This is a genomic window from Kribbella sp. NPDC056861 (assembly GCF_040687575.1).
Lineage (GTDB): Bacteria > Actinomycetota > Actinomycetes > Propionibacteriales > Kribbellaceae > Kribbella.
Genome location: NZ_JBFBNQ010000013.1, coordinates 1 through 80,942, shown reverse-complemented (window position 1 = coordinate 80,942; position 80,942 = coordinate 1). Strand labels below are relative to the sequence as shown.

At 66.8% G+C, this 80,942-nt stretch carries 70 protein-coding genes and 1 pseudogene; 36 read left to right on the top strand and 35 right to left on the bottom strand.

What is annotated here, in order from left to right; all coding sequences use genetic code 11:
* Together AB0P21_RS41080 and AB0P21_RS41075 are read right to left on the bottom strand one after the other, a co-directional pair.
* A partial coding sequence (locus tag AB0P21_RS41080) for a hypothetical protein (RefSeq protein WP_363704965.1) occupies nucleotides 1-866 on the bottom strand: 866 nt, incomplete at its 3' end.
* A gap of 146 nt (nucleotides 867-1,012) precedes the next feature.
* A complete protein-coding gene (locus AB0P21_RS41075; RefSeq protein ID WP_363704963.1) occupies nucleotides 1,013-2,128 on the bottom strand; it encodes a TerC family protein in 1,116 nt (371 codons plus the stop codon).
* A gap of 634 nt (nucleotides 2,129-2,762) precedes the next feature.
* On the opposite strand from AB0P21_RS41075, the gene AB0P21_RS41070 reads away from it, so the two are divergent.
* From AB0P21_RS41070 to AB0P21_RS41060, 3 genes are all read left to right on the top strand, one after another.
* Nucleotides 2,763-3,374, top strand: a complete 612-nt coding sequence (locus tag AB0P21_RS41070; RefSeq protein ID WP_363704961.1) for a GAF and ANTAR domain-containing protein — start codon at nucleotides 2,763-2,765, stop codon at nucleotides 3,372-3,374.
* A gap of 90 nt (nucleotides 3,375-3,464) precedes the next feature.
* Nucleotides 3,465-3,959 carry a hypothetical protein gene (locus AB0P21_RS41065; RefSeq protein ID WP_363704959.1) on the top strand — a complete coding sequence of 165 codons (495 nt, stop codon included), beginning with the start codon at nucleotides 3,465-3,467 and terminating at the stop codon, nucleotides 3,957-3,959.
* A 131-nt stretch (nucleotides 3,960-4,090) separates the two neighbouring features.
* Nucleotides 4,091-4,207 carry a SapB/AmfS family lanthipeptide gene (locus AB0P21_RS41060; protein ID WP_363704957.1) on the top strand — a complete coding sequence of 39 codons (117 nt, stop codon included), beginning with the start codon at nucleotides 4,091-4,093 and terminating at the stop codon, nucleotides 4,205-4,207.
* Between the two features lie 132 nt (nucleotides 4,208-4,339).
* Here the strand turns inward: AB0P21_RS41060 and AB0P21_RS41055 are convergent, their stop codons facing one another.
* The 8 genes from AB0P21_RS41055 to AB0P21_RS41020 form a co-directional block, all read right to left on the bottom strand.
* Nucleotides 4,340-5,116 carry an SAM-dependent methyltransferase gene (locus AB0P21_RS41055; protein ID WP_363704955.1) on the bottom strand — a complete coding sequence of 259 codons (777 nt, stop codon included), beginning with the start codon at nucleotides 5,114-5,116 and terminating at the stop codon, nucleotides 4,340-4,342.
* A 113-nt stretch (nucleotides 5,117-5,229) separates the two neighbouring features.
* Complete coding sequence (locus tag AB0P21_RS41050) at nucleotides 5,230-5,748, bottom strand: EF-hand domain-containing protein (protein WP_363704953.1); 519 nt, start codon at nucleotides 5,746-5,748, stop codon at nucleotides 5,230-5,232.
* A gap of 183 nt (nucleotides 5,749-5,931) precedes the next feature.
* Entirely contained in the window at nucleotides 5,932-6,729 is a 798-nt protein-coding gene (locus tag AB0P21_RS41045) for an amino acid ABC transporter ATP-binding protein (RefSeq protein ID WP_363704951.1), read from the bottom strand.
* The gene (locus tag AB0P21_RS41040; RefSeq protein ID WP_363704949.1) at nucleotides 6,729-7,448 is read right to left on the bottom strand and encodes an amino acid ABC transporter permease; all 720 of its coding nucleotides are present in this window, start codon (nucleotides 7,446-7,448) and stop codon (nucleotides 6,729-6,731) included. The genes AB0P21_RS41045 and AB0P21_RS41040 overlap by 1 nt, the downstream gene beginning before the upstream one ends.
* 98 nt (nucleotides 7,449-7,546) lie before the next feature.
* Nucleotides 7,547-8,380, bottom strand: a complete 834-nt coding sequence (locus AB0P21_RS41035; protein WP_363704947.1) for an ABC transporter substrate-binding protein — start codon at nucleotides 8,378-8,380, stop codon at nucleotides 7,547-7,549.
* A gap of 134 nt (nucleotides 8,381-8,514) precedes the next feature.
* Nucleotides 8,515-10,971 carry an FtsX-like permease family protein gene (locus AB0P21_RS41030; protein WP_363704945.1) on the bottom strand — a complete coding sequence of 819 codons (2,457 nt, stop codon included), beginning with the start codon at nucleotides 10,969-10,971 and terminating at the stop codon, nucleotides 8,515-8,517.
* Nucleotides 10,972-10,973: 2 nt separating this feature from the next.
* Nucleotides 10,974-11,717, bottom strand: a complete 744-nt coding sequence (locus AB0P21_RS41025) for an ABC transporter ATP-binding protein (protein ID WP_363704943.1) — start codon at nucleotides 11,715-11,717, stop codon at nucleotides 10,974-10,976.
* A 50-nt stretch (nucleotides 11,718-11,767) separates the two neighbouring features.
* The gene (locus AB0P21_RS41020; RefSeq protein ID WP_363704941.1) at nucleotides 11,768-12,760 is read right to left on the bottom strand and encodes a CPBP family intramembrane glutamic endopeptidase; all 993 of its coding nucleotides are present in this window, start codon (nucleotides 12,758-12,760) and stop codon (nucleotides 11,768-11,770) included.
* 96 nt (nucleotides 12,761-12,856) lie between these two features.
* On the opposite strand from AB0P21_RS41020, the gene AB0P21_RS41015 reads away from it, so the two are divergent.
* Complete coding sequence (locus AB0P21_RS41015) at nucleotides 12,857-14,821, top strand: histidine kinase (RefSeq protein ID WP_363704939.1); 1,965 nt, start codon at nucleotides 12,857-12,859, stop codon at nucleotides 14,819-14,821.
* On the opposite strand, the gene AB0P21_RS41010 is transcribed toward AB0P21_RS41015, so the two are convergent.
* From AB0P21_RS41010 to AB0P21_RS41000, 3 genes are read right to left on the bottom strand one after another with little or no spacing between them, the layout of a single operon-like run.
* The gene (locus AB0P21_RS41010) at nucleotides 14,812-15,444 is read right to left on the bottom strand and encodes a hypothetical protein (RefSeq protein ID WP_363704937.1); all 633 of its coding nucleotides are present in this window, start codon (nucleotides 15,442-15,444) and stop codon (nucleotides 14,812-14,814) included. The two genes, AB0P21_RS41015 and AB0P21_RS41010, sit on opposite strands and share 10 nt — an antisense overlap.
* Entirely contained in the window at nucleotides 15,437-17,206 is a 1,770-nt protein-coding gene (locus tag AB0P21_RS41005; protein WP_363704935.1) for a hypothetical protein, read from the bottom strand. Before AB0P21_RS41005 ends, AB0P21_RS41010 begins: the two co-directional genes overlap by 8 nt.
* A complete protein-coding gene (locus AB0P21_RS41000) occupies nucleotides 17,203-17,589 on the bottom strand; it encodes a hypothetical protein (RefSeq protein WP_363704932.1) in 387 nt (128 codons plus the stop codon). The genes AB0P21_RS41005 and AB0P21_RS41000 overlap by 4 nt, the downstream gene beginning before the upstream one ends.
* Before the next feature lie 124 nt (nucleotides 17,590-17,713).
* Here AB0P21_RS41000 and AB0P21_RS40995 point away from each other — a divergent pair, with 124 nt between their 5' ends.
* Nucleotides 17,714-18,799 carry a ThiF family adenylyltransferase gene (locus tag AB0P21_RS40995; protein ID WP_363704969.1) on the top strand — a complete coding sequence of 362 codons (1,086 nt, stop codon included), beginning with the start codon at nucleotides 17,714-17,716 and terminating at the stop codon, nucleotides 18,797-18,799.
* On the top strand, nucleotides 18,796-19,929 hold the full coding sequence (locus tag AB0P21_RS40990; protein ID WP_363704930.1) for a GNAT family N-acetyltransferase: 1,134 nt from the start codon (nucleotides 18,796-18,798) through the stop codon (nucleotides 19,927-19,929). The genes AB0P21_RS40995 and AB0P21_RS40990 overlap by 4 nt, the downstream gene beginning before the upstream one ends.
* A 53-nt stretch (nucleotides 19,930-19,982) precedes the next feature.
* Here the strand turns inward: AB0P21_RS40990 and AB0P21_RS40985 are convergent, their stop codons facing one another.
* Nucleotides 19,983-20,357 carry a hypothetical protein gene (locus AB0P21_RS40985; protein WP_363704928.1) on the bottom strand — a complete coding sequence of 125 codons (375 nt, stop codon included), beginning with the start codon at nucleotides 20,355-20,357 and terminating at the stop codon, nucleotides 19,983-19,985.
* A gap of 268 nt (nucleotides 20,358-20,625) precedes the next feature.
* Here AB0P21_RS40985 and AB0P21_RS40980 point away from each other — a divergent pair, with 268 nt between their 5' ends.
* Both AB0P21_RS40980 and AB0P21_RS40975 read left to right on the top strand, forming a co-directional pair.
* Entirely contained in the window at nucleotides 20,626-21,021 is a 396-nt protein-coding gene (locus tag AB0P21_RS40980) for a hypothetical protein (RefSeq protein ID WP_363704926.1), read from the top strand.
* 95 nt (nucleotides 21,022-21,116) lie between these two features.
* The gene (locus tag AB0P21_RS40975) at nucleotides 21,117-21,704 is read left to right on the top strand and encodes an RICIN domain-containing protein (RefSeq protein WP_363704924.1); all 588 of its coding nucleotides are present in this window, start codon (nucleotides 21,117-21,119) and stop codon (nucleotides 21,702-21,704) included.
* A 64-nt stretch (nucleotides 21,705-21,768) separates the two neighbouring features.
* On the opposite strand, the gene AB0P21_RS40970 is transcribed toward AB0P21_RS40975, so the two are convergent.
* Both AB0P21_RS40970 and AB0P21_RS40965 read right to left on the bottom strand, forming a co-directional pair.
* Nucleotides 21,769-22,368: a hypothetical protein gene (locus tag AB0P21_RS40970; protein WP_363704922.1), complete on the bottom strand. Its 600-nt coding sequence runs from the start codon at nucleotides 22,366-22,368 to the stop codon at nucleotides 21,769-21,771.
* A gap of 246 nt (nucleotides 22,369-22,614) precedes the next feature.
* Nucleotides 22,615-23,019, bottom strand: a complete 405-nt coding sequence (locus tag AB0P21_RS40965; protein ID WP_363704920.1) for a hypothetical protein — start codon at nucleotides 23,017-23,019, stop codon at nucleotides 22,615-22,617.
* Between the two features lie 245 nt (nucleotides 23,020-23,264).
* On the opposite strand from AB0P21_RS40965, the gene AB0P21_RS40960 reads away from it, so the two are divergent.
* From AB0P21_RS40960 to AB0P21_RS40935, 6 genes are all read left to right on the top strand, one after another.
* Nucleotides 23,265-23,648 carry a hypothetical protein gene (locus AB0P21_RS40960; protein ID WP_363704918.1) on the top strand — a complete coding sequence of 128 codons (384 nt, stop codon included), beginning with the start codon at nucleotides 23,265-23,267 and terminating at the stop codon, nucleotides 23,646-23,648.
* 94 nt (nucleotides 23,649-23,742) lie between these two features.
* Nucleotides 23,743-24,306 carry a hypothetical protein gene (locus AB0P21_RS40955; RefSeq protein WP_363704917.1) on the top strand — a complete coding sequence of 188 codons (564 nt, stop codon included), beginning with the start codon at nucleotides 23,743-23,745 and terminating at the stop codon, nucleotides 24,304-24,306.
* Between the two features lie 45 nt (nucleotides 24,307-24,351).
* Nucleotides 24,352-25,719 carry a cytochrome P450 gene (locus AB0P21_RS40950; protein ID WP_363704915.1) on the top strand — a complete coding sequence of 456 codons (1,368 nt, stop codon included), beginning with the start codon at nucleotides 24,352-24,354 and terminating at the stop codon, nucleotides 25,717-25,719.
* The gene (locus tag AB0P21_RS40945; protein WP_363704913.1) at nucleotides 25,716-27,116 is read left to right on the top strand and encodes a nuclear transport factor 2 family protein; all 1,401 of its coding nucleotides are present in this window, start codon (nucleotides 25,716-25,718) and stop codon (nucleotides 27,114-27,116) included. Before AB0P21_RS40950 ends, AB0P21_RS40945 begins: the two co-directional genes overlap by 4 nt.
* Nucleotides 27,113-28,315: a cytochrome P450 gene (locus tag AB0P21_RS40940; protein ID WP_363704911.1), complete on the top strand. Its 1,203-nt coding sequence runs from the start codon at nucleotides 27,113-27,115 to the stop codon at nucleotides 28,313-28,315. Before AB0P21_RS40945 ends, AB0P21_RS40940 begins: the two co-directional genes overlap by 4 nt.
* Nucleotides 28,316-28,637: 322 nt before the next feature.
* Nucleotides 28,638-29,621 (top strand): polyprenyl synthetase family protein, encoded by a 984-nt coding sequence (locus AB0P21_RS40935; protein WP_363704909.1) that lies wholly within the window; start codon nucleotides 28,638-28,640, stop codon nucleotides 29,619-29,621.
* Here AB0P21_RS40935 and AB0P21_RS40930 read toward each other — a convergent pair.
* A complete protein-coding gene (locus tag AB0P21_RS40930; protein ID WP_363704907.1) occupies nucleotides 29,591-30,310 on the bottom strand; it encodes a hypothetical protein in 720 nt (239 codons plus the stop codon). The genes AB0P21_RS40935 and AB0P21_RS40930 overlap by 31 nt on opposite strands.
* A 137-nt stretch (nucleotides 30,311-30,447) precedes the next feature.
* Here AB0P21_RS40930 and AB0P21_RS40925 point away from each other — a divergent pair, with 137 nt between their 5' ends.
* The gene (locus AB0P21_RS40925) at nucleotides 30,448-31,254 is read left to right on the top strand and encodes a thiamine pyrophosphate-binding protein (RefSeq protein ID WP_363704905.1); all 807 of its coding nucleotides are present in this window, start codon (nucleotides 30,448-30,450) and stop codon (nucleotides 31,252-31,254) included.
* Nucleotides 31,255-32,040, top strand: a complete 786-nt coding sequence (locus AB0P21_RS40920) for a thiamine pyrophosphate-dependent enzyme (protein ID WP_363704903.1) — start codon at nucleotides 31,255-31,257, stop codon at nucleotides 32,038-32,040. It abuts the gene before it with no gap.
* Here the strand turns inward: AB0P21_RS40920 and AB0P21_RS40915 are convergent.
* Complete coding sequence (locus AB0P21_RS40915) at nucleotides 32,033-33,316, bottom strand: enoyl-CoA hydratase/isomerase family protein (RefSeq protein WP_363704901.1); 1,284 nt, start codon at nucleotides 33,314-33,316, stop codon at nucleotides 32,033-32,035. The two genes, AB0P21_RS40920 and AB0P21_RS40915, sit on opposite strands and share 8 nt — an antisense overlap.
* A gap of 257 nt (nucleotides 33,317-33,573) precedes the next feature.
* On the opposite strand from AB0P21_RS40915, the pseudogene AB0P21_RS40910 reads away from it, so the two are divergent.
* The 7 genes and pseudogenes from AB0P21_RS40910 to AB0P21_RS40880 all read left to right on the top strand — a co-directional run.
* A pseudogene (locus tag AB0P21_RS40910) lies at nucleotides 33,574-34,206 on the top strand (enoyl-CoA hydratase/isomerase family protein); the annotation flags it as partial.
* Complete coding sequence (locus AB0P21_RS40905; protein ID WP_363704899.1) at nucleotides 34,199-35,026, top strand: SAM-dependent methyltransferase; 828 nt, start codon at nucleotides 34,199-34,201, stop codon at nucleotides 35,024-35,026. The pseudogene AB0P21_RS40910 and the gene AB0P21_RS40905, both read left to right, overlap by 8 nt.
* A 63-nt stretch (nucleotides 35,027-35,089) precedes the next feature.
* Nucleotides 35,090-35,833 carry an alcohol dehydrogenase catalytic domain-containing protein gene (locus AB0P21_RS40900; RefSeq protein ID WP_363704897.1) on the top strand — a complete coding sequence of 248 codons (744 nt, stop codon included), beginning with the start codon at nucleotides 35,090-35,092 and terminating at the stop codon, nucleotides 35,831-35,833.
* Entirely contained in the window at nucleotides 35,823-36,182 is a 360-nt protein-coding gene (locus AB0P21_RS40895) for a zinc-binding dehydrogenase (protein ID WP_363704895.1), read from the top strand. The genes AB0P21_RS40900 and AB0P21_RS40895 overlap by 11 nt, the downstream gene beginning before the upstream one ends.
* Nucleotide 36,183: 1 nt before the next feature.
* A complete protein-coding gene (locus AB0P21_RS40890; RefSeq protein ID WP_363704893.1) occupies nucleotides 36,184-36,969 on the top strand; it encodes an aldolase/citrate lyase family protein in 786 nt (261 codons plus the stop codon).
* Entirely contained in the window at nucleotides 36,966-37,766 is an 801-nt protein-coding gene (locus AB0P21_RS40885) for an SAM-dependent methyltransferase (RefSeq protein WP_363704891.1), read from the top strand. Before AB0P21_RS40890 ends, AB0P21_RS40885 begins: the two co-directional genes overlap by 4 nt.
* 80 nt (nucleotides 37,767-37,846) lie before the next feature.
* Complete coding sequence (locus tag AB0P21_RS40880) at nucleotides 37,847-38,233, top strand: hypothetical protein (protein WP_363704889.1); 387 nt, start codon at nucleotides 37,847-37,849, stop codon at nucleotides 38,231-38,233.
* A 9-nt stretch (nucleotides 38,234-38,242) separates the two neighbouring features.
* Here the strand turns inward: AB0P21_RS40880 and AB0P21_RS40875 are convergent, their stop codons facing one another.
* Nucleotides 38,243-38,587: a hypothetical protein gene (locus AB0P21_RS40875; protein WP_363704887.1), complete on the bottom strand. Its 345-nt coding sequence runs from the start codon at nucleotides 38,585-38,587 to the stop codon at nucleotides 38,243-38,245.
* Nucleotides 38,588-38,884: 297 nt separating this feature from the next.
* Between AB0P21_RS40875 and AB0P21_RS40870 the strand changes: the two genes are divergently transcribed.
* The gene (locus AB0P21_RS40870) at nucleotides 38,885-39,178 is read left to right on the top strand and encodes a hypothetical protein (protein ID WP_363704885.1); all 294 of its coding nucleotides are present in this window, start codon (nucleotides 38,885-38,887) and stop codon (nucleotides 39,176-39,178) included.
* A gap of 99 nt (nucleotides 39,179-39,277) precedes the next feature.
* On the opposite strand, the gene AB0P21_RS40865 is transcribed toward AB0P21_RS40870, so the two are convergent.
* The 3 genes from AB0P21_RS40865 to AB0P21_RS40855 form a co-directional block, all read right to left on the bottom strand.
* Nucleotides 39,278-39,772 (bottom strand): CAP domain-containing protein, encoded by a 495-nt coding sequence (locus AB0P21_RS40865; RefSeq protein ID WP_363704883.1) that lies wholly within the window; start codon nucleotides 39,770-39,772, stop codon nucleotides 39,278-39,280.
* Between the two features lie 693 nt (nucleotides 39,773-40,465).
* Complete coding sequence (locus AB0P21_RS40860) at nucleotides 40,466-41,728, bottom strand: family 16 glycosylhydrolase (RefSeq protein WP_363704881.1); 1,263 nt, start codon at nucleotides 41,726-41,728, stop codon at nucleotides 40,466-40,468.
* A 172-nt stretch (nucleotides 41,729-41,900) separates the two neighbouring features.
* Nucleotides 41,901-42,221, bottom strand: a complete 321-nt coding sequence (locus AB0P21_RS40855; protein ID WP_363704879.1) for a hypothetical protein — start codon at nucleotides 42,219-42,221, stop codon at nucleotides 41,901-41,903.
* A 534-nt stretch (nucleotides 42,222-42,755) separates the two neighbouring features.
* Between AB0P21_RS40855 and AB0P21_RS40850 the strand changes: the two genes are divergently transcribed.
* Entirely contained in the window at nucleotides 42,756-43,595 is an 840-nt protein-coding gene (locus AB0P21_RS40850) for a chitosanase (protein ID WP_363704877.1), read from the top strand.
* A 701-nt stretch (nucleotides 43,596-44,296) separates the two neighbouring features.
* Here AB0P21_RS40850 and AB0P21_RS40845 read toward each other — a convergent pair.
* Genes AB0P21_RS40845 through AB0P21_RS40835 form a run of 3 tightly spaced genes read right to left on the bottom strand, consistent with a single transcriptional unit; the run spans nucleotide 44,297 to nucleotide 45,231 of the window.
* The gene (locus AB0P21_RS40845; protein WP_363704875.1) at nucleotides 44,297-44,650 is read right to left on the bottom strand and encodes a hypothetical protein; all 354 of its coding nucleotides are present in this window, start codon (nucleotides 44,648-44,650) and stop codon (nucleotides 44,297-44,299) included.
* Nucleotides 44,647-44,802, bottom strand: coding sequence for a hypothetical protein (locus AB0P21_RS40840; RefSeq protein ID WP_363704873.1), 156 nt, complete (start codon nucleotides 44,800-44,802; stop codon nucleotides 44,647-44,649). The genes AB0P21_RS40845 and AB0P21_RS40840 overlap by 4 nt, the downstream gene beginning before the upstream one ends.
* Nucleotides 44,803-44,814: 12 nt before the next feature.
* Nucleotides 44,815-45,231: a CoA pyrophosphatase gene (locus AB0P21_RS40835; protein WP_363704967.1), complete on the bottom strand. Its 417-nt coding sequence runs from the start codon at nucleotides 45,229-45,231 to the stop codon at nucleotides 44,815-44,817.
* Nucleotides 45,232-45,423: 192 nt separating this feature from the next.
* On the opposite strand from AB0P21_RS40835, the gene AB0P21_RS40830 reads away from it, so the two are divergent.
* The 8 genes from AB0P21_RS40830 to AB0P21_RS40795 all read left to right on the top strand — a co-directional run bounded on the left by AB0P21_RS40830 (nucleotide 45,424) and on the right by AB0P21_RS40795 (nucleotide 54,086).
* Entirely contained in the window at nucleotides 45,424-47,019 is a 1,596-nt protein-coding gene (locus AB0P21_RS40830) for a fatty acyl-AMP ligase (protein WP_363704871.1), read from the top strand.
* The gene (locus AB0P21_RS40825) at nucleotides 47,019-47,870 is read left to right on the top strand and encodes an acyl-CoA desaturase (protein WP_363704869.1); all 852 of its coding nucleotides are present in this window, start codon (nucleotides 47,019-47,021) and stop codon (nucleotides 47,868-47,870) included. The genes AB0P21_RS40830 and AB0P21_RS40825 overlap by 1 nt, the downstream gene beginning before the upstream one ends.
* 13 nt (nucleotides 47,871-47,883) lie before the next feature.
* On the top strand, nucleotides 47,884-48,816 hold the full coding sequence (locus AB0P21_RS40820; protein ID WP_363704867.1) for an acyl-CoA desaturase: 933 nt from the start codon (nucleotides 47,884-47,886) through the stop codon (nucleotides 48,814-48,816).
* 1 nt (nucleotide 48,817) lies between these two features.
* Nucleotides 48,818-49,105, top strand: coding sequence for an acyl carrier protein (locus AB0P21_RS40815; RefSeq protein ID WP_363704865.1), 288 nt, complete (start codon nucleotides 48,818-48,820; stop codon nucleotides 49,103-49,105).
* Nucleotides 49,102-50,175: a fatty acid desaturase gene (locus AB0P21_RS40810; RefSeq protein WP_363704863.1), complete on the top strand. Its 1,074-nt coding sequence runs from the start codon at nucleotides 49,102-49,104 to the stop codon at nucleotides 50,173-50,175. Before AB0P21_RS40815 ends, AB0P21_RS40810 begins: the two co-directional genes overlap by 4 nt.
* Nucleotides 50,172-51,365 carry a cytochrome P450 gene (locus AB0P21_RS40805; protein ID WP_363704861.1) on the top strand — a complete coding sequence of 398 codons (1,194 nt, stop codon included), beginning with the start codon at nucleotides 50,172-50,174 and terminating at the stop codon, nucleotides 51,363-51,365. The genes AB0P21_RS40810 and AB0P21_RS40805 overlap by 4 nt, the downstream gene beginning before the upstream one ends.
* A 116-nt stretch (nucleotides 51,366-51,481) precedes the next feature.
* The gene (locus AB0P21_RS40800) at nucleotides 51,482-52,789 is read left to right on the top strand and encodes an ABC transporter substrate-binding protein (protein WP_363704859.1); all 1,308 of its coding nucleotides are present in this window, start codon (nucleotides 51,482-51,484) and stop codon (nucleotides 52,787-52,789) included.
* A 130-nt stretch (nucleotides 52,790-52,919) separates the two neighbouring features.
* Complete coding sequence (locus tag AB0P21_RS40795) at nucleotides 52,920-54,086, top strand: helix-turn-helix transcriptional regulator (RefSeq protein WP_363704857.1); 1,167 nt, start codon at nucleotides 52,920-52,922, stop codon at nucleotides 54,084-54,086.
* Here the strand turns inward: AB0P21_RS40795 and AB0P21_RS40790 are convergent.
* The 3 genes from AB0P21_RS40790 to AB0P21_RS40780 form a co-directional block, all read right to left on the bottom strand.
* A complete protein-coding gene (locus tag AB0P21_RS40790) occupies nucleotides 54,068-55,396 on the bottom strand; it encodes a LuxR C-terminal-related transcriptional regulator (RefSeq protein WP_363704856.1) in 1,329 nt (442 codons plus the stop codon). The genes AB0P21_RS40795 and AB0P21_RS40790 overlap by 19 nt on opposite strands.
* A 182-nt stretch (nucleotides 55,397-55,578) precedes the next feature.
* On the bottom strand, nucleotides 55,579-58,119 hold the full coding sequence (locus tag AB0P21_RS40785; RefSeq protein WP_363704854.1) for a right-handed parallel beta-helix repeat-containing protein: 2,541 nt from the start codon (nucleotides 58,117-58,119) through the stop codon (nucleotides 55,579-55,581).
* Nucleotides 58,119-65,429 (bottom strand): putative T7SS-secreted protein, encoded by a 7,311-nt coding sequence (locus AB0P21_RS40780; RefSeq protein WP_363704852.1) that lies wholly within the window; start codon nucleotides 65,427-65,429, stop codon nucleotides 58,119-58,121. Before AB0P21_RS40780 ends, AB0P21_RS40785 begins: the two co-directional genes overlap by 1 nt.
* Nucleotides 65,430-65,558: 129 nt before the next feature.
* Between AB0P21_RS40780 and AB0P21_RS40775 the strand changes: the two genes are divergently transcribed.
* Together AB0P21_RS40775 and AB0P21_RS40770 are read left to right on the top strand one after the other, a co-directional pair.
* On the top strand, nucleotides 65,559-66,404 hold the full coding sequence (locus AB0P21_RS40775; RefSeq protein ID WP_363704850.1) for a hypothetical protein: 846 nt from the start codon (nucleotides 65,559-65,561) through the stop codon (nucleotides 66,402-66,404).
* An 87-nt stretch (nucleotides 66,405-66,491) separates the two neighbouring features.
* Nucleotides 66,492-66,797: a hypothetical protein gene (locus AB0P21_RS40770; RefSeq protein WP_363704848.1), complete on the top strand. Its 306-nt coding sequence runs from the start codon at nucleotides 66,492-66,494 to the stop codon at nucleotides 66,795-66,797.
* A gap of 71 nt (nucleotides 66,798-66,868) precedes the next feature.
* On the opposite strand, the gene AB0P21_RS40765 is transcribed toward AB0P21_RS40770, so the two are convergent.
* From AB0P21_RS40765 to AB0P21_RS40750, 4 genes are all read right to left on the bottom strand, one after another.
* Nucleotides 66,869-71,365: an FtsK/SpoIIIE domain-containing protein gene (locus tag AB0P21_RS40765; RefSeq protein WP_363704846.1), complete on the bottom strand. Its 4,497-nt coding sequence runs from the start codon at nucleotides 71,363-71,365 to the stop codon at nucleotides 66,869-66,871.
* Nucleotides 71,356-72,411, bottom strand: coding sequence for a hypothetical protein (locus AB0P21_RS40760; RefSeq protein ID WP_363704844.1), 1,056 nt, complete (start codon nucleotides 72,409-72,411; stop codon nucleotides 71,356-71,358). The genes AB0P21_RS40765 and AB0P21_RS40760 overlap by 10 nt, the downstream gene beginning before the upstream one ends.
* On the bottom strand, nucleotides 72,408-73,004 hold the full coding sequence (locus tag AB0P21_RS40755; protein ID WP_363704842.1) for a sigma-70 family RNA polymerase sigma factor: 597 nt from the start codon (nucleotides 73,002-73,004) through the stop codon (nucleotides 72,408-72,410). Before AB0P21_RS40755 ends, AB0P21_RS40760 begins: the two co-directional genes overlap by 4 nt.
* A 395-nt stretch (nucleotides 73,005-73,399) precedes the next feature.
* Nucleotides 73,400-73,837, bottom strand: a complete 438-nt coding sequence (locus AB0P21_RS40750) for a hypothetical protein (protein ID WP_363704840.1) — start codon at nucleotides 73,835-73,837, stop codon at nucleotides 73,400-73,402.
* Between AB0P21_RS40750 and AB0P21_RS40745 the strand changes: the two genes are divergently transcribed.
* The gene (locus AB0P21_RS40745) at nucleotides 73,830-74,387 is read left to right on the top strand and encodes a ricin-type beta-trefoil lectin domain protein (RefSeq protein ID WP_363704838.1); all 558 of its coding nucleotides are present in this window, start codon (nucleotides 73,830-73,832) and stop codon (nucleotides 74,385-74,387) included. The genes AB0P21_RS40750 and AB0P21_RS40745 overlap by 8 nt on opposite strands.
* Nucleotides 74,388-74,490: 103 nt before the next feature.
* Here the strand turns inward: AB0P21_RS40745 and AB0P21_RS40740 are convergent, their stop codons facing one another.
* The 3 genes from AB0P21_RS40740 to AB0P21_RS40730 all read right to left on the bottom strand — a co-directional run bounded on the left by AB0P21_RS40740 (nucleotide 74,491) and on the right by AB0P21_RS40730 (nucleotide 80,582).
* Nucleotides 74,491-74,961, bottom strand: a complete 471-nt coding sequence (locus tag AB0P21_RS40740) for a hypothetical protein (protein ID WP_363704836.1) — start codon at nucleotides 74,959-74,961, stop codon at nucleotides 74,491-74,493.
* Nucleotides 74,962-75,075: 114 nt separating this feature from the next.
* The gene (locus AB0P21_RS40735; protein WP_363704834.1) at nucleotides 75,076-76,167 is read right to left on the bottom strand and encodes a hypothetical protein; all 1,092 of its coding nucleotides are present in this window, start codon (nucleotides 76,165-76,167) and stop codon (nucleotides 75,076-75,078) included.
* Between the two features lie 32 nt (nucleotides 76,168-76,199).
* On the bottom strand, nucleotides 76,200-80,582 hold the full coding sequence (locus tag AB0P21_RS40730) for a hypothetical protein (RefSeq protein WP_363704832.1): 4,383 nt from the start codon (nucleotides 80,580-80,582) through the stop codon (nucleotides 76,200-76,202).
* Nucleotides 80,583-80,942: the final 360 nt, after the last annotated feature.

Below are 80,942 nucleotides of genomic sequence, written 5' to 3'. Positions count from 1 at the left end.
CCCGTCGAGTTGATCGCGAAATGGTTGCCCTTCACGTCGATGTCATAGCGTTTGATCTTGTCTTTCTTGGTGTTGTAGATGACGATCTGCTCGAGCGGCTTCTTGTCGTCGAGTTTCAGGACGAACCCGGCGTTCGTCGCGTCACCCCAGAACGGGTGTACGCCGTGGTCGCCGGACTTGGTCAGAAGTTTCTTGTCCTTCGACTCGATGTCGATGACGCCGACCTCGTCGTCCTTGTAGATGTGGTAGACCAGATGCGTTCCGGTCGGATTGACCAGCACATGGTCGACCTTGCCATCGATGGTCTTGACCGTTGTCTGCTTGCCTGTCTTGACGTCGATCGTGACGAGGTCGGACCTCTTGTCGTCGTCGTAGTTCAGCGACAACGCGATCGTCTTTCCGTTGCCGGTCAGCGCAACGATCCCCTTGATGTCGTACTTTTTGTCCGCGGTGTAAACGGCCTGTTCCTTGTAAGGGGCGTTCAGGCTGACCCGCTTGATGGTCCTTCCTTCCCGGAAGAACGCCTCTTCGGTCGCGGGTGAGACGTTGCTGTGGTTTCCGTCCAGTTCGTCGGAGGCGGTCACCTGCCGGAACGAGCCGTCCTTCAGTGACATCAGGTACAGGTTCTGAGCGCCGTTACGGTCGGACATGAACACGACCGAGTTCATCGATGGAACGTACGGATCAACACCGAGGTACATCTTGTTGTCGAGATTGTCCGACGTCGTAAGTTGCTGGACCTCGTACTTCGGGTCCAGCGCCTTGAGTGTTTTCCACTCCGTGTTGTATCGCTTGCCTTTTTCTCCGTGACTGCCCGAGCTCTGGGCGTAGCTCAACGACGGCAGCGCGAGCAAACTCACTGACATCAGAACAGTTAAGAATTTCGCCTGTACACGCTTCATGATCGGTCACTCCTCAGTCAGCGACAGCCCAACCACCATTACTCTCAGTCTGAGAGTAGTTACGGAGAGTGGCGTAAAGGATGTGTTGCAGCTGAGTTGCAGTCTGTCTGTCAATCGGGTTCGCGGTCGGCGGAGCGACTTGCATGAAGTGATCCCGCGTGTGCGGTGACGGAAGTGTCCCCGCGGGTCTTGAGCAGACTGGCGATCACCACAACAACGAGAATGGTGATGATGACGCCGAGGCTGATCGGTGTCGGTACTTCCGGGATTCGCTTGTCGATGTCTACGTGGGCCCAGTGCAAGATCAGCTTGACGCCGATGAAAGCCAGAATGATCGCTAGTCCGGCGGACAGATAGACGAGGCGGTCGAGCAGTCCCTTGACGAGGAAGAACAGTGCCCGCAGGCCGAGCAGAGCGAACGCGTTGGCGGTGAAGACGATGTACGGCTGCTCGGTGACGCCGAACACTGCCGGGATCGAGTCGAGGGCGAACAGCAGGTCGACGCCACCGATCGCGACGAGGACTACGAACAGCGGGGTGACCAGTCTCCGGCCGTCCAGCCGCGTGAACAGCTTGCCGCCGTCGTATTCGTCACTCACCGGGAGAACTCGGCGCGCTGTCTTGACGATGACGTTGTTCTCGACGTCGGGATCCTCGTTGCGGTGACGAAACAGCTGCAAGGCCGTGTAGAGCAGCAGCGCGCCGAAAACGAGGAACATGAAAGAGAACAGCGACAGCAGCGTTGCGCCCACTGCGATGAATATTCCTCGCATCACCAGGGCGAGCAGGATGCCGAAGGTCAGCACTTTGTGCTGGTGTTCCTCCGGGACAGCGAAGGTAGCCATGATGATGACGAAAACGAAGAGGTTGTCGACCGAGAGACTCTTCTCGACGATGTAGCCGGCGAAGTACTCCGCTCCGAACACCGAGCCGTGGGCGCTGAGGAACCACAGCCCGAACCCGATAGCGACCAGTACGTAGAAAACAGACCACGCGGCGGCCTCTCGGAAGCCGACCCGATGCGGACGCACTGCTGCGACCGCCAGATCTACGGCAAGGAGCACGATGATGACGCCGATGGTCGTCATCCAGGTCACCGCGCTGATATCGAGCACTCGCCCTCCAGTTGTCCTCGGCAAGAGACCGGCAGTTGGAAGACCGACCGTACACGCCGCATCCAGTCGCAGGGCCGAGCCTCGAGGCCGATGATTGCTGCCGGTCTCCACCAGCTCGAGGCCGGTATCCGGCCGCGATCAGGACGCTGCGTCAAGCGATTGCTATTGGCAATGAACTCGGCAACCTCTCATATCGAGGTCCTGGGTCGCTGCCCGCGGGGCTGGGTCAGATCGGTTGAACAGGCCGACGACGATGTTGAGATCGCTATTCGAGGGGTGAGCTGGGCAACAGTGGGTACAGGGAGCTTACGTTGACCAGTGAGGCCTGCAGGCGTTGCGTCATCGAGAGTGCGAGGGTTCTGACCAGCAGCCCTGGCGGTTCGGCGTGGCCAGGTCCGTATTTGAGGCTTACTTCGGGCCTGGCCACGTGCCGTTTGTCTCGCCCAAGTACCTCGCTCATGGTGACGCGCAGGGTTCATGGCTGCAGATGACCAGGCGCTGTCTGCTCAACACCCGGCCCCCACCCGCTTACTTACTGGGTTGCGTCTAATTCGGACCGGACCATGTTTCGGACAGGTCCACATCAACTTGTTCGGACGATCAGGCAAGATGGGGATGCTCCGGAAGCGTGGGCGACTGTCGCTGTGCGATAGGAGATTCGTCCATGCCCCAAGAGCACTCGTCGGAGCAGACATTCGCTCGCCTGGCCGCTGAGCTGCACGCTCTCGATACCGTCGAGCTGACGGTGGATGGCGTGGTGCAGTACGCATTGCAGGCTGTGTGGTGCAAGTACGCCTCGGTCGTCTTGATCACCAAAAGCCGACTCCCGGAAGTGCTCGCGGCTACTGACACCAAGCTCGCGGAGTTGTACCGCCTTCAGATCGAAGCGGGTCAGGGGCCGTTGCTCACCACGATCGCCGAAGAGGCCACCGTCTACATTCCCGACATCGCAACAGAGGACAGGTGGTCCGACAGTTGGCGTGCTCAGCTTGCGCAGGCCGGATTCGCCAGTGCCGTCCACCTGCCACTCATGGTGGCTGGCCGGGCTCGGGCAGTCCTGAGCCTCTACAGCGACAAGCCGCACGGCTTCGATGCCGACGACTTGGCGGTAGCGCACATTCTGGCCGAGCACGCATCGGTCGCGATCTCCACAGCTCGCCACAACCACTCCATGACCCAAGCTGTGGATGCCCGCCGGCTGGTGGGTCAGGCGATCGGCATCTTGATGGAGCGATTCCAGCTCGACAGCGACCGGACGTTCGAAGTACTGAAACGCTACTCGCAAGACAGCAACCGGAAACTGCGGGCCGTAGCCGACGAGATCATCGCAACCCGCGAACTACCCGACCGGAAGTGAATCCCCGCATCTACAGCGGACTGCGGGCTGTGAACCAGAGCTACGGCACTATCTGCGAGCACCGAGGCGGAATCCGTGGTGCCTGATGAGATGCCGATCATCGAGGGACCGGGGAAATCCGGAGATCTCGCAACGCCGAAGTTTCGTGACGGCGTGCTGTACGCGGCTGAGTTCGAGCTGGGGAGGCACGCGCAACCTGTGCGCGTCCTGGACCACCGCAGGTGGCTGTCGTTCTGTTCCCCGACGCTGAACAGCTTCAAGTGGCGGCTGGCGACGCCGGTCGACGACCGGAGGTTTTATCGGGCTACGGTTGGCGTGGCGTGCCTGTACTGGTCGAACACACCGGCTGAACCGGCATCGGATCCGTGGGCCCTGCTCGACTTTCCGTGGGAACCGCTGCCGGAAGACTCGCAGGCTGCCGCGAGGGAGCTCAGCCGGCGCGCCAACGGTGACATCACTGCAACCAGGAGCAAGCAGGCCCGGGGGGCTTGGCTTTGCCTTCGCCCTGTCGCTCGACATCAGATCGTGTGCCCGTGGGACGAGTGCGACGTCGAGAAGGTGCAGGCGGATCGGAGGCTTCGCTGAGACGGCGGGCTGTGGAGGGTCCGAAAGGTCCTTAATAGATGCTTGGAGTTGGTCGCTTTATGTGATCGAGTGATCACGATGTGAAGCCTCGGTTCGGTCAGTTGGCCGGAACCGATAACGAGAGGAACAAAATGGCGTTGCTCGATCTTCAAGGTTTGACTGCACAGGCGGGCAGGAACGGTTCGATTCACGCGGTGGCCAGCGGTCTCAGTTTGCTGCTGTGCAGCGATTTCTCGATCGACGGCTGACCTCTTCCAACTGGCCAGTGCCCGCGTTCCGTGCGGGCACTGGCCAGCGCAGTCAGTTGTGAACGAGCCCAGTCGGAGAGACCTGGCAGTTCAACCGGCTTCGTGGTTCGGGCGGTCGTTGTGCTGTTTGGCTCAGGGCTTGCGGGCGAGGCCGGCGTACATACCGACTTCTGCGTCGCGGACGGAGCCGTCGACGAGGGTCGGCCAGTGATGTGCCAGTACTACGCCAGGAGCGACCAGGTCGAGGCCGTCGAAGAACTGCTCGGCTGACTTGTGGTCGCGAACGTACATCGGCATGCCGTGATCTGTGTAGTCCTGAGCGATCCGGGCCACGGTGGGATTGCTGTCGGCGGTGACCGTGGTCAGGGCCAGGTAACTGCCCGGTGGGACCTTCTCCATCGTTGAGCGGACAAGATCATAAGCTTCGTCGTCACCGATGAACTGCACCATTGCGATGACCAGCACGGCGACGGGTCTGGACAGATCGAGGGTCCCAAGAAGGTCAGGAGCTGCGAAGATACCGGCCGGATCACGGAAGTCGGCCTGCAGGTAGACCGAGTGGGAGCTCAGGTCGTCGTCTTCCAGGGCATGAGCACGGGCGATCGGATCGTTGTCGACATAGACGACCCGGGAGTCAGGTGCGATCCGCTGGGCGATTTCATGGGCGTTCGGCGAGGTCGGTATGCCGGCGCCGATATCAAGGAACTGGCGGATGCCGACGTCGCCCGCCAGGTGGGCGACGACCCGATGCATGAATCGCCGGTTCTGCTGCATCGACATGCGGAGGTCCGGCCAGCCTTTCAGCATGTCCTCCGCGGCAGCCCGGTCGGACGCGAAATGCTGCCCCCCGCCGAGGATGTAGTCGTAGACCCTGGCCGGATGCGGCCGGTCGACTTCCAGATCGAGCATCACGTACCTCGCATTCACGCTGAGATCTGCACCATATTCCTGGTGGTTGCCGAGGGCAATGCTCGGGCATCTGGTACTACCTGCCGTCGCACGCCGGGCACGCACGGTTGCTCTCAGAACAAGCTGTTGCCGATGGTGCCGGGATCGGTGCTCGTGTAGTACTCGCGGATCGCGGCGGCGAGTTGCTCAACGGCCAGGGATCCTCGGCGATCTTCGTCCAGCAGGTCGAACAGGATCCCGGCCCGAGCCTCGCTGGTTCCCAGAGCGGCCCGGATCTTCGTCCACTCCTCCGCGGTCAGCCGATCGGGTTGCTGGCCGAGGGCCAGCAGCGAGTCGACCGCGGCCCGGAACGATCCGGCGTAGACATTCGGTGAGGTGACCTTGATCAGCCCGGCGCGGAACTCCGTCGACGACACGATGCCATCGCCCTCGGCATCCGAGTTCTCGAGCAGGGCTGACCACAGTGATCGGCAGGTGCGGGTGACGGTTTCGGCGGAATCCGGGGCGAGGGCGAAGCTGGTGACGACACGTCCGACCAGGGCCGTGACGTCGGTCTCGTCGACAAAACCGTTGCCATCAGCATCGAGTTGCGCAAAGACCCGGTCCAGCTTGTGGTTCAGCAGGTCGCTCAAGTGCTGTCTTCTTCCTCTCGACATGGGGCGGTCATGGAGACGTCGGTCCGAAGATGCCTGTCAGAACTGCCGCCGGCCAAACCGGCGGACCAAACCCTTCGGCCGTGCCACAGCCCGCTGCGGACGGGCAGCCGATCAGGGGCACGGCCGAAGTCATGTCGGCGCGTCGATCCGATGTTGCCGTCAGGCCACTGGTTGCTCCGGTTCGGCCTGGGTGGGGTTGAGCACCCGGCGCAGGAAGGTGCGGGTGCGCTCCTGCTGCGGGTTGCCGATCACCTCGGCCGGCGGGCCCTGCTCGACGATCACGCCGCCGTCCATGAAGACGACCCGGTCGGCCACCTCCCGGGCGAAGGCCATCTCGTGGGTGACCACGAGCATCGTCATCCCATCCAGGGCGAGCTTGCGCATCACCGTCAGGACGTCGCCGACCAGCTCCGGGTCGAGGGCCGACGTGGGCTCGTCGAAGAGCATCAGCGCCGGGTCCATCGACAGCGCCCGGGCGATCGCCACCCGCTGCTGCTGCCCACCGGACAGCTGCGACGGGAACGCGTCGATCTTGTCGTGCAGACCGACGCGTTCCAGATTGGCGCGCGCGATCTTGGTGGCTTCTGCCGCACCACGCTTGAGTACGGTGGTCTGGGCGATGATGCAGTTGGTCAGTACCGACAGGTGCGGGAACAGGTTGAACTGCTGGAACACCATCCCGATCCGGGCGCGGGCGGCGTCCAGGTGGCAGTCCGGGTCGGTGATGTCCTCGCCGCTGACCAGCACCTGACCCTGCTCCGGTACTTCGAGCAGGTTCACGCACCGCAGCAGCGTCGACTTGCCCGAGCCGGACGGCCCGATCACGCAGACCACCTCGCCCTGCTCGACGGTGAAGTCGATGCCGCGCAGGACGTGGTTGTCGCCGAACGACTTGTGCAGGTTCTTGATCTCCACCGACCGGGGCGGCGGGGTGGGCAAAGCATCTTGTGCAGTCATCAGCGGGCCCTCGCAGCTTTTGCCTCGAGCCGGCGGACCAGCAGGCCCAGCGGCAGGGTGATGATCAGATAGCAGAAGCCGGCCGTGATCAACGGGGTCAGATTCGACTCGGTGTTGGCCAGTTCGCGACCGAAGCCGGTCAGTTCGTTCGCTGACGCGGAGATCCCGATGATGAACACCAGCGACGAGTCCTTCACCAGCAGGATCAGGTCGTTGGCCAACGCAGGCAGCACGATCCGGAACGCCTGCGGCAGCACGATCTTCCGGGTCGCCAGGCCGACCGGCATCCCGAGTGAACGTGCAGCCTCGACCTGGCCCTTCGGGACCGCCTGGATGCCGGCCCGGATCACTTCGGCCATGTACGCCGCCGCGACGATGCCCAGCGCCAGCCAGACCACGCCGTACGGGTCGAGCGGGATGGTCATCCCCTCGAAGGCCAGCGGCAGCAGGCTGAACGCGACGAACACCACGATGGCCGGCAGGCCACGGAAGAACTCGATGTACGCGGTCGCCAGCCAGCGGTACGGCGCCACCTGGCTGAGCCGCATCAGGGCCAGCACGGTGCCGCCGATCAGGCCGATCACAAAGGCGCCGGCGGTGTACTCCAGCGTCTTCAGCAGTGCGGCCGGGAGACCTTGGGTGACTGCCGTACTGACCAGGGCGGGACGCAGGAAGACGTCGCCGATCTGGGCCCAGTCGGCGGCGAAGACCGCGGCCACGACAAGCAGTATCAGGACCGCGTACTGGGTGCGGCGGGAGTACCGGGATCGTTGTCTGGGGCTCAGACCGCGACGGACGGTGGTAGCTGCGACGCCAGTCATTTCGGGTCGACTCCGAACCACTTCCGGTAGGTCTCGGCATAGCTGCCGTCGGACTTGGCCCGCTTCAGCAGTGCATTGAACCGTTCCACCAGTTTCGTGCCGGACGGATCGTTCTTCCGCGCCGCGAAACCGTACTTCTCCCCGGTGTCGAACTCCGCGACGACGGCCAGCTCCGGGTTCTCCGCCGCGAACGGGTAGAGCACGCCGTTGTCGTTGACGAGAGCGTCGACCCGACCGGACTTGATGTTGTTCTCGCCCAGGGCCAGGTCGGCGAACCGGATCACGGTGTAGCCGAACTTCTCAGCGTTGGCTTTGGCGTACTTCTCACCGGTGGAGTCGGCATTGACGCCGATCTTCTTGCCCCGTAGATCGGCCAGTGACCTGATCTCGGAGGCCTTCGTGGTCAACAGGACCTGCGTCGCGTCCATGTACGGGTCGGTGATGCCGATGGCCGCCTGACGTTCCTTGGTGATGGTCATCGCGCCCATACCCATGTCGCACTTCCCGGCCGCGAAGCCGGCACCGCTGGTGACCTGGATCCATTCGACGTTGACCACTTCCTGCTCGAGGTCGAGGTCCTCGGCGACAAGGTTCAGCAGGTCCACGTCGAAGCCGATCGACTTGGTCCCGTCCCTGAAGAGAAACGGCTTGTACGGTCCATGAGTGCAGACGGTCAGCTTTCCGGGCTTGACCAAGGTGATGCCGGCGGCCGCGGCCTTGCTGCCCGCGACGGCATCTTCGGAGCCCTTACCGGCACAGGCCGGTAGGGAAAGCAGCAGTGCAGCGGCCGCCAGGTAGCGGGTCCTGCGGAAAGGGGCGGTGACATTCAACGCGAGATTCTCCTCGTACCAGGAAAGGAATCCGGTCCGGGATTGTCCCGGACCGGATTTCCGAAATCCTGGCATGCCGCGCGCGCAACACCACTGGTGCCGGCCGAGAGATTACGGTCGGCCCGCAACTGTTCCTACTCGGTGACCAGCGCGGCGGCCGGTGCGACTCCGGCGGCGCGCCGAGACGGAAGAACCGACGCGAGCAGGCCTGCCACGATGGCGACCGTCGTGATCACGACGAGCAACTTCACCGGTACGGCGTACTGGATCGACCCTTCGATCTGGCCCCCCATCATGGCCGCGGTTCCGGTCCAGCCGTAGACCAACCCGAGCGTGATGCCCAGCGCCGCCGCGACGAGTGCCATCAGCAACGACTCGACCGCGAGCATGCCGCCCAGTTGGCGCCTGGTCAGGCCCATCGCCCGGAGCAGGGCGTTCTCACGGGTTCGTTCGAGAACGGACAGGCTGAGCGTGTTGCCGACACCGACCAGTGCGATCACCACCGAGACCCCGAGCAGCCCGATGGCGACGGAAAGGAGGATGTCGAAGACCTTCGTGTACTCCGCGGTGGTGGCGAGGCCGCCGTCGACCGTCAGTTCCTTGACGGTCGGCAGTGACTGCCGCACCGAGTCGATCACCTCGGCTCCGTCGGCCTTCGGCTCAGCGGCGAGCCAGAACCCGGTGATCTGGGCGTTCGGGGCCAAGGTGTTCAGATCGCCGGTGGTGACGGTAATCGCGCCGAGTTGGCTGCTGCCCTGGAAGGCCGTCAGGGTCAGCCTGTTCCTGCCGGACACCAGAGTGACCGCCTGGCCGTCCTTCAGCTCGAGGCTGCTCATGGTGTTCACATCGAGCAGCGCCGAACCGGCTTTCAGCCGGCTGACCAGGGCCGGGTCGTGCACCACCGCTGATGCCGAGCTCTCGTCGACACCTGTGACAGCCAGCGGGAGCCTGCCACCCGTCAGTGCGACGGTGCGGATCGGGGCGACGTGGCTGATGCCGTTGACAGATTCGAGCTGCCGGGCGGCGTTGGCCGGGACTGGCTCCGACGTGGTCACGGTCAGATCGATCGGGTGGTTGGTGTGCAGCGTGGCGTCGAAGGTCTTACGTACCGACGCGATCCCGACGCAGGTGAGACTGATCAGCGTCACCCCGATCAGCAAAGCCGAGGTCGTCGCGGCCGTGCGCCTCGGGTTTCGGACCGCGTTGGCCACCGCGATCCTGGCGGGTACGCCGGTGCGGGCAGGAAGGATCCCCAGGAGCCTCACCAGGGCCGGGACGAGCAGGGTGCCGATCGCGAGGACGCCGACAAAGGAGATCACGCCGCCCACGACGCCGATCGCCACCTGGTGCATCTTGGCCCCGGCGGCCAGCAGAACCCCTCCGCCGGCGAGCAGCGCGACGACGACCACCAGACGGAGTACGCCAGGTTTCGTCCCGACGGCCGGTGTGAGTTCCGGCCGGAGGGCGGCCAGTGGCGCCACCCGGGTCGCTCGGCGGGCCGGCACGACGGCAGCCAGGAGCGTCGAGGCCACGCCGAGGACGAGCGGCACCAGCATCGAGAGCACACTCACGTGCGGACCCGAGGACGGCAGATCCAGCCCGAAGCCCTTCGCCACCGCCAGCGCGATCGCCGCCAGCGCGAGGCCGAGCACGACACCGGCGGTCGAGGCGAGGACACCGACGACGCTCGCCTCGGCGATGACGGAGACGAAGACCTGCCTGCGGGAGGCGCCGACACAGCGCAGCAACGCCATCTCCCGAGTCCGCTGGGCGATGATGATGGTGAAGGTGTTCGCTATCACCAGACAGGCAACGAACAGGGCGATCACGGCGAACATGCCGAACATCCCGCCGATCACATCGACCCCTTTGGTCACCGCGAGGATCTCGTGTTCGATCCAGGCCTCGCCGGTGAAGACCTCCAGATCGGTGCCGACAGCGGCGGTGACGGCGGCTGCCAGAGCGGCCTGGCTGACCCCTGGAGCGGCCGCGACCTTGATGTGATCGATCCGCGCGTCAGGCGTGAGAAAACGGACGAGGGACTCGGTCGCCAGCCCCCTCGATTCGCCGAGCGAGGCGCTGTCGTCCAGGATGCCGACCACGGTGGGAGTCCAGACCTTTCCCCCGGACTCGGTGAATCTGAGTTGCTGACCGAGGCGAAGCTTGTACTTCGCCATCAGCTTGGCCGGGAGAGCGATCTCCTTGGCCGTCGTCGGCAACCTCCCGGCGCTGGCGCCCGGACCGGCGATCTTCGACGTGTCGTACTTCGCGTCGACGGCGAACCAGCTCGGCCGGACCGAGTTCGGCCAGGTCACGTCCACGAACGCCGAGGTCTCGGTGATCGCGGAGACTACCTGGGGCAGCTTCTTGATGGTCGTGTAGTCAGCCGCGGTGATCATGTTGACGTGGTATTCCACGACCGCGTCGACCCCGGCGTTCTGCTTGCCGATGGTCTCGTCGATCAGGTGGGTGGCCGTGGAGTGCGCGGTCATCGCCAGGGTGCCGAAACCGACCCCCAGCACGATCGCCAGGCAGGCGGCGACCAGGCGGCCCAGGTGGGCGCGCAGCGAGGACAGAATTGAGCGTCGCACGGTCAGGCTCCCAGCTGGCGCAGGGCGTTCAGGACGGACTCCGGCGTCGGGTCGGTGAGCTCACCGGCGAGCTTGCCGTCGGCAAGCATCACGACGCGGTCGGCGTACGACGCCGCCAGCGGGTCGTGCGTCACCATCACCACGGTCTGACCGAACTCGCGGACCGAGCGGCGCAGGAAGCCGAGCACCTCGGCGCCGGAGCGCGAGTCCAGGTTGCCGGTCGGCTCGTCGGCGAAGACCACCTCGGGCCGGCCGACCAGGGCGCGGGCCACCGCGACGCGCTGCTGCTGACCGCCGGACAGCTCCGACGGGCGGTGGGTCAGCCGGTCCTGCAGCCCGAGGACGTCGATCAGGGTGGTCATCCACTGCTGGTCGGGCTTGCGGCCGCCGAGCTCCAGCGGGAGCAGGATGTTGTCCTTGGCGGACAGCATCGGCAGCAGGTTGAAGGACTGGAAGACGAAGCCGATCCGGTCCCGCCGGATCTTCGTCAGCGCGGCGTCCGGCAGCTGGGTCAGCTCGGTCTCGCCGAGCAGCACCTGGCCCGAGGTCGGGGTGTCCAGCCCGGCCAGGCAGTGCATCAGGGTCGACTTGCCGGAGCCCGACGGGCCCATGATCGCGGTGAACCGGCCGACGCCGAAGTCGACGGAGACCCCGTCGAGCGCGGCCACCGCGGTGTCGCCCTGACCGTAGACCTTGCGAAGGTCTTGCGCGCTGATGGCCGTTCGGGTGGCCGTCTGGATGGTCATTGATCTCCTTGCAGTGCCGAGGCGAGACTTTCGCGCCCACAGTGGGAAGTTTACCGAGATCGGGTCCCGGAGAATCGGACCACAGAATGGTCCTGGTTTACGACCGGAGTATTACGTGAGCCGCCATCGGAATACTGCGGAGCTTCCGTAGTAACCCCACGAATCCTCGCCAGGCGGAGGATCAGCGCGGCGAAGACGAGAACCATGGCCAGGTCGAGCAGCGCGATCGGCCAGGGCAGCTCAGCGGCGGTCTCGTCGGACGAGAGGCCACCGGCGAAGACCGAGGCGAGAACCATCGCGATCAGGTTGGTCGTCACGTGGAGAGCTATCGCGGCCTCCAGGCCGCCGGTACGGATGGTGAGCCAGCCGGCCAGTACCCCGAAGACAGCAAGGTCGGCGAAGCCCCACGGGGTACCCCAGCCGTGGGCAGCGGCGAACAGAAGAGCCTGTGGGACCACGACCGTCACCGGCGAACGAAACAACGATCCGGTTGCCTGAAGCAACCAGCCTCGAAAGACGTACTCTTCGGCCGCGGCCTGTAAGGGAACGAGGCAGATCAACATCGGCAACCCGATGACGAAGGTTCGCCATCCGACCCAGGGACCCTCGGTGGCGCCCGGGTCGGTCAAGTACGACAAACCGATCGTGCCTCCCATGGTCACCACGGTGGTCGCCGCGGCGACCACCAGGCAGCGGCCCAGCCAGGCGAGCCGAAGACGTCCGGTGACCGAGGTGATCGAGCCCCAGCCGCGCTTCTGGACCAAGCGCAGGGTCAGGGCGAGGGCCGGCAGCATGATCGCGATGGCGAGCAGGTCGATCGCGGCGGCGGTGACGTCGTCGAAGATCGGCCAGTCGTCCTTGTCCAGCGGCAGCCCCAGGAGATCACCGACGGTCGAGGAGAGTTCGTAGACCAGCACCATTCCGGCCAGCGCCAGGACGGCCAGCAGGCCGGTACCGACGATCGGCCGCCACCAGTCGTGTCGGCCGGCGATCCGGGCGAGCCTGTCGTAGCGGACAGGCGTTGTCGTGTGCATGATTGTCATGACGCAAGAATGCTGGTGGGAATACCGTCCGCGCCTCGGCCAGAAGCATGATCACCTTCTCTATCTCTGGGTAGAGGGATCTATGATTCAGGCCTGATGGAGCACATCCGCAACTGGCTGCTACCGCTGATCCTGGGCATTGTCTGGGTGGCGTTTTCACCACGTCTGATGGCCTGGGACGGCCCACCGCCGACCAGAGAGCAGCTTGTGGCCGTCAGCGCCGCGTCCGTGGCGGCTGCGGTCGCATTGGGCTTCCGGCGACGCGCGCCTCTTGCCACCCTCGGCGTGGTGACGACCGTGACTCTGATCGGGCAGCTCGCCACCCCGCAGGACGGCGTGGGCGTGCTGCCGGCCGACTTGATCGCTCTGTACTCCGTCGCGGTGCGCCGTCCGCCCGTGATCGGCTGGATGGCAACGCTGGCCCTGGTGGCCGTCAAGACGTCGGCTTCCATCGTCACCTACGGCGTCGGGCCCGATGCTGCTCTGGCCTTCGGTGGAAACCTCGTCTGCTACGTCGTCGTTCTCGGTGCTGGACAGACCCGCAGCCGCCTGCAGACCACTCGTGAGCAAACCGCCCAAGAGTTGCGTTTGGCCGAGGCCGGTGAGCGGGACGCGGCGGTGACCGAACGCAGGCGGCTTGCCCGGGAGTTGCACGACGTCAGTGCCCATCACCTCACGGCGATCGTGGTCACCGGTACTGCGGCGGCGCGGTTGGCCGATCGTCGTCCGGAACTCGCCGACGAGGCGCTCACCTACGTGGCTCGGACAGGTCAGGAGACGCTGGATTCGTTGCACCGCCTGGTCACCGTACTGCGGACCAGCGAGAGCGACCGGGACGGTCCTCTCGAGGAACAGATCGCGCAGTTGACCGAGGCATTCATCCGGTTGGGGCAGGAGGTGCTGATCGAGGTCTCCGCAGATGTGCCCGGACCGGCGGGTGACGCAGTCTTCGGCATCGTCCGTGAGTCGCTCACCAACACACTGCGGTATGCGCCCGGTGCCACCGTCCGGGTGGTCGTCCGGCGCGAAGACGACTGCGTCGAGCTGATGGTCGAGAACGATCGGCCGGACGGTGATGCTGTCAGCGGCCACGGAAGTGGGCGGGGAATCCTCGGTATGACGGATCGCGCCGAGGCAATCGGTGGCTCCCTCGTCGCAGGTCCCGGTCCGAATGACGGCTGGCAGGTGCAGGTCCGGATTCCTCTGCGCGTTGGTCCGTCGCTCCCGCTGCTGTCCTTGACCCCGCCACGGCTGCGTGGGAGCTGGCGAGATCACTGGTTGTCGGAAGTCGGACTGGCGTTCACCGTCTCCGCCGTCGCGGTCGGCGGGACAGCCGGAATTCTCGCTGAGGAGTCTCCGAGCCCTGGTGCGGCAACGACCAGCTTCGCGTTGTTGCTGGCGGTCGTACCTGGCTTGGCACTGCTGGGACGCCGATACCGCCCGTGGAGCGCACTCGCGGGGATCATCAGCTCAGGCTTGTTCTGGCCGGCCGCTGTCGCCCTCGGCTGGCTCCCTGATGGGCTGGGGGTGTCGTTGGCGATGTGCTTCGCGGCCTTCGTGGCGGCCGTGTACGCCGTGGCGGTCTACGGCCGCCACATGAGGCGGACCTGGTTGGCTGTGCCCCTGGCCGCAGGCGGGGTGGGGCTGGCCGCGGGAGCGTTCGGGCTGATCACATCAGTGGAAGGAGATCCGCCCAGCGCGGAGCTTGCTCTCTTGCTGGGGAGCACGGTAGGCGTTGTGGCGGCGATCCCAATGGCCGGCTGCTGGGTCACCGGATTGCTCGTACGCCGGCGCAGGAACCGTCGGCTGGACAGTACAGGCCTCAGGATCGCCGAACTGGTGCGGTCGGCCGAGGCCGAAGTACAGGCCGAGCGGCAGCGCATCGCCGGCGGGCTGCATCACAGTGTGCTGGCTCACGCGAGTCAGATGATCGCGCTGGCCGAGGCCGGCCAGTTGGACGGCGCGACCACTGAGGCACGAGCGGCGCTGGCCGCGATGCGTGAGCTACTCGAGACTCTGGACAACGACGGTGCCCCCGCGCCTCGTGGGCATCAGGCCTGATCGCTGCCGCCCACGAACGCTTGGAGACTGCGCACGGCGTCGTGCTGCTCGCAACTGGTCAGGACTCGACTCAGCGATTGCAGCCCGCTCAGGCCTTCCTGATCTGTCGTGGTGAGCCACTCCAGGAAGGCTGTTGCGTGATCGGATTCAGCGGTGGGACTGCTGAGGAGTTGGTCGATGACCCTGCCGCCCTGCTGAGCGGCGAACTCCGGGAAGGTGAGCAGCGCCCACAACCTCCCGGTGGCTGCGTCGGACAGGATCTGCTCGCGGACGAAGCGGAGTTGTTGCTGAAGGCCCTCAAGGTGCGTCCTTCGCTGGCGTTCGAGGTCGAGGCGGGCTTGCTGGAGTCCTGCACTGGATGGATCGACCTTCAGCCTGACCGAGACCGAGATGTCGAACGTGGTGGTGACAGCCATCCAGATCGCGTCCTCGGCGGCGTCCGGCCGGTCCACGGCGAACAGTTCGGCTTGAAGACCAGCCTTCCTCCGCACCGCGGCGAGCAGCGCTCGGTCCGCAGGGCGGCGGACCCGGATGACTGCAGAGAACATTGCGCCGGGAAGGTCCGACGGCAGCGCCGTACGGAGCCGGTGAGCTGGTTGCCACCAGCGCAGAGCCTCAGACACGATCGGGGCGCCTCATGTACGCCATCACCAGTCTGCATCTGGTCGGCGATCGGTCTTCGTTGTAGACGAGCTTCTTCAGTGCTTTGCCGCGGAGTTTTTCGACCAGTGGGAGCAGTATCTCGACGGTCAGCTCACGGTCCAGGGCCCGGGAGTCAGCGACGGTGATCCAGTGGTTCATGACCTGCTGGGCCGCCGCCCGGGTGGAGTCACCGCCGATCAGAGCTGCCCAGCCTCGCTCCAGTTCGCTGCGAAGCGAGAGATCCTGCAGAAGGCTCTCGACCTCGGCGCCTCGCGATCCGTCGGCGCCTGGATCGGCGAGGGCCAGGAGTACGAGGCCGGCCGCCGTATCGTCGCGGGTCGAGTTCCACTTGCTCATGGTCTCGCGGATCGCGGACAGACCGCCCGGCGTACCGGCGAGCTGTCGAACGGCTTTGCCCGCGGCAGCGCGGACCTCTGGCTCGTCACGCTGCAGTAGAATGAGCAGACGAGCCAGCGCCATCTGAAGCTTCTGTTCGCCGAGCGTTCCGCCGCAGACCTCGGCTATCGCGGTCAGGACCGTAGGCCCGGTCTTCTTCTGGCGAGCCCAGTAGTAGAGAGCGCGTCGTACCGGGGCGCCGGCCTCCGGGGCGACGGCCAGTCGCTCGAGGACGGTGATGGCCAGGCTACGCCGCCGGCCGTGACCACTGGCCCAGCTCTGCAAGAGGTCGAGGATCTGCCGATCAGCGGTGTGAGTCGCCAGCCGGGTCAGAACCAGTGCGATCCGATCCAGCCGGCCGGCTGCGACACCACCCTCTCCGGTGATCGCTGCCAGCCACCTGCAGATTCCCTGACGCATCTGCGGCCGCTCGTGCCAGACCCTGGTCATCACGGCCTCGTCGATGCCGGGAGACCTTCGGCTGAGACTGATCGAGTCGCCGGTCCAGTCCGCGCCGATCTGCTCGACCAGATCGGTGAGCTCCGGCCCGAGGAGCACGTCCGCATCGGTCGGCTCCACTTTGAGCTTTTTCTGCAGGACGTTCATCGCGTCCAGGACGACGCCGTCCGGTGCACCATCCAGTACAGCGGCGGTGATCAGCAGGCAACGGGCGCGGGCATCAGTTGCCTGGGTGAGTGCATCGGTCCCGGACCGAGCCTTCAGGAGGCCGTCGAGTTCTCCTTGCCAGTGATGGAACTGCTGGACGACCGACGCCGCGTCCGCGTCTGTCAAGGTGGATCGAGAGCGGATGAGCTGGGCCAGGTCGACAGCCCGTGCCGAGGTCGAGCATTCGGTCACCAGGTTGCCCAGCTGATCGGTGGACCTCAGCCAGTCGAGGTGGGGCGGTGTCTCGCGCAGATGGGCTTCCACGACCTCGCTCGGTTCGGGCGGCTTCAGGTCGACTGTGCACTCTCGCGTGTATTCGGCGCAGTCCTTCCACAGCTCGGGGGTCGTCAGGATGATCAGCCGACCGCCGCGATCGGACAATTTTGCCGCGTAGTCGGACAGCGAGCCTCCGAAGCCGCTGGGGACCGACTCCCTCTCGGTGCTGAGATCGAGCAGGTAGCGGCCGTTCGTTTCCAGCGGAAGCAGCTTGGTCTGTGGCTTGGACCAGTCGAGGTCGCACTCGGTCACGCCGATCTGCAAGCCGGCGAGCAGATTGACAGCCGCCGTGTGGCGGCCGCTTCCGGCGGGACCGCTCAGAACAATGACGGACCGGCCTTCGTCGATCAGAATCTTCGCGGCTTGGTAGCCGGGCGGCTGTGCGAACGTTGCGATAGCAGTCATCGAGGCCGCCCGTTGCCGTCGCCGACGATCTGGGTGATCCGGCTGCCGCGATCGGCGAAGGCGCGTTGACTGATCGCGCCCGGCCCCGCAGGGGCGGTGTTCTCCGCGACCAGGATGGCGAAATCGTCGGTGAGCTGTGGATACGTCCGCAGTAGTTGCTTGAGATGGCCGCGGAGTTCCGCCTCCACCACGGCGTTCTGGTCCGGGTTCTGAATCACTTGCTGTCTGGCCCGGTCGAGATCCGCTGTCAGCTCCAGCTCCTGGTTCTCGCTTTCGCGCCCGAACAACCGCGCGATGCGGGCCCGGAGTACCTCCCAGGCGCCGGTACTCATCGCGGTCACGACCGTTGTCGCCCCGGCTCGAGCCAGTTCGCCGATGTCCATGAAATCCCCCTCGTGTTGACAGACCGTGATCACGGTAGTGAGATCGAGTGATCTTGGCGCTGTGGTCGGCCACCAGGTTTCGTCTGTCGCGCAGGCTCGGCCGCCGGATGATCGGGGCGTGAGAATGCCGGTCAGTCACGTCGACGATTCCTGGCGGCCGGCATTGTTCGCCGCGGCCGAGTACGAGATCCGCCTGCTGGCCAGGCAGGACGGAGTTACATCGATTCATGACACTGTCGAGGACCAGCTCGAAGAACTGGTCCTCGCGCGTCGATCCGGCCTGACGCCGACCAAGGCCGAACTCGAAGAGGACAAAGCCGGCTTGACGGGTGGCAGGCCGTTGGCCGAGTACGGGACCTGGGTCTTCTATCCGTGGTCGGGCCGGGTCGTTCACGTGCTGCCCCGCAGCGAGTTCCGCGAGCTTCGCACCGATCGCAACCGGGACAAGATCACCCGGGCCGAACAGCACGCACTGCTCGGTCGAAGACTGGGGGTCATCGGGCTGTCGGTCGGCGGCAGCGCGGCCATGACGTGTGCGATGGAGGGTGTTGGCGCGTTGTTCCGGCTGGCCGACTTCGATCGTCTCGGCGCCTCCAATCTCAATCGGCTCAGCGCCGGGGTCCATGACCTCGGGGTGGAGAAGTCGGTCCTGCTGGCGCGGCGGATGTACGAGTTCGATCCGTACCTCGAGATCGAGCTGTACCGGGACGGGCTGACCGAGGAGACGGTCGAGGAGTTCGTCAACGGTCTTGACCTGCTGGTCGAGGAGTGCGACACCCCATGGGTCAAGATCGCCGCGCGTCAGCATGCCAGGCAGCTCGGCGTACCGGTCGTGATGGACTGCAACGACCGGGGCATGCTCGATGTCGAGCGGTTCGACCTGGACGCTCGTCGGCCGTTGCTGCATGGCCGGATCCATGATGTCGCGCCGGCTACGGTTCGCTCGGCCGGGCGGACGGAGCTGGTGGAACTCCTGGTCCATATGGTCGACCGGGACCGGATGAGTCCGGCGCTGGCCGATGCGATCGACGAACTCGGCAAGACCTTGAGCAGCTGGCCGCAACTCGCCTCCGGTGTCAGTCTGGGGGCGGCGCTGGTGACCGACGCGGCGCGACGCATCCTGCTCGGCGAGAAAGTGCCGTCAGGGCGGTACTACGTCGATCTCGCCGAACTCGTGGCCGCTGAGTCACCCGTCGGCGGACTGTGGTGACCAGGCTGGAAGGCGAGAGGGTCGCTCTGCGTCCACTCGTGCCCGAGGACTGTTCCGTCTATCGCCGGATCCACACCAGCAGAGTCCTCACCCGGTACCTGGGGATCGATCCGCTGACCGAGGAGGAGTCCGAACCAGCCTTCGTCGCGGCGTTGACGCAGCGCTGCCCGCCCCGGCTGGTCTTCGCGATCTGTCAAGCGGGTTCTGATCAAGCTCACGGTCTGATCGGACTGCTCTTCGAGGAGTACGGGAGCAACGCGATGATCACCGGCCTGACCATCGTCCCGGGCTCCCCGGTGGCCGGTTGCGGAAGCGAGGCAGCTCGCCTGCTGATAGCTCACGGCTTCGGGCGCTGGGGACTGCACCGGATCTGGGCGGGTCACCGCGTCGATCATCCGGGGATGCGCCCGGTGATGAGCGCGGCCGGTCTGCGTCGCGAGGCGACGTTGCGACAGCTGTTCCGGACCAGCGACCGCTGGCACGACGTGGCGACGTACGCCGCTCTCAGCCCGACCTGGCAACCCCTGAACGCGGCCGAGGAAGTGATCCTCGGCCGGACCGTTACGACAACTCCTGAAAGAGGTAGATTCTTGAGCGAGCTTCTCGATCGCAAGCTGGACCGTGGCTTCAGCCAGCTCGATGCCGATGGCAACGGATATGTGGAGCAGTCCGATGTCGCCGCGTTGGCGGAGCGAATCATCTCCGGTTTCGGCCTCGCCCCCTCGTCCGAGGTGGCTCTTTCGGTGACGAGCAGCTACCACGCGCTGTGGAAGGCGCTCGTCGCGTGTGCTGACAGTGACGACGACGGACGGGTGTCACCGGACGAGTTCCGTGCCGGCCTCACTGAGATCGCCACCTCCGTCGACGGCTACGACGCCTTCTTCCAGGCTGCCGTCGACTCGTTGCTGGCGCTCGGCGCCGAGCCGGGCAAGCTTGCCGTCGAGGAGTGGCTGACGATTCAGTCGGCCTACGGCACTCCCGCCGAGCAGGCGACGGCTCTGTTCGATCAGTTGGATACCGATGGAAATGGTTTCCTGGCCGCCGGAGAACTGTCGGTGGCCATTCGTGACTACTACACGAGCATCGATGCCGATGCTCCCGGCAACAACCTGTTCGGCCCGTTGGGTTGAGTGGTGCTCGGGCCGGTCTCCGCAGTACCGGATCGGCCCGAGCGGTTGCCTGCTCAGCCAATGGCTCTGACGTTGTGACCCTTCCACTGGAACTTCCCGTAGCGCCCCTCGGCCACGATCTGCGGGACCGGACCGGTCAGTGCGAAGTGCGTCAGTGCCTGGCAGCGCGCTCCTGGAGACGTGTTGTGGCAGACGGTCGCGTGGAACTGCGCCCGAGCCCTGATGCCGGTCGAGACACAGTGATTGGGAGCAATTCGATAGATGCGGCGACCGTAGGCCACCTTGACACTCACGCTGCCCTGGGCGCAGGCAACCAATGACTTGTCGACGGCAACGACGGCGGTGGCGGGACCGTCGCCAACCGCAGCCAGACCGACGCTGAGGACCGGTAGCGCGACCAGTCCGGCAATCCACTTCTTGAACGACACTGGGAACAGTCTTCCTGTAGGCGGGAAAAGCACGAGTCACCAGCACAACCCGTCAACCCTGTGAGGCTCAAGTGAGGCCGCCTTGCTCTGTGGCCGCGCCACAGTGAATCGCAGTTGCCCAGAGGCTGCGGAGGGACATCGGTAACGCTGCGGAGCCTCCGTAGTTTGTTGCGGGCCGGTCTGGTGTGTCGCGTCGGCAAGTCGCAGTCTTTGGCTACGACGCTGACCCGTCAGGCGCCTTCGGCGCCTCTCACCATCGGAGAGAACCATGCTCAGTCCAAAGAAGATGCTTGCCATCGGAGCGACCTCCGCCCTCGTCGTCAGTTGCCTGGGGTTCGCCGGCATCACGTCGGCGACGGCAGCCGAGCCGGGCGATCTGAGAATCTGCGTCAAGGCACATATGAAGATCATCGTGGACCTCGGCCAGATCGACCGCCCGCGAATCGATCAGAATGTCTGCCTTCCCGTTTACGGCCCTCGCGCCGGGTGGGTGTTCTGGACCCAGTCGTGCAACCCGTACGGTGGCGACTCCCAGGTCTGCGAGCCGTACCGGAAGTGGAAGGTCACCGGAGTGCAGGCGAAGATGACGTTGGTGACCAACAACAACGGTCCGGGCGATCTGTGGCACTACTCGTTCCAGTTGGTCAACGTCGTCCGCGCCTGACCGCGGCCGATTGGTCCTGACCATTGACAACGGGCCCGGCCGGGTTTGTGATGAGGTCAATCATTCCTTTACCACTCTGACCAGTGGAGCCCATCATGTCCCAGAAGTCTTCACGTCGTCGCCGGTTGCCCCGAGTCGCGCTCGCCTTCGCGACACTGGCTGTTTCGGCCGGATCGTTCACCGTCCCCGCGAACGCCTACGTCAAGCTCGGTCATCTCCAGAACTGGGCATCGGGCGGTTGTTTGACCAGCACCGCGGATGGGCTGGTGGTCTCTACCGCCTCCTGCCAGAACGTGGATGCGCAGCTCTGGACCGTAACCGGGCCGGTCGGGATGGAGAACGGATCCGAGGTGTTCAACATCAAGAACAAGGCGAACGGTCGGTATCTCTGGATCGGTCGCCTCCACCCGTGCAACGCGCATCAGTGTTACGAGCCCGCCGTCAAGACAGTGGTCGGCACCGGTGAAGAGGAGACTCGAGTAACAGCCAGAGGTCCTGGCTGGTACGACGTCACTCTTCTTCACCACTACTACCCCAATGGGGTGGTGCCGTTCCCGAGCCACAACATCTGCCTGGACTCCGTCGGCATCGGCTCGGCCTACGCCTGGGGCCCTCCGATGGGGAACTCCGGCCAGTACGACTGCAACTACGGCACCTACCAGACCTGGCGGTTGATCCCCTGATCGACCAATCCGCCGGTGGCGCCGGCCAAGCGGCCGGCGCCACCTTTCGTTGCCTGACGGGCGATCAGTACAACTGCCAACGCTGGTAGCTGCCGTAGTTACAGTCGATGGTGTACGCCTGCCAGACGGCGGCGCTGTCCAGGCACAGGTTGTGGCCGAGTGCCCACCGGCCACTGTTGCGCAGCGCCACGTTCTGCCAGTTGGCGCCGACGCCGTCGAGGATGCCCATGCTCATGACGGAGTCGGTGCTGACGGCGCACTTGTCGGTCCTCAGAACCATCTTGTTGCGGTCGGCATCATTCACCCACATGACGAGACACCGTCCGGTCTTGTCGTTCAGGATGGTGACCTGCTCGCTTCCGTCCGCTTGAGCATGTCCGACCGGTCCCCGGATGTGCCAGATCTGATACCGGCTACCGCCGTCACAGGGCTTGGTGTACACCTCATCGGCATCGTTGACGACCAGGCACCCACCATGCTGCCGGTTCTTCAGATGTCCCACTTTCTCGTAGGCCTGAGCCTCGGCGGGGAGCACGGCGACTGACGCGACCACGAGCCCGACCAGGACGAGAAGGCGGGTGAAGAGGCGCTTGGGACGACGATTCGACGTCGTCGTTGGTACTTTTGGCATGTTGCTGACCACCAATCCGGATTCCACTACCACGCGAACAGACTTCGGGATGACCTCTAGACGGTCGGAGGCAGTCGCGACTCAGTGGCGCGACGCTTGCGCAGGTCGTCGGTCGAAGCCGGTCGGCTGAGGGCGGCACTGCGGATGGGTCGGTACTCCCACTGGAACTGGTCAGAGCCCGGGGGAGAGGCTAACCACCACGGCGAGTGGTTAGATATTGGTCAGACTAACCTCGGATGTTTGCCTCAGGCAAGCCCATAGCGCCGGAAGGGCAGGACTTCACGCCCGGTCGATCAGGATCTCGTTGATCGTTGTCGTCCTGTCCGGGTTCACGCTCCAGCTGCACTGGGTGAACTGCCGAGCGAACTTACAGCTCCGCTGATACTTGGACTTCGCGAGAGACTGACCCCACAGTTGGTTCTCGACGCGATACACCCGGTAGATGTGAAGGTCGCCGATTCCCCACGGCCCCGGCTGGCCGGGTCTCGGGCGAAAACAGAGCGGCGCCTGCTGGTCGAGGCTGAAGATTCTGATGTAGTTGGCCGGATGTCTGACGCAGTCTGCGTCGTCGCGATAGATCTCGCGGCGTGGTGGGTCGGCCGCGGAGGCCGACATCGCTACCCCGGGCGTCAGGGCGACCAGGACCGCGGTGGTCAGTGTCGCAGCGAGTAGACGAACGGACATGATGTCTCCTTGAGGGCAGGGGCTCTGGCCCCACATGCTGTCCGCGGTTCATGTCGTGGACAACCTGTCAGTGGTAAACCTGTGGACCCATCGTGGAGGGGCCGTGGCGAGATCACCGAATCGTTGCGGAGCAACCGTAGTTCGGCGCCCAGGGGCTGGAACTGCCGAGATCCGGGGCGCAGCCTGATGCTGCGACGCTGACCCGTCCAGGCTCTGTCAGCGGCGCCGATCTGGATGGAGTAGCCATGCGCGTCACGAAAGTACTGTCCTGCGCTGTTGTCCTCGCCACCGTTACCGGCGGGCTGGTCGCTACCGGTGCAGGCACGGCCGGAGCCGCCACGCAGAACACCTTGACGGTCTGCGTCAGAGCCGATCTCAAGGTCTTGGTGGACATCGGGGTACCGGATATTCCGAAGGTCTACAACGGTCAGTGCCTGGTCGTCACCGCATTTCCGGGCACGGTCCTGTACACCCAGACCTGCAACCGGTACGACCCGCCTTACCAGTCCTGCGAGCCCTACGCGCAGTGGAGAGTCAGCGGTACGCCGGCCACGCTCGTGGCGGTACCCGACAAGGGGGGCAACGATCGCTGGCACTACAAGTTCCTCGCCACCAGGATCGGCCACTGAACTGGTTTCGACAATGGTATGAACCATTGACAAGGGCAATGGTCAGAGTTCTAGTGGTCTGGTTGGCATCGTCCGTCTGACCACGGAGGCCCCAGTGATCACTTCTCGTCTGCCCCGACGCGGCACGCCCCGCTCACGTCTGGCCCGGATCTGCCTTGCCTTTGCGCTCGGCATCGTCTCGATAGGCCTCTTCGCGCCGGCCGCCCAGGCCTACGACATGACCAGACACATCCAGAACTACGCGACGGGTGAATGCCTGGACAGCAATGTGAACGGCGACGTCTACATGCTGCCTTGCCAGGACGGTAACGACTGGCAGACGTGGTTCGTGCACGGGTCACTGGGGTCGGAGGGTGGCTACGACACAGTGACGATCCAGAACAAGAAGACCGGCCGGTACCTGAGCATTTCCTCCTATCTCTTCTGCAGTGTGGCAGGCGCTTGCTGGCCGCTGCCGAAGGTCAGCACGGTGAACGGCACCGGCGATCCGACCACCAGGATCACCGGAGCCGGGGTCGGCTGGTGGAAGGTGACCTTGCGCGTCCTGCGGCCCAACTCCCCGTACTACTGCCTCGAAGCCACGGCGGACACGGCCGTCAACAGATTCGGCACTCCCAACTGCACCTACTCCTCGAACCAGACGTGGCGCCTGATCTAGCCAGCAGTGACCACAGCGTCGCCCACCGGATCGAGAGAAGGTCTCATGACGCCTGCCCGGATTCCCAAGGCACCGCACGCGCTACCGGTTGTCGGCCACGTGGCCGCGCTGGCCGTCAGTCCGCTGGGGTTTCTCGCGTCCCTGCGTCCGATGGGCGATCTGGTGCAGATCTCGATCGGCCGGCATCCTGCCTATGTGGTGAACTCGCCGCTGCTCATCCGGCAGATGCTGGTCGAGCGGCCGGGATCCTTCGACAAGGGAATGATGTTCGACAAGCTCAGAGACTTCCTGGGCAACGGCATCGGGATGTCGGGTGGTGAGCTGCATCGCACCCAACGACGGCTGATGCAGCCTGCCTTTCATCGGCACAGGATCAGCGAGTACGTCGAAGTGATGGCGCGATCCGCCGACGAAGCCGTTGCGGCCTGGCCGGTGAACCGGCCGATCGCCGTTGAGGACGAGTTCAGCACGGTCACCCTGTCGGTGATCGCCAGGACACTGTTCCGCACAGAGCTGGCTGCCGGCGCGATCGCCGAACTGCAGCAGGCGATCCCGGTGGCCCTGGCCGGTGTGATGCGTCATGCCATCATCCCGAGCAAGGTGCTGGAGCGGATCCCGACCCCCGGCAACATCCGCTGTGCCCGGGCGATGAAGCGGACTCGGCAGGTCGTCACCGACCTGATCGCTTCGTACCGAGCCTCTGGTGCCGACCACGGCGACGTGCTGTCGCTACTGCTCACCGCACGCGAGAACGAAGACGGCCGGGGAATGAGCGACGAGCAGATCCATGCCGAGATCATGACCATTCTGCTGGCCGGGATCGAAACCAGCAGTTGCGTTCTTGCCTGGCTGTTCCTGGAGCTGAGTCGCAATCCCGATATCGAGGCCCGGGTCCTGGCCGAGATCGAACAGGTTGTCGGCGCCGACCAGATCAGTGCGGGACACCTGCCGCAGCTGGACATCCTGCGTCGTTCGGTCAGCGAGACCCTTCGATTGCACCATCCGAACTGGCTGGTGATGCGGCGTACCACCGAGCCGGTGGCATTGGGCACGGCAGAGCTGCCGGCGGGTGCGGAGATCCTCTTCAGCCCGACGACGCTGCACACCGATCCTGGCCTGTTCGAGGACCCACTGCGGTTCGATCCGGACCGTTGGCTGCCGGACCGGGCCCCTGAGCGCGCCGAGGCGAAGTACATCCCGTTCGGAGCCGGCACCCGGCAGTGCATCGGAGACACCTATGCGCTGGCAGAGGTGGCGGTGATCGCCGCGACGGTTCTGAAGCGGTGGCAGCTGACGGGCTCACCCGCCAAGCGCCGGCCGGTGGTAGCGCTCACCGTCCATCCGCGCGGACTTCGGCTTACTCCGGTTCGCCGTCCGCAGCGGCCGGTCAGAGTGGAGGAGGTGCACCGATGACGGTCGCGACAGTCGAGATTCCGTTGCTGGACTGCCCGTTTCCGAGTGCGATCAACCCGCACGCCGACCGGATGCACCGCGCGACGATCGAGTGGGCCAGCCGACACCGGATGCTGGACACAGCACGGTTGATCCGGTTGGACGAGTCGAAGATCGGCTACGTGGCGGCCTGGACGAACCCGTTGCTCGACCCGGCCATGGCCCAGCTCACCTGTGACTTCTACGTCTGGCTGTTCGCGGTCGACGACGGCTACTGCGACGAGTCGCCCGAAGGCGCCGATCCGGTGGTGATGACGCGGATGGCCGCGGGGCTGATCCGGATCCTCGCCGACCCGGACACCGCTGTGCCGGAGGCAGGGCGGTGCGGGCCGGCGTTGCAAGATCTCCGGCACCGGGTGGCCGCCGTCGCGAGACCAGGTCAGCTGGATCGGTGGATCGCGGCGACGAAGGACTATCTGTTCGGGATCGTCTGGGAGGCGTCCAATCGGGCCCGCGGCGCCGGCCCGTCCTTGGACGAGTACGTCGCACTGCGTCCGCTGGCCGGTGGGCTGCCCGCGTGCTTCGCGTTGCTGGACGTCTGCGGACGGTACGAGGTCGACGCCTGGTACGACGAGGTGGTACTGCGGATCTCCCGGATGGCGGGCAATGTCATTGCCTGGGACAACGACCTGACGTCGTACCTGAAGGAGGTCGCGGACTTCGGCGCGATGCACAACCTCGTCACCGTGCTGGCTGCGGATCGCGGCGTCGATCCGCAGCAGGCCGTGCAGCTCGCGGTCGCTCTGCGTGACGCGGAGCTACGGCACCTCCAGGACGCGGAGGGGCAGCTGACGGCGGTCAGTACCGGTACGGCGCAGTACCTCACCGCGTTGCACCACTGGATTTCCGGCTACCTGCGTTTCACCGAGATGAGCAGCCGGTACACCACACCCGGACGATCGAAAGGACCGACCATGAACACTACTGCTGACGCTCCCCGCGACCCGATGTCGGTGATGCAGGCCTGGGCGGACACGACCAACGACCGGGACGCCAAGACCTGGGCGGACTGTTACACCGAGGACAGTGTCTACGAGGACCTGGCGCTCGGTCAGACGTTCCGCGGACACGCCGAGCTGGAGGCGATCGCGACGGCCTGGTTCGACGCCTCGACCGATCTGCACATCGAGCTCGGTGACTGCTTCGCCGTCGACGGCCGGGGTGCGATGCCCTGGACGCTCAGTGGCACGCTGACCGGAAAGATCCCGGGCCTGCCCGACTCGGCCAAGATCGGGAACAAGTTCGAGTTCCGCGGGGTCGAGGTGCTCGAGTTCGGCGAGGACGGCCGGATCCGGCGGGAGAGCGGCAACTGGAGTCTCTACACGCTGCTCGACCAGCTCGGCGTGTTCGCCGGATGAGCCGGACGAGTGAGGTGCCGGCGCTCTTCTCGATGGAGTACTTCAGCAACCCGCTCCCGACCCTGGACCGGCTACGGCAGGACCACCCGGTGCTGCAGACCCAGCTTCCGTTCGTGGACGTGGAGATCTGGCTGATCAGCGGGTACGACGACATCCGGCTGCTCTCCGGTGACGACCGGCTCAGCGCCAACCCACGGTGGGCCACGCAGGAGTTCATCGACTCCGGAATGGCGATGGGGCTCGGGACCGGCTGGGAGAAGGGGTTCATGGGTGACCCGCCCGACCACGGCCGGCAGCGCCGGCTCGCGGGACAGGGGCTGACCCCTCGGATGGTGGCGCGCTGGGAGTCCCTGATCACCGAGGTGGTGAACGGATTCGCCGACGAGTTGGCGATCGCGGGGGAGGCAGACCTGGTGCAGTCGTTCGGCTACCCGTTCGCGATCACCATCGCCTGCGAAGTACTCGGCGTACCGCAGGCCGATCATCAGCAGTTGCGCGCCTGGGCCGAGCAGGCGGTCGGACCCGATCGTGCTGCCGCGACACAGAGTCTCGTCTCCACCCTGGCGTATCTGAAAGACCTGCTGCGAACCAAACGCGAGGATCCCGGCGAGGACCTGATGTCGGCGTTGCTGGCGGCAACGGAAGGCGACGACCGGTTGGGTGAGGCGGAGATCTGCGCGATCGCCGGAGGCATGCTGCTGGCCGGCTTCGAGACCGCGGCCAACTTCGTCTGCAACAGTGTGGTCGCGCTGCTCGACAATCCGGAGCAGCTGCAGCTGCTCCGGGACCAGCCGGACCTGATCGACGGGGCGGTCGAGGAGTTGCTGCGGCACTCAGGGCCGATCGTGCTGTCCCCGATCATCCGGTTCGCCACCGAGCCGATCGAGCTGCACGGAGTGGTCATCCCGGCCTCAGCCGCCGTCGGCTTTCTGGCCGCTGCCGCCAACCACGACCCGCGGGTGTACGAGGAGCCGGATCGGTTGGACATCACCAGGTCCGGTCCACCGCATCTGCAGTTCGGGCACGGCCCGCATCACTGCGTCGGCAACGCGTTGGCCAGGCTCGAGGCCCGGATCGCGCTGACCACCCTGCTGACCCGGTTCACCGACCTGCGGCTGGCGGTCGACCGCTCGGAGGTCGTGCACCGCATCTCGCCGTTCATGTTCGTCTACGACAAGGTCCCGGTCCGGCTGAACTGATCGGAGGTCCGGCGGCGGTACTCCGGGCGGCTGAGCATCGGAGGACTCGCCGCCCGGAGCCGTGGTGCCTGCCTGGAACTGGTGCGCCGTGGAGAGTTCGCCGTCAGGTACCGGAAAAGAACATCGCAGTCGCCCGAGAATCGTTCAAGTCCGCGCCGGGACTCTGTGGTCGACCCACAGCGTCGCGGCGTGGGGTCGGAGCCTGCGGTGGTTCCGCAGCATTGGTTGCCCTAGGCCACTGAATGGTGGTGAGCTGTCCGACGGGGGAGTGAGGCGAAGCGGAGGAACGGGAATGATCAGGCGCACACCGTCATGGCGATGCGTGGACAGTTGGAGCAGTGAGGTCGGCCAGGGAATCAGCGAGGTGCTCGCCGCGGCCTGTCCGCCGAGATCGCTCACCGGACGAACGGTGGCCGAGGTACTGCGCCGTGACTCGTACGGCGGCCGGGAAGGCAATCCACGACTGTTCGCGCTGGCGGTCCTGGGGTGCCTGCGGGCGGACCCGACGCCGGCCGTCGACATCAGTGTGCTGTCACATCTGTGGTGGGCCGGTGCGGAGGTCCTGGACGATCTGATCGACCGCAAGACGGCCGGCCATGGCTCGTGGTCATCGGGGGAGTTGCTGATCGGTGCGACGGCCTGCCTCGACCTCCTGCCACAGGTCGTCATCGATCGCAGTGAGGTGCCGGCGGCGATCAAGGACTTCTGGCGCAAAGAGTTGGTCGACGGGACGCTGGCGGCCGCCGAAGGGCAGTTGAGCGATCTGCTGCCGGCCGACGGTTCCGTGAGCTGGCAGCAGACGATGATGTCGTATCTCGGCAAGGCGGGTGCGGCGTACGGCCGGGATGCCGCGATGGCCGCCCGGCTGGTCACCGCCAACCCCGTGCAGTTACGCAACTGGCGCGACTTCGGCTGGCTGTTCGGCGTCCTGCGGCAGTTGCGCAACGACGTCCTCGACTCGACCGGTCAACTCGAGGACCTGACGAACTCCACACCGACGCTGCTGCTGGCCTGCGCCTTCGAGACCATGTCGGGGTCCAGGCGGCAGGGGTTGCGCTCGTTGGTTGCCGACGCGGCCGGGTGTCCTGCCGACGCGGTTGCCTTGCGTCGCTTGCTGACCGCTGACGACGTGATCACCAACTACCACTCCCGGGTGACCTCGCTCGGCCACCGCGCGAGATCGATGTTGGTACGGCTCGCTTCCAGCGGCTCCAGCTACCCGGACGCATTGCTGTGGATGATCGACGAGGCGGTGGAACTGGCTGTGCCCGGTCCTCACCGTGAACTCGAGGCCGTGCCCGCCTGACCGGACGCGATCACCCATTGGAGCGCGGTGATCAGCAAGTAGGTGGTCGCGCCGGCGGTTGGTGCCCAGATCCAGCCCAGTGGGAGTCGCAGCAGGACAAGGACCAGACCGGCGGCCGTTGCGCCCAGCCCTGCACAGATCCCGCGCCGTCGCGAGCCCGCCACTGTCGACGGACCGTACGTCCGGTCCAGCAGGGTGGCGATCGCCGCCACGCTCGAGGTTGCCGCGACCACGACGACCAGGACGCCAGGAGGGCCACCCAGCACACCGGCAATCGCACCGACCAGTTCCCAGGCACCCAGCACACACAGGACGAGCGTCGTACCCAGGCTGAACTGGCCGAAGCGCAGGTTGCGAGGGCCAGTGGCCCCACCGGCCGGCCGGCGAACGATCAGTACCAGGCCGAGTACGGTCAGGGCAACGAGCAGAGCGAAGACGATCGTGTACCCGGTTGCCCGGCCGGCAGGAATGAACTGCCTGACGTCGCCGCTGCCGAAGTCGCAGACCGCGCGTGGCGGTAACCAGCTCACCGTTCGCGCTGTCGCATGGTCGCGATGGAACGTCAGTTCGCAGTCCTCACCGGGATCGAACGAACTCGGCATCGCATCGGACACGGCGACACCCCACACCAGGAGCGCGCCCAGACCACCGGCGAACAGTGTCCCGGCCCTCCGGCTCAGCAAGTCCATCAGGCATTGACCCGCGCTCGGCGCCGGCCGGTCAAGCAGTTCGTGGAAAGCCTGGTGAGGGTCCGCAGGACAGAGCGGCCGGACCCGGACACCGGCGTAATATGACCAATGGTAAGACTCGTGAGGAGATGGTGAGGATGGCGTCCGACGGGCCGACCGTTCGGCAGGCGGTCTTCGACCTGCTCCGGATTTTCCGGCTGACCACGATCTTCGGGAATCCGGGCTCGACCGAGTTGGCGATGTTCAGGGACCTTCCGGACGACTTCCGGTACGTGCTCGGCCTGCAGGAGTCGTTGGTGGTGGCGATGGCCGACGGATTCGCCCGCGGCAACCGGAACGCCGCCGTGGTGCAGTTGCATTCGGCAATCGGTGTCGGGAACGCGATGGGCAGCATCTACACGGCCTACCAGAACCGGACTCCGCTGGTGGTCATTGCCGGGCAGCAGGCACGGTCGTTGTTGTCCGCCGAGCCCTTTCAGTACTCCGACCAAGCGGCCCAACTACCGCAGCCGTACGTGAAGTGGAGTGTCGAGCCGGCCCGCGCCGAGGATGTCCCGGCCGCAGTTGCCCGGGCCTACTACCTGGCGACGGCGCCGCCGCAGGGCCCCGTTCTCGTCTCGGTGCCGTCGGACGACTGGGACCGGCCGGCTGATCTTGTGGTGCCCCGGCCGATCAGCGCCTCGTTCCGGGCGGACGGTAGGGATGTCGCCGAGATCGCCGCCGCACTGGCCGCGGCTGACGCGCCTGGGCTGGTCGTCGGGCCGGTCGTCGATCAGGACGGTGCGTTCGCCGAGGTGGTCGAGTTGGCGGAGCGTCTCCAGGCGCGAGTCTGGTCGGCCCCCTGGCCGTCGCGCTGCTCGTTTCCCGAGAACCACGCCCTGTACGCCGGTGTGCTGCCGCCGGTCCGGGAACTGATCCGCGACAAACTGGCAGCGCACGACTGAGTGCTGGTTCTCGGCGCACCGATCTTCGCTTACCACGTCGAGGGAACCGGAGCGGTCGTCGCGGACGGCACGACGCTGTTCCAGTTGACGGACGACCCGCGTCAGGCGGCATGGACGCCGGTCGGCGCGAGTGTGCTGACCACGCTGCGGGCCGGACTGCGGGATCTGCTGGCCCTCACATCGGTGGAGCGGCTGCCCGGTCGGACAGCCCCGAGGGCGCCGCGTGTCGACGTACCGGATGCGATCAGTGATGCCTATCTCTACCAGACTCTGACCGACGTCAGTCCGGACGACGTCGTCCTGATGGAGGAGGCGCCGGGAAGTCGCCGCGCGCAGTGGGAGCACTGGCGTAACACCCGGCCCGGCAGCTTTTTCAACGCGACCAGTGGTGGTCTGGGCTACTCGTTGCCAGCGGCAATCGGAATGGCGTTGGCCCGACCGGACACCAGGGTGCTCGCGGTGATCGGCGACGGGTCGAGTATGTACTCGATCCAGGCGTTGTGGTCGGCCGTGCAGACCGGCGTGACCAACCTGACCGTGGTGATCGTCAACAACGGTTCGTACGCGACGATTCAGCAGTTCGCGGACCTGTTGCACACCAAGCCGGTGGGGTCGGACCTGTCCGGCATCGACTACGTCGGGCTGGCGTCCGCGATGGGAGTGCGGGCGATCAGGGTGAGCCGTGGGAGCGAACTTCAAGCCGTCCTGCGGGACGCGGTCACGGCCGACGCGCCCCGCCTGATCGAGGTCGTGGTGACGAACGAGAAGCTCAGGCTCTTCAGCTGACGGACCGGCGCCAGATCCGGTGCAGATTGCCGGTCAGGGCGGGGTCGAAGAGGCACTCGGCCTGGTCGCGCGTGTAGTTGGCCAGGCATCGACGCAGCAGATCGACCGGTTCGGCCGCGATTCTCATCGCCCGCCGGTTCGCGCGGGCACTGATCGCGCCGACCTCGGTCTGCTCCGCCACACAGGCCGCGATGGCATCGGTCATCTCCGCCGGCTCCACGACCGTCCCGACGAGCTGGCGCCCCAGCGGACTGTCTGCCGGATAGGTCACCTTGGTGGTGACCGCGAGCCTGCTCTGCGCATCACCGAAGACTCTGGCCAGTCGCATGCCGCCCAGGCCGGGGATGATGCCTTCCCTGCCCGCGGGGAGGCTGAAGTACGACCCGGTCTCGCCGATCACCTGGTCACAGACCAGCAGGATCTGGCAGCCCCCACCGATTGCGAATGTCTCCAGCGCGCCGATCCAGGGCTTCTCGTGCCGCCGCTCCGGGCCACCGGACGGACCATCCACGGGGTGACCGCGCAGAATCTTGTTCATCGCGCCGAGCTCGCGGTTGAGAAAGAAGTCGACCAGCGGGATCCGGCCCTGGACCAGGTGGGTCAGGTTGAGACCGGAGCTGAACACCCGCCGGCCGGCGTACTTCGGATGGGTGGCCGGCGCGCCGCGCAGTACGCCGATCTCGATCCGGTCGTCCAGCAGTACCAGGTCGACCGCGAGTTCGAGCGCTCGCACGCTGGTGACGTCCTCCGCGTTCAGGAACGCGTGGTTCTGCAGGGTGACCTCGCCTGCCACGCCGTTGCGTTCGACCCGGACGACGCCGAGGTCGACCTGGTCGAACTCCCGCAACTCGTTCAGCAACACCAGCGCCTTGGGAAGGGGGGCAGTCATCGAGTCGATCAGATGGGCTCCGCAGACGGCGTCGTCCAGCCACCAACTGGCCAGCAAGCCGTGGTCGAACTCCAGACCGAGTTTGTGCTGCTGCATGCGCTGGCGGTCGTAGCTCAGCTGCAGCCTGTCGGGGAGCAGACCCGGATAGAGATCGGTGGCCAGGGCAAGCAACTCGCCGAGCCGCCTCCTGACGGTGAACTGCTCGGTGAGCTCGGCGTAGATCGTTGCCGCGCGCACCGAGTACAGCTCGTCACCACGAGTGCGGTGAGCAACCAGCATTCGGTTCACATCCCGCGATCTTCCTCTTCCTTGCTCGGATTCTGCGTAGGCGGCAGTGATCGCCTGGTGGTTGTCACGGTGGGCGGCGAGTTCGTCGCAGATGCTCATCAGTCGAATCCCTTCGGAGCGGACGGGATCAGGGCGGCTGAGTACGGTCAGGTACAAGCCTCATTCTTTACCAGTTCCCGCGACTCACGCAAGTAAACTGACCGAATATTGCCCGATGGTAAACCTCTGCTGTCTCTGGACAAAACGGTGTTGGGTCGTTCACTCGGTGACGGGACCATCGAGAGGGTTTGCCGTGAGAGCTGTTGTGGTGAGGGAAGATCGAGGTCCGGTGGCCTGGCTGAAGTTCTGCCACCGGTCGGGCGTTCTGCACCGGCGCCGACCTGAAGGCGTTGTCCGGTCTGGACGGCTCGGTGGACCCGGTGCAGGTCAGATCTTTCACCAGAAGGGTTTCCGGCGTGTTCCAGCAAGTCGCGCAGTCGCATCTTCCGGTCATTGCCGCCGTCAACGGTCTGGCGGTGGCCGGCGGGTTCGAGCTGATGCTCGCCTGTGATCTGGTGGTAGCCGCCAGCAGTGCGAGAGCCGGCTGCGGACATGCCAGATACGGATTGCTCACAGGGGTCGGCGGCGCGACGCGTCTGGTGCGGGCGGTGGGGCCGACGGTGGCGAAGTACCTCGCGTTCACCGGAGACCTGCTGACTGCCGAGGCGCTGGCGTCGTACAGGCTGGTGAACGAGGTGGTCAGCGACGAGTGCTTCGAGCAACGAGTCGACGAGTTGTCGCAGCGGATCGCGGCGAGCAGTTCCCGGGGCATCGCCCTGATGAAACAGATGATCGGGGATGCCCAGGACCAGTCGCTGGCCGCGGCGCTACGAATGGAGTACGACCTCGTCGGGCTGCACGCTGCCAGCCCCGACGTCCAGGCAGGTATCGGGGCTTTCAGAGCCAGGACGACTCCCGATTTCGTCGGCCTGGGGCGTGACCATGAGTGAGGACGGTATCGCCGCGGGGGTCGGCAGGACCGCGTTGTTACTGGCATCGGCGCGAGCGATGGAGACCGGCCGGTCGGGGCTGGTCGACGATCGGTTCGCGAGGTTGTTCGTGCTCGCGGCCGGTGCGCCGTCGGGATTACCGGTCGAACTGCCGGCGGAAGAGACCGGGACTCGGCAGTTCTGGCACGACTTCGCACTGGGCGCGGGGCTGCGCAGCCGGTTCTTCGACGACTTCCTGCTCGCGCACGACGGTGGCCAGATCGTGCTGGTGGCGGCTGGTCTGGACAGCCGGTCCTATCGGCTGAACTGGTCGGCGGGCACCAAGGTCTTCGAGATCGATCAGCCGGCGGTGCTCGCCTTCAAGGGGCACGTACTGGCCGACGAATGGGCGGCCTGTACACGGTGCGTCGTACCGGTCGACCTTCGAGAGGACTGGGCTGGTGTCCTCCAAAGGTCCGGCTTCCAGCCGGGCGAGCCGACGGCGTGGTTGCTTGAAGGCCTGATGCCCTATCTGTCGCCGACGGACGTCGAGACCCTGCTGGATCGGATCACGAACCTGTCAGCACCGGGCAGCTCGATCGCACTCAACCATTTCTCCGGAATCCGTTCGGCCCCGCCGTTGGCCGACGCGCTCGACTTCGATGTGCTGGCCCTGCTACAGGTCGAGGACCAGCCTGATCCGGCGGAGCTCCTGCACCGCCGCGGCTGGTCGGTGACCCGCAGTCCGAGCAGGGACATCGCCGCTCTGTACGACTGTGAACAGTCCTGGCGGAAGAAGCGCCTGGACGTCATCGGTACCGGTGTCACCGGCACGAAGTGAGGCAGTCATGAAGGATCTGTACGAACTGGGCGAGACGCCACCGTTGGCGAGGTTCCGGATCGCATGTACGCCGCGGTCATCCGGCCCGAACGGTACGGGTCGCCGGCGGGGGCCTTCGCGGTGGAGACCGTCGCGGTACCGACGATCGGACGACGGCAGGTGCTGGTCTGGGTGATGGCAGCAGGGGTCAACTTCAACAACGTCTGGGCAGCGAGTGGTCGGCCGGTGGACGTGGTCGACCACCGACGGAGACGAGGCAGCACGGACGAGTTCCATATCGGTGGCTCCGACGCGGCTGGGGTCGTGTGGGCCGTCGGCGCGGAAGTGAACCGGGTCCAGGTCGGTGACGAGGTGATCCTGAACCCGGCCTACTGGGACGAACTCGCCGATGACATCAGATTGGGTGCGGACCCGACACTGTCGAAGTCCCTGCAGGCGTGGGGGTACGAGACGAACTACGGATCTTTCGCCCAGTTCACCGTGGTCAACGAAGGGCAATGCCATCTCAAACCTGCCTCTCTCGACTGGATGTCGGCGAGCTCACTGCTCTGTTGCGGCGGTACGGCGTACCGGCAGCTGTGCACGTGGACGCCCCATACGGTCGGCCCGGGTGATCCGGTACTGATCTGGGGTGGCGCGGGTGGACTGGGTTCGGCAGCCATTCAGTTCGCGCGGCAGTTCGGTGCACGGCCGGTCGGCCTTCGAGCACTGGGGAAGGACACCGGACGGGTCGGATCGCGACGCGCAGCGAGCCTGGTTCGCCGGGGTACGGGCCTTCGGAGAGGAGTTCTACCGGGTGCTCGGTGAACGGCGGGCGCCGCGGATAGTCTTCGAACACTCGGGGTCGGACACGATGCCGACGTCGGCCTACGTCTGCGACACCGGCGGCATGGTGGTGTTCTGTGGCGCAACCAGCGGCTACCTGACTGACATCGACCTGCGCTACCTGTGGATGCGGCAGAAGAGGCTGCAGGGATCGCATGGCGCCGCGCCTCGGCAGGCACAGGCGGTGATCGACCTGGCGGGCGCCGGACTGTTCGAACCGTGCGTCTCCATGATGTTGCCGTTGGCAAGCGTCGGAGAGGCCCACCAGTTGCTGAGTGACAACCGGCATCCGCCGGGCAACACGGTGATCACCGTGAACGCGGTGGCCTGAGATGGACGATCCGACCGTGCTACGGACCGCGCGGTCCGTACTGTCCGTGCCGGGGGACCGACCGGAACGATTTGCGAAGGCGTCAGCCAGCGGCGCGGATCTCCTGATGCTCGACCTGGAGGATTCGGTGCGGCCCGCTGCCAAAGCGGCGGTTCGTGAGAACGTGGTCCGTTGGCTGGCCGAGGGCGGGACCGGGATGGTGAGAATCAATGCCTACGGCACCGAGTGGTACGCCGATGACGTGGCGGCGCTGGCCGATCAGCCTCGGTGGGTGCTGTTGCCGAAAGTCGCGGGCCGGGCCGAACTCGAGGCACTGGCCTCGGTCTTGGCGGCCGGGTCCCGGCTGGTCGCGCTGATCGAGACCGCGGCCGGCGTGCTCGACGCGGCTGATACCTGCAGGGCCACTGGTCTCGAACGAGTGATGGCGAGGTCGGTCGTCGTTGCCGCGTCGGCTGCTGCCGGACTGGCACCGCCGATCGACGGCCCGACCGTCGCGCTCCACGACGACGACGTACTGCGTGCTGATCTGGAAGCTGTGGCCGCGCTCGGGTTCACCGGGAAGCTGTGCCTGCACCCGCGACAGCTCCGCCTCGCCGACGAGGTTCTGACACCCACCGCTCAGATCGTGACCTGGGCAGAGAAAGTCCTTGGCGCAGTCGGCGTCGGCGGCGTCGAACTCCTCGACGGAGCGGTGATCGCGCCGCCCGCGGTCGTGCGGGCACGGCTGATCCTCGAGCGGGCAGCCTTCGCGGCCGCCCGACAGGTGATCGGAGTACAGGGACGATGACAACTGATGACGAAGCACGGCCGAACGTGGCCCGGATGTACGACTACTGGCTGGGCGGTGTGTGCAACCTGCCGATCGACCGGGCACACGCCGCGAGGGTTGAGGAGATCCTGCCGGGGATGGAGATGCTGGTGCGATTCAACCGCGGGTTCCTGCGGCAGGCCGTGACCTTCATGTTCGACCAGGGGATCAGGCAGTTCCTCGACCTCGGGTCGGGGTTGCCGACCGCGACCAACACACACCACCTCGCACTGGGTCGGCAGCCTCCGATCAAGGTCGTCTATGTCGACCACGACCCGGCTGCCGTCGAGTGCGGCGAGCAGCTGCTACGAGCAGTCGAGGATGTGAAGATGATCTGCGCCGACGCGCGTCGTCCGGACGACGTCTTCGCCCATCCGGTGGTGCGAGAACTCCTCGACCTGCGAGAACCGCTGGCACTTCTGATGAACGGCTTGCTGGTCTTCGTCGGGGACGAAGAGGATCCGGGCGGATTGGTCACGCAGTACCGGGAGCGCTGTGCCGTCGGCAGCTATTTCGCGGTCTCTCACCTCAGTGACGAGCTGGCTGACCCGCAGACCGCCGTGGCCATGCACGCGATGGTGGATTCCTACCGGGGCACGGTCGGTCAGCTCCATCTGCGCGATCGGGCCGCCGTCGAGGCCCTCCTGAAGGGCCTCACTCCGGTCGCTCCCGGCCTGGTGACGATGCCTTCCTGGCGCCCGGACGCGGACCTCCGATTCGGACCGTCGTCTTCCGCCGACACCCTGGGATACAGCGTCGTCGCCAGGCTGGAGTGAATCCTGTGGTGCCACCGCAGGGCCATGGACCGTGTGTTCGGCGCAGGATGGCAAACACCGGCTGAGAAGATGAGGATCGCATGTTCAGGAAGTGGAAGAGGGCAGGTGCCTTGATGGGCGCGTCGGCGCTGGTGGCCGCCGTCGGGGCCACCGGGCCGGCTCACGCCAAGGTGCGGTGGACCGACTGCCGGAGTCAGTACGACCTGCAGGTGTTCACGCGGCACGGCACTTTCTGCCTGACCGGCGATCGGGGTTCACAGCGCAATGTGTACGAAGCCGGCCTGAGCCTGAAAGATGCGACCTTCATCTGGTCCGGTCGGTGGGCCGGCGCGGCCTCGGTCTGGAGACAGAACGACGGAATGCGGTTCGTGGTCCCGATCGTCCCTGGCAAGGGCGTCGCGGTCACGCCGGCACCCACCACTGCGTCCAGCACCTACGTGGAGAAGCTCGTCTTCAGTGCTTCGTGATCAGCTACCTCAGTAGATCTCGATCGCGTAGATGTTCTGGTCGAGGGCGCCGTCCCAGCCTGGGCCGAAGGTGAGGTAGCCGGAGGGGGCGCGGAAGAGCCGGCCGCGGGTGACCCCGGTGTGCAGGTAGGCGATCCGGCGCGCTTGACCGTCGGTGAAGAAGTAGGTTCCACTGCCCCAGTAGCACTCCTGCTGGTACCTCGACCCGTTCCAGACGTAGATGGCGAGGAACATGTTGCTGGTGCAGCGGACCCCGCTGATCGTGGTGGCGGCGGAGGCCGTCGAGATGCCGGTGGTCAGAAGGGCGAGGGTCGCCGCCACGGCGACGAAAGTTGCCCGGGTGAGTTTGCGCATGAGGACTCCTGGCCCAGTGGAAACGATACCTGTCCAGCCTGGCAGGGTCTGCTGGGCGTGGGAGTGATTCATCCCTGAATCTGTGGTGTTTCATCAGGGAATACTCTCTGTTGCCGCACAGGATTCCGTTAGAGAACGGTGAAGGCTGGGCCGGAGTACTGGCGATCGGGATTGTCTGCTGAGGTAATGGTCTCGACAGAACACAACGAAACCGAAGACAAGCGAGGGTTGGATGGGGTCTCCGGTCGTACTGGTCCCTGGTGGTCGCGCCGCCACGGTCGTCCGCGGGGTGAGCTGGTGAGCCGGCTGGTTGCCGCGGCGGGCGCGTTGCTGTTCGCGACTGGACTGGTCCTGGGTTTTCGCGCGATATCGGTGCCTGAGCACGGTTGTGGCTCGGTCTTCAAGCCGTCGATGGAGCTGATCCCGATGGCCTGCGACTCACGTCTGGACGACCGACGAGGGCTTGTCACCGGCCTGGGTGCCGCGGGGTTGCTGGCGACTGTCGGTGGGCTCGGGTCCGCCATGGTCCAGGACCGGCGGTCCGAACGGAACAATCCGCAGTACGGTTCACGAACCGCATCCCAGCAATAGGGTGGAGCATTTGGGTGGAGGCTCTCCGATGCGCAGCAGGTACCGTCCAGTGTCCTGTTGATGAAATCGCACCGAAGAGCCTCCGGATCGTGGGACTGTTCAGCGGGTGCCGAAGTTCTGGACCCAGTAGTGCTTGTACGTCGTGCCGCCGCCGTAGCCGTAGCCGACGCCGATCGAGCGGTACGAGCAGTTTAGGATGTTCGCGCGGTGACCGGCGGAGTTCATCCAGCCCTGCACGACCCGCTGAGCAGTCGGCTGACCGGCCGCGATGTTCTCCGCCCGCCCGGTGTCACTGGGGTATCCGGCCTGGCGAATCCGGTCGAAAGGGCTCCGGCCGTCCCGGCTGGAATGGCTGAAATAGTTGTACGAAGCCATGTCGGAGGCATGACCTTGAGCTGCCCGGTCCAGGGCCGCGTTGCGCACCAGCGGTCCGCAGCCGTGAGCCGCACGCTCGCGGTTGGTGTACGTGAGAACATCGGAGCGAACGTCGGTGGTGCCGGCCTGGGCGGTCTGTGCGGTCACCAGCAGGCCGGCCATGGTGATCACACCCGCCAGAACGGCGGCCGCTCGACCAGGGTTGTGGACACGTCTCATCTGCAGCTCCAAGGGGTGCGGGGCGGTGGTGATGTCGCTCGAGAAGCAAACCGAACCGCAGCAGTCCGCGACTACGTGGAACTGCCGCAGGCTTCGGGACCACCCCATAGGCGGAGACCGTAGGAACGGGCGGTTTCCGTGGACAACCTCCTCAACGGACGGAACCTGCGGAGGTCTCCACAGGGTTCGTCATACGGCGTTGACCATCTGTCCGGGTGCTGTCAGGGTTTCGGATATAGAGCAGGTTCGGGACCTTGCAGCGTGAGTGCCGAGGGAGAATTCCCTTCAGAAGAAGCGTGCTCGCGCCATCGCTGAGCACTATCAGGTGTCCTGCACCGCCGCGCTGCGGACGTGGACGGACAGGCCACGAACTGCTCCCGATCCGGATGCCTATCCGACCAGGGCGATCGAGGCCGGCCAAGCGGCTGCCTGGTTCGGCGCGCCGATCGGGGTCTTGCGATGCCCGCAGGTTGACGATGCGCGGTGGGCGGCCGGTGTTGGCAGGAGATCGATGGACTTCCTTGTGAGCCGGTGACAGTCGACCTCGGGTCAGCGCGGGTTCGCGCTGCCCGGGTCGACTGGTCGGAATTCACAGCGAGCCGGGTTCCGTTGGACAACGGGACCATCGTTCTCTGTTTCGCGACCGAGCTGGCGGCGCGGTTCGACGTGGAAGGCTGAGGACGGGCTGGGCGTCTACATCCGCCACTTCTGGTTGGGAGTACCCACGCAGCGCCAGAGTTGGACCCGGGCGCCGGAGGTGGAGCTGTTGTTCGCGACGTCGAGGCACTTGTCCGCGGCAGGGTTCACGATGTCCTGGGCGCCGCTGTAGGCCCACTGCTGGCCAGGGCTCCCGTTGCAGTCCCACAGCCGGACGGTGGCGCCGTTCGCCGTCGACGAGTTGGCGATGTCCAGGCACTTGCCGAGGGCACGAATCGTCCCGTCGCCGGCGCGGATCCACTTCTGCGCACCGGTGCCGTTGCAGTCCCAGATCTGGACCTTGGTGCCGTTGGTGGTACCGGAGCCGGCGACGTCGAGACACTTACCTGCGATCCCGTTGATCTGCTGGCCGCTGCCGCCTGGCTGGCCGCCTCCGGAGGAGCCGAGGCTGGAGACGCGAACGTAGTCGACGGTCATCGACTGCGGCATCTGGGTGCTGCCGTCGGGATAGCCGGGCCACGAGCCGCCGACCGCGACGTTCAGGATCATGAAGAACGGGTGGTTGAAGACCCAGTTGCGTCCACCGAGATCGGCCGGCGTACGGCGCTGGTACTGCTTGCCGTCGACGTACCAGGTGATCGAGTCCGGTGCCCAGTCGACAGTGAACGTGTGGAAGCCGTCAGAGAATTTTCCGCCGTTGGGCAGTGAGTAGGCGCCACCGATGCCACCGCCGCCGGAGTACCCCGGGCCGTGGATCGTGCCGTGCACGGTGGAGGGCTCCCGGCCGATGTTCTCCATGATGTCGAGCTCGCCGTTGTTCGGCCAGGTCTGACCGCCGTCGCCGAGCATCCAGAAGGCCGGCCAGATGCCCTGGGTACGGGGCAGCTTCAGCCGGGCCTCGAAACGTCCGTACTTCTGCGTGAAGGTCTGTGCGGTGAGCAGCCGGGCCGAGGTGTACTCGCAGGTGCCGTAGTGGCACTGCTTGCCACCGCTCTCCCTGCGCGCCGTGATCACCAGGTGCCCAGCGCCGTCGAGGGCGGAGTTGCGGGTGGAGTTGGTGTAGTACTGGCGCTCGGCGTTGCCCCACCCTCCACCGCCGAGGTCGTAGCGCCACTTGCCGGAGTTCGGTGCCTGACCGGCCGGTCCGTCGAAGTTGTCCTCCCAGACGGTGCCCGCGACGGCCTGGGGCGCGTTGACGTCCGCATCGGCGGGTCCTTGGATCACTGCCGCGGCAAGTACGGCCGCGCCGGCGGCAACCACTGCTGCCGTCCAGATCCGGGGTGATGATGTGAGCCTCATGGAGTTCTCATTTCTGGCAGGGCCGGTTCGAGGCGAGCCGGCCCGGGGGCGAGAATGCCACGACCTCGAGATGGTCGCTGCCCGAAGCATTCTCGCCGATGATTCTTTCTGTCAACACTGGAAATCGAGGTGCGACGTCAGGAATCTATCAGGCAACTGTGGCCGGAGCTTCTCAGAGCACGCGGACCGCGCGAATCCGGTATTCGACGACGGCATGGGTGTGCGGGGCGATCACCACCCCGGTATCGCCGGTGTAGCGGTACACGCGGACCCGGTGATCACCTGAGTTGACGTACTTCGTGTACCACCCCTCCAGGTGCCTCTCCCCGGATCCGAAACACTGGCGGAGGGTCTGGGGTCCCCCGGGGCCGACCTTGGTTGCGACTACCTCGGCGTTGTGCCCGTCGCAGCCGGCGGCCGATCGCTGGCCGGCAGCAGGACCGGGAGTCGCGCCGGCACCGAGGGTGGAGCCGACAGCACCTGCCAGAACCACACCGCAAATCGCCAACATACGCACTGGTGACTTCATGAAACCTCCGGAATCAAAGGGCGGATTTCTGCAGACTCTAGAGTCGCCGGCCGTGGGGGCGGGGACGGTGCCGAACATCTGTGGTGGGACCGTAGGCGGAGCCGGAGCTGCCGAAGGCCTCCAGCACCTACGGTGGGCGACGACGACCTCGGCCTCCGAAAGGAGCTCGGTGCGCCGCTGGGCCTGCCCGGCACGGGTGGCCAGGTCGACACGGGCTGACCACAAAATGTCACCAGTCCGATTGTTACTGCGGATACTCCGTAGTGTTTCGCAATTCTTGGGAAATCAGGCCAGCGGTGCTCCGCGGGTTTCGTGTGCGGATGTTCGGGCTGTGTGAAGTCCGCCGTCACCGGGTTGCCCACGCGTTTCGCGTGCACGAAAGTTGCAGTGCTTGCTCACGCTGGGGCAAGTCCGGAAGTCCAGGATTCTCTACTCGACCCCCGAAGTGTGGTTCCTGGACTTCCGGCACCTCCGCAGACCATCTGGAGGCACGCACTGATGCCCGACCCCGTGATCGACGCCGACCCCGTGCTGGCCGGGGTACTGCTGGCCCTGACGATCGCTGCCGAACCGAGAGAGGCCTTCGGGGCACCGGACGATCCGTTGATCGACGGCCTGTCCGCCGGGTCGACCGGACTCGAGGACAACGGGTCCGATGCTCCGGATCCGTGGCCGGACGTTCTGGCGATGGTGTCCAGCCTGGTCAACGGCTCTACCGCCTGGCAGACGACGTACGCGATGATCGCCGCGCCAGACGGCGACGAGTACCGAGCGGGCCTCGCAGGATTCACACTGCGGGACGGGGTGCTGTACGAGTTGGTCCGGCTGTACTGCGACCGCCAGCCCGGCAACGTTCTGGAGAAGTATCTGGACGCCCTGCGCACGGAACAACTCGGCGAGCTCGGCGCCGGCTTCCGGCGGGACTGGCAGCTGGCTGCTGCGGACCCGGCGTTCCGGGCGGCTCAGGACGAGGAGCACCACAGGTTGTTCCTGCGGCCCGCAGCCGAACTCGCCGGATCCGACGGCCTGGGCGCGCTCGGACAGTTCGTGTACTACGACGCGATGGTGATGCACGGTGCGGGCGGCGGCTGGATGGGTTTCGCGGCCCTCCGGGACCAGGCGCGGAGGACAGCCGTACCCCCCGCGGACGGCGGGGACGAATGCCGTTATCTCACTGCGTTTCTCGACTCCCGGCACAGCGTCACCCGACTGCTGCCGGCAAGGCCGGGAATGTTCCGGCTGGAGTCCGTCCAGCGCGAGTTGCTGGGCGAGGGAAACCTGGAGCTCGAGCGACCGCTGTGCTGGCAGATCGGCCGTCGTGATTTCCACTTGGCCTGAGCCATCGTGCGAAGGACCCGGGTGGCGCGTTCCGGAAGGGGGTGAGGCCGCGCCGCCCGGGTCATCCGGCGGGGTCGGCGAAGGGGGAGTGCCAACCACGGGTCGAGCTTGCCGTGGCACGATCGAAGGACGCAACAATCACGGTGGAAACCTGTGGGAGTCACCGAATCCCTGCGGTCGGCCACTGTGAAATGTTGGCTGATCGAGCACCGGCACGCGGTCCGCGCGGCTGACCAGTCCGGCAGACGGCCCGAGCATTCGCTCGTACTGCGCGTGGTAGAACTCCGGCAGGGTGGCGGAGCCCCCGTCGTGGAAGTCGCGCAACTGCCGATCGTCGCGCAGACGGTCCAGGATCGTTCGATAGCTGCCGATCGTCGCCTTCGTTTCTTTGGATCGGTCTCGTCCATGAAGTGCTTCAGCAACTCGACCGGCTCCTCCCCACGGTCGGTGTCCAGACCGAACATGAAGTTCGTCTGCAGGTAGGGCACGTGCTCGTCGAAGACCGGATCGAACCGGACGGCGAAGTTCGGATCGTGGAATCCGATCAATGCTCTGGGAACGTGGATCGACAGATATTCGAGGTCCGCGGCCAGGTGGTCCGGGGACGGCTGACGGTAGGGATTGTTCCAGTCGATACAGAGGTCACAGGTGTAGGGGCAGCCGACGCCGGCCAGCATCGGCGCCGTGGTGAGACCGGACGCTTAACGGTCGCTCGAGACGATCGAGCCGGGGGTGAACTGTTCGTCGAGGATGTCGGTCACCGGTGCCTCGTCGCACTCGCGGACCACCAGACCGAAGAATCGGGTGCGGTCGAGCGAGAAGGCTGGCGTGTACGAGGCGATGAAGACGACGTCCAGGTCGTCCGGCAGTAGTTGGTGGGCAGTGCCGAGGCCGTAGTACGTCGCGTAGAAGGTTTGGTGGCCGGCCCGGCGGCACAAGACCGAGATGGCCTGAGGAGTGACGCTGGCGAACTGTCTGGTCAGGGTGGCCCGGTAGAACTTGTCGATCGGCCGGGCGGTCGGCAACGCCAGGATGTCGAGGATTCCGATCCTCATCGCAGGCCTGCGGAAATCTCTCGGGTCCGCTGCCAGGCAGCTCGCTCGGCCTGCCATCCGGGTGCGATCAGCCGATCCGGCACGGCGACGAGACGGGAGCGGTCCCACTCGAGGGACCAGCCACCGAGGGTCAGGACAACATCGAGCGCCATCGCGGTGAATCCTCAGATGAACAGGTCGTCGACGGTGAAAGCCGGCCCCGTGTAGCCGGACGGGTGGCGGAAGGTGACCCGCGCCGAGGAATCGGCAAATAGCGACAGCGGGACGTCGTGGATCGCGGCAACCTCCGTCGAGCCGGTGAGCTCGACAGGTTCGCGCCACCAGGCGACCACCGGGGCAACGGCCTCTTTGCTGACCGGAGGATGAATGGCGGGCAACGCGGACACGATGTGGACGCCGTCCAGGGCGAGGCCGATCTCCTCCTGCGCCTCGCGCAGCGCCGCTCGCACCGGGTCGTCCTGGTCGGCAGCACGCAGATGTCCACCAGCGAAGGCGATCTGGCCGACGTGCGCCAGACCGCCGGCGCGTTCGGTCAGGACGACCTCGAGGGCATCGTGGCCTTGAGCAAGCAGGATCAGCACCGCGGACAAACGCAGCTCTGACCACCTGCCGTCAAGGGTCAACTGGTAATACCGGCGATAGAGCAAGAACCCTTGGAAAGCCTGTACCGGCAGTGACCAGTGCCTAACACTCCGCCTGCAGAACGGCCATCGGTGGTGACCTTTGCCGGACAGTGGGTTTACCTTTGGGTCATTGGAGAGCATCCTGTCCGCATGACCGAGATGTCAGGTGCGGACTCGCTCGTGGAGCTGCTGCGGCTGCGTGCGCTGGAGCAGCCTGACCAGCTCGCGCTTGTCTTCCTGCCGGACGGGTCGACCTCGAAACAGGAGAGCTGGACCTACGGCGAGTTGTTCAGCCGGGCCGGGGCGGTGGCTCTTCGACTGCGCAGGGAGGACCGTACGACGAAACCGGTCGTGCTGGCACTGCGTCCGGGACTGACTTTCGTGGCGGCGCTCTTCGGCGGATGGATGGCCGGGGCAACGGTCGTGCCGACGGCTCCGCCGCTGAACCGGCGCACCGCGGAGCGACTGCGTTCGATCGCGCAGGACTGCCGGCCCGGCACCATTCTCGTCGACGAGGACCTGCGAGGGCGAGCGCTGCACTGCGCGTCGGCGCTCGCCGCCGTACCTGCCGCGACCTGGTGCGTACTCGACACCAGTGGGACCGGCCACACCGACGAAGTGCAGGCCGCCGATCCGGCGATGATCCAGTACAGCTCGGGTTCCACCGGCGAACCGAAAGGCGTCCTGCTGACGCACGCGAACCTGATCAGCAACTGCGTGGTGCTCGGCCACCACATCGGGACGGAGGCCGATCGGGTTGGTCTGTCCTGGCTTCCGCCGTACCACGACATGGGACTGATCGGGACGATCATGCTGGCCGTGCACGGCGGCTGGCCGCTGGTGATGATGACGCCGGAGCACTTCGTCCAGGATCCCACCCGGTGGTTGCGAGCGATCACCGAGTTCGAGGTGACGATCACCGTCGCACCGAACTTCGCCTTCGCGCTGTGCGCGGAACACGTCACCGACGAGGAGGTCGTCGCGCTCGACCTGTCCAGTCTGCGTCAGGTGTTCTGCGGCTCTGAGCCGGTCTCCGCTGCCACGTTGACTGCCTTTCGCGAGAGGTTCACTCCCGCCGGCTACGACGAACGCAGCCTGATTCCCTGCTATGGCCTGGCTGAGGCAACACTGTTCGTCACCGGGAAGGCCGCCGGAAGCGAAATCACGCTGGCGCCGAACGGCGAGGTGGTCAGCTGCGGCACGGTGGCGATCGGCCATGAACTGGCGGTGACCGACGAATCAGGAGCGCCGCTGCCCGATGGCGAGATCGGCGAGATCCGGGTTCGCGGACCGAACGTGGCGACCGGCTATCACGGGCGTCCCGAGCTGACCAGGCGGACGTTCGGCGCGGACGGCTGGTTGCGGACCGGCGACCTGGGGTGTCTGCGGAACGGTGAACTGTTCGTCACCGGCCGAGCCAGCGATCTGATGATCGTTGCCGGGCGCAACCTCTATCCGCAGGACGTCGAGGAGTCGGTGCTGCGCAACCATCCGCCCGTACGCCGGGCCGTCGCCTTCGGCATCATGACCCAGGACGCCGAAGAGCTCGTGGTGATGGCAGAGGTCCGTGACGTGGAAGACGCGGCCCGGCTCGTCAGCGCCATCACCGCCACGGTCGCCACGCTGCACGGAGTACGGCCGGCCGATGTCGTGCTGCTGCCGGCCGGCGCGATTCCGGTCACGACCAGCGGTAAGGTCCGCCGGAATCCGGCGCGTGACAGCTACCTGGCGGGAGTGGCGAGCTGATGCGAAAACTGGCCTGGCTCACCGTCGGCGGCTCTACCGTGGGCTTCGTGACCGCGATCGTCTTCAGCGCGCGCACTGGTCTGTCCTGGCGAGACGTCGTGCTGTTCCTGGTGATGTACCTGGTCACGTCGTTCGGGGTGGAAGGCGGCCTTCACCGGTACTTCTCCCACCGTTCCTACTCGGCTGGGCCGGTCCTGACCTATTTCCTGGGCATCGCGGGCAGCATGGCCGCGCAGGGCCCGATCCTGTTCTGGGTGTCGATCCACCGCAGGCACCACGCCTTCGCCGACCGCGACGGTGATCCGCACTCACCACAGCCGATCGGCACCGGCCGCTACGCCGTACTGCGAGGTCTGTGGCACGGGCACGTCGGCTGGTTGTTCACAGTTCGCCGTGACAACTGGGCGAAGCTCGTCCACGATCTGCTCGACGACCGCCGAGTGGTGACGATCGACCGGTACTACGGCGCCTGGGTCCTGCTGGGCCTGGCCCTACCGGCAACCGCCGGTGGCATCTGGTCAAGCGATGTCCAGGGGGCGGTAGGAGGACTGCTCTGGGGCGGCCTGGCCCGGATGTTCGTACTCGACCACGTCACCTGGGCGGTCAACTCCTTCGGTCATCTGGTCGGCAGCCGACCGCACGAGACCCGCGACGGCAGCCACAACATCGCCCCACTGGCGCCGCTGTCGATCGGTGGGTCCTGGCACAACAACCACCACGCCCAGCCCGCGCTGGCGCACAACCGGCAGAGCTTCTGGCAACTTGACCCGGCCGGCACGGTGATCAGGCTGCTGGACCGGACCGGCCTGGTCTCCGAAGTGCGCTACCCGGACCGAACCACGAGCAACTGAAAGGAGATCGAGCATGCCTCTGGCAGCCGCCTCGCAGGGCATCGTGAAGCTCGATCCAGCGGGCCTGCGGATCAAGCGGTTCTCGGCGCTGACGACGATGACACTGCCCCTGATCGGTACAGCGGTCGCTTGCTGGCTGGTCGTTACCGGACAGGTCACCCGCACCGACCTCGCACTGCTCGTCAGCATGTACTGCGTGCACTTCGTCGGCGTCACGGTCGGCCTGCACCGCTACCTCGCCCACAAAGCGTTCAGAACGTCACGCTGGTTCTCCGACCTTTTGATGATCACCGGGTCGATGGCGGCTCAGGGGCCGTTGCTGTTCTGGGTGGCAACGCACCGCCGGCACCACCAGTTCTCCGACCGTGAGGGCGACCCGCACTCGCCGAACCTGCACGGCTGGGCGCTGAGGCAACGGCTGCACGGACTCTGGTACGCGCACATGCCGTGGATGCTCAGCGAGGAGAACTCGAAGTGGTCGGTGTTCGCGCCTGATGTTCTCGACGATCGAAGGCTGGTCCGCCACCACCAGCTGTATCCCGCCTGGGTCCTGCTGGGCCTGGCGCTGCCGGCCGCACTCGGCGGAGTCATCGGCGGATCGCCACGTTCGGCGCTGACTGGCCTCGTGTTCGGCGGCCTGGCCCGGATCTTCGTCGCCAACCAGGCGGCCTGGTGTGTCGGTTCGATCTGCCACGCGTTCGGCCGCCGGCCGTTCGACAACAAGGATCACAGTGCCAACAACTGGCTCGTCGCCCTGCTCACCTTCGGTGAAGGTCTGCAGAACAACCACCACGCGTTCCCGCGGTCGTTCCGGCACGCGGTGCGCTGGTGGGAGCCGGATCTGAGCGGCGTACTGATCGCCGGCCTCGGCCGGCTCGGAGTCGTTTGGGACCTGCGCGAACCCGATGCGGCGGCGATCGCCCGCCGTCGCCGTCCGAAGGAGTGAGATGTTCAACCGGACCCACGACATTCCGTTGCCACCGGCACCTGTCACCGAGGCAGGGCTACGGGAGTGGCTGGTCGCTTTCGTTGCTGCCCGGCTGGAGGTCTCGCCGGAGGAGATCGATCCCGGCCGGCCGTTCGAGGACTACGGACTCGACTCCCGGGCGGCGATCCAGCTGTCCGGCAAGCTGGAGAAGGTGGTCGAGCGGCGGTTGTCACCGGCTCTGCTCTACCAGCACTCGTCGATCGACGCTCTGGTGCGGCACCTGAACGTCACCTCGGAACCGAGATGACCGCTGAGCCGGCGCTCGAGGCCTTCCTGCGCAAGTCCCGTGAACTCGAAGGTCGCAAGCTCACCGAGTCGATCCCACGCGAGTACTTCGAGCCGCGAACGGCTCGCGGTCTGCTCGGCTTCGCATTGAGCTGGGCCGTGTACGCCGGCGCCGTGGCAGGTCTCGTCTGGGCGCCGACTGCCTGGCTGTACCCGCCGCTGTGGATTCTCGCCGGGCTCGGTGGCTGGGGCCTGCACTGCATCGCCCACGACTGCGGTCACGGGTCGTTCTCCAGGTCACGCCGGCTCAATGTGACCGTCGCGAGTCTCTCGCTGCTGCCGCTGCTCTACCCGTTCCACTCCTGGCGCCATGTGCACAACATGCACCACGCACACACCAACAACCTCGAGCTCGACACGGACTGGCGGCCGGTGCCGGCCGGTCTGTACGACCGGATGCCGCGCCCGCAACGAGTTCTCTACGCGGCCACGCGTACCTGGGCCTTCTGGGGAGGCACGATCCGGTACTGGCTGGTCTCCGGCTTCCGCCCGGGGTTCTTTCCCAAGGCGTCCATGCGCAGCGACGTCCGGCGCTCGATCGCCGTCACGGCTCCGCTTGGGATCGGCTGGCTCGCCGCGCTGGTGTGGCTGACCGGAGTACCCGGTCTGGTGGTGTACTTCGCCGTGCCGTGGCTGATGATCCACCTCTGGTTCAGCGCCACCACCCTGATGCACCACAGCGCGTCGGACGTGCCGTACCTGACCTCGGAGTACTGGACCCGGAACGCGGGAAGGTTGCTGATGACAACGGATTACACCTATCCCCGGGTGCTTTCCCTGCTGACCCACAACATCTCGGTGCACACCGCGCACCATGTCGCTCCGGCCGTACCGTTCTACAACCTGCCGCAGGCCCAGGCCGCGCTCAAGCGGGCCCACCCCGGGATGGTGCGGGAGGACAAGGTCAGCCTGCGCGGCCTGTGGCAGATCCTGCGCAACCTGCACCTGTACGACGAGAACTCCGGTTTCTACGCCCACTTCTCCGGTACTCCGGTGGCGCCGGGCACCGGACCGGAAGGGAAACGCCTGTGACGGCACCGGCGATCGGTCCGAGTGAGGCCCTGGCGGCGATGTTCACGCCCGAAGGCAAGCGCGATCCCTATCCGCTGTACGAGGCCCTGCGCGAACTCGGACAGGTCCAGTCGCTCGGTCCTGACCTGACTCTCGTGCTCGGTTACGAAGAGTGCGCCGCGGCACTGCGGGACCAGCGGCTGCTGGTCACCGACGCGGCGGTGCACACCCGGACCGGGATGCTCGAGCACTCGTCGTGGCAGTGCTTCACCAAGATCATGATGTTCAGCAACGAACCGGATCACGAACGGCTGCGGAGATTCTCCCGGGCGGCGTACTCCACCAAGAGCGTGGACGCGCTGAAGCCGCGGGTCGAGCGGATCGCCGCCGACCTGGTCGGCCGGCTCGACCCGTCCGGCCCGGTGGACCTGGTCGGGGAGTACACCTTCCGGTTGCCGATCACGGTGACAGCGGAGTTGCTCGGCATCCCGATCGACGACGCCCGTGCGCTCCGGCCGGCCATCACGGCCTGTACGACGGCGTTCGAGCCGATCCTGGAGCTCGACGAGCTTCGGCCGGGCGATGCCGGAATGGACGTCCTGACCGACTACCTGACCGAGCTGGTCCGGCACAAACGCGAACACCCGGGCGATGACCTGGCCAGCTCGATGGTGCGGGACCGGGACGCCACCGGCTCGATCAGCGAGGAGGAGCTGGTCGCGGGCCTGGTGATGTTCCTGATCGCCGGCGCCCAGACACCCAGCGACCTGCTGGGCAACGTGGTCAGGCTGGCTGTCCGGGAGAGGGCGGCACTCGACCAGGACACGACGCCTGCCTTCGTTCAGGAAGTACTGCGGCACGAGCCGCCGATCCACGCCCTGACCCGGATCGCGGCAACCGATCTGGACCTGGCCGGTCACTCACTCCGGGCAGGATCCCGGGTGCTGCTCGTCCTGGCGGCGGCCAACCGGGACGCTCGGCGGTTTCCCGATCCGGCCCGGTTCGACGTGGGCCGGGCGGACAACCAGCCGATCGCTTTCGGGCTCGGACTGCACTACTGCCTCGGGGCCGCGTTGGCACGGATGCAGACAGAGGTGGCCGTTGCTGCCCTGTTCCAGGCTTTCCCAGGTGTGCGGCAGGTGGGCGAACCGGAGTACCGGGCTCAGCTGGTGCAGCGTGGGCTGATGCGATTCGAGGTAACTCTCCGATAGGTCACCGGTAGTCCTTGACACAGACCTTACAGACCACGAAACTCATACCACTTGACCAATGGTCAAGTGGCCGCGAGCTCCTCGCGCGCCGGCCTCAGTGACCAGGGGAGTCATTCATGCGGCTGAGTCACCGCCGTTCACGCTGTGCCGTCGTCCTCGGACTCGTCGTGACTGTGGTGCTGTCCGGCTGCAGTCAGATCGTGCAGGGCCAGCCGGACGAGCAGCCGGTCGACCTGATCATCGCGACCTTCAACGACTTCGGCTACGAGGACCTGTACGCGGAGTACGAGCGGCTGCATCCCGGGATCAAGATCACGCCCCGCCGGTCGGAGACCGTCGACGAGCACGTGAAGAACCTCGACACCAACCTCGCCTCCGGGTCCGGGCTGGCCGACATCGAGGCGATGGAGATCGGCTGGATCTACAAGTACCTGGCCCAGGCGGACAAGTTCGTCGATCTGCGCGACCACGGCGCGAACGATCTCACGGCTCGATGGCTGGACTGGAAAGTCGCCGGCGCCACCGCGTCGGACGGCCGGATCATCGGCTACGGCACCGACATCGGCCCGGAGGCGATGTGCTATCGGCGGGATCTGTTCGCGAAGGCCGGTCTGCCGACCGACCGGCGGGAGGTGGCCAAGCTGTTCACCGACTGGAACGCGTACTTCGCGACCGGCCGTAAGTTCCGGGCGAAAGTGCCCGGCTCGGCCTGGTACGACTCGTCGGTGCTGATCTGGGACGCGATGCGCAACCAGTTGGCTGAGGCCTACTACTCCAATCAGGACCGCTACATCGGCGCCGAGAACGCTCGGCTGAAGCAGGTCTGGGGGCAGATCGCCGCGGGTTCGCAGGACGGTCTGTCCGCGCGGCTGCCGGCCTGGAGCGACAACTGGAGCAAGGCCTTCCGCACTGACGCCTTCGCGACCATGGCGTGCCCGGGATGGCTGCTGGGACAGATCCAGGAACGAGCCGGCCGGTTCGGCAACGGCAAGTGGGACGTCGCGGACGTGTTCCCTGGTGGAGGTGGGAACTGGGGCGGTTCCTTCCTGACCGTGCCCAAACAGTCCGGCCAGTCGGGCGAGGCGGCGGCTCTGGCCGCGTGGCTGACCGCACCCGAGCAGCAGATCAAGGTGTTCAAGAAGCTCGGTTCGTTCCCGTCCACGGTGGACGCCTACAACGACGAGCAGGTACGGAGCCAGGTCAACGAGTACTTCAATCATGCCCCGGTCGGGAAGATCTATATCGAGCGCGCCCGGAACGTGTTTCTGAAACAACACAAGGGGCCGCGTGACGGTGAGATCAACCAGGTGTTCGCCGCGGCACTCGAGCGGGTCGACGAGCGCAAACAGACTCCGGCAGCGGCTTGGCGGCAGGCATTGAAAGAAGCCGACAAACGAGCCCGAATCACCAGGACCCCGAGTTGACCACAGGCAATCTTCGGTAGTTCTCTAGGGTTTCACCGACCCGGCCGCGCGGATTTGACGGCAGCTGTCGTCCGAGCGCATTGTCGAACCGACGCCGCCCCGCGTCGTGACAGTGAGGTGAGGTGTCGTGATGAGCGCCGAGGTGGAGGCTTTGTCGGATCAGGGGTGGTTGCTGCTCCGGACCGGCCGCGATCGCGAGACGGCCGTCTGCCGTGCAGTCTGCGTACTCGCCAGTGGTGACGGGACAGACTCGCCGCGGCTGTTGTGGCGATCGTTGTTCACGTTGCTCAGCGCTGGCGATCTGCTGCGCGCCGACGAGCACTGTCATCGACTGGCAACGAATCCCGTCGCCCCTCGATCCTCGCTCTCCGGCCAGGTGACCTCTCTGGTCCAGGCCAGAGTGCGCTATCTGCAAGGGCGTCCGACGGAGGCTCTGGCCCGCTTCGAGGCGTTGGAGGCTCCGCGAGGTGTCGACCCGCTGGCCGGCGTACGGGCTGCTTGGACCATCGAGACGCTGCTCGACCTCGGTGAACCTTGCGCTGCCGATGCGCTGCTGCGGTCGATGCGACTCGACGGACCGGTGTCGCCCCGGGTGCCAGGACGATCGCTGCTGCTGGTGGCACGCGGGAGGGTGCGGCTGGCACTGGACAGCCCGAGCGCCGCGGTGGTCGATCTGCTGGACGGCGGCCGTGAACTGGTCAACCGGGGAGTCGTCAACCCGGCGGTTGCCCGCTGGCGGTCGCACGCGGCGCTCGCTTTCATCCACGACCGGGCCGACACCTCCAGGGTTCTGGCCACCGAGGAGTTGTCCCTGGCTCAGGGATGGGGTGCGTTGCCGGATCTGGGCTGGGCACTGCACGTCGATGCGCTCGTCAGTGCCGACGAGCAGACGCCTGGACGCCTGGCCGAAGCCATCGAGTTGCTGGAGGTCGCCGGTGCCCGTACCGAACTGACCGAGGTGCTGTACGGCGCGGCAAAGGTGTTCGTGTCCACCGGAGATCTGCCGGCTGGCCGGCAACGGCTGCACCGGGCAGCGGAGATCGCCGCCGAGGACGGCAGGGTCCAGTGGAAAAGCCGTGTCGATGTGGCACTGGACCAGCTGAGCAGGCGGCGTCCCCCGTGCCGGCTGACCAAGCAGCAGTGGCGGGTGGCAACCCTGGCACGATCCGGCTCGACCAACCAGGACATCGCCCACCAGCTGCAGTTGTCGGTCCGGGCGGTGGAGTTCCACCTGTCGGCGACCTATCGCCGACTGGGGATCTCCGGCCGCCAGGAGCTCTACCAGACGATCGGCTGAAGGCGGGCCCGGCTGCCGTCGTGGGTCAGGATCATCGCCTGACGCAGTTCGCTCCGGCCGGTGATGCCGAGCTTGCGGTAGACCGAGGACAGGTGGAACTCGATCGTCCGGACGGTCAGGTGCATCCGCTCGGCGATCTCCCGGTTGGTCCGGCCGGGTTGTACCTCGCGCGCCACTGCCGCCTCCTGCCGGGAGAGCCGTCCTGAGCTCGAACTGGAGTCCAGCTGAGCGAGGGCCGTGGTGATTCTGCCGTTCCACAACTGGTTGCCGATGGCCGCGGCGTCACCTTGTGCCAGGTTCAGCTCCTCGGCAGCCAGGACGTCATCGCCCTGTCCGGCCAGTACAACCGCCAGGTCGTAGCGGGTCCGGACGAGGTCGAGGAGCGCGCCGCTGCCGGCCAGGTTCGATTCCGCTTCGCGCAGCGTTGCCAGTCGGCTGCTCTCGTCCTCGATCACTCGAGCGGACATCTGATGGGCGAAGCCGACCGTTCGGGCCGCACCCCAGGTCCGGCTCGCTGCCAGGTCGTCCTGCGCGAGCGCGCGGGCCAGCAGGTCCCGCCCTGTCATGTGGGCGCACAGGGCGGCGAGCGATCGCCACGGCACCACGCCTGGGTTGATGACGGCCCAGTCGGTCAGTTCGCGACCGCTGGCGCAGAAGTCCTCGTAGGCTGCATCGAACCGGCCGGTGGCCAACTGGAGGACTCCGCGCGACGCGAGCAACTCGGCCCGGCCGTGAGCAAGGTCCAGCTGGCCGTCGTAGCGCCAGTCGCGCAACAGTCCGGTGGCCTGCTCCAGCTCGCCGAGGTCGACCAGCGCCGAGGCCAGCCAGGCGATGGCAAGCGGTTCCAGCCGCCGCGGTAGCTGATTCCGGATCAGCGGCAGCAGCAGGTCGACCGCCTGGCTGCTCCGGCCTGCCCGGGCGTAGACCCGGGCCAGCATGACCTCAGCGGCCGCCCTGACCATCAGGTCGGTGGACAGAGTCAGGCGTTGGCAGTACAGCTCCGCTTTTCGCAGTTCGTCGGCGCAGACCAGTGCCAGCAGCGCGCGCCAGATCGTCTTGGCGTCGGTCCGGGCGGCGTTGTCGAGTACGCCGCCGGCGACCTCGATCACCATCGCGCGGCGGCGGCCCTGGTTGGCCTTCAGCAACGCGAACAGCATCTTCGCGGCCTGGTCGTCCACTTCGCCCGCCCGGCCGGCCGGCCCGAGATCACCACCGACGTAGACCAGTTGCTCGAGATCCTCCGGCCGGATCCTGGCCGGGTCCACGCCCGCCCAGACAATCGCCTGCCGGCGCCCCAGTTGGTGTGACATCAACTCCAGCTCTCCGAGATGGCACCAAGCATCTTCACCACCATTGTTTCCCGATTCATCGACAAATGCACTGCGGTGCTGCCACAGACATTTTCATGCTCCGTAGAACTTTTGCCGTGACCTCTCCTGCGCTCATCCGACGCGATTTGTTGCGATCACGTCAAGAATCGAAACAATGACGCTCAGCTGTTCGGGACGGTGGTGGGGAGGTCCTCGGGCTCCAGCGTGCTGAGCTGGTCGGGGGACGGGGCGGTGGTTTCGGCGAGGCGGTGGGCCTGGTTCTCGGTCAGTTGCTGGAAGGTCTGGCGAGCGGTCCGGCCGTTGCCGAAGTGGGCGGTGCGCGGGGAGTTCTGGAACAGGGTCTGCAGGCGCCGGCGGGTCTGCGGGGTCATCGCGTACTGGTGCCTGCTCGCGTGGAACTCGACGATCTCGGTGAGCTCGGTGGGGCTGTAGTCGTCGAAGGTGAGGGTCCGGGTGAAGCGGGACGCCAGGCCGGGGTTGGAGCTGATGAACCGGGCCATGTCGGTGGGATAGCCGGCCACGATCACGATGGTGTCGTCGCGGTGGTCCTCCATCAGTTTGACCAGGGTCGCGATCGCCTCGGTGCCGAAGTCGTTGCTGTTGCCGGCCGGCGTGAGCGCGTACGCCTCGTCGATGAACAACACCCCGCCGGCCGCCTGGTGGAAGGCCGCCGTGGTCTTCGGAGCGGTGTGTCCGACGTACTCGCCGACCAGGTGGCTGCGGTCGACCTCGATCAGGTGGCCCTTGCTGAGCAACCCGAGTGCTTTGAGGATACGGCCGTACAGCCGGGCCACCGTGGTCTTTCCGGTACCGGGATTACCGGCGAAGACGAGGTGACGGCTCAGCGGTGGTGCGGGCAGACCTGCCTGTTGCCGCAGGTGCACGGTCTGCATGAGCTTGACCATCGAGCTGACGTCGTTCTTGACCCGGCCGAGCCCGATCTGCTCGTTGAGTTCGGCGAGGATGTCGTCCAGGGTCTCGTCGACCGGAACCTCGACCGACTCCAGGAGCCCGGCCGGCTCGTTCGGCGTGGCCGGACCACCCACCGAAAGACCTGGTACGGCGATCTCAGGTTCGTTCGCCAGCAGCGGTGCGCCGTCGGCAACGCAGTCCTCGAAGGTGGCGGCGGTGTTCTGATCGCCCCCGAGTGCGCCGGCGCAGTCACGAATCCGGACCTGCCGCAGCGCCGGCTCCGCCCCGGCTCCGAGATGCAGTGCCGGGAAGGCGGTCGAGGTGAGGTCGCAACCGGTGAAGGTTCCGCCGCCGCCGGGGGCGACGAAGACGCCGTTCTTGGCCGCGCCGCGCACCTGCAGGTCGCGCACCACCGGGGCGGTTCCGGACCAGACGACCACGCCCGACCCACCGGGCTGATCGATGGAGACCCGCTCGAGCAGGCTGCTGCCCGCTTCGACCACAAGACCGGCCTCTCCGGTCTTGGTGATCCGGGTCGACTGCACTGTCGCCGTACCGGAGCCGGTCAGTTCGATGCCGGTCTTCTCGGTGTTCTCCACCGTGCACTGCGCGACCCGGTTGGTGGTCGCCGTGCTGGCGATCGAGATGCCCTGGGTGCTGTCCTTGACCCACAGGCCGGTCGTCTGTGCGGCAGCGTCGTCGACGATCGACAGTCCGCTCATGGTCGCGCCGGCCACGGCGCAGGCCTCGAGCTCGGCGGTGGACTTCTCACTGAGCCGGAAGCCGTGCTGTGAGCCGCCTCGAACCAGGCAGTCCCGTAGCCGGGCGGTCGCCTTGCCGGCCAGATGGACAGCGCTGAAGGCTGTCCGGTCGAACCTGGTGTCCGTGATCGTCGCCGAGGCCTCGCCGCTGACGAGCAGACCGTTTCCGCCGCTGTCCGACACCGCGCAGCCCTGCGCCACCAGGCTGGCATTGTCCTGAACCACCAGGCCACTGGCTTTCGTCTTGCGGAGCCGGCTGTCACTGAGCTGGGCCCGGGCGAAGCCGGCCACCTGGACGGCGACCGCCTGACTGCCCTCGATCCGGGTCTCGGAGAGCAGACCCTCCGCGGTGTCCTCGAGCAACAGGCCGGCCATCCCGGTCGCGGTCAGGAACGAGTCGGTCAACCGCATCCGGCTGTCACCGCGGAGCCGGATGCCGTACCCCGCGACCTGCTCCACCCGTAGTCGCTCGGCCCGTAGTTCGGCCCGGCCGGACAGCACGATGCCGACGCCGTCGACGGAGCGTACGACGGTGTCGGTGATCTCCGCCGCGACCCGGCCGGCCAGATGGACCGCGGCCAGCCGGGTTCCGGTGATCCGGCAACGGCGCAGGACCAGCTTCGTCACGCCGTACCCGTTCAGGTCGGATCCGTTGCGGGTCTGGTCATCGCCACGGGCGTGGACGCGAGAACCGGAGATCGTGCAGTCCTCGAGTACCAGCCCGGCGCCTGCCGCCAACGCCACGGCGGGGGTGTCGCCTACCTGGTCCGGCTTGATCGTGAGACCGGTGACGGAGCAGTCGAGTCCCTCCACGATCAGCGGCGGCGCAGTGCTGCCACGGCTACCGGTCAGTGTCACTGTGCCAGGCCCGTGCTGAGCCGTCAGGGTCACGGACCGGTCCAGAACCACCTCTCCGACGTAGGTGCCGGGGGCGATCTGGATCTCGTCGCCAGGCGAACTCGCCCGGACGGCGTCGTCGATCCGGCGGTAGTTGCGCCGGCCTCTGGGGGCTACGGTGCGGATCGTCATCAGGGTGTGTCTCCTGGTTCTGGCATCAGATCGTTCGGGGGCGTGGCCAGTTCGGTGCCCGGGAACTCCAGCGGCGGGAGATCCAAGGCGGGCAGGTCGAGAGGTGGCAGTACAGCGGCGGCGGGTTCGGCGTCGGGGTACCACGGAGGGGCCAGTGAGCCGCGGATCGCCTTGCCCAGATAAGCGTTCAGGGACTTCTCCAGCAGGCTCAGCCCACCGTTCATCCAGAACTCGCCCCACCCACCGCGGTGGATCAGCCGGGATCCCATCATGCCGAGCGCGATCGGCTTGATCAGCCCGGTGCTCACGCTGCTGGTGAAGCCCGCCAGCGCGCCGATCCCGCCCTCGCCGACCGCTTGCCAGCCCTGCAGCGGGACCCAACTGCCGTCGGGCTGCTGGATGCCGAACACGGCGCTGTTCGTGGCGCCGACGACAAAGCCGGCGATCGTTCCGATCCCCAGGCCGAAGGTGAAGTCGAAGACGCCGGAACGCCAGCGCACCGGGCCCTCGTTACCGGCGTACTCCTTGCTCCAGCTCGTGTCCCGCGATGGCGGGGTGGCCCAGTGCCCACCACCGTCGTGATTGCCCAGGCCGCGTTTGAAGTCGCGGAACATCCCACCCGACCTGAGGTCGGTCAGCCCCACCGTGGCGACGGTCTTGAGAGTTCCGCCGATCACCGCGCCGGTGAGTGCCTTGAGGACGTCGACAGGACCGTACGGTTTGTCGTTGGCGGCGGCGATGATGCCACCGATCATCACGTTGGCGCCGAAGTCGAGCAGGAAGTCCTGCGCGAACTCCAGCAGCACCTTCTGGAACACGCTGGACCCGTACGGCGCGATCCGGGCCTCCCGCAGCACGATGTCACCCCCGGGCGCGACGAAGCGCCGTGGGTGCAGGTAGCTACCGGACTCCGGCATCCAGTTCAGCCGGGAAGGTTCGCGCACGCGCCGGCCCCAGCCGCGCAGTTCGGTCAGCGGGCCGCGGAAGTCGAACTCGTTCCCGGTCAGGGTCAACCGGCCGTCGCGCAACTCGAAGACCAGCCCGTTGTCGGTCCGCTCGCCGATCACCCTGCCGTCGCGGTCGTACAGCTTCCACTGCCCGTACTCCGGCTCGGTCTCCAGGAAGTTGTCGCCGGACCCCCGGCGTTCGCGGGCGATCTTGCCGCCGTCGATCTCCTTCCACTGCCCGTACTGCGGACGCCCCTCGAGGTCGAGGGTGTATTCGCGAATCCGTAGCGGTGAGTCCTCGAGATGAACAGGAACCTCCCGCACGACCTCGGGCCGGCCGTCCCGGAACCGCACGTCGCGGAAGTGCACGGCTTGATCAGATGCCTGGCTGCTCCACAGGTCACCGATCCGCCACTCCCGGGTCAGGTCGTCGCCGATCCGGACGCCGTTGCCGTCGAATACCGCGCTGCGCCACCGAGGGCCGCCGATCGTGGGCGGTTCACGCCAGGCTTCGACGTACCGGTGGTCGTCCAGCATCCGTCGCTCCCGGACCAGGTGACCGTCGACATCGAAGTCGCGGAACGAGTCGTCCCAGGCCAGCCGGTCGTCGGTCGAGCCCCGGAAGTGGAACCGCCGCCCTTCCCGGCCAGGGATCTCCGTACCGTTCAGGTCGACCTCACGCCAGGTCCAGAACTCCGATTCCGGTCGGCCGCTCGCGACGACGTAGCGGTCGCTGCCCGGCTCCGGCGCGCGCTGGGACTGACCGGTCAGCCACCCGTGCGCGTCCCGCTCGGTCCACACCTGACCGCCACCTGGTGTCTGGTACTCCCGCACGATCCCACCTGGCCGGCCTTCGCGGACAGGAGTCCAGTAGCCGTCCACGTCGTCCAGTACGTCGACCCACAGGCGTCCGGCCTGGTCACCGTCCAACGGCACCCGGTAGCCCCGTAGGTCGCCGGCCTGCCAGGGAACGGCGCGCGGATCGCCATGCGGGCGCAACGGTCCGGACGCGTGGTCGCCCACCTTCAGTTCAGTGCCGTCGGCAAGCTTCCGGGCCGACCGAACGAAGTTGCCGCTGGCATCTATATCGACCAGGCTCTCGTCCTGGCCGAGGTACCGTGCGCCGTGCGCGGGGTCGTCGCCGGTGCGCTCCCAGCGGAAGATCTGGAACCGGCTGTCGTCCGCCAGATGAGCCATCGCGTCACGCGGCGCGGGATGGCCGAACAACTGCTCCCGGATCCAGACCGGCGGACGCTGCTCACCCTCGCGGACCACCTTGAGGAAGGTCGTGTCGCTCAGGTGCAGACCCGACCCGGAGTCCTTGCCCTGCTTGGACAGTCGCAGCCAGTCGCCGGTGCGGTCGACCGTGCCGTCGGCGTTCCGGCTCAAGGCGAACTCCTGGTACTGCCCGGTGTTCGCGGTCGAGTGCCACTTGCCCCATTTCCGCTGGGCGATCTCGGTGGTCGGGACGCCGTCGACCTGCCGGATGATGCGGTCGGTCCAGCCGTCGCCGAGACTCTCCCGGACGCGTGGCCCGGAGGCGATCTCGGTACCTTGGCCGTCGTACCGGTGCCAGCGCCAGTTGCCATCGGCCTGTTTGACACCGAGGACGCTGCCTGCCAGGTCGTCGTTCTTGTGCAGCCCCTCGCGAAACTCGCGGACCGTGTGCAGGTCCTGTACGTCACGCCAGTCCCTGCCGGAGGTGTCGTAGTGCCTGGTGCCCCAACTGGTCTGCCGGCCGACGTCGTCGTAGGTCGCCCAGGTGGTGCGACGGTTCAGGGAGCCGAACCCCACGGTGTCGGTTCGACGGAAGCTGTCCAGGACGGTGCCGTCAGGCAGTGTCCGGCGCTCGAAGACGTCGACTGCGCCCGCGGTACCGGATGTTAGGCGGATTCGGCCGTTCGGCCCGAGGTCGGCAGCGCCGTGGTGGAAACCGCCCTTGTCCGAGGGCAGATCCTTCAGGTCCGTGCGGGACCAGGTGGGCGAGTCACCGGTTCGGTCGACGACGTATCGGAAGGCGGTCTGCTTGCCGTCGTCGAGGACGTTGAAGCCCTGCCGGAGAATCTTGCCGTCGGCACCGAACTCGTGGAACTCGCCGTGGCGGATGCTCCCTGGAGTGTTCACCTGGATCCGGACTCCGCCGTCCTGGCCGACGGTGACGAGGTGTGGCTGATCGATCCGCTGTCCCGCGCGGTCCACCCAGCGCACGCTGCCGTCGGGCATCAGCGTGACCGTACTCTGGTCCGGTCCGATGGCTCCCGGTCGCAGCGGGGTCGACCGGGAGCTGCCGGGGGAGCCGTCCGGCAGGGTCTCGGCGTACCCGGAGTCGAAGCGGTGGTGGCCGCCGCCGACCGGGAGGTGCGGCGGCCCGGACCACGACTGCGGCGAAGGCATGTACAGGAACAGTTCGTTGTCGTGCAGGGTGTTTCCGCGGAGGTCGGTGGCCAGGTAGCGGAAGTCCTGGCCACTCCAGGTCTGGTCGATCTCGGTCACGTCGTCGACGGTCACCCGGACGGTGACCGAGTCCGCTCCAGGGTCTCGGACCACCTCGACGGTGACAGGGTCGCGGTACCCCGGTCTGGTCGCCGTGAAGGTGCTGGTGTTGCCGTCGGGACCGACTTGCGTGATCACCCGGCTGTCCTCGAAGCCCTCGAACCGCCGGAAGGACTCCTCGCCGAAGGCCCGGGTGAAATCGTCGTACGCGGTCTTCGACGGCAGACCCTCCCACTCGGCGGTGATCAGGTCGTCCAGCCGCTGCACCGGGATCTGCTCGGCCCTGACCGGGATGATCGTGATGCCGTCCTCGACCCGGTTCGGGCCGGTTCGTTCGAAAGCACTGGGGGCAAGCGTGATCTCCCACTGGCTCTGGTTGACCGGTGGCGCGTCGGCGCCGGTGGAGTGGTAGCCGGGTGGATAGGACATCGCCAGCTTGCCGTGGTCACCCGGTACGTCGACTTCGAACACCGCGCGGTGGGCGTTGACGCCGTTGTCCGCCCACTCGCGCTGGAAGTCCCGGCTGCTGGAGGTGGAGATCGGCAGCCGTTCCACGAACTCGTCGGCAGCCATCTGATCCGGGGTCAGCGACATTCCGCGGTAGACCGTGATCGGCTGGTTGGAGCCGTCGAACAGCAGGTCATCGGTAGCCCTGACGAAATCCTTGGTCTTACCGATCAAGGTGCCATCAGCGAGTGCCTGCGGGGTGACGAATCCGCCGAACCCCTTCTTGGAGGTGAAGGAGCCGCCCATCACGTCCTGCATCAGCCGGGCAGTGCCCGGATCACCCGCGGCCCGGCCGAGATCGCGTTGGGACAGCAGGACGGATGCTGTCCAGCGCTTGGTGGCTTCCTCGCCGAGTCCTTCGGGTGTCCGGTGGACCGGTGTACCGGCGGTGCTGGGCTCGTCGAGCCGGTGGAAGGCTCCATTGCGGCCGTAGTGCAGCGCGCCGTCCGGGGAGGCGACCACGATCTGGTCGTCAACGAGCTTGGCGGGCCAACTGGTGCCGTCGCCACTGCCGGTCAGGGCGATGTTCTGGAACCGTCCGAGCCTGCCGTCGGACATGCCGATCGACATCCCGTGGAACCGCCCGCCGTTCAGCAGCACCGACTCACCGATCAGCGAGGGCCGCCCGAATCCGTTCCGGTAGACCCAGGTGTGCAGCGCATCGCCACCGGGACCGGACAACTGCCGGACGGTGACCACGTTGCCGACCGTGCTGACGTCGGCCAGGGACGATCCCGGGCCGGTCAGCGTGGGCCGGCCACCCGTGAGGTCCAGGCTGATCCCGGTGCTGCCGGGAAGGTCCACCTGGCGCGCTCCGCCGCGGGCCACCGGTGGGATCCGGCGATCACCGGTCTCGGGGACGAAATCATTGCGACCGGCAACTATGTTGTCGACCGAGGTGTCGATCCGGGCCCGGTGGCCGGTTCTTGCGTGGTGTTCGAGCGCGGCCCGGGCGTCGTCCACGGCCGGCTCGCCCCGCCCCCCGCCGGGCCCGCCCACCACGTCGGCCTGTGCTCGTTGTGCCTCGTCCAGAGTGCTGAGCTGGGCCTCGATCGCGTCGCCGAGAACGAACTCGCCGCCCTCCTCGAGTCCGGCCTTGACGAAGTTCCGGGCCTCGTCGGTGGCCGGGACGCGGGCGCCGTGCAGATCGGTGAGATGCCGCCCGCCGCCGGGTACCTGCACCACCACGAGGTCGTCGAGTGCGATCCCGCCGTGAACGGGCGGCAGCCGTACGCCGCGGTCGACCAGCCCGCCGGCAAGATCGAACCGGCTGGTGATCGCGGTGGACGGATCGGTGACCCGGAAGCCGCCGCCGTCGAGCACGTCGAGCCGGTTCGCCGGACCGGCGTGGTGCAACTGGTGGCTGGTGACACCACCGCGCTGCTCGACCCGGACGAAAGCGCCCGGGTGGTCCGGAACGCCGGCCAGCGCGACGTCGAACCGGACCGGCGGGACCGGGATCACGTCCACCCGTCGGGCCGCTGAGTTCAGCAGATCTTCGAGGTCGGCGCGAAAATGGTTGGCCGCCGTGGCGTGGGTCGCGGAATCTGCCAGCTGACCAGTGCCTGGACCGGCCGGGATCGCACTGTGGTCAGGCGTCGGCGCGGGCAGCAGATGCCCGAGCTCTGGTGGCCGGACGACGGGGACGCCGACCGTCGCCGGATCGCTGAGCGCGCCCGGCCTGCCGACCGTGCCCGGATGACCGACCGTGCCGGGCGCCCAGGCAGGGCGCAGGTCGAGGCCGTCGAGATCGTCGATCAGCCGGTGAGCCCGCCAGGCGCTGGCCGAGTGATCGCTGAGTGAACCGATCGGCACGTGGAGATCGCCGACGCCAGGAGACGAGATCACCCCGGTGCGCGGTACCTCGATGGCACCCGGCGACGGCCCGGAACCGACGGAGAAGCCGCCGGGTCGCATCGGCGCGGGCAGGGCGAGATCGTCGAAAGCCCAGGCCCTGGTGGGCAATCGCGGTGGCTGCATCGTCGCGGCCCACCGCACGTCGCCGGTCCACTGGGCCCCGCTCCAGTGGATCCGCGGACCGGGCGTGCCGAAATTCGCAGGTGACCCGGGCATCAGCGGTGTCTGGAAGGCGCCGGGCCCTCTCGTCGGCGTCTGCGGCCGGGACGTCAACGCCGGATCGAACGTGATGGCCCGTCCGGTCTGCCCTGCCAGACCGGGAATCGGTGCGCCGAGCTCGAATCTCCCGAGCACACCACGCTCCCAGAACCCGATCCGCAGCGCGCCCAGTAGTCCGTACTCGCCGATCTCGGCGGCGTCGACCGGCAGGAACACCCGCAACCACCTGGTCCCACCGAAGTTGTTCCTGGCGAAGTTCCCGATCCAGCCGAGCCCGGCGAGGGCCTGCTGACCCGTCCACGCGAGGCCCCGGCCGACCGACGACCCCAGCCGGCCGATCTGGGCGACGGTGAACCGGCCGGCCGCCTCGAAGGTCGGGATCGGGTGCACGACGATCCTGGGCAACTGCCGCATGCCGTTGACGAGCCACAGCCCTGAGTTCCGGAAGCCGACGTACGCGGTGGAGGACACCCGACCGATTCCCGGGATCAGTCGATGGAACAGGAACTCGCGGCTGAACAACTGCCGGAACGTCACGGCCATGGACTGTCCGATCGCCTTGACGGCCTTACCGATTCCCTCGGCGATGGCGACGATCGGGAGCGCCTTGGTGGTCGGTGCGATCATCCCCAGCCCGGCGAGCAGCAGGTCGACGACGCTGCCGTCGCCGTTGGCCAGATCGACGGCAGCCTTGACGAACAGCGCGAGATTGACCCCGATGGCCAGCAGCGCGAGCGCGACTCCGCCGAACAGTGACGGCGCGAGGAGCGCGAGGGCCATCAGTTTGAGACCCTCCCAGAACAACTGGCAGCGGGTCACCGGAAGCCTGATGTTCGCGACCGCGGCGATCCGGACGGAGTACTCACCACCGAGACGGGACTGCTCCTCACCGGCGGCACGAGCGATGCCGGCCTGCCGGCCCCGCTCGTCGTCGTCCTCGGGGAGTCCACGCCCGGCCGCCAGCGCCGCGTCGGCGCGGGCCTGCTGGGCGCGGACGATCTCGCTCCACTCACGCAGACTGTTCGACGCGCTCTCGAAGGAGTGGGCGACGTCCTCGACGTGATGCCGCAGCCGCGGGTCGACCTTCTCCCGCAGAGCGTCCGCGGCCGCCCCGCTGAACACCGAGTCGTCGGCGGTGTTCATCACCGCGTCGACGGCGGTCATGATCTCGCGGGCCTTGCCGCCCAACCGGCCGAGGGCTTCGGCCAGTCGGTCGATCGACTCGGGATGTCCGGGCGTGGGGTCCTTGGGCAGGCCGATCGAGTCCCAGTCGTACGGGCGTGCCATCGCTGACCTCCATTACCCAGGGGAGACCTTCACCCCGACCACGGCGCCACCCGGGCGAGGTTCATCCGGATTCGGTGTGAACCGCACCGGGTGCCGGGCGTGGACGCTACGAGGACCACTGGAGGTGAGATGAGCGAACGACTCAGCATCGACTACAACGTTCTGAACGATGCCAAGAAACAACTGCACGAACTGGCCGGCGACATCAAGCCGCTGCTGCACCAGAGCATCTTCCACACGCTGTCCAAACCCGGCTTGGGGCTGCTCGGTAGCCGGGACGTCGAGAACGCCGTGCACAAGCTGCACAGCAACGGTAAGTGGACGCTCGAGAAGGCGCACGACGGCCTGATGGAGCTCGGGAACTCGTTCGGCTCGGTGGGCGAAGCGTTCCTGGCCCTCGATGCCAACATCGCCCAGGGGCTGGGGATCACCGGCGCGAACCTCGGTCTGGACAACTGGCTCCAGGAGAAGACCGACTGGGAGCAGCACAAGGACCAGGAGTGCAGCGTCCACAACAGCAAGGCCGGCGGTAACGGGGACGGTGAGTGTGTCTGGAGCGATCCTGGTCCACCGCCGGTGGACCAGGTGGTCAGCACCGATCGAGGGCAGATCCACACCCACCTGACGCTCGACGACCAGTACCACGTGGTGAAGGAGGAGATCGAGGTCGAGTACGACGGCCACAAGTACACGACGGTCAACTCCTATGCCGACGAGGGCCGGACCACGATCACCGACAACGGTTATCCCGACGGGTCGACCTCCCACGACGAGACCCGGTTGGGCACCGACGGCAGCGGGACCAAGACGACGAAGAACAGCGACGGCGACTGGAACAACTACACCCGCGGGCCGACCGGACCCAATGGTCCGGCGGAGTGGGTCTGGACCGAGGGAACCGACGATCCGGCCAAGAAGACGACCACCGGCCCGGAGGCCGACACCTACGAACCGACGGGATGGGGCGGTTTCTGATCTCGCCCGCCCGCTGCGTCACAGGCCCTCACATCTCACCCGGTCACTGCACGAAGCAGTGACCATCGAACCGACAGGAGCAGCACCATGGCAATCAACGGCCTGACCATCATCTACGACGAGGTCAAGGAAGTGTCGAACCTGCTGAAGACCAAGCACGGCATGATCATCACCGATCTGAAGAGTCTGCAGCAGTCGGTCAGCAACCTGACCCAGCACGGCTTCCAGTTCAAGCAGTCCAGCGCCGAGCTGGACAACGCGTACACGAAGTTCGACGTCAGCCTGACTCAGGCGGCGGAGGGGATCAAGGGCTTCGCCGAACTGCTGGAGAACATCATCAAGCAGGCCGAGAGCCTGGACTCCGGCATCGGGACAAGCCTCAAGAAGAGCTGACCGGGTTCCCCACCAGGGCTGCTGGCTCGTTCGATCACGGACGAGACAGCAGCCCTGACAGCTTCCTGAGGTCAGTCCTTCAGGACAGTGACAGGGACCTGTACCGCGACCGGCGCGGTGCCGCTGCCTGTCATCCAGCCGCGGCCGGCCCGTGGTGATGCCCGGATCACGCTGTTCTGGAGGCGGACGCCGATCAGTTCGCCGTCCATCAAGTGCCGTGGCTCGAGCAACAGACCTCGCCGGGCGCGGCGGGGTACCTGCTGCCAGCCCCCCATCGCCGACTGGAAGCTGTCGGTCTCGGAGGCCATGATCAGCGCCTGATTGCTGTCGCGTCCCTTCCCGGCGACCTCCTTCAGGATCTCCGAGGCAGCCGCGGTCGCCAGCAGATCCGCATCGTCGATCATCACCACGGTCGGCCCGGAATGCTGGGCGAGCGCCGCGCGGACGGTTTCCTCGGACGGATCGCTCTCCTCCACGACAGTGACTCGCTCCTGCCTGGCCAGCCGGCGTAGCGGTGACTCTCGTGGGGTCAGGATCACCAGTGAGGTACCGCCGGTGAGCAACGAGACGGCGAGCGTGGCCAGAACGTTGCTGCGTCCGGACCCGGTGGGGCCGAGTACGACGAAGGTGCAGCCGGAGCGGGCCAGATCCACGGTCACGGAGGCGGCTTCGTCGCCACCGATGCCGATCAGGCCGGACAACGGCCTGCGTTCTTCCCTGGGGACCGCGTCGTAGGCGTCGGTGAACTCCAGGGTGCCGGGAAGTTCGGCGACCTTGAACGGCCGGCGGGGAGCAGGGACGGCGGAGTCGCGCTCGACGGCGAGGACACCGATCTCGCGGAGAGCTTCGGTCTGTGCCTGACCACTACCCTTGGTGAGCAGTGCCACCTGGGTCTCGGTACCGGTCAGTTGGTGCCATCCACGTCCTGGTGGAATGAACGCCGGAACCTTGCTGGGTCGGATGCCCACCGCGCCGTAGTCGGTGCGTTCGGCCTGCCGCAGCAGCAGTTTGTGATCGTTCTGGGCTGCCATCCGGCCGCCGAGCAGTGATCGTTCGGAGGTGGCGACGACATGGATCCCCACCCCGGCGCCTTCCCGGAGCAGACGCGTCGTCTCCTGCAGCAGGTTGCCGTGGTCGTACTCCTCCAGTTGGGTCGCGAGGGCGTCCCAACCGTCGATCATGATCAGCAGGTGCGCCGGCCGTTCCCCGGCGGGCAGCCGGCTGCGAAGCTCGGTCAGACCGGTCGCGTTGTGGCGGGTGGCGAGTTCCTGCCGTTGGGTCAGCTCGCGGTTGAGACGGCGAAGTAGCCGCTCGAGCCGTTCCATGTCGTGCCGGGACACGACCGTCCCGCAGTGTGGGAGGTGTGCCAGGGCCGTCAGGCCACCACCGGCGGCGTCGATCCCGTACAGGTGCACGTCGGCGCAACTGAGGCGACCGGCAGCCGAGCCCGCCAGGGTGCGCAGGAACTGGGTCCGGCCGGACTGCGGCGCACCGATGACATAGAGGTGCCCGAAGGTGGTCAGGTCGAGACCGGCCGTCCGCCGATCCTGGAGTTGGGGGAGATCCTCGAGCGCGTAGGGGATCATCAGCTCCCGATCCCCGCAGTCAGGGAGGTCGTCGAGCGTGAGGCCGTGGTGCAGCGGTTCCTTCCAGGGGCTGGGTTGCGGCTCGAAGTCCGGAAGTTGCGCCGCGGCTTCGCGGAGTACGGCGACCAGGGCACGGAGATCGGTGTCGGCCGGTGGGCCGACGAGCTGCTCGGCCTCGTCATGCTTGGGTTGCCGGGTCGACGAGCCCATGGTGTCCCATGAGAACTCGTCGGCCTCGACCGGTACCGGGGCCGCCGGAACCACCAGCTTCAGCCCCCCGGCGGGATCCTTGCGCTCTGCTCCGACCCACGCGGTCTGGAACAGGTCGGCGGTGCGGGGACCCCGGCGAATCAGAGCCCGGCCGGGAATCGCCGTGGGGATCGAGGCTGCCTCGTTGGTCTCGATCACGTCCTGGCTCTCGGTCTGATCGGTCATCCGCAACGCGATCCGCAGATTCGTGTTCGCCCGGATGTCCGCGGTCACCACACCCGCCGGGCGCTGGGTGGCCAGGACCAGATGAATCCCCAGGGACCGGCCTCGCTGGGCGATACTGATCAGGCCCGGGACGAAGTCGGGGATCTCGGCCACCATCGCGGCGAACTCGTCGATGACCAGTACCAGCCGGGGCAGAGGTGCCATCGATCGGTCCACGCTACGCATCGACTGGTAATCGGGCAGATCCTTGGCTCCCGCCGCGGCCAGTACTCGCTCCCGCCGGCGGAGCTCGGCATCGAGCGAGACCAGGGCGCGTTCGACCTGATGTGCGTCGAGGTCGGTCACCATGCCCAGTGTGTGCGGCAGGCCGGCACACTCCTGGAACGCGCTGCCACCCTTGTAGTCGATCAGTACGAAGGTCAGCTCGTCCGGCCGGTTGCAGGCGGCCAGTGAAATGACCAGGGTCTGCAGCAGTTCCGACTTTCCCGATCCAGTGGTTCCGGCAATCAGACTGTGTGGGCCGTCGGCTACCAGATCGATCCGCAGCGGACCGTCGAAGTCACGCCCGAGCGTGAAGGAGGTGGAGGCCGGCCTTCGTTGCCACTGCGCCAGCGCGACGTCCACGCTCGGCGGTTCCTGGCCGATCAGTTCGAGCAGACGAACTCGGTGGGGGAGGCCGGCGTCCTGATCCGGGCTGACGTCCCGGACCGGGGTCAGCGCGCGCGCCACTTGTTCGCACCAAGCCGGCGAGACCTGGTCGACGCGAATCCCGATCAGGTCCGGCGTGCCGGGCTGTTTGAGCGTCAGTTGGTCGCCGGAAGCGAGCATCACCCCTCGGGACTCCTCTGGCAGCAGGCGTTCCTCCGCCTCCAGGCAGACACAGTGGATGCCGACTGCCGGACCGTCGGTCAGGACCTGCACGAAACCAGGGACGTCTCGCAGCGCCAGGGAATCGTCGGCGATCAGCAGGACGTGGTGATCGACCGGCGGCGCCTCACCATGGGCGCCCATCAGCCGTTGCCGCGCCTGGATCCGGCTGACCAGTTCGCCGATACGGTCGGCGATGGACTCCTGGTCGTTGCCGATCGTCACTGCCGCGCCTCGTTCGGACCGCAGGTGCGGGAGCCATCGCACCCAGGCCCAGTCCTGCGGAGCTTGCTTCCTGGTCAGGACGACGATGCGCAACTGGGTGGGGGAGTGCAGCACGGCGGACTGGATCACCAGCCAGCGGGCGATCGCCTGGCACAGCCGCCGATCACCGGCTATCCCGGCCACGCCGAGGGCCGGCAGATCGAGGACCACCGGTGCGTCCGGAATCTGCCACCGGATGGTCTGGTGGTTGTCCTCACGGGACTGATCGTGGATCTGCTTCACCGAGGACTGGTCGGCGGTGCCGAGCCGCAGCATCAGATGATCCTCGTCGCGTAGCCGGCGCTCCCACAGGCGACTTCCCGGTCCGGTCGCCAGCCGGGCGATCCGCACCGGATCAGGTGCCATTTCGTCGCGCAGGCGTCGTTCGCGGGCTACCGCCGTCCCGATCTCGGTTTCCAGCGCGGCGATCCTGGCCTGGTGCCGGCGGACGGTCTCGCGGTGCTGCCGACGTCCGTTCTTCCGGTTGGCCTGCCAGTTGCTGATCATCATGACAGGGCTGAGCGCGGTGAAGGCCAGGAAGTAGTACGACTTGAAAATACCGACCATCACCAGGCCGAGGATGAGCGGTGAGATGATCATCGGCCAGGGAAACGGTTGCCTCGGGGTGCCGCCGGGCGACGCCGGGAGCCGGATCGATTCCTCGTCGAGGTGCGGGGCCAGTCGCGGCGGCCGGTTGTAGTCCAGACCGAACCCGTCGGCGGACTCGCGAACGGCGGCCGCCGGCTCTCGGCCGAGACCGAGCCGCAGCAGCACCGGTCCGACGGCCAGGTCCTCGCCGGGCGGCCAATCGGCGGGCCTGTCCTGCCCCGCCCGGCTACCGCCGGCGTCGGCCGTGACCGCCGCGTGCTCGATCGGATGGCCGTGCTCGTCCAGCTGTACCCGGACCGCCGAGGTCGCGGCGTCGTCCGCCGGTGGTCCGATGCGAGGCGCCTCGACGACCTCTTCGAGCTCGGCCGTGCACTGCCAGACAACGGAGCCGTCGGCGCAGACTGTGACCCACAGATGCCGAACCGGTACGCCGTCCGCGGTCAGCCGGATCGCGCAGAGCGGATCCGATCCGATCTCGTGGCTCCCCGGGGCCAACCGCCAGATCTGCCCGGCTTCGGGGCCCGACACTGCATGGATCTCAGCGACGAAAGGACCTCGGCCGGACGACAACCTGATGAACTCCCGCGCCCGGACCGGGCCGTCGACGCCGAGCAGCGCGCCGTCACGGATCCCCGAGCCGGTGAGCGTCTGAGTGGGGTCGAGTTTGCGAGGCCCGAGATAGAGCGCGTGACCAGACCCCGCGATCACCTCGGCCATCGCGCCGATCTCCGTTTGCGGGGTGATCCGGAGCCGGTGGTCCTTCGCGACGCCGTTCTTGGCAGCCACGGCGCTGATGGTCAGGTCCATGAGTTCGTCCTTCGATCGGAGCCCGCCGTACCGGCCGAGGTGGCGGAGACGCCTTCGGTCACCGGGCGCGCCCCGTGCAGGTCGTCCGGATCGTCACCGGCTCGCAGCGGGCGCTGGAAGTCGTGTTCGGGCAAGGAGCCGATGCTGAGCGCGACCGCTCTGGACAGCGGGAGATGATCGATCTCGAGCCAGTCGGCCGCGCCGTGCCAACGCAGCGAGCCGTCCCGCCGTACCTCCAGCAATGTTCCGCGACCGCGGGTAACGCCCAGCGAGATCAACCGGACGGAGCGCGGGAGTGGGTGCTCCAGATCTTCCGCTCCGATGGCGATCCAGGCGCCCGGGCGGCGGACGGCCTCGGACAGCAGCAGGCCCGGGTAGTGGTCGTGCACTCCGGAAGCCACTTCGACAGCTCCGACGGGTAGCCGGACGTCGAGTTGTGCGGCGATCGCTTGTACGACGCCCTGGGAGGCCTTCGGCGCGCCGTAGACCGACACGGCCGGAGGACCGGCCAACAGGTCGACCATGACGACGTACTTACCGGTGCTGTCGAGACCGAGACAGACCAGCAGCGGCGCTTCTTCGCGAGCCGGCGCGGTGGGGCCGGCGGTCTGGGGATCGATGAGCTCACGACGGTCGATCCACCACAGTCGCTGGTCGATCGGATCCTGCCGCCAGGGCTCCGGGACCACGCCGTCCCCGATCGGACCGGCGAGCAGGATGCCGATTTGCTTGCCAGAGGCAACAGCGCAGTACGGCACGAGGTCGGTGTCGTGCCTGGCGGCCAGGTCGAATGCCTTGCCCACCACAGTCCAGGTGGCTGGATCCCGGAGAGCCTGGGTCAGCAGACGCAGCCGTCGGCGGTACCGGATCGCGGCGGTCAGCGGTCGGGTCCACGACCGGATCACCAGGAGCACTTCGCGCTTGATCCGCCGGTACAGCCGGACCCAGCCCCCGAACCGGCGTACCAGCAGGTGGAGGAGGACGAAGGCGAGAATGGCCAGCCCGGCGACGCCCATCCAGCTCTGCAACTGGAAGCCGCCGGTCATGCCGCGCTCACCCGCCGTCGGGCCCGGCGGCACCATCCGGCCGAGATCGCCACCGGATCGTGGTCACACCCGTCATGGTCGCAGTCGGACAACTGCCGGCGGATCGCCCGAAGTCCGTTGTGGCAGCGGGACTTGACCGTGCCGAGCGGGACCGAGAGCGAGTCCGCGATATCGGACCCGGGGTCCCCGAACAGGTGCACTCGGACGACCGCCTCCCGGTGTTCCCTGGTCAGCCGGTCCAGCGCCTGGAACATGACGAAACGTTCGACGATCCGTTCGGCCGGGTCGGCGTCCAGGGTGGGGTCGCCGAAATCGTCGGCACCGACACCGACCGGAATGGAGCGCAGGTCGCGGCGATACTGGTCGACGACCAGATTGCGGGCGACCCGGAACAGCCACATCCGGACCGGACGGTCGTCGGCCGCCAGCCGGGACCGGTGGATCCAGGCCCGGAGAAAGGTCTCCTGGACGATGTCGTCGACCGACTGGCTGTCCTGGCCGAGTAGGCTCGTAACGTAGCGGTGCAGGCTTTCCCGCTCGGCGAGGCAGCGCTCGAACGGGTTCGGTTCTCTGGATTCGGCGATGATCGCCACCTCACAAAAGTCAGCAGATCCCGCCGGCGGGACGGGGCAGAGGGGCACCGGCGGGGGCTCATGGTAGGAACGCCGGTTCGCGGCCGGCCGACGATTCCGGTGGCCGGAGCTGTGGTTGCTGTGGGCAACCCGTAGGAAATCGGCGGCCGGAACGGCTCGTGATTGACCCGCGGCCGGCCGCGGCGAAAAGTTGCCGGTGCAGCCAGTCCTCGCCGGTGGTCCTGCTCATGCCCGAGCGCGATCAGTGTTCGCCGGGAGGGATGTCTGACCCCGCCTAATCCCGCCAGCATCGGAGTACCCCGGATGTCCGTCCGCCGTTTCAGCAACCCGTTCCGGCGCAGCGCAGCGCCCGGTTCCGGTCGTACCGGCTCGTTCGCCGCAGCTTTCGAGCGACGTCAGACCCGGCCCAGCAAGGGGATCCGGCCAGGTCGTCGAGCCTGGGTGTCCGCTGCTGCCGTCGCGGGGACGGTGGCAGCCGTCGCGATCGTCGTACCGATGTTGTCGTGGCCGGGAGACGACTCGGTGCAGTCCCGGGAGCCGGTGGCGCAGCGGGTCGAGAAGACCGCGGCGAAGCCGCCGACCGCGAGCCCGACGCGGACGCCGTCGGCGAACGGGCGGCCGTCACCAGGGCCGACCACTGTCACCGTGACAGCACCCGGCGGAATCATCACCCGAACCGTGGTGGTTCCCGGGCAACAGGCGACGAATGTTGCCGCCGGAGTCCCGGCGGCAGGCCGGCCGGTGACGACGACCACGGCGACCGTGACAGCTGCCGTCGCGACCACCCGGCCGGTGGTGGCTGCGCGGACCAGCCGGCCGACTCCGGTGGTCACTCAGACCGCAGCGAACCCCCCGGCCAAGTCGAGCGCGAAGAAGCCGACGGCGAAGAAGCCCGTGACGAAGAAGCCGGCTGCCAAGAAGCCCGCGACCAAGAAGCCGGCAGTCAAGAAGCCCGCGACCAAGCAACCGGCCTCCGCCGCCAAGAGACCGGCGGTCGTGGGTGACCAGATCATCGGGTTCGGGTCAGGCCGCTGCGTGGACATCGCCAACGCCGCCGACGGCAGGGCGGAAGGCAAATCCCAGCTGCAGTTGTGGGACTGCAACGGCGCGGCCAACCAGGGCTGGACGCTCGGCGCCGACGGCACCATCCGGTCGATGGGCCTGTGCATGGATCTTGCCTGGGGGTCGACCGACGACGGCACCCAGGTCCGGGTCGAGGTCTGCCACGACCATCCGGCGCAGCGCTTCAGCCTGAACAACGCCAACGACCTGGTGAACATCGCGGCCAACAAGTGTGTTGCCGTCAACGGAGCGGGCAACGGCGCCCGCCTGGTGCTCAGGACCTGCGCGGGAACCAGTGACCAGAAGTGGCGCCGCGGCTGAGCAGAAGCACCAGCAGAGTCTCCGGGCAACTCGTTGCCCGGAAGGCGACCGGCCCGGATGGAGAATCCTCACTCCGTCCGGGCCGGTTCGTACGTTCGGTCGATCAGTGCGGTGCGGTGTCCACCGTCAACGGAGAAATTAGTGAACCGGTCAGACCGGTCCCGACCAAGGGTTGGCCGAGCACCCGTACGCCGACCGACGTCACGTGCGTGACCGTGATCAACTGCTGGAACTCCTCGCGCTGGAGAATTCCACCGGTCGTGGTCTGACTGCCGGATCCTGAGCCGTCCGCGACGGTGGTCGTGGCCAGATCAGCGCCGACGAGCTTGCCCACCTGCAATCCGGCCGACTTCTGGGTCAGGAAGGACAGATGTGCGGCCTGGGTGGTCCTGGTCCGGAGTACGCCGTGCTCGCCGGTGATGAGCGCGGTCCCGCGGAATGTCGCCTGGTGCTCGTCAGCGGAGTCCGCGGACAGCTCGATCGGTCCGGCGGCCGCGGTGAGGGCCACACAACTCGCGGCGACCGGGACCAGTACGGCGGTGAGGAACAAACGCCGAACGTGCTTGGGGGACATCTTTCTCACAATCTCTCGATGATCGGATGCCGAGCAATCTCGCTGATCCGGCCGCGGCGGGGGAAGCGGAAGCCGCGTCCGATCACCGAAGACTGTGGAGCTACCGCAGGCTGGTCAGGTCTCCTCGGTGGATGTCGCCGAAGTGGCGCTGGGCTCCTCGACGTGGTAGCGCTCGGTGGCGGCGGCCAGTACGTCGTACGCGGCGGCGAAGGCCAGGTTGGCGGCCTGTCGTGCCGTGGCCTCGACAGCGACCTCGGGGATATCGGTGACATCGAGCACCGCGAGAGCTTCGAAGGGAGCCCGCAGGGCGGCGTAGAGGTCGGCTGAGACATCGGCGAAGTCCTCCGGTGGGATCACCGGGAGGAGCTGGGCCGAGGTGAGCAGTACCCGGCCGAGCTCGGCGAACTTGGCAGTTGGCGGAAGCGAGACGAGAGTACGCAGCAACTCCTCGGGGGTCTGCTCGCCGGCGGTTGCCACGCCGCCGATCAGGTGCTCGGCGGCCGGGAGCGCGACCGGATAGCCGGCCGGCACCGACACGGCTTCGATGCCTGGGGCAACCTTGTCGAGTCCTAGTTCGATCAGGTGATCGGGCAGCCGGGCGGCGGTCCACAACGCGTTGACGCCGGTCTCGAACAGACGGACGGCAGGATCGGCCCAGGACCTGCGCTCTGCTTCGTCCCATTCCTCGACGGCCAGTAGGGACTGCTGGTGGAAGAGTTCGGAGATCGCGAAGCGATACCGCCGAAGCGCTGATTCGTCCGGGTCCGCGTTGTCCTCGTACATCTCGCGGAGCGGGTCGGTGATGTGGGTGGCATCCAGCAGCAGGGTGCCGTCCGGAGCGGCCAGGCCGAGGACGAGCCCCGGGTCCTCCGGACGGGTCAGCATCAGCAGCGACTCCTTCATCCGCAGTACGGTCAACCGGTCGATCTCGTCGACTGCCGTCTGGGCGATCTCGTCCAGCTCGCCGAACGCTCGATGGACGACCGGAATCAGGTCGCCAACCGTGCCGTCGCCGAGATTCACCTGTGCCACCCGAGCCAGCACGGCGCTGGCCGCGACCCGGACCCGGGATCCGTCGGATTCCTTCCAGTCTGATGGAACCGCCGGCGGCTCCCCTTCGGTGATGGTTGCTGTGGTCGCGTCCTCGCTCGTGATCTCGTCTGTTTCCTCGGTGATCGGGGCGGTGGAGGGGGTGGCCTTGGCCATGGAATTCCTTTCGGGCTCGAACTGATTGGATGTCATTGGTTTCGGTAGCGCCACCAGGCCTGGGCGGTCTGTGCCAGCCAGGTCGGTGACGAGCTGTGACGGAGTTGCTCGACCGCTGCCGTCAACTCGTCGAAGGCGTGTTGGCCGATCGCGGCGCCCTCGTCCGGCAGCATTCCTGGCCGGTTCGCCAACGCAAGCAGCGCTGTTCTGACTCGGAGTCCGAGCAGTCCGGTCGCTGCCGGTCGTAGCGGCCGACTCACTACGGTGGTGAGGTCCGAAGCGTTGAAGACGAGCGTGGCGAGGGCCCGGAAGTGGTGCTCCGTTCCCGCCTGCGCGAGCTGCTTCAGTACGTCGAGGTGGGGAAGCCGGACCTGGTCGGCGACTCGCGCGGTCAATCGGTCGACGGCGGCGACCAACGGCGCGTACGACTCGTCGACGGGCGTGCCGAGAAGGTTTGGAGCCCACCGGGTCAGATCGAGCTGGTGGACGAACTCAGGGAACAGCCTGACCGTCAGACTCTCGATCAGACCTTCGTCCAAGCACCGCCGGACGGGTTCACGGAGAGCTCTGCGCCGGCTGGTCGGCCGAGAGCGGATCGGTCGAGCCAGATGTAGTGATTCGTGCAGCAGTGTTGCCAGGCCTGTCCGAAGGCGGTCAAGTGCGGGCCCGCTCGGAACCTGCCAGAACATGTCCCGCAACGACTGGGCGAGGTCCAGCCTGAGCTCGAGAGTACCGTCGACGGAGGATCCGCCGACGTTGCCCGACTCGGACCTGAACAGTTGGCCGTCCCACGCCGTACGTTCTGCGCTGATCAGCCGGCGTACTGCTTCCGGAGCGAAGGCGATCAGTTCCTCGAAGCTGGTCGGGTGTTCGATCGGCCCGTCCGGGTCGGGCCGGAGCAACTGCACGCCTTGGTCGATCAGCGCGAAGGGCGCAGCGCTGTCGGGCGGTGCTGACCGCGAGCCGGTTCGCGCCGAGCCGCCGGGCGCGAGCAGCTGATGCGGGATCGACTGCCGACCGAGGCGGACAGTTGCCTGTTCGATCCAGTCGAGGGCCGCGCGCGCTGCCTGCTCGCTTTCATTGCCGGCGCTGTCAGAGCGAGGGTGGTCGGCGGCAGACGTGTCGTGACGACTGCTGGTCAGGAAGGGCAGGAGCTGACCGGGACTGCGGCGCAACAGCTGCAGGCCGATGGTGGTTCGGGGGTGGCGTTGCAGGGCGGAGACCAAGCGGATCGCTGCCTCCGCGGCGCTGACGCCGTAGTTCGCGGCTCGTACTCGTTGGGTCGCGAGATCAAGTTGAGCGAGGTCTTTGAAGGGGCTCTGGAGGTGGGATCGTAGAACGCTTCGGGCGAGTTGGTGTAGCGAAGGGGGCACCGTGTGCTGGAGGTTCGCCGCGTGGAACAGGTGGTTGGTGAGCAAGGACCACTGCAACGGCCGTCTGGTGTAGAGAAGGCGCTGAAGTAGGGAAATCGTGGGGTCACCGCTGAAGTCCGCCAGTCGCGACAGCAGACTGTTGGTCGCGAGGACGAATCCTTCGTAGGCGCCGGCGAACACCTGGTTCTCGATTCCGGGCAGACGAGGAAGCAGACCGAGATCATCCACAAGAGTTCGGATGTGGGTCATCGTGAAGGCCTGGACCGCACCCTCGTCCAGGCTCCTCTTGAGTTGGCCCGTGGTGCGGCCGATCGACTCCAGTTCGGCTGGACGCTGTACCGACAGCTGGTGGGTGAACTCGTGGACAGCGATCGACAGAGCTTTCAGGTACTCCGCCGTTGCTCTGCCCGGTCCGGTCAGCTGAGGTTGGAGGCCAACGAGTCGGCGAAGAGGTGCGATGACTTTCAGGTGGTGCAGACTGATGGTGCCGTTCGCGTACGCTTCGCCGTTGACAATCGGGTCATCGATGATCTGGATGATGGCGTTCCAGCGCGACTCCGTGGTTCCGGCGCGAGCAAGTACCGCCGAGTGGATGCGCAGCAGCAACTGCTCGAGGAAGTCGATCCGGCCGGTCGGTGCGTCCAGGTGGGGGCGGAGATCGAGTGTCTCCAGCACGGTGAGCTGACCGCTGGTCCGGCCTGGCGCGGGGCTGGGAAACTGGGGGCTGAGTGGGTGCGGGTGAAGCTGTTCGAGTCGGCGCAGGACTGCCATGCCGTTCTGCAGGCCGAGGCGACCGATCTCCTCAGCGCTTCCGTCCGGGGAACGCAGTCGCTTGAAAGGCGCCTGCACGGCTTGCTGGACCATCGCGTGGGCGGCCGGACGCGACAGCGGGGGGATCCGCTGGTCCAGTCCGTCGACCTCGAGCATCACTCTGGCCAGGGTCGGCCATTTCTGCGCCGGGCCGCGCCGGTTCAGTTTCGACAACAGGTTCGCGCTGTTGCGGCCGGTCAGCTCGGCCACGCCCGCCATCAGCGCATCGACAGCGGTGACCAGCCGCGGGTAGGCCGCCGTGATCCTGGCATCCAGCAGCCCCGGAATCCTCGCGCCGAGACCGAGTCCGGTGACCCACTGGTCGAGGTGCATCATCGTCCACGCCTCGGTGACTCCTTCCTCGATCGCCCACACCTCCGGCCGTAGGTACGCCGTCTGGTCGTCGGTGATGCGGTAGCCGGGTGATCTGTGCTGATGGCTCACCTCGTGCAGAAACGCTCGTAACGTTCGCAGATACTGCATCGTCGCCGGTACACCGTCGCCGACCGGCAGACCGAGTGGATCGTCCTGCCAGATCCGATTCAGCAGGTACCGCAACCGCGGATTCAGCTCGAGTGTCCCGTTCCAGTGCGCGAACCCCGACGCGCCCAAAGACGACTGCTCGCGACTCAACGCCCGATCCCAGATCGACAACTTCGCACCACTCAACCGCATCGCCAGGTCCCCACCCCGGTCCAGGAACTCCTCCAAGTTCGCCGGCGGCGCCGGAGTGCGGACAGGCGACGCGTGGACGGGAATGACTGGGGTAAGCGTCCGACCGCTCTCTGGTCCTGTGGTCTCCGGCCGCGGCGCTGCGTCGCGCGAATGGATTGCGGCCAAGGTGCCGGTCCGTGGCTGGCCGGCGGTGGCAGGCGAAGAAGTGCCGGCAGCGGCACGTGCTGCCATCCACTCCTGCACCGACGCCTCCGGAGCGTCCATCACTCGGTTCGCTGAGTCGAAGACGCCGGTGGCGATCTGGATACCCTGCCTGACCTGTTCTGGTAGGGAGGAGTCGGTGACCTCCGCGACCTCGGCGAAGCCCGATCGGAACTGTTCCCCGATCATTGCCCTGGCGGCCGGCTGCAGGGCGGGGCGGACCAGAGCACCGAGGTCGCCGGCCCGGAAGACCATGTCGGACAGCAGGTCGAACTTCGCCCGGGTGCCGACGGCGTTGAGCTCGGTGATGATCTCGAGCTCGCTCTTACCGACCGCGTTGCCGAGTTCAGCGGCCAGCACCCGGGTCGCGGTCGTGTAGGCCTGGTAGGACCGGTACTGCGGCGCGGTGGTGAGCCCCGGCACCCGATCTGCCAGGCCGAGTTGACGGACGAAGTCGATCGCGTAGTCGAGGGATCCGGCCTCGGCGGTGCCTTCTTCGAGAATCTTCTCGCCGATGCCGTGAAACTGCGGTCCGTCGATCGAGGCCCGGTGATAGCCAGAGCCGACCAGGAAGTGCAACATCTCGTGCAGAACCACGGTCAGTGCGTTCAGGTACCTGGCCGCGGCGGACGCGAACTTGCCGGCCGGAAGCGACGCCGGATCGGCCTCGAACAGTCGGCGCAGCGGAAGCATGATCTCTTCGCTCAGCCGAAGGACGCCGTCGAAGCCCGCGATTCCGTCAGGGCAGGGGCCCTTCTTGCCGACGATGATCTCCAGCCGGCCGGTCCAGGAGGTGGTGTCAGCGCCGATCAGCTCCCGGGCGACCTCGGAGGAACGCTCGATCAGTTGGTCGACGGTCGATGGCGGACCCGGATAGGGAGTGCGAACGGCCAGGTAGTCGATGGTCTGGATCACCTCGTAGACGATCTCACCGTCGGTTCCCGAGCTGAGGGCGCTGAGGTGCGGACGGACCAGCGACTGAGGCGAAGGGAGATCGGCGGCCAGATGCTGGGCCGAGATGCTGTGAGCGGTCGGCGAGGACAGCTGTTCGGCTGCCGGGCTGACCAGATCGTTGATCGTGGGCGCGGATCCGGGTGATGCCGTCGTCGCCGCGGTGATCGGCGTCAGCGACGTACCGATCGACAACGGCTGACCAGCGGTTGCCGCGAGCAACGGTATGGGTGGGAACCGCGCGCCCGCGTTGCTTGCTGTCCGCAACCCCAGCAGGTCCTCGATTCCGCGGGTCGCATGAAAACCAGCCGCGAGCGGACCGGCCAGATCTGCTGCTACCGGGTTCAGCAGGTCTGCGCGGACCTGGACCCCACCAGCCGGCCCGAACTCCAGCACATCCTCCATCCCCCGCGCCAAACCGAACCCCACCCGAAACGACCCACCACCCCGCACCCCCACACCCGCCACCCCCACACCCGGCACCCCCACACCCGGCAACACCAAATCCTGGAAATCCTTCGACCCCGTCCACCGAAACACCCCCGCCCGGCCACCCGCACCCGAACGATCCGGCGTATACGCCGCCGCCGACCCACCCCGCCCCACAAACCCCGCCAAACCCACCACACCGAACCGGTGCAACCCCCACACCCCCCGCTCCCACACCCCAACCCGCAACGCCCCCACAAACCCCAACACCCGCAACTCATCCGAACTCACCGGCAACACCAACCGCGTCCACAACACACCCCCGTACGACCGCGC

What these genes read in the sequence shown, in the direction of transcription:
- AB0P21_RS41065 (WP_363704959.1), top strand. Translation starts at nt 3,465, where the DNA reads ATGCCGATCATCGAGGGACCGGGGAAATCCGGAGATCTCGCAACGCCG.
- AB0P21_RS41060 (WP_363704957.1), top strand. Translation starts at nt 4,091, where the DNA reads ATGGCGTTGCTCGATCTTCAAGGTTTGACTGCACAGGCGGGCAGGAAC.
- AB0P21_RS41055 (WP_363704955.1), bottom strand. Translation starts at nt 5,116, where the DNA reads ATGCTCGATCTGGAAGTCGACCGGCCGCATCCGGCCAGGGTCTACGAC.
- AB0P21_RS41045 (WP_363704951.1), bottom strand. Translation starts at nt 6,729, where the DNA reads ATGACTGCACAAGATGCTTTGCCCACCCCGCCGCCCCGGTCGGTGGAG.
- AB0P21_RS41025 (WP_363704943.1), bottom strand. Translation starts at nt 11,717, where the DNA reads ATGACCATCCAGACGGCCACCCGAACGGCCATCAGCGCGCAAGACCTT.
- AB0P21_RS41020 (WP_363704941.1), bottom strand. Translation starts at nt 12,760, where the DNA reads ATGACAATCATGCACACGACAACGCCTGTCCGCTACGACAGGCTCGCC.
- AB0P21_RS41015 (WP_363704939.1), top strand. Translation starts at nt 12,857, where the DNA reads ATGGAGCACATCCGCAACTGGCTGCTACCGCTGATCCTGGGCATTGTC.
- AB0P21_RS41005 (WP_363704935.1), bottom strand. Translation starts at nt 17,206, where the DNA reads ATGACTGCTATCGCAACGTTCGCACAGCCGCCCGGCTACCAAGCCGCG.
- AB0P21_RS41000 (WP_363704932.1), bottom strand. Translation starts at nt 17,589, where the DNA reads ATGGACATCGGCGAACTGGCTCGAGCCGGGGCGACAACGGTCGTGACC.
- AB0P21_RS40995 (WP_363704969.1), top strand. Translation starts at nt 17,714, where the DNA reads ATGCCGGTCAGTCACGTCGACGATTCCTGGCGGCCGGCATTGTTCGCC.
- AB0P21_RS40980 (WP_363704926.1), top strand. Translation starts at nt 20,626, where the DNA reads ATGCTCAGTCCAAAGAAGATGCTTGCCATCGGAGCGACCTCCGCCCTC.
- AB0P21_RS40975 (WP_363704924.1), top strand. Translation starts at nt 21,117, where the DNA reads ATGTCCCAGAAGTCTTCACGTCGTCGCCGGTTGCCCCGAGTCGCGCTC.
- AB0P21_RS40965 (WP_363704920.1), bottom strand. Translation starts at nt 23,019, where the DNA reads ATGTCCGTTCGTCTACTCGCTGCGACACTGACCACCGCGGTCCTGGTC.
- AB0P21_RS40960 (WP_363704918.1), top strand. Translation starts at nt 23,265, where the DNA reads ATGCGCGTCACGAAAGTACTGTCCTGCGCTGTTGTCCTCGCCACCGTT.
- AB0P21_RS40950 (WP_363704915.1), top strand. Translation starts at nt 24,352, where the DNA reads ATGACGCCTGCCCGGATTCCCAAGGCACCGCACGCGCTACCGGTTGTC.
- AB0P21_RS40945 (WP_363704913.1), top strand. Translation starts at nt 25,716, where the DNA reads ATGACGGTCGCGACAGTCGAGATTCCGTTGCTGGACTGCCCGTTTCCG.
- AB0P21_RS40940 (WP_363704911.1), top strand. Translation starts at nt 27,113, where the DNA reads ATGAGCCGGACGAGTGAGGTGCCGGCGCTCTTCTCGATGGAGTACTTC.
- AB0P21_RS40930 (WP_363704907.1), bottom strand. Translation starts at nt 30,310, where the DNA reads ATGGACTTGCTGAGCCGGAGGGCCGGGACACTGTTCGCCGGTGGTCTG.
- AB0P21_RS40925 (WP_363704905.1), top strand. Translation starts at nt 30,448, where the DNA reads ATGGCGTCCGACGGGCCGACCGTTCGGCAGGCGGTCTTCGACCTGCTC.
- AB0P21_RS40915 (WP_363704901.1), bottom strand. Translation starts at nt 33,316, where the DNA reads ATGAGCATCTGCGACGAACTCGCCGCCCACCGTGACAACCACCAGGCG.
- AB0P21_RS40905 (WP_363704899.1), top strand. Translation starts at nt 34,199, where the DNA reads ATGAGTGAGGACGGTATCGCCGCGGGGGTCGGCAGGACCGCGTTGTTA.
- AB0P21_RS40900 (WP_363704897.1), top strand. Translation starts at nt 35,090, where the DNA reads ATGTACGCCGCGGTCATCCGGCCCGAACGGTACGGGTCGCCGGCGGGG.
- AB0P21_RS40890 (WP_363704893.1), top strand. Translation starts at nt 36,184, where the DNA reads ATGGACGATCCGACCGTGCTACGGACCGCGCGGTCCGTACTGTCCGTG.
- AB0P21_RS40885 (WP_363704891.1), top strand. Translation starts at nt 36,966, where the DNA reads ATGACAACTGATGACGAAGCACGGCCGAACGTGGCCCGGATGTACGAC.
- AB0P21_RS40880 (WP_363704889.1), top strand. Translation starts at nt 37,847, where the DNA reads ATGTTCAGGAAGTGGAAGAGGGCAGGTGCCTTGATGGGCGCGTCGGCG.
- AB0P21_RS40875 (WP_363704887.1), bottom strand. Translation starts at nt 38,587, where the DNA reads ATGCGCAAACTCACCCGGGCAACTTTCGTCGCCGTGGCGGCGACCCTC.
- AB0P21_RS40865 (WP_363704883.1), bottom strand. Translation starts at nt 39,772, where the DNA reads ATGAGACGTGTCCACAACCCTGGTCGAGCGGCCGCCGTTCTGGCGGGT.
- AB0P21_RS40860 (WP_363704881.1), bottom strand. Translation starts at nt 41,728, where the DNA reads ATGAGGCTCACATCATCACCCCGGATCTGGACGGCAGCAGTGGTTGCC.
- AB0P21_RS40850 (WP_363704877.1), top strand. Translation starts at nt 42,756, where the DNA reads ATGCCCGACCCCGTGATCGACGCCGACCCCGTGCTGGCCGGGGTACTG.
- AB0P21_RS40845 (WP_363704875.1), bottom strand. Translation starts at nt 44,650, where the DNA reads ATGAGGATCGGAATCCTCGACATCCTGGCGTTGCCGACCGCCCGGCCG.
- AB0P21_RS40840 (WP_363704873.1), bottom strand. Translation starts at nt 44,802, where the DNA reads ATGGCGCTCGATGTTGTCCTGACCCTCGGTGGCTGGTCCCTCGAGTGG.
- AB0P21_RS40830 (WP_363704871.1), top strand. Translation starts at nt 45,424, where the DNA reads ATGACCGAGATGTCAGGTGCGGACTCGCTCGTGGAGCTGCTGCGGCTG.
- AB0P21_RS40825 (WP_363704869.1), top strand. Translation starts at nt 47,019, where the DNA reads ATGCGAAAACTGGCCTGGCTCACCGTCGGCGGCTCTACCGTGGGCTTC.
- AB0P21_RS40820 (WP_363704867.1), top strand. Translation starts at nt 47,884, where the DNA reads ATGCCTCTGGCAGCCGCCTCGCAGGGCATCGTGAAGCTCGATCCAGCG.
- AB0P21_RS40815 (WP_363704865.1), top strand. Translation starts at nt 48,818, where the DNA reads ATGTTCAACCGGACCCACGACATTCCGTTGCCACCGGCACCTGTCACC.
- AB0P21_RS40810 (WP_363704863.1), top strand. Translation starts at nt 49,102, where the DNA reads ATGACCGCTGAGCCGGCGCTCGAGGCCTTCCTGCGCAAGTCCCGTGAA.
- AB0P21_RS40800 (WP_363704859.1), top strand. Translation starts at nt 51,482, where the DNA reads ATGCGGCTGAGTCACCGCCGTTCACGCTGTGCCGTCGTCCTCGGACTC.
- AB0P21_RS40795 (WP_363704857.1), top strand. Translation starts at nt 52,920, where the DNA reads ATGAGCGCCGAGGTGGAGGCTTTGTCGGATCAGGGGTGGTTGCTGCTC.
- AB0P21_RS40790 (WP_363704856.1), bottom strand. Translation starts at nt 55,396, where the DNA reads ATGTCACACCAACTGGGGCGCCGGCAGGCGATTGTCTGGGCGGGCGTG.
- AB0P21_RS40785 (WP_363704854.1), bottom strand. Translation starts at nt 58,119, where the DNA reads ATGACGATCCGCACCGTAGCCCCCAGAGGCCGGCGCAACTACCGCCGG.
- AB0P21_RS40780 (WP_363704852.1), bottom strand. Translation starts at nt 65,429, where the DNA reads ATGGCACGCCCGTACGACTGGGACTCGATCGGCCTGCCCAAGGACCCC.
- AB0P21_RS40775 (WP_363704850.1), top strand. Translation starts at nt 65,559, where the DNA reads ATGAGCGAACGACTCAGCATCGACTACAACGTTCTGAACGATGCCAAG.
- AB0P21_RS40770 (WP_363704848.1), top strand. Translation starts at nt 66,492, where the DNA reads ATGGCAATCAACGGCCTGACCATCATCTACGACGAGGTCAAGGAAGTG.
- AB0P21_RS40765 (WP_363704846.1), bottom strand. Translation starts at nt 71,365, where the DNA reads ATGGACCTGACCATCAGCGCCGTGGCTGCCAAGAACGGCGTCGCGAAG.
- AB0P21_RS40760 (WP_363704844.1), bottom strand. Translation starts at nt 72,411, where the DNA reads ATGACCGGCGGCTTCCAGTTGCAGAGCTGGATGGGCGTCGCCGGGCTG.
- AB0P21_RS40740 (WP_363704836.1), bottom strand. Translation starts at nt 74,961, where the DNA reads ATGTCCCCCAAGCACGTTCGGCGTTTGTTCCTCACCGCCGTACTGGTC.
- AB0P21_RS40735 (WP_363704834.1), bottom strand. Translation starts at nt 76,167, where the DNA reads ATGGCCAAGGCCACCCCCTCCACCGCCCCGATCACCGAGGAAACAGAC.
- AB0P21_RS40730 (WP_363704832.1), bottom strand. Translation starts at nt 80,582, where the DNA reads ATGGAGGATGTGCTGGAGTTCGGGCCGGCTGGTGGGGTCCAGGTCCGC.